This window comes from Pseudomonas fjordensis (assembly GCF_976987115.1).
In genome coordinates this window covers 6,359,145-6,469,378 of record NZ_OZ336860.1, presented here as the reverse complement: position 1 = coordinate 6,469,378, position 110,234 = coordinate 6,359,145, and the positions used below count along the sequence as shown (strand labels likewise).

Genomic DNA, 110,234 nt, shown 5'->3' with positions numbered 1-110,234 from the left:
GCGATGGCGCCAAGGGTCTGCCAGTCGCTGGCCGCCAGGTTGAGGGCGCCCTTGGGTTGCCAGTCCAGATCAAAGACCTTCAAGTAGTCGCTGCCCAGCCGGTCGCGCACATAGGTCAGCACCGGCTCGGTGCGAAAGGCCGCGGCAAAGCTGTAGGCCATGTACCCGGCGACGCTGATGCTGTCTTCGGCGGTAAACGGTCGCTTGGCGATGCCCAGCACATCGAACTCCATGGGGCTGGCGTGGCTGTCCTGATACTGGTTGATCCCGTCCAGGTAGGCTTGCAGGGCTTTGGACGAGGCTGAGTCAGGGTCCATGTGCTCCACGTAGCTCAAGGCACGCTCGCGAATGCGCAGGCTGCGAAACAGCTTATCGGTTTCCAGCAGCTTGGGCCCCAGCACCTCGGCCAGTTCACCACGGGCCAAGCGCCGCATGATCTCCATCTGGAACAGGCGGTCCTGGGCATGCACATAGCCCAAGGCGCGGTACAGGTCGGCTTCGTTTTCGGCACGGATATGCGGTACACCACGGTCGTCGTAGCGCACCGTGACCGAGCCTTGCAGGTGCGCCAGCGTCACCGTGCCCTGGCGCGTAGGTTGTTTGCTGTAGACGTACCAACCGGCGCCCAGGGCGACCAGCACAATCAGCACCGCAAAAACCTGCAAGACGCGCTTCATGAACATTCCTTACCAGAGTGGGCGGACTACAGATCCTTAGGCCACGAACAATAGCAGCCTACCGCGAGAGTGTGAGTGGCATTCACCTCGCGTCCGGCTCCAAGGGCCTTGAGGATCGGCTCGATAAAACTGTTGCTGGCGTTGCACGTGAGGCCTTCGCTGTAGGGGCCGAAATACGCCAGCTTGCCGGTGCGATCCCAAATGCCCACGGCCGGGCTGGCGGGGATCTGGTCCGCGCCGGGCAAGGCATCAAGGACTTTCAGATGGCGCAGGTTCTCGGGCAACTGGCCGTGGCTGCCGGGTTTTTGCAGGGCATAGAACTCCACCCCCTGGGGCGCGTACTGCTCGATCAACTCGCCCAGGTGTTGCTGGTTACCCACATTGCACGGGCAGGCCGGGTCCCAGAAGTGCACCAGACGAATCGGGCCAGGGCCGCTGAGCGCGGCGGGCAGTTGCAGCGCATCGCCGGAAAATACCGCCGTGTGTTCGCTGAAGGCGCGCAGGTAGCGGCCCTGGAACCAGTCATACGCAGCCCACAGCACCCCCGCGCAGATAACCAGGATCAGGCTGGCGAACAGGGCATTACGGTAGGGCGGTCGCATTGGATGTATCCTCGCAGGTCGCGTAGCTTGCCATGCTTGTCCTGACAGATGAATATCGCAGCTCGATATTCATCTTCACCGCAAGTCTGGAAGCCTTTATGCCCGTCACCTTTGACCCTGATCATCTGCGCGAAAGCTTGCGCCCCCTGGTGGATGCGCAGCCGCTGTCAGCCGAGGCGAGGGTTTACCAGCGTTTCTACGGGCTCGACCTGGCCGCACGCCAGGTGCCGGCAGTGAGCCGCCTGGGGCGTTTTGAGGTGGATGGGTTTGAGGTGGTGGCCCAGGTCTGGTGGCCGCCGGCGCCGGTGGCGACGATGTTCCTGTTCCACGGTTTCTACGATCACATGGGGCTGTATCGCCATGTGGTGGAGTGGGCGTTGGACCAGGGCTTCGTGGTGATCGCCTGCGACCTGCCGGGCCATGGCTTGTCCAGCGGCGCACGCGCCAGCATCGATGACTTTGCGGTGTACCAGAGCGTGGTGCAGGCGTTGTTCGTCGAGGCCAAGGCGCTGCAATTGCCGCAACCCTGGCACCTGTTCGGGCAAAGCACCGGCGGCGCCATTGTGGTAGACCACCTGCTCAACCACGGCGCCCAAAGCCCGGCCCAGGGCGAGACCTTCCTGCTGTCGCCGCTGGTGCGGCCGCGTGCCTGGGGTTGGTCGCAGGTCAGCTATTACCTGCTGCGCCCGTTCGTCAAAGGCATCGCCCGGCGTTTCAGCGATAACTCCAACGACCCGGCGTTCAAGCCGTTCCTGGAAGCCGACCCGCTACAGCCTCGCCAATTGCCTACCGCTTGGGTGGGGGCGCTGGCGCGCTGGATCAAACGCATCGAAGCCGCACCGCGCAGCCCCCGGCGCCCGGTGATTGTGCAGGGTGAGGAAGATATGACGGTGGACTGGCAGCACAATCTGCAGGTGTTGCGGGGTAAGTTCGACCAGCCTGAGGTGTTGATGCTCAAGCGGGGTCGGCATCACTTGGCCAATGAAATTGCGCAGATTCGCGATGAGTACTTCAGTTTTCTCACCCGCCACCTGAAATAACGCAATCCAAATGTGGGAGCTGGCTTGCCTGCGATAGCGGTGTCACTGACAGATCGCAATCGCAGGCAAGCCAGCTCCCACAGGGTTTACTGCGCGAGGCTTGAGGTGCTTTGGCCGACCGCAAGCCCTGCGCGAATGGCGGCAAGGGCGGCCTGGTAGTACGCCTTGCCCTCCGGCGACTCGGCAAAGGTGGCGAATTCTTCCAGCTCCGGGTCGGACAAATCCCGGTAGACATACAGCAAGGTGTTGTTCAAATCCTTGTCGATCTGCTGCATCAGCCGCTCGCGCTGGCCATTCAACATGCCTTGCGCCTGACCGCCGCCGAGCAGGCCGGGGATCATCTGGCTCAAGCTGTCGGCCGCTACGCCCGCAATCGCCAGGCTGACCTCGGCACCGGCCTCGCGGGCGGGCAGGGCCTGGGCCAGGTGGCCGATGATCAGGCTGCGGGTGGCATCGGCTTCGAGTTTGGGCAGGCCCTGAGCGTTTTTCGCCAGTTGGTCGCGGCGCGTGGCCAGCAACTCGGCGGCGACGATCTTGCGGCCCAGGGGCGATTGGAAAAACGCCAGGGCAGGTTTCGGGTCGGGCAAGTGCTTGCGCAGTTGCGCCTCGGCACGCTGGTCCATGGCCTGGGCGGCAAAGCGTTTATTGCTGTTGTCCACCAGCGCCTGGTACACCACTGGCGGCAGGCTATTGCGGTAGCGCTGCTGGGCGGCACTGAGGGCGTCATTGAAGTGCGCACGTTGTTCGGCCCAGCCGGCGACCTTGTACAACTGGTCATGGCCGTCTGCCCAGGCGGGCAAAACGCAGAACATCAACACAGAAAAAAACAAACGACGCATAAGGACTCCTGTCAGTCGGCCACTATTGTCCGTGTCGGGCGTAGGATTTGTCGAGAAGTCCTATCAGTCACCTGACTAAAGTGTATTCGGACGCTCAACGGCGCTGTCGGATTTTCAGGCGTATGGATACTATGCGCGCCATGCAAATACCCCTCGATCACCCGCTGCTGCAACGCATCGTCGACGACCTGGCCGAAAAAGGCTGGTCGCAGCAAAATGGCTTCCTGCCCCAGGCTCTGACCCTGGAGCTGGCGGCTGAGTGCCGTAAACGTGCGGCGCAGGGTGAACTGGCACCGGCGGCGGTAGGGCGTGGGCCGGCCCAGGAGATTCGCGAAGGCATTCGCGGTGACCATATCCAGTGGCTGGAGGAGGGTGACGCGCCTATCTGCGATACCTACATGGGCGTGATGGACGGCCTGCGCCTGGCGATGAATCGCAGCCTGTTCCTGGGCCTGGAAGATTTCGAAAGCCACTTTGCGATGTACCCGCCGGGGGCGTTTTACCTCAAGCATGTGGACCGTTTTCGCGACGACGACCGGCGCATGGTCTCGGCGGTGATCTACTTGAACGACGCCTGGCTGCCCGAGCATGGCGGTCAACTGCGCATGTACCTCAAGGGCGGCGTCGAATATGACGTGGTGCCCACCGGGGGTTGCCTGGTGGTATTCCTGTCGGGCGAGGTGCCCCACGAAGTCCTGCCCGCTACGCGCGAACGCCTGTCCCTGACGGGCTGGTTTCGCCGGCGGGGCAACGAGCCGTTTTAAGCATGGAAAAGATTCTGGTCAGTCGCTGCCTGCTCGGGCACAAGGTACGCTATGACGGCGGGGCCAGCGGCCCATTCGACCAACTGGCGGCGTGGCAAGCTGAAGGCCGCGTGGTTGCCATCTGCCCGGAAGTGGCGGGCGGCTTGCCCACACCGCGCCCGCCGGCCGAAATCCCAGGCGGGCAGGGCATCGACGTGTGGGAAGGCCGCGCCCAGGTGCTGACCGCCGAGGGCGAAGACTTCAGCAACGCCTTCCTCGACGGCGCCCGCCAAGCCTTGGCGCTGGTGCAACGCCATCACATCCGCATCGCCATTCTCAAGGCCAACAGCCCGTCTTGCGGCAACCTGTTGACCTATGACGGCACCTTCGGTGGGGTGAAGGTCAGTGGCGAAGGCGTCACGGCGGCGCTGCTCAAGCGCCATGGTGTGCAGGTGTTCAGTGAGCTGCAGTTGCCTGAGGCGGCGGTGGCTCTCACGCAGCTTTAGAAACTTGCATAGATCAAATGTGGGAGCTGGCTTGCCTGCGATGACGGCCTGCCAGCCGACGCCAATCCAGCTGACACCGCACGATCCAACTGTGGGAGCGGGCTTGCTCGCGAAGGCGGCCTGGCAGGCGACGCAGTTGGATTGGGTGTATATCCATTGCTGCGGTAACGGCCACTTAGGGTTCCGCCCTGACGGCGGCTCACTTTTGAAAAGAGCCCAAAAGTAAGCAAAAGGCTCTTGCCCCACCACTCGGCACCTCGCTTAGGCTCGGTGTGCCCGAACGCAGGCTTGAATCCGTGGGCCGCCGCCACGCGCCATCCATGGCGCGGGGCGGCTAACCCGGCGTCCTGCCGGGTTACCCACGAATTCAAGCCTGCGTTCGGCCAGCGTGGTTTAACGGGGCGCCTGAGATCAAGATCACAAGCAGATCAAGAGCAAGAGCGGCTCGCTTCGCATCGTGGTTACCGTCTGCTGCTATAGCCCAAAAGTTGTGTCGATACCTATGCTGCGATAGCGGCATATCAGTGAGACATCAGGTGCTGATACACCGCTATCGCAGGCAAGCCAGCTCACACATTTACTGCATCTCGAACCACTTCTTTGTCAGCGCCTTCAGCCGGCCATCGTCCTTCAGCCGCTTCAACGCCCCATTCAAACTGCTTTTGAACGCCGGGTTGCCCTTCTGAAACGGGATCGCCAATTGCGGCTTCTGGTGATAAGCCTCACTGAAATCGAAACGATCCTCAAGCTCGGCAGTCATAGCGATATGGTTAATGGCCACGTCGTACTTGCCGGTTTCCACGCCGGATAGCAGGTCGGCGTTATCGGTGGTGATAAACGAGGAGCGCACTTCCATTTCCTTGGCCAGCAGTTCACCCAGCTCCACTTCAAAGCCGGCGAGTTTGTCGCCCTCTTTGAAATTGTACGGCGGGGTGTTGGCTTCCAGGGCGATGCGCAGTTCACCGCGATCGTTGACGTCGTCAATCAGTTCGGCATGGGCCAAGGGGCTCAGAAGAGCAAGCAACAGCAATAGGCCAGGCGAAAAGCGCATGGTCACTCCTAAAGAATTCGTACAGGCGAGGCGCCGTTCAGCATCGTTTTGCTATGGTGTCGGGTGCCTTGGACCGCAATTTATCGCGAAGTTGTCATAACCCTACAGATTTCACCGAAAAACTGGAGAAGCGAATGAAAGCCCTATTGTCCCGTGCAACCCTGGCCAGCCTGTTGCTGGGTGCTTCGATGTTGGCCACGGCCGCCGACGGTATCCCGCGCAGCGCCCCACCTGAAGGTGCCAAGGTTTCTATCGTCTCGCCGAAAGACGGCGACACCGTTGATAAAACCTTCACCGTGAAATTCGACATGGAAGGCCTGAAACTGGCGCCGGCCACCGACCAGACGCCAGGTACCGGCCATCACCACCTTCTGATTGATCAGAAAGAATTGCCGGATGCGAAATTGCCGATTCCGGCCACCGACACTGTGATCCATTACGGCAAGGCTCAGACCGAGACTCAAGTGACCCTCACTCCAGGCAAGCACACCTTGCAACTGGTGGCCGGCGACAAACTGCACATGCAGTTCAACCCGACTGTAGCCTCGAAAGTCATCACGGTTAACCTGAAGTAAGATTTGTTCAGACGAAAAAGGGAGCCCCATGGGCTCCCTTTTTTGTGGTGCAAGGTTGAAGCCTTAGAACAGCACGCGGCTACGAATAGTGCCGTTGATGTGCTGCAGCTTTTCTTGCGCCAGGTCCGAGTACTCGGCGTCGACGTCGATTACCACGTAGCCGACCTTCTCGTTGGTCTGCAGGAACTGACCGGAGATGTTGATGCCGTTTTCCGCGAAGACCTTGTTGATCTCCATCATCACGCCAGGGATGTTCTGGTGGATGTGCAGCAGACGGTGCTTGCCCGGGTGAGCCGGCAGGGCTACTTCCGGGAAGTTGACCGACGATACCGAGGTACCGTTGTCGCTGTACTTGACCAGTTTTTCCGAGACTTCCAGGCCGATGTTGGCTTGGGCTTCAGCGGTGGAGCCGCCGATGTGCGGGGTCAGGATCACGTTGTCCAGGCCACGCAGCGGGCTTTCGAAGATGTCATCGTTGGAGCGTGGCTCCACCGGGAACACGTCGATGGCAGCGCCGATCAGGTGCTTGTCCTTGATCGCGTCGGCCAGGGCGTCCAGCTCGACCACGGTGCCGCGTGCGGCGTTGATCAGGATCCCGCCTTTCTTGATCGCGCGGATTTCCTTCTCGCCGATCATCCACTGGGTCTCGGCGGTTTCCGGAACGTGCAGGGTGACGATGTCGGACATGCCCAGCAGCTCAGTCAGGCTGGCCACTTGGGTGGCGTTGCCCAATGGCAGCTTGGTCAGGGTGTCGTAGAAGAACACCTGCATGCCCAGGCCTTCAGCCAATACCGACAATTGCGTGCCGATCGAACCGTAACCGACGATACCCAGCTTCTTGCCGCGGATTTCGAAGGAGTTGGCCGCGCTCTTGATCCAGCCGCCACGGTGGCAGGAAGCGTTCTTCTCAGGGATACCGCGCAGCAGCAGGATGGCCTCGGCCAGCACCAGCTCCGCAACGGAACGGGTGTTGGAGTACGGTGCGTTGAACACCGCGATGCCGCGCTCGCGCGCTGCATTGAGGTCGACCTGGTTGGTGCCGATGCAGAAACAGCCGACAGCCACGAGTTTCTTGGCGTGGTCGAAGATCTCTTCGGTCAGCTGAGTGCGGGAGCGAATGCCGATAAAGTGCGCGTCGGCGATCTTTTCCTTGAGCTGGGCTTCCGGCAGAGAACTGGTGATGTACTCAATGCTGGTGTACCCGGCGGCTTTCAGAACGTCGACAGCCGATGGGTGGACGCCTTCCAGAAGAAGGAACTTGATCTTGCTCTTATCGAGAGAAGTCTTGCTCATCTGCGTAAACCTGTATCCCGGAGAAAATTGGCAGGGAGTCGAGCAGCGCAAGCTGACCCGGACGGCAGGAAAGCCGTCACCGCAGAAACGCCCTTTGGGTCTGTCCTGCGGGGGCGGTATGCTAGCATACGCACCCCGCTAAACACCTATTCCTGCGACGTGAAGCGTTCTCAGGATGACCATGAATTGTTCGAGAGTTCTGTCGATGACCCATCCTGCCCTGATTGATGAGCTAAAGACCCTGGTTGAGCCCGGCAAAGTGCTGACCGACGCCGACTCCCTGGAGGCTTACGGCAAGGATTGGACCAAGCATTTCGCCCCCGCACCCACCGCCATCGTGTTCCCCAAGACCACCGAGCAGGTGCAGGCCATCGTACGCTGGGCCAATGAACACAAGGTGGCGCTGGTGCCATCGGGTGGGCGCACGGGCTTGTCGGCGGCTGCCGTTGCCGCCAATGGCGAAGTGGTGGTGTCGTTCGACTATATGAACCAGATCCTCGACGTGAACCTCACCGACCGCACCGCCGTGTGCCAGCCGGGTGTGGTCACCAAGCAACTGCAGAACGTCGCAGAAGAAAACGGCCTGTATTACCCGGTGGATTTCGCCTCATCCGGTTCCAGCCAGATTGGCGGCAATATCGGCACCAATGCCGGCGGGATCAAAGTAATTCGCTATGGTATGACCCGCAACTGGGTGGCCGGCATGAAGGTCGTCACTGGCAAAGGCGATGTGCTGGAGCTGAACCGCGACCTGATCAAGAACGCCACCGGCTACGACATGCGCCAGCTGTTTATCGGCGCCGAGGGCACCTTGGGCTTTGTGGTCGAGGCCACCATGCGCCTGGACCGTGCGCCGAAAAACCTCACGGCGATGGTACTCGGCACGACTGATTTCGACTCGATCATGCCGGTGCTGCATGCCTTCCAGAGCAAGCTGGACCTGACCGCCTTCGAGTTCTTCTCCGACAAGGCCCTGGCCAAAGTCCTCGGCCGTGGCGACGTGCCGGCACCGTTCGAAACCGAGTGCCCGTTCTACGCCCTGCTGGAATTCGAAGCCACCACCGAAGAAGTCGCCAACCACGCCCTGGAAACCTTCGAGCATTGCGTGGAACAGGGCTGGGTGCTGGATGGCGTGATGAGCCAGAGCGAAACCCAACTGCACAACCTGTGGAAGCTGCGCGAGTACATCTCCGAAACCATTTCCCACTGGACGCCGTACAAGAACGATATCTCGGTGACCGTTTCGAAAGTGCCGGCCTTCCTGAGCGAAATTGACGCGATCGTCGGCGAACACTACCCGGATTTCGAAATCGTCTGGTTCGGCCATATTGGCGACGGCAACCTGCACCTGAACATCCTCAAGCCGGAAAACCTGAGCAAAGACGAGTTCTTTGCCAAGTGCGCCACCGTGAACAAATGGGTGTTCGAGACCGTCGCCAAGTACAACGGCTCGATCTCCGCCGAGCATGGCGTGGGCATGACCAAGCGCGATTACCTGACCTACAGCCGTTCACCGGTTGAAATCGAATACATGAAAGCCGTCAAAGCCGTGTTCGACCCTAACGGGATCATGAACCCTGGCAAGATCTTCGCTGTTTAATCGCACCTGAAGGAGTCGTTCCATGAGCTACCAGCACAAGTATGTCGACGGCACCAACATCCACTTCCCGGTGGGCAAAGTGGTGTGCATCGGGCGCAACTACGCGGAACACGCCAAGGAACTGGACAACCCGGTGCCTACCGAGCCGCTGTTGTTCATCAAGCCGGGCAGCTGCGTGGTGCCGTTGGAAGGCGGCTTTGCCATACCGACCGAACGCGGTTCGGTGCACTACGAAGCGGAAATCGCCGTGTTGATCGGCAAGCCTTTGTCCGCCAAGCCGAGCCGGGAAGAAGTGCTGGACGCCATCTCCGGATTTGCCCCGGCCCTGGACCTGACCCTGCGCGACAAACAGGCCGAGCTCAAAGCCAAGGGCCTGCCGTGGGAAATCGCCAAGTCGTTCGATGGCGCGGCGGTGATTGCGCCCTTCGTGGTCAGCAGTACCTTTGCGGACGTGACCGATATCGGCATTCGCCTGAGCATCAACGGCCAAGTGCGCCAGGACGGCAACAGCGCGCAGATGCTCAACCCGATTGTGCCGATGATCCAGTACATGGCGGGTTGCTTCTCCCTGCAAGCGGGCGACGTGATCCTGACCGGCACCCCGGCGGGTGTAGGCCCGTTGAATGTGGGGGATGAAGTGGTGCTTGAGCTGGCGGGTGTGAACCGCTTCGAAAGTGTCGTGCGCTAAGTAGCAGACAAACTGCGATCAAACTGTGGGAGCGGGCTTGCTCGCGAATGCGCGGTGTCAGTCAATGCATCAACGACTGGACCACCGCATTCGCGAGCAAGCCCGCTCCCACATTGGCTCTTCATTACATCCTGAATCCTTGCTTTTGCATTTTTTTCACACGCTATCCGGATAATTCCCTGCTCTTGCGCGCGGATCCTTGAATCCTGTGCTATCCCCTACAGCTGACTTTCCGGAAAAGCGCTCAATGGTCGTGCCTCTGCCCACTTCGAAAACCTCGCTTCGCTCTCGCTTGTCCATGCGCTGGTATTCCTGGGTATTTTTGGCTGGTGCCATTTTGTATGGCATCGCCTGGGCCATGCACTGGGACGATCGCGGTGTGCTGTGGGTGCTGGAGCGTTTCGAGAGTTCGGCTGAGCGCCGCGAAAGTGTGTGGCTACCGGACTATCACGCGGTGATCGACGCCAAGTTGCTGCCCGGTATGGAGAAGGACGAGGCATCAGACCTGTCTTACAACCCCCAGACCAAAACCCTGTTTTCGGTGATGGGCAAGAACCCCTTCCTGGTCGAGCTGAGCCTGCAAGGCGATGTGCTGCGCAAGATGCCGCTCAACGGCTGGAACAACCCGGAAGGCGTGGCGGTGATGGAAAACGGCTTGATGGCCGTGGTCGATGAGCGCGATCACAGCCTGACCGTGGTCAAGGTGGACGCCAGCACCACCGCGCTGAACAAAGCCGATTTCCCCAGTCATGACCTGGGCCCGTCCAAAGACCAGAACAAAGCCTTTGAAGCCGTCACCTGGGACAAGCGCAACCAGCAACTGGTGCTGGGCGAAGAGCGCCCGCCGGCCTTGTTCACCTGGAAAAGCGATGGCAACACGCTGACTGGCGACAAGCAAAAACTGGCCAGCACCGAACTGGATGTGCGCAACCTCTCGGCTTTGTCCATCGACCCACGTACCGGGCATCTGCTGGTCATGTCGGCCGATTCCCACCTGCTGCTGGAGCTGGATGAAACCGGCGAACAGGTCAGCTTCATGACCTTGCTCGGCGGTTTCAACGGCCTCAAGGACACGATCCCGCGTGCCGAAGGCGTGACCATGGACGAGAGCGGCAATCTGTACATGGTCAGTGAGCCAAACCTGTTCTATCGTTTTGAAAAGCAGAAATAACTGACGAATTACGTCAGACTTTTCTTTATAAACGGCATTCGCCAGACAGTCCGGTGCGTTTAAGTTTAAATTCAGGTGACCTTGATATCTATTCGCCAGTTTTTTCTCTGAGCCCGCCCCGATGCGTCGACTTGCCCGCCCCAAACCTGCTGTTTTTATCCTGCTGTTGCTCGCCCTGGTCGCTGCCGGGCTGGTTGCACAGCAGTTCCGTCTGTTCGAACGCGCCTGGTTCAACTGGCGGGTGTGGTACCAGCCGGCTGATGAGCGTGCCATTGGCTTGGCGGATTACCGCGTCACCCTCGAAGGCCGGGTGATCGAAGGGCTCGACGATGATGTCTCGGCTCTGACCTACGACCCCGTGCGCAAAAGCCTGTTTACCGTCACCAATAAAAACGCCGAACTGGTCGAGCTGTCCCTGGAGGGCAAGATCCTGCGGCGCATTCCCTTGGTGGGCTTTGGCGATGCCGAGGCGGTGGAATTTATCAGCGACAACATCTACGTCATCAGCGATGAGCGCCAGCAGCGCTTGATCAAGGTGCATGTGGATGACGACACCACGTTCCTCGACGCCGCCGATGCGGAGCAAATGACCCTGGGCGTGCACGTCGGCGGCAACAAGGGCTTTGAAGGGTTGGCCTACGATTCGGTGGGCAAGCGCCTGTTCGTGGCCAAGGAGCGCGACCCCATGCTGATCTACGAGGTGCATGGGTTTCCCCATTTCAAGCCAGAAAAAACCTACTCGGTTCATGTAATCAACAACCCCAAGCGCGATGCCGGGCTGTTTGTGCGCGACCTGTCGAGCCTGCAATACGACGAGCGCAGCGGCCATTTGCTGGCGCTGTCGGATGAGTCGTTTCTGGTCTTGGAGCTGGATATCGATGGTCGACCTCTAAGCAGTCTGTCGTTGCTTAAAGGGCGCCATGGCCTGAGCAAGCGCGTGCCCCAGGCCGAAGGGATCGCCATGGATGACGACGGCACGCTGTACATGGTCAGCGAGCCCAACCTGTTTTACGTGTTCAAGAAGCCTTGATCAGAACATCCATTGCACACCCAGCGAATAACCGGTCTGGCTGCCTTCGGCATGCCCCAGGCGACCATTGACCTCGGCGAACACGCCCAACTGTGGGGTGATCGCCAGTTGGCTACCCAGTTGTGCACGAGCAAAGCTCTTGTCCACTGAGCCCAGCCTGGCGGTGCGGGCCTGGCCATCGGCGCGTGCAGTGAGTTGCAGGTCGTCCAGGCGGCCATCGGCCAATTCCTTGACCCAGGCGATGTCGCCGTAGGGCATCAGGTTCAGACCATAGGGCAGGGCAACCGCGCCGCGCACGCGCCAGCCGAGGCTGGCTTCCAGGGAGTCGAAAGACTGCTCTTCGTATTCCAGGGCTGTGCGCAGGTTCTGCTTTTCGTGGAACTTGTCGATGCGGTAATGGCTGTAGTCCAGGCCGGCGAACGGCCCGCTCTTGATCGCGCCAAAGTCAAAGTCATAGCCACCCAGCACCCGTGCGCCCAGCGCCAGAGCATCGGTGTCGCCCGTCAGTTGCTGGTTGAGCAGGATCGGCCCGCCATTGGCCTGGATGACCAGGTTGCGCTTGGAATCGAAGCGCGTGTGGCCCACGCTCAGGTCACCGGCCAGCCAGCTTGGCCCGCCATCGTTGAGCAGCGCATAGACGGCTGCCTGCCAGGTGTCGCTGTCGAGCTTGCCGCGATGCTCCAGTTTGTCGCGCCCATTGAGGTAGCTGAGGCTGGCGCCGATATTCAGGCTTGAAGTCAGTTGGTAGTCGCCGAGGGCATGCAGCCCCAGACGCCGGGCTTCGGGGTTGGGGGCGCTGTCAAAGCCGCTGTCCGGGTTGTATTCGCCATCCACGCCGATCTCGCCATCAAAGCTGCCGACGTCGCGGCTGGCCGCTTGCAGGGTCAGCCAGCGGCGATCATGCAGGCGCACCAGGGCCTGATGCTGGCGCTGCAGGTTGTCTTGCATATTGCGCGCAACGGCGCCGCCAGAGGCGGTCGAGGCCATCAGGTCGGCGTTGGTCAATTCCAGCACCAGGCGGCTGAGCAGGCGTGAATAGTCACGCAGGCGTTGGTCGATGCGTGCCTGGCCGAATGCATCGGTCAGCACGGCTTTGTTGTCTTCGGTGGGGTCGTGCCAGGTCGAGCCGCCGGGGATTTTCGGGTTGTCGGTCTGGGTGTAGCCATCCAGGTCGCCCAGTTCCCAGTTGGTAGCCTCTATATAAAGGATCGGGACATTCAGCGGTTCGAACGCCTCACCATCGCTGCAGCAGCCAGTGCCCTTCGGGTACTGCGGGTCGAGGCCGGGGTTGCTGAACAGCGGGATGTTCAACTCCTTGGCGATCTGGAAGGTGTGCTCGCGCAAGGAGGCCAAGGCCGGGTTGGCGGTGCTGTTCTGGCCGGCGTGGGCGTACATCATGTCGCCGGTGATCAGGCTGTCGAGGTTGATCATCGCGAGCATGTTGGCGCGCTGGCTGGCGCTGAGTGAGTCGACAAAGGCCCGCGAGCCGCGCAGGCCTTCTTCTTCGGCGCCGAAGCCGACGATTTGCAGGCCATTTTCCAGTGACAGGCCGCCGAGGTTCTTCGCCACCTCGGTCAACACGCTGGCGCCGGAGCCGTTGTCATCCAGGCCTTGCAGGGTCGGGCGGCCGAAGTACGTATCGAAATGCGCGCCAATCACCACGTACTGGGGCTTGGTGCCAGCGGCAGAGGCCACCACGTTTTGCGAAGCCCGGCTGCCGTTGTTCCAGGTGAAGTCCTGGCGGCTGAGGCTATAGGCCGTGCCCATCTGGCTCTGCATCCAGTCGGCGGCCCCGGCAAAGTTGGCCGTGCCGCGATAACGGCCAGGGTAGTCGTTGATCAGTTTTTCCAGGGTGGTGTTGGCGTGCTGGCCGTAATCGTAGGCCTGGCTATGGGTGGACAGCAGGGCGCCGGCAACGCTGATGGCGAGGGCTAGAGGCTTTATCACAAGGTCTTCCTTGAGGTGAGGGGGACGTTCAAGCCCAGACCCTTTGCACAATGCGCGCCTCATTCCGTGGGCGGCTGCGAATTGGCGCATTGTTAAACGCGTGGGTCGCATGGCTGTAATTTGGATCCGATTGGATAACAGGCGGGGCAGGGGATGCCGTGACAGAGCGCACGGTTTTGGCGAGGAGTGCTGCGAAAAGTAGCGTTTTTGTTACATCGCTCTAGCGCCGAGCGCCTAACAAATGTGGGAGCGGGCTTGCTCGCGAATGCGGTGTGTCAGTAACAAAAATAGTGACTGACACACCGCATTCGCGAGCAAGCCCGCTCCCACATTTAGCCCGGTTTGTTCTTAGGCCTTGAGGGTTTTCACGCCTTCCGGGGTACCCAGCAGCAATACATCCGCCGGGCGCGCCGCGAACAGGCCGTTGGTGACCACGCCCACAATGGCGTTGATCTGCGTCTCCAGCTCCACCGGGTTGGTGATCTGCATATTGAACACGTCGAGGATGATGTTGCCGTTGTCGGTCAACACGCCTTCGCGGTACACCGGGTCGCCGCCCAGCTTCACCAGCTCGCGGGCCACGTGGCTGCGGGCCATGGGGATGACTTCCACTGGCAGTGGGAACGTGCCCAGCACGGGGACCAGCTTGCTCGCGTCGGCGATGCAGATGAAGGTCTTGGCCACGGCCGCGACAATCTTCTCGCGAGTCAGGGCCGCGCCGCCGCCTTTGATCAGGTTCAGGTGCTCGTCGCTTTCATCGGCGCCGTCGACGTAGAACTCCAGGTCGCTCACGGTGTTGAGCTCGTACACCGGAATGCCATGGCCCTTGAGGCGGGCAGCGGTGGCTTCGGAACTGGCCACGGCGCCGTCGAACGCGCCCTTGTGCTGGGCCAGTGCGTCGATAAAGCAGTTGGCGGTGGAGCCGGTGCCGACACCGACGATGCTCTTGTCGTCGAGTTTAGGAAGGATTAAATCGACAGCGGCCTGGGCCACTGCCTGTTTGAGTTGATCCTGGGTCATGCGGGCTCCGGAACGGGCGGGGAATTAACGAGGGCGGCGAGTATAACCCAACAAAACCTCGGGATTCGTGTGGTCGCCCGGCCAAACGCTGGGTTAGACTCCTTGGCCCTGCCCAACCCGTGAAGTAGATGCCTGCCGATGCTTGAACACTACGTCAAAAAAATCCTCACCTCGCGCGTTTACGACATCGCCGTGGAAACCCCCTTGCAGACTGCCCGCCAGCTCTCCGAGCGGCTGGGTAACAAGATTTGGCTCAAGCGCGAAGACTTGCAGCCGGTGTTCTCGTTCAAGATTCGCGGCGCCTACAACAAGCTCACCCAGCTCAGCGCCGAAGAACGTGCGCGCGGCGTCGTCACCGCGTCGGCCGGCAACCATGCCCAGGGCCTGGCCCTGGCGGCCAAGGTGCTGGGGGTGAAAGCCACCATCGTGATGCCCAAGACCACCCCCGAGATCAAGGTCGAAGGCGTGCGCTCCCGTGGCGGCAAAGTGGTGCTGCACGGTGATTCCTTCCCGGAAGCCCTGGCCTACTCGCTCAAGCTGGTCGACGAAAAAGGCTACGTCTACATCCACCCCTACGATGATCCGCACACCATTGCCGGGCAGGGCACCGTGGCGATGGAAATCCTGCGCCAGCACCCAGGGCCGCTGGACGCGATTTTCGTACCGGTGGGCGGCGGCGGCCTGATCGCCGGGATTGCGGCGTATGTGAAATACCTGCGCCCGGAGATCAAGATCATCGGCGTGGAACCGGACGACTCCAACTGCCTGCAAGCTGCCATGGCGGCGGGCGAGCGCGTGGTATTGCCCACCGTTGGCATCTTTGCCGACGGCGTGGCGGTGGCGCAGATCGGCCAGCACACCTTCGACATTTGCAAAGACTACGTGGATGAAGTGATCACCGTCAGCACCGATGAAATCTGCGCGGCGATCAAGGACATCTACGACGATACCCGCTCCATCACCGAGCCGGCCGGCGCGCTGGGCGTGGCCGGGATCAAAAAGTACGTCGAGACCCGCGGCGTCAGCGGCCAGGCCTTTGTCGCCATCGACTCGGGCGCCAACGTCAACTTCGACCGTTTGCGCCACGTGGCCGAGCGCGCCGAACTGGGTGAAGGCCGTGAGGCCATCATCGCCGTGACCATCCCCGAGCGGCCGGGCAGCTTCAAGGCCTTCTGCGAAGCGGTGGGCAAGCGCCAGATCACCGAATTCAATTACCGCTACCACTCCGGCAGCGAAGCGCACATCTTCGTCGGCGTGCAGACCCACCCTGAGAACGACCCGCGCAGCGCGTTGGTGGCCAGCCTGACCAGCCAGGGTTTCCCGGTGCTGGACCTTACCGAGAACGAACTGGCCAAGTTGCACATCCGCCATATGGTTGGCGGGCATGCGGCCAAAGTCAGCGACGAGCTGGTGTTTCGCTTCGAATTCCCGGAGCGGCCGGGGGCGTTGTTCAACTTCCTCCACAAGCTCGGCGGGCGCTGGAACATCTCGATGTTCCACTACCGTAACCACGGCGCGGCAGACGGCCGAGTGGTGGCGGGCTTGCAAGTGCCGGCGGACGAGCGCCACCTGGTGCCTGCCGCATTGGCGCAAATCGGTTACCCGTACTGGGATGAAAGCGAAAACCCGGCTTACCAGCTGTTCCTCGGTTGAGCGACTACGCTGACTGAGCGGCCTATAAGGAATAGAGACCATGGAAACGCTGACCACCCTCAAGGTGATCCACATCACCGCCACCGTATTGCTGCTGCTCAGCGGCCTGGGCCTGGCGGTATTGGCCTGGCGTAAACGCAGCGCCGGCCCGGCTGCGACCGTGCAGCGCCCCTGGGCATTTGTATGGCTGCTGATGGGCATTTGCCTGGTGAGCATGCCGTTCACCGGCTGGTGGCTGGTGCACCTGCTCGGCTGGCCATTGGGGCAAACCTGGATCTTGGGCTCCAGCATCCTCTACACCGTGGCGGCGCTGGCCTGGTTCTGGCTGGTGGCGCGGCTCAATCGGCTGCGCAAGGGCGAGGGCGGGAGCCTGAATTTCACCTTGGTGCTGGCGGTGGTCAGCCTGGTGGGGTTTGTGGCGATTGCAGGGCTTATGGGTGCCAAGCCTGTTTGATTCCCTGTAGGAGCGAGCTTGCTCGCGAAAAACTCAAGGGCGCCGCGTTCATTCAGGATGCGCGCGTCATCGTTGACGATTTTCGCGAGCAAGCTCGCTCCTACAGGTGAAGCCGGTCAGCCGCGCAGTGTAATCACCGGCCAGCCACGCTTTTCAGCCTCAGCGCGCAAATTCGGATCCGGATCCACTGCCACCGGGTGCGTCACCTGCTCCAGCAACGGCAAATCATTCATCGAGTCGCTGTAGAAGTAGCTGTCTTGCAGGCTATGCCCGGTTTCTTCCAACCAACGGTTCAAACGTGTCACCTTGCCCTCGCGAAAGCACGGCACGTCGGTGCTGCGCCCGGTGTAGCGGCCGTCCACCATTTCGCACTCGGTGGCGATCAGGGTTTCGACGCCCAGGCGTTCGGCAATCGGCGCGGTGACGAAGCGGTTGGTGGCGGTGATGATCACCAGCTTGTCGCCGGCGGCGCGGTGCTTGGCCAGCAGCTCGACGGCCTTGGGGAGCAGGATGGGCTCGATGCAGTCGCGCATGTAGTCGTTGTGCCACTCGTCCAGCTGGGCCATCTCGGTGCGGCCGAGGATTTCCAGGCAGAAGTTCAAGTAGGCGGCGTTATCCAGCGTGCCGGCCAGGTAGTCCTGGTAGAACTCATCGTTGCGGGCCTTGTAGGCCACCGGGTCGAGAAAACCGCGTTCACACAGGTAATCGCCCCAGGCGTGATCGCTGTCACCGCCCAGAAGGGTATTGTCCAAGTCGAATAAAGCCAGGCGCATTGCAGTTACTCGCTGAAAAGTCTGTAAAAAGGCGTCCAGAATACGGTCTTTTCACAAGAGTGCACATAAGGTAAGAAGCCTCGTTGCCGCTGGAACAACCTTTGTGGAACAATGCGGCGACATGCGTTTGCGAGGTTGTTGCCGTGATCGACCCCGATGGTTTCCGTCCTAATGTCGGCATTATTCTGACGAATGATGCCGGACAGGTGCTATGGGCTCGCCGAATCAACCAAGATGCCTGGCAGTTTCCTCAAGGTGGAATCAACCCCGACGAAACCCCTGAAGACGCCTTGTACCGTGAGTTGAACGAAGAAGTCGGCCTTGAGCGCGAAGATGTACAAATTCTGGCCTGTACCCGTGGCTGGTTGCGCTATCGTTTGCCGCAACGCCTGGTGCGTACCCACAGCCAACCGCTGTGCATCGGCCAGAAGCAGAAATGGTTTCTTTTGCGCCTGATCTCCAACGAGCAGCGGGTGCGGATGGATTTGACCGGTAAACCGGAGTTCGATGGCTGGCGCTGGGTCAGCTATTGGTATCCGTTGGGCCAGGTGGTGACATTCAAGCGCGAGGTTTATCGTCGCGCTCTCAAAGAGCTTGCCCCGCGCCTTTTAGCGCGCGACTGACGACGGAGTTCGACCCCGAGCCATGCTCAATACGCTGCGCAAGATCGTCCAGGAAGTTAACTCCGCCAAGGATCTCAAGGCGGCGTTGGGGATTATTGTGTTGCGCGTCAAGGAAGCCATGGGCAGCCAAGTCTGCTCGGTTTACCTGCTGGACCCCGAGACCAACCGTTTTGTGCTGATGGCCACGGAGGGCTTGAACAAGCGCTCCATCGGCAAGGTCAGCATGGCGCCCAATGAAGGTCTGGTGGGCCTGGTGGGGACGCGTGAAGAACCCCTTAACCTCGAGAACGCGGCCGATCACCCGCGTTATCGCTACTTTGCCGAAACCGGTGAAGAGCGCTACGCCTCGTTCCTGGGCGCACCGATCATTCACCACCGCCGCGTTGTCGGCGTGTTGGTCATCCAGCAAAAAGAGCGTCGCCAGTTCGACGAAGGCGAAGAAGCCTTCCTGGTGACCATGAGCGCGCAACTGGCTGGGGTTATCGCCCACGCCGAAGCGACCGGCTCGATTCGCGGCCTGGGGCGCCAGGGCAAGGGTATCCAGGAAGCCAAGTTCGTCGGCGTACCGGGTTCGCCAGGCGCCGCGGTGGGTACCGCGGTGGTCATGCTGCCGCCCGCCGACCTCGATGTGGTGCCGGACAAGAGCGTCAGTGACATCGACGCCGAGATCAAACTGTTCAAGACCGCCCTCGAAGGCGTGCGCGCCGATATGCGCAACCTGTCGACCAAGCTGGCCACCCAACTGCGCCCCGAAGAGCGTGCGCTGTTCGACGTGTACCAGATGATGCTCGACGACGCGTCCCTGGGTAACGAAGTCAAGACCGTGATCAAGACCGGCCAGTGGGCCCAGGGCGCGTTGCGCCAGGTGGTCACCGATCACGTCAACCGTTTCGAAATGATGGACGACGCCTACCTGCGCGAGCGGGCATCGGATGTGCGCGACCTGGGTCGCCGCCTGTTGGCGTACCTGCAGGAAGACCGCAGCACCAACATGGTCTTCCCCGATAACACCATTTTGGTCAGTGAAGAATTGACCGCCACCCAGCTTGGCGAAGTGCCTGAAGGCAAGCTGGTGGGCCTGGTCTCGGTATTGGGTTCGGGTAACTCCCACGTGGCGATCCTGGCCCGGGCCATGGGTATCCCGACGGTGATGGGCCTGGTGGACCTGCCGTATTCCAAGGTCGATGGCATCGACATGATCGTCGACGGGCATCGCGGCGAAGTGTTCACCAACCCCAGCGACGTGCTGCGCAAGCAATACGCCGAGGTGGTGGAAGAAGAGAAGCAACTGGCCCAGGGCCTGGATTCGCTGCGTGAGCTGCCGTGTGTCACCCCCGATGGCCACCGGGTACCGCTGCTGGTCAACACCGGCCTGCTGGCGGATGTAGCCCGTGCGCAACAGCGCGGCGCCGAAGGGGTGGGGCTGTACCGCACCGAAGTGCCGTTCATGATCAACCAGCGTTTCCCGAGCGAGAAGGAGCAGCTGGCGATTTATCGCGAGCAACTGCAAGCCTTCCACCCGTTACCGGTGACGATGCGCAGCCTGGATATTGGCGGCGATAAGTCACTGTCCTATTTCCCTATCAAGGAAGACAACCCCTTCCTTGGCTGGCGCGGTATTCGCGTTACCCTCGACCATCCCGAAATCTTCCTCGTCCAGACCCGCGCCATGCTCAAGGCCAGCGAGGGTTTGAACAACCTGCGCATCCTGTTGCCGATGATCTCCGGCACCCATGAGCTGGAAGAAGCCCTGCACCTGATCCACCGTGCCTGGGGCGAAGTGCGCGACGAAGGCGCCGATGTGCCGATGCCGCCGATTGGCGTGATGATCGAAATCCCGGCGGCGGTGTACCAGGCCAAGGAACTGGCGCGGCAGGTGGACTTCCTGTCGGTAGGCTCCAACGACCTGACCCAGTACCTGCTGGCCGTGGACCGTAACAACCCACGGGTGGCCGACCTTTACGACTACCTGCACCCGGCGGTGCTGCAAGCGCTGCAACACGTGGTGCGCGACGCCCATGCCGAAGGCAAACCGGTGAGTATCTGCGGCGAAATGGCCGGCGACCCGGCGGCGGCGGTGCTGTTGATGGCGATGGGCTTTGACAGCCTGTCGATGAACGCCACCAACTTGCCGAAAGTGAAGTGGATGCTGCGCCAGGTGGAATTGAGCAGGGCCAAGGATTTGCTCGCCGAGTTGATGACCATCGACAACCCGCAAGTTATCCACAGCTCGCTGCAATTGGCGCTGAAAAACCTGGGGTTGACCCGGATGATCAACCCGGCCTCGGCCAAAACCCTCTAGACCGAGGCGCCTTCATCGCAGGCAAGCCAGCTCCCACAGGGAACCGCATTCCAAATGTGGGAGCTGGCTTGCCTGCGATGACGTCAGCCCAAGCGCCGTCAGATTTTCAGTTCGACCTCACCCAGCCGCCCACCGTGCGGGCCAAAGCTACGCTCCAGCATCCTTCGCGTCCCATCGGCATTCACAATCAACGCCGTGCTCGCCCGTGTCCCGTAACTGGGGCTGGCGATAAACACGCTCGACAGCAGGCTTTCTGTCGCCAGGCCTACGCCGGTGTCGGGCAGCTCAGCAAACGGCGCGATCTGCGGGTCGCTCAGAATCTCCAGCAGGGCCTTAGGCTCTGGGTTCTCCAGCACTGCGCGGAACGCCGCCTTGGCCTTTAGCAACTTCGGCCAGGGCGTATCCAGCCCGGCATTGGATAGCCCATACACCCCAGCCTTCAACCGCGTCGGTTCGGTGTCCTTGGCGTTGTAGTGCCACAGCTCATCCCGCGTGCCCACCAGCAGGTTGAACCCGGCGTATTCAATCGAGCGTCCATTCACATCGGCCAAATAATCGTCAATTGGCAGCGAACCACTTAGAAACCGCGCAACCAGTTCGCCGCGAGACTTGCGTGCCGGTGGCTGGTGCGGGTCGCGGATGTTGGTCAGGGCGGCAAAGCGCCCATCCGCGTTCACCCCCAGCCAGGTGCCCCCGGCCTCCTGATCGCGACCGGCGTAGATCCGGGGCGCATCCGCCCACTGGGCCAAGGGCAGGCTGGGGCGGGCGTAGAACTCATCGCGGTTGGCCGCGACGATCAGCGGTTGGGCATGGCCCGGTCGCCAGGCGAAAACAATCAGGCACATCGGGTGACCCCTTTTGTGTTTTTGCCACTCTACCCACAGACGCGCAGGTGTTCCATCGTCTCGAAGTTGGGCCGCGCACCTCTGATCCGTTAACATGCCGGGCTGTTTGGTGTGTATGTGAACTTCTTAATTTGATCTCGCAGCTGTAACGCAGGCTTAATCGCACATCGGCATGGTCCGGTGCGTCATGACTAAATGTTTTAACGAGGAGTCGCAATGCTGCCTTACCCGCAGATCGACCCGGTGGCCCTGGCCATCGGTCCGCTGAAAATCCATTGGTACGGGTTGATGTACCTGATCGGCATCGGCGGTGCCTGGCTGCTGGCTTCCCGGCGCCTGAACCGTTTCGACCCGACCTGGACCAAGGAGAAGCTCTCCGACATGGTGTTCTGGATGTCGATGGGCGTGATCGTCGGCGGGCGCCTGGGGTATGTGCTGTTCTACGACCTGTCTGCGTATCTCGCCAACCCGACCCTGATCTTCGAAGTGTGGAAGGGCGGCATGGCGTTCCACGGCGGGTTTATCGGCGTGATGATCGCCGCCTGGTGGTTTGGCCGGCGCAATGGCAAGTCGTTCTTCCAACTGATGGACTTCGTTGCCCCCTTCGTGCCGATTGGCCTGGGCGCCGGGCGCATTGGTAACTTTATCAACGCCGAGCTGTGGGGCAAGCCGACCGACGTGCCGTGGGCGATGGTGTTCCCGCCGTTCAGCGACCCGGCGCAACTGCCGCGCCACCCGTCGCAGCTGTACCAGTTCGCGTTGGAAGGTGTGGCACTGTTCCTTATTCTCTACATCTTCTCGCGCAAGCCACGCCCAACCATGGCCGTATCGGGCATGTTCGCGCTGTTCTACGGGATTTTCCGCTTTATCGTCGAATTCGTACGGGTACCGGACGCGCAGTTGGGCTACCTGGCATGGGGCTGGCTGACCATGGGCCAGGTGCTCAGCTTGCCTATGATCCTGGCGGGCCTGGGCATGCTGTGGTGGGCGTACAATCGCCCGCAGCCGCTGAAGAACGCCGCGCTTTAAATTCGAATGCCAAGACCAGGAGGTCTTGGCTTCAACGATACGGGTAAAAACATGAAGCAATATCTCGAACTGCTGCAGGACGTCGTGACCAACGGCCTGACCAAGGGCGACCGCACGGGCACCGGCACCAAGGCTGTGTTTGCGCGTCAGTATCGGCATAACCTGGCCGACGGCTTCCCGCTGCTGACCACCAAGAAGCTGCACTTCAAAAGCATCGCCAACGAACTGATCTGGATGTTGAGCGGCAACACCAACATCAAGTGGCTCAACGAAAATGGCGTGAAGATCTGGGACGAATGGGCCACCGAAGACGGCGACCTGGGCCCGGTGTACGGCGAGCAGTGGACCGCCTGGCCGACGAAGGACGGCGGCACGATCAACCAGATCGACTACATGGTGCACACGCTCAAGACCAACCCCAATAGCCGCCGCATCCTGTTCCACGGCTGGAACGTCGAATACCTGCCGGACGAAACCCAGAGCCCGCAGGAAAACGCGCGTAACGGCAAGCAAGCCCTGCCGCCGTGCCATTTGCTGTACCAGGCGTTCGTGCATGACGGCCATCTGTCGATGCAGTTGTATATCCGCAGCTCCGACGTGTTCCTGGGCCTGCCGTACAACACCGCCGCGCTGGCGTTGCTGACCCACATGCTGGCCCAGCAATGCGACCTGATCCCCCACGAGATCATCGTCACCACCGGCGACACCCACGCCTACAGCAACCACATGGAACAGATCCAGACCCAGTTGGCGCGTACGCCGAAAAAACTGCCGGAACTGGTGATCAAGCGTAAGCCTGCGTCGATCTACGACTACAAGTTCGAAGACTTTGAAATCGTGGGCTACGACGCCGACCCGAGCATCAAGGCCGACGTGGCTATCTAAAGCCTGTTGCGGTAAGAATTGTGGGAGCGGGCTTGCTCGCGAATGCGCAGTGTCAGTCGCCGGATCAGTTGGCTGATATACCGCATTCGCGAGCAAGCCCGCTCCCACATTGGGTCTGTATCCACTTGAATTTAATGGCCGTGGCTTCTGCCCACATGCGAAGGCTCGGCCTCGCTGGCCGCAATCCCGCCGCTGACTTCCAACTGCTGCAAGATCCCGCACTGGTTCCCACCGCCGCAACGTTGGCGCAGGTCCAGCAGTTGCTCCTGCAAGGCCAACAACCCGTCGATCCGCGCTTTCACATGGTGGATATGCTCGTCGATCAACGCATTCACGCTTTCGCATTGGTCCTGGGGGCTGTCGCGCAGCCCCAGCAGGCTGCGGATCTCTTCGAGGGTCATGTCCAGGCTGCGGCAGTTGCGGATAAAGGTCAGCCGCTCGGTGTGCGCCTGGGTGTACACGCGATAGTTGCCGTCGGTGCGGGCCGGGGGCGGCAGCAGGTTTTCCTTCTCGTAATAACGGATGGTTTCCACCGGGCAATCGGTGAGTTTGGCCAGTTCGCCGATCTTCATCGCAGCAATCTCCAAATGGGTGCTTGACCCTATAGTGGCTACAGGGTCTTTACTTGGCAACAGGCACCTTTACGGACGCGACCTGATGAGCCACTCCATTCATACCCCGCACAAGCACGACCACAAGCATGATCACGATCACGATCACGATCACGATCACGATCACGCTCATGACCACGGCCATGATCATAAACATGACCATGGGCCCGCCAAACTCACGCCTGTGGATAACCACGGCCATTCCGGCTCCTGCTGCTTTGGCGCTGCCGGGCCTGCCATAGTGACCCTGAGCGAGGCGCCCACCGCCGGCTCGCGCCTGAGCACCTTCCGCATCGAAGCCATGGACTGCCCCACCGAGCAGACGCTGATCCAGAACAAGCTGGGCAAGCTCGCTGGCGTGCAGCAACTGGAATTCAACCTGATCAACCGCATCCTCGGTGTCACCCATGACCTGCCGAACACCGCGCCGATCATCGAGGCAATCAAGTCCATCGGCATGCAGGCCGACCCTATCGAAGAAGGCAGCCCCGCCGCCGCGCCGCCTGCCAAGAAGCATTGGTGGCCGTTGGCGGTGTCGGGCGTGGGCGCCCTGGGGGCCGAAGTGCTGCACTTTACCGGCGTGGCACCCACCTGGGTGATTGCGCTGGTGGCATTGGTGTCGATCCTCAGCGGCGGCCTTACCACCTACAAGAAGGGCTGGATTGCCCTGAAGAACTTCAACCTCAATATCAACGCCTTGATGAGCATCGCGGTGACGGGCGCGATCCTGATTGGCCAGTGGCCGGAAGCGGCAATGGTGATGTTCCTGTTCACCGTGGCCGAGTTGATCGAGGCCAAATCTCTGGACCGGGCGCGCAACGCCATCAGCGGCCTGATGCAGATGACCCCCGAACAGGCCACGGTGCGCCAGGCCGACGGTTCCTGGCTGGAACAAGAGGTCAAAAGCATTGATCTTGGCGCGATTGTGCGGGTAAAGCCTGGCGAGCGCATCGGCCTTGACGGTGAGGTCACGGCCGGCCAGTCCACCATCGACCAGGCACCGATCACCGGGGAAAGCCTGCCGATTGAGAAAACCGTGGGCGATAAAGTCTTTGCCGGCACCATCAACCAGGCCGGTTCCCTGGAGTACAAGGTCACCGCAGCGGCGAACAATTCGACCCTGGCGCGAATCATCCACGCCGTGGAACAGGCCCAAGGCGCACGCGCACCGACCCAGCGGTTTGTCGACAGCTTCTCCAAGGTCTACACCCCGGCCGTCTTCCTGTTTGCCCTCGGTGTGGCGGTGATTCCGCCGCTGTTCATGGCGGGCGTGTGGTTTGACTGGATCTACCGCGCCCTCGTGTTGCTGGTGGTGGCCTGCCCTTGTGCCTTGGTGATCTCCACCCCGGTGACCATTGTCAGCGGCCTGGCAGCAGCGGCGCGCAAAGGCATCCTGATCAAGGGTGGCGTGTACCTGGAGGGTGGTTACAAGCTCGACTACCTGGCCCTCGACAAGACCGGCACCATCACCCACGGCAAACCGGTGCAAACCGACTACCTGCCGCTGTTCCCGAATATCGAAGACAGCGCGCCGGCCCTGGCCGCCAGCTTGGCATCGCGTTCCGATCACCCGGTGTCCCTGGCAATTGCCAACGCAGCTGTGGATAAAAACCTGTCGACTTACGCTGTGGATAACTTCGAGGCCCTGGCCGGGCGCGGTGTGCGGGGTGATATCAACGGCCAGACCTATCACCTGGGTAACCACCGCCTGGTGGAAGACCTCGGCCTGTGTTCCGAGGCTCTTGAAGAAAAACTCTTCGCCCTGGAAAAACAAGGCAAGTCCGTGGTGTTGCTGCTGGACAAGTCCGGCCCGCTGGCGCTGTTTGCCGTGGCCGACACGGTCAAGGAGAGCAGCCGCGAAGCCATCCAGCAATTGCACGATCTGGGCATCAAGACCCTGATGCTCACCGGCGACAACACCCACACTGCCCAGGCCATTGCGGCCCAGGTCGGTATCGACCAGGCTCAGGGCGACCTGTTGCCCACCGACAAACTGCAAGCCATCGAAACCCTCTACGGCCAGGGCCATCGGGTGGGTATGGTCGGTGACGGCATCAACGACGCCCCGGCCCTGGCCCGTGCCGAGATCGGCTTTGCCATGGCCGCAGCGGGCACCGACACCGCCATCGAGACCGCCGACGTGGCGCTGATGGACGATGATTTGCGCAAGATTCCGGCTTTCATTCGGTTGTCGCGGCAAACGTCGAGTATCCTCAAGCAGAACATCGCCCTGGCGCTGGTGATCAAGGCGATCTTCCTGGCCGTCACGTTCATGGGCGTGGCGACCATGTGGATGGCGGTCTTCGCCGACATGGGCGTGAGCCTGCTGGTGGTGTTCAATGGCCTGCGCCTGGTGCGCAAATAGCGGATGAGAGGGTGGTGTGCTGAGTGCTGAGTTAAAGGCGTTTTTCATGGTCGCCCGCCTGGGCAGCATTACCCACGCGGCGAAGAAACTCGGCCTGAGCCAGCCCACGGTGACCACCCAGATTCGCAACCTGGAAAGCCAATACGGCGTCGAATTGTTCTACCGTGGCGGCCGCCGTCTCACCGTCAGCGACGAAGGCGCGCGGCTATTGCCGATGGTCAAGGCGCTGTTGCAGCAGGAAGCGGATATCGAGTTTTTCCTGCGCAACAACGGCCAGGTCCAGGGCGCGCTGAGGATTGCCGCGACGGCGCCGTATTACATCCTCGATCTGGTCAAAGCTTTTCGCGAGCGCCTGCCCCAGGTGGACGTGTCGGTGGAAATCGGCAACTCCCAGCAGGTGCTTGAGGCGCTGGACGATTACCGCGTCGATGTCGCGGCCTCCTCGCAACTGCTCGAAGATGCCCGTCTGATCCGCCGCGTGCTGGGCACGGACCCGCTGGTGCTGGCGGTGCACCGCAACCACCCGTTGGCCAAGCTTGATCACGTACCGTTGAGCGCGCTAATCGGGCATACCTTGCTGATGCGTGAAGCGGGCTCCACCACCCGCCGGCTGACGGAAGAGATGTTGAAGAACGCCGGCGTGGGGTACGGGCCGTTGCTGGAGATTGGCAGCCGTGAGTCGATTCGCGAGGCGGTACTGCGCAATATCGGCATCAGCATCATCGCTCGCCAGGAAGTGCCCCATGACCCGCAATTGCGCGTGCTGACCATCGAGAATGCGCCGCAGATTCCGGAGTATCTGTATTGCCTCAAGGAAAGAAAAAACGCCCGGTTGCCGGCGGCGTTCCTTGGCTTGGCTCAGGAAATGTCACCCCTCTGAATTTTTCGCTGGCTTTGAGGGCCTCTTCGCGAGCAAGCCCGCTCCCACATTTGATCGCGTTCCCACATGAGAATGCGGTCAACCTGTGGGAGCGGGCTTGCTCGCGAAGGCGGTAGACCAGGCAACTCATTACCATGAGTCCTACACAAATCCACCAATACCACTATCACCTCCTTTTGCCTTTCTGCCACACCAGCTACGCATTCCCTCCCTAGCATGGCCTTCATCCGTTCGATGAGGTGCCACCATGCACACAGCCCTGACCCAACCCGGCGCACCGATGAAAGTGCGCGCAATCCAGAAACGCTTTGGCGCGTTCACCGCGCTGGACAACGTCTCCCTGGACGTCGCCGCCGGCGAGCTGGTGTGCCTGCTGGGCCCTTCCGGCTGTGGCAAGACCACACTGCTGCGCTGCATCGCCGGCCTGGAGCGCCAGGACAGCGGTGAGCTTTACCTGGGCGAGCGCGACGTGTCGCTGCTGCCACCCCAGGCGCGGGACTACGGCATCCTGTTCCAGTCCTACGCGTTGTTTCCCAACCTCAGCGTTGAAGCGAACATCGGCTACGGCCTCACCGGCAGCGGCCGCGATGAAGTGCGCAAGCGGGTCGCGCAGATGCTCGAACTGGTCGGCCTGGTGGGCAGCGAAAAGAAGTACCCCGGCCAACTCTCCGGCGGCCAGCAACAGCGCGTCGCCCTGGCCCGCGCACTGGCGCCGGCGCCGTCGTTATTGCTGTTGGATGAGCCGATGTCGGCCCTCGATGCCCGGGTGCGCGAGCACCTGTGCACTGAACTGCGCCAACTGCAGCGGCGCCTGGGCATCACCACCTTGATGGTGACCCACAACCAGGACGAAGCCATGTTGATGGCCGACCGCATTGCCGTGATGAACAACGGCAAGGTCGAGCAGTACGCCACGCCCCAGGAAATCTACGACCGCCCGGCCACGCCGTTCGTGGCGGAGTTTGTCGGCCAGGGCAACTGGTTGCCGTTCAGCCGTAACAGCGCCAGCCATGCCCAGGTGGGTGGGTTGAATATGCGTTTGGCTGAGGACGCGGGTGTCGCCCAGTCGGGCCGCTTGTTCTGCCGCCCGGAAGCGATCTGCGTCAACCCGCCGGTGCACGAAGAAAACCTGTTCCCGGCCAAGGTTCGCGAGATCACCTTCCTCGGCAACCGCTGTCGCATGAGCTTTGAGCTGGAGCAGTTGCCAGACCATCCGTTGCTGGCGGAACTGGCGCCGGAAGCCATGCCGCGCCTGGGCGCCCAGGACATCTGGGTGGCGTTGCCGCCGCGCAGCCTGCAGGTGTTTGCCTGAGATGGGGGCGGTGATGACATTGCCGGTACCGCGTCAGGTGTCCCGCGCCGAGTGGGGCGACCGCCTCTTTGTGGTCGGCGGCAAATGGCTCTGGCTGGGCCTGTTGGTGGTGGCGGTGCTGTTGCCGCTGTTGGCGATTTTCTGGCGCGGCTTCAGCAGCGAAGCCGGGCAGGGCGGTGGCCTGGTAGCCGCGCGCGAACTGTTGAGCAGCGTCAACTTCCACTGGTTGCTGGGCAATAGCCTGAAAGTTTCCCTCAGTGTGGCGGCCATCGTCGTGCCGCTGGCCTACTTGTTTGCCTATGCCCTGCAACGCACGCTGATCCCCGGCAAGTCCATCTGGCGTGGCCTGTCATTGCTGCCATTGATGGCGCCATCGATGCTGCCGGGCATTGCCCTGGTCTATCTGTTCGGCAACCAGGGCCTGCTGCGCGGCTTGTTCTCGGAGAATATCTACGGGTTCTGGGGCATTGTGCTCGGTGAGGTGATTTACACCTTTCCCCATGCCTTGATGATTTTGCTGTCGGCGTTGTCCCTGGCGGATGCGCGCTTGTTCGACGCCGCTTCGAGCATGGGCGCCAGCCCGGCCCGGGCGTTTCGCAGCATTACCTGGCCGGCCACGCGCCAGGCGGTGTTCGCTGCGTTTTGCCTGGTGTTCACCCTGACCATCACCGACTTTGGGGTGCCGGTGGTGGTGGGCGGCGATTATCAGGTGCTGGCGCTGGAGGCCTACAAGGCCGTGGTGGGCCAGCAACAGTTCGGTCGCGGCGCGTTGATCGGCATGGTGTTGCTGCTGCCGGCGCTGTTCAGCTTTGGCGTAGATGCCTGGTTGCGCCGTCGGCATGGCGACGCGATGAGCGGCCGCGCCCAGGTGTTCCAGCCGGCGCCATCGCGGCTGCGCGACGGGTGCTACCTGGCCATCGTGCTGCTGATCTGCGCGGCGTTGCTGCTGGTGTTCGGCATGGCGGTGTACTCCTCGCTGGTGAAATTCTGGCCGTACAACCTGTCGCTGTCGCTCAACCACTACCAGTTCGAAGACACCGCCGGCGGCGGCTGGCTGGCCTATCGCAACAGCCTCACCATGGCGTTGTGCACGGCGTTGATCGGCAGCGTGCTGATCTTCACTGGCGCTTACCTGATGGAAAAGACCAAGGGCCAGAAGAACCTCAACCTGGCACTGCGCATGCTCAGCTTCGTGCCGATGGCCGTGCCGGGCCTGGTCCTGGGGCTGGGCTACGTGTTCTTCTTCAACCTCAACGGCAACCCGCTGCATGTGTTGTACGGCAGCATGGCGTTGCTGGTGGTGTGCACCATTGCCCACTACCTGACCACCGCGCAGATGACCGCGACCACCGCGTTGCGCCAACTGGACGCCGAGTTCGAAGCCGCCGCGCTGTCCCTCAAGGCGCCGCTGTACCGCCACTATCTGCGCGTCACGGTGCCGATCTGCCTGCCGGCGCTGCTGGACATCCTGCGCTACCTGTTTGTGTCGGCGATGACCACCGTGTCCGCCGCGATCTTCCTCTACAGCCCCGACACCATCCTCGCCGCCGTCGCCGTGCTGAACATGGACGACGCCGGCAATGTGGGCGGCGCGGCGGCCATGTCGACCCTGATCCTGTTCACCTCGGCCAGCGTCTCGCTGCTGCTGGCGTGGGCCTCACGTGGCGCGCTGCGCCGCTCCCAAGCCTGGCGCCAGCGCGCACCCGGCCAATAAAACATCCCTGAAGGAGGTGCTCCATGTTCAAGCCCCTGGCGCTGGTCGCTGCAGTTCTCACGGCATTCAGCCTGAATGCTTTGGCCAAGACCGAGTTGACGGTGTACACGGCCCTTGAAGCCGAGCAATTGAAGACCTACAAAAAAGCCTTCGAACAGGCCAACCCCGACGTCGAGATCAAGTGGGTGCGCGACTCCACCGGCATCATCACCGCCAAACTGCTGGCCGAGAAAGATCGCCCCCAGGCTGACGTGGTATGGGGCCTGGCCGCCTCCAGCCTGGCGATCCTCGATCAGCAAGGCATGCTCGACAACTACGCGCCCAAGGACCTGGACAAGATCGGCAAAAACTACCGCGACGCCGCCAACCCTCCGGCCTGGGTCGGCATGGACGTGTGGGCCGCCACCATCTGCTTCAACACCGTCGAAGCCGAGAAGCAGGGCCTCACCAAACCGGTGAGCTGGCAGGACCTGACCAAGCCTGAGTACAAGGGCAAGATCGTGATGCCCAACCCGGCGTCGTCGGGCACTGGTTTCCTGGATGTCAGCGCCTGGCTCCAGACCTTCGGCGAGAAGCAGGGCTGGCAGTACATGGACGACTTGCACCAGAACATCGGCCAGTACGTTCACTCCGGCTCCAAGCCGTGCAAGTTGGCGGCGTCCGGTGAGTTTCCGATTGGTATTTCATTCGAATACCCGGCGGTTCAGCTCAAGCGCCAGGGCGCGCCGCTGGACATCATCCTGCCCAAGGAAGGCCTGGGCTGGGACATCGAAGCCACCGCCGTGATCAAAGGCACGGCCCATGCCGACGCGGCGAAAAAACTCGCTGACTTCTCCGCCAGCAGCGCGGCGATGGACCTGTACAAGGACAACTTCGCCGTGCTCGCCCAACCGGGAATCGCCAAGCCACAGACCGAATTGCCGGCGGACTATGAGCAGCGGTTGATCAAGAACGACTTTGTCTGGGCTTCCAAGAACCGTGACAGCATCCTGGCCGAATGGCGTAAGCGTTATGACGGCAAGTCGGAAAAACAGTAACCGATCGTTCCCACGCTCCGCGTGGTAACGCCGCTCTGGACGCTCCGCGTCCGCTTTTGAAGGTCGTGACGCGGAGCGTCACCGGATGAATTCCCACGCGGAGCGCGGGAACCAGAGGACAGTATGAGTAGTGATCTGTTAGTCGTCGGCGCCGGAATCCTCGGCCTCTCCCACGCCTATGCCGCCGCCAGGCGCGGCCTCAAGGTCAAGGTGTTCGAGCGCAGCGCCACGCCATTGGGCGCCTCGGTACGCAACTTCGGCCAGGCCTTGGTCACCGGCCAACCACCAGGGCCGATGCTGGACCTGGCGCGGGAAAGCCGCGAAATCTGGGGCCAATGGGCGCAAGCGGCAGGCCTGGCGCTCAAGCGCAATGGCTCTTACCTGTTCGCCCGCACCGAAGCCGAAGAACATCTACTCGAAGCCTTCTGCGCCGGGCGGGCGCGGGAGCACGGCTACAACGTCGAGCTGCTGCAAGGCGCTGCCATGAACGACCTGTACGCCGGCCAGTTCCGCCATCACCGCGCCGCGCTGCATGGCAAGGACGACCAGCAACTGTATTCCCGTGAGGCCATACCGGCGCTGATCCATTACCTGAGCCAGGCGCTGAACGTGGAGTTTCATTTCTCCACCCTGGTGCGCGAGGTGGAACCGGGCCAGTTGCACAGCACGGCGGGCAGCTTTCGCGGCGAGCAGATCATCGTCTGCTCCGGCCACGATTATCAGACCCTGCTGGCCGACGCCATCGCCGCGCTCAACCCGCAAACCTGTCGCCTGCAAATGCTGCGCGCCCGGCCGGTGCTCAATCTGAACCTGCAACATGCCTTGCTCACCGGCTTAAGCTGCGTGCACTACGGCGCCTTTGCCGACCTGCCGGAAGCAGCCGCGGTGCAGGCGCAGATCCTGCGTGAAACGCCGTACCTGCACGAGCACGGCATTCACCTGTTGATCAGCCCAACGCCCCATGGTGAGTTGATCATCGGTGACTCCCACCATTACGACAGCGATCCGTCGCCCTTCAACGCCGAGCAGGTGGATGACTGGCTGATCGAATTGGCGCAGCAGACCCTGGGTTGCAAGGTCCAGGTGGTGGAGCGTTGGCAGGGCGTCTACGGTTCGCGCGGGCCTGGGCCGTTTTCGTTTGTGCAGGCGGCACCCGGCGTCAGCGCTGCCTTGATGCACACCGGCGTAGGGATGAGCGTGGGGCCGGCGATGGCAGAGCGTAATATCAACACGTTGTGGGGCGAGACGCGATGAACCCGGAACAGGCGATTGCCCAGGTGTTTGGCTTGTACGAGCAGCATGGCACGGCTGACTACATCGGCGAGCCAGTGTCGCAGCTCGAGCACATGTCCCAGGCCGCGCAATTGGCCATGGCCGAAGGGTTTGACGACGAGGTGGTGCTGGCGGCGTTCTTCCACGACATCGGCCACCTTTGCGGCCAGGGCGGCGCGAACATGGGCGGTTATGGCGTGGTCAGCCACGAGCGACTGGGCGCCGATTACCTGCGCCGCGCAGGCTTCAGCGAACGCCTGGCCAAATTGGTGGAATACCACGTGCAGGCCAAGCGTTACCTGACCTTCAGCCAGCCGGACTATTTCGCCCGCTTGAGCCAAGCCAGCCGTCGCACCCTGGGTTACCAGGGCGGCGTGATGAGCGCCGAAGAGGCCAGGGCCTTTGAGCAAGACCCGTTGTACGCCGTGAGTTTGCGTATGCGCCACTGGGACGAGCAGGCCAAGCAAACGCAGGTGCCGGTGTTGGACCTTGAAGTGCTCAAGGCAAAAGCCCGGCAGGTGCTGGGGGCTTAAGTTTCGTCGAGCCGCTGGGCAAGGGCCTCGACCTGTTCCTGGCGCTCGGCCTGGCTCAGTTTGGCGTGGGGGTTGAGGGACGACCATTGCGGATAGGCGCGGGCCTTGTGCAAGGCGTCCGGCAGCTTGCCTTCGCGCCAGGTTTTGTCCTGGGGCGTATCGACCTTGATGCTGTGCATCGCCGCATGCCCGCGCAGGTTCAGGGCCTTGAGCAGTTGGCGTTGGCGCAGGGCGAGCAGGCGCAGCACGCTGTCATCGACGGTGAGTTCGCGTTGGCCCTTGATCTTGCCCATCAGGCGGCTGCCATAGCTGCGTGCAGTTTGCAGCGCACCGCCGGCAATCGCGCCTGCCAGGGCAGCAGCGCCCAGCGTCAGGCCGCCGACCAGGAGGTCCACGCCGGCACCGGCCGCCGCGCCGGCGGCGATCCCGCCACCCACGCGCACGCCCAGTTGCTTGAGGGTTTCGGGGTTGAACAGGTCGTCGCCCCAGCGCCCGTCCAGCAACGGTAAGTCGCTGGCGGCGGCGTCCTGTGGGCGGAAGCCGAACAGTTTGAGCAGGGCTTCGACGCACTTTTGTTCGCGCTGGCGCACGGCCTTGCGTAAATCGCTGACGGCTTGGGGCTCGTCCTCGGTCGTGACGCTGCGGCGGCACGCGGCGCAGTCGATCAGCAATTCGGCGATCAGCCGGGCGGCACTTTGCTGGCGAGCCTGGCGCTGGGCTTCTTGGTCGAGGATCAGGCGTTCCAGCTGGGGGCGGGCGTTTTCCAGCAGCAGGGCCAGGCTCTCATACAGGCGGCGTTCGCCGTCTTCGGGCGGTGCCACGCTGTCGAAACGCACCAGCGCATGCAGGCCGAGGCGGGCCAGGGCTTCGCGCCAGTCTGGTTCGCGGTGGTCGCTGCTGCTGACGAAGTTGAGCACCGGCAACAACGGCTTGCCACAACTGGCCAGCACTTGCAGCTCGTCGCGGTACTTGGCCAGCACCGGTTCCCGGGCGTCGATTACGTACAGGCCGGCATCCGAGGCCAGTAATTGGCGCAGCACCTTGGCTTCCTGTTCGAAACGCTGGCGCGCTTCGCTACCTTCCAGAAAACGCGCCAGCCGCGCCGGGCCATCCAGGCGTTCGCCGGGGCGGTCGAGGCGTTCCAGGTAATCGAGCAGGGCAATGGCGTCTTCCAGACCGGGGGTGTCGTACAGCTCCAGCAAGGCTTCGCCATCTACCGATAGGCGCGCACCTTCCACGTGCCGCGTGGTACTGGGGCGATGGGACACTTCGCCGAAGCCGACATCGCGGGTGAGGGTGCGCAGCAGTGAGGTTTTGCCCACGTTGGTGTGGCCGACCACGGCGAGTTTCAGCGGTTTAGTCATGACCGGTCTCCAGCCAGCTTAGCGGCGCGCAATCGGCAAACGACACCTCAAGTTGTTGCAGCGCGGCATGCCAGTCGCCCAGGCGCTCGGCGTCCAGCGCCTGGCCCGGTGGCGCCTGCAGCAGCCATACGCGGGTGTCGCTGGCGCTGCGTGCCAGCTCGGCGATCAGCGCCAGGCTGCCACGGTCGGGCGAGCGGCGCGGGTCACAGGCGATGGCCAGGCGCGCGGGTGGGAAACGGCTGAGTTGTTCCAGCAATTTGTTGCGTGATTCGCGGCTGTCGAGGATGCCGGCGTTCTTGACGTTGGCGGGCAGTTTGGGCGGCCAAGGGTGTTGGTCGTCGAGTTCGATGGCAACCAGCAACGCACCGTCGCTCTCCAGCTCGCTAACGCCGCCGCTGACCTGGTGCAGGTGCTCGGGCGCCACATCGTTGACCCCAAGGCGCTCGCTGCTGGGCATCAGGCGTTCGCGCAGTTGGGCGTAGCCGGGCAGGTTGAGGTCCAGGCGCAAGGCTGCGCGCCCGCGTTTCCAGCGCCACAGGCACAGCAGGGCGAGGATCAACCGCGGCAGCAGCCCGTAGACCAGCAACACGCCCACCAGCCAGGCCGCCCAGGCTTGGCGGGCGCTTTCGATATTCAGCGCGGAGTCGCCGCTGGCGCGGATCATCTCAACGGTGGGCACATTGAAACCGAGCAGCGCCGGGAGTGTGCCGAGGGCCTGGGTCACGGCGACAAAGGTATCGGCGCCGAGAATGGTGGTTTCCCACACAAACCCATAGCGGCGGGTGGCGAGCAGGGTCAGCAGGATCACCAGGGCGCTGAGCAAGGCCAGCAACCACAAGCTGTTGACCAGCACCCCCACCGCCCAGCGATTGAGTTTTTGCCGTTGCAGCAACAGCAACAACGCCGGCGCCAGTTGCGCGGCCTTGGCGTCACGCGCCAGTTTCTCGCTGAGCCACAACCACAGCCGGCCGAGGCTGGCGCTGTGTTCACCGGCAAACAGCAGGCCCAGGGCCCAACTTATCAGCAAGATCAGGTTCAGGCCGAGCAGGCTGCCCAAGGCCCAGAACACATTCACCGGGGCCAGGCCATTGCCCAGCGCGGCGAACGCCAAACCGGCGCCGCTGATGACGGCGACCACCGCCAGTAACACCAGCGCCAGGCGTGCGCCTTGCAGCCAGCGGCTGAGCGCGGCGGCCAAACCATCGCGTTCGGCCAGGTGCAGCGCACGCTGCTGGATGCGCGAGGGCAGGTCGCCCCCGGCGGTGCGGGCCAGGCGGTTGGCTTCCAGGTCTTCCAGGGGGCCGGCGTGTTCTTCGCGCAGGCGCACGGTTTCGGTCAGCCAAAGTCTGTGCAGCGGGTTCAATGCAGTCACGCGCCGTCCTGTCGTGTTGATGAGGTTGGAGCATAACCGCTGGCTCGCCGCTCTGGTATTCTCGTCGCCATGAAAAAAACTCTCCCTTTAAGCCTGATCGCAGCCCTCGGTGAAAACCGTGTGATCGGCGTCGACAACAGCATGCCCTGGCATTTGCCGGGGGATTTCAAATATTTCAAGGCCACCACGCTCGGCAAGCCGATCATCATGGGGCGCAAGACCTGGGACTCCCTGGGCCGACCGCTGCCGGGGCGCTTGAACCTGGTGGTCAGCCGTCAGACCGACCTGCGGCTTGAAGGTGCGCAAGTGTTTCCGTCACTTGAAGCGGCAGTCGAGCGCGCTGAGGAGTGGGCCAAGGCCCAAGGCGTGGACGAACTGATGCTGATCGGCGGCGCACAATTGTATGCGCAGGGGCTGGAACAGGCCGATCGCTTGTACCTGACTCGCGTGGCGCTGAGCCCGGAAGGGGATGCGTGGTTTCCAGAGTTTGACAGGAACCAGTGGGAGCTGGTGTCGAATGTAGAGAATCCAGCCGAAGGTGACAAGCCGGCCTACAACTTCGAAGTGTGGGAGCGTAACTAGTGTAGGAGCGAGCTTGCTCGCGAAGATCATCAACGATGACGCGGGCATTCTGAATGAACGCGGCGCCCTCTGGTTCTTCGCGAGCAAGCTCGCTCCTACAGGTTATAAGCCTTTAGGCCTGCGCTAACTCGGCATGCTCATCGGCATCCAGCAACGCTTTATCCGTCTGCCCCATAATCTGGCTGGTAATCGCCCCGGCCGTCATCGAACCATTCACGTTCAACGCCGTGCGGCCCATGTCGATCAGCGGCTCCACGGAGATCAACAGCGCCACCAGTGACACCGGCAAGCCCATGGCCGGCAGCACGATCAGCGCGGCAAAGGTCGCACCGCCGCCGACGCCGGCAACGCCCGCCGAACTCAAGGTTACAATCGCCACCAGGGTCGCGATCCACAGCGGGTCCAGCGGGTTGATGCCCACGGTCGGCGCGACCATCACCGCCAACATGGCTGGATAAAGACCGGCGCAACCGTTCTGGCCGATGGTCGCGCCAAACGAGGCAGCGAAACCAGCGATGGATTGCGGAATGCCCAGGCGACGGGTCTGCGCTTCAATGCTCAGCGGGATGCTCGCCGCGCTGGAGCGGCTGGTGAAGGCGAAGGTCAGCACCGGCCACACCTTGCGGAAGAAGCGCAGCGGGTTGATCCCGGCCAGGGACAGCAGCAGGCCGTGCACCACGAACATCAGGCCCAGGGCCAGGTACGACACCACGACGAAACTGCCGAGCTTGATGATGTCTTGCAGGTTGGAGCCGGCGACCACTTTGGTCATCAGCGCCAGCACACCATAAGGGGTCAGCTTCATTACCAGGCGCACCAGGCGCATCACCCAGGCTTGCAGGGTGTCGATGGCGTTAAGGACTTTCTGGCCTTTTTCCACGTCGTCCTTGAGCAGTTGCAGCGCGGCAACCCCAAGGAACGCGGCGAAAATCACCACGCTGATGATCGACGTCGGCTTGGCCCGGGCCAGGTCGGCGAACGGGTTGGCCGGTACGAACGACAGCAGCAACTGCGGGATATTCAGGTCGGCGACCTTGCCTGCGTAATCACTCTGGATCACTTGCAGGCGCGCCATTTCCTGGGTGCCGGCCACCAGGCCCTCGGCGGTGAGGCCGAACAGGTTGGTCAGGCCGATACCGATCAGCGCCGCGATGGCCGTGGTGAACAGCAGCGTGCCGATGGTCAGGAAGCTGATCTTGCCCAGGGAAGAGGCGTTATGCAGGCGCGCCACGGCACTGAGGATCGAGGCGAACACCAGCGGGATCACGATCATTTGCAGCAGTTGCACATAGCCGTTGCCGACCAGGTCAAACCAGCCGATGGAGGCTTTGAGCACCGGGTTGCCGTCGCCGTAGATCGTGTGCAACGCCGCGCCGAACAGCACGCCCAGCACCAGGGCAAACAGCACCTTCTTGGCCAGGCTCCAGTTAGTGCGGCGGGTTTGTGCCAGGCCCAGCAACAGGGCCATGAACACCAATAAATTGAGAATCAGGGGCAGATTCATTGAAGCTCCGTTGAGAAGGCAGCCAATCGCGTGAGCCTGCGATTGCGAACCGGGAAGCCTAACAGCTTGAAATATATTGATTTAATACCGATATGGAATGGCGACTGTCGTTTTTGGAATAAGCGTATGACGCTCAGGCGTATGCCCTTGGCGCGATCACGACGTCCCTGGTCGTGCTCGGGCGATAACTGTCATACGGATTTGTTAGCGTCGATGTCTTTCACTTGAGGGAGACAACGCCTATGAAGCTCGCGCCGAAACTATTGGTATCCGCCGCCTTTTGCCTCGGGCTTGCCAGCCAGGCGTTTGCCGCCACCGAGTTGAAACACTGGCCGGCACCTGCCGCCAAACAACTCAACGAAATGATCGCCGCCAACGCCAACAAGGGTAACTACGCGGTGTTCGACATGGACAACACCAGCTACCGCTACGACCTTGAAGAGTCCTTGCTGCCGTTTATGGAAAACAAGGGCCTGATCACCCGCGACAGCCTCGACCCGTCGCTCAAGCTGATGCCGTTCAAAGACACCGCCGAGCACAAAGAGAGCCTGTTCAGTTATTACTATCGCCTGTGCGAAGTCGACGACATGGTCTGCTACCCCTGGGTTGCGCAGATTTTCTCCGGCTTCACCCTCAAGGAACTCAAAGTGCAGGTCGACGAGCTGATGGCCTCCGGCAAGCCCGTGCCGGTCAGCTATTTCGAAGGCGACGTGGTGAAAAAATCCGAGGTACAGCCGCCAAAAGTCTTCACCGGCCAGGCCGAGCTGTACAACAAGTTGATGGAAAACGGCATCGAGGTCTATGTGATGACCGCCGCGTCCGAGGAGCTGGTGCGCATGGTCGCGGCTGATCCGAAGTACGGCTACAACGTCAAACCCGAGAACGTCATCGGCGTGACCACGATGCTCAAGGACCGCAAGACCGGCGAGCTGACCACCGCACGCAAACAGATCACTGCCGGCAAGTATGACGAGAATAGCAACCTCGGCCTGGAACTGACCCCCTACCTGTGGACCCCGGCGACCTGGATGGCCGGCAAGCACGCGGCGATCCTCACCTACATCGACGAATGGAAAAAGCCGGTGATCGTCGGCGGTGACACGCCCACCAGCGACGGCTACATGCTGTTCCACGATGTGGACGTGGCCAAGGGCGGCATCCACCTGTGGATCAACCGCAAAGACAAATACATGACCCAGCTCAACGGCATGATCGCCAAGCACGCGGCGGCGCAAGCCAAGGAAGGGTTGCCGGTGACGGCGGACAAGAACTGGGTGATCGTGAAACCGGAAGATATCCAATGACCATGGATGTAAGCCGGTAAATGTGGGAGCGGGCTTGCTCGCGAATGCGGCCTGTCAGTAACAGATGAGATGACTGACCCCACGCTTTCGCGAGCAAGCCCGCTCCCACATTTTGATCTTCAGCGTCCTGAGTTTTTCTCCAGGCAAAAAAAGCCCCGCACTTGGCGGGGCTTTTTTATGCGCGGGGCTTACAGGCCGTCGAGCATGGCTTTGTTGCGTACCGCACCTTTGTCGGCGCTGGTGGCCAACAATGCGTAGGCCTTCAACGCGGTAGTGACCTTACGCGGGCGTTTCTCCACCGGCTTCCAGCCCTTCTTGTCCTGCTCAACCCGGCGTGCCGCCAGTTCTTCATCGCTGATCAACAGGTTGATCGAGCGGTTCGGAATATCGATCAGCACCTTGTCGCCATCCTGCACCAGGCCAATCGCGCCACCGGCAGCGGCTTCCGGCGAAGCGTGGCCGATAGACAAGCCCGAGGTGCCGCCGGAGAAACGGCCGTCGGTCAGCAGGGCGCAGGCTTTGCCCAGGCCTTTGGATTTCAGGTAGGACGTGGGGTAGAGCATCTCCTGCATACCCGGGCCACCTTTGGGGCCTTCGTAGCGGATGATCACGATATCGCCTTCCTTGACTTCGTCCGCGAGGATGCCGCGTACCGAGCTGTCCTGGCTTTCGTAGATCTTGGCGCGGCCTTCGAAGACGTGGATGGACTCATCCACACCCGCCGTTTTGACCACACAGCCGTCGAGGGCGATGTTGCCGTACAGCACGGCCAGGCCGCCTTCTTGCGAGTAGGCGTGCTCGACACTGCGGATGCAGCCGTTTTCACGGTCGTCGTCCAGGGTGTCCCAACGGGTCGACTGGCTGAACGCGGTCTGGGTCGGAATGCCCGCAGGGCCGGCCTTGAAGAAGGTGTGCACGGCTTCGTCGTCAGTCTGGGTGATGTCCCACTTGGCGATGCCTTCGGCGATGGACTTGCTGTGCACGGTCGGCAGGTCGGTGTGCAGCAGGCCGCCACGGGCCAGGGAGCCGAGGATCGAGAAGATCCCGCCGGCGCGGTGCACGTCTTCCATGTGGTACTTCTGGATGTTCGGTGCGACCTTGCACAGTTGCGGCACGTGACGGGACAGGCGGTCGATGTCGCGCAGGTCGAAATCGATCTCGGCTTCCTGGGCGGCGGCCAGCAGGTGCAGGATGGTGTTGGTGGAACCGCCCATGGCGATGTCCAGGGTCATGGCGTTTTCGAACGCCTTGAAGTTGGCGATATTGCGCGGCAACACCGACTCATCGTTCTCGCCGTAGTAGCGCTTGCACAGCTCGACGATGGTGCGGCCGGCCTGCAGGAACAACTGCTCGCGATCGCTGTGAGTGGCCAATGTGGAACCGTTGCCCGGCAAGGCCAGGCCCAAGGCTTCCACCAGGCAGTTCATCGAGTTGGCGGTGAACATACCGGAGCACGAACCGCAGGTCGGGCAGGCGCTGCGCTCGTATTCCGCGACCTTCTCGTCAGAAGCGCTGGAATCGGCGGCGATCACCATGGCGTCAACCAGGTCGAGGCCGTGGGAGGCGAGTTTGGTCTTGCCGGCTTCCATCGGCCCGCCGGAAACGAAGATCACCGGGATGTTCAGGCGCAAGGCAGCCATCAACATGCCAGGGGTGATCTTGTCGCAGTTGGAGATGCACACGATGGCGTCGGCACAGTGGGCGTTGACCATGTACTCCACGGAGTCGGCGATGATCTCGCGGCTCGGCAGGGAATACAGCATGCCGTCATGGCCCATGGCGATACCGTCATCCACGGCGATGGTGTTGAATTCCTTGGCCACGCCACCGGCGCGTTCGATCTCGCGGGCGACCAGTTGGCCCAGGTCTTTGAGGTGGACATGGCCGGGCACGAACTGGGTGAACGAGTTGGCAATCGCGATGATCGGCTTTTTGAAGTCGTCATCTTTCATCCCCGTGGCACGCCACAGCGCGCGCGCGCCGGCCATGTTGCGGCCGTGGGTGGATGTTTTCGAGCGGTAATCAGGCATTGGAGCACTCCGGGCGGCTAATCAGGTACTAAAGGGGAGTGAGCTTCTATTGACGTCTGGAACACCCGAAAAATGGCCGTAGTGTCCGGAAGTTGCCACTCGCGTCGCGGGATCGCCGCTTGCTTGGGCCTCGAGCTCATAAACCCGCCGGGGGATGACTGGCGATGAATAGGGCCGATTCTACACCGACTTCTTGTAGGAGCGAGCTTGCTCGCGAAAATCGTCAATGATGACGATGTGCTATCAGGTAGCCCGTGTCGTCTGTGGGTTTTTCGCGAGCAAGCTCGCTCCTACAGGGGGACATATTCAGAACTATTGTTTAAAGGCTGGTTGGCGCGGCAGCTCCTACCGTTTCTCTTCCAATCACAGAAGAGGACGAAGGAATGTCCAACCAGCAAAATGCGCATCGGCTGCGTAAAGGGCGCTATTCAGAATCGGGCCGTATCTACTTGCTAACGGCTGTCACCCATCAACGGCAACACATTTTTCAAGACTGGCTTATCGGTCGCTTGCTGGTCCGCGAATTCAGAAAGGCTCAGGAAGACAAAGATGCAACGTCACTCGCCTGGGTGGTCATGCCCGATCATTTCCACTGGCTGGTGGAGTTGCACAGCGGCGATTTGCCCAGGCTCATGCAGCGAACCAAATCGCGAAGTGCCCGTGCAGTCAATAAGGCAAGACAGTCCTTCGGAGTGCTTTGGCAGAAAGGCTATTTCGACCGGGCGTTGCGCCGTGAAGAGGACTTGAAGGCAATGGCTCGCTACATCGTCGCAAACCCCTTGCGCGCAGGCTTGGTCGAGCACATTGGCCAATACCCCCTATGGGACGCCATCTGGCTATAAGACACTGTCCATTGTAGGAGCGAGCTTGCTCGCGAAGATCGTCAACGATAACGCAGCGCTATCAGGTAGCCCGTGGCGGCTATTCGTTTTTCGCGAGCAAGCTCGCTCCTACAGGGGTAGGCTTCAGCGATTGATCCTGGCATTCGTCAGCCAGCCCCACAGGCTGAAAACAATGAAACCGACAGCAATGGTCATCAGTAAATGGGGCCCGGTTTGCGCAAGCAGGGCGCTGCTGATGGCGGCGGTGAGGAACATGATGCTGTTACCCGCTGATGCCGCCGTCCCCGCGCTGCTTGAAAACAACAACATCGCCGCCGAAATCGCAGCCGGGCGCACCAGGGTGACGGCCAGGGCGCTGATCAGCATCGGTATTAGCAGGGTCACGCTGGTGATGGCTTGCAGGCTGACGATCAGCGTTAACAACACACCAGCGACGAGCAACAAGCCGAGCCCGATATTGATCTGCCGGGACAGCGTGATGCGCTTTTGCAGATAAGAGGCCACCACGCCACCGAGCAGATAGGCCACGCCGTACACCATCAACACGAGCGCGTACTCGTATTCAGAGAGCTTCAGCGCGTCCATGAAAATCAGCGGCGTCACACTGATCAAGGCGAAATAGCAGGCGAACACCAGGGCTGCGATCCACCAGTAGCGCAGGAAGTCGTGGTTGGCGGCGACGGCCTTGAGTGTGCCGATGATGGACACTGGTGCCCGATGCGCACTGGCGGATTTAGCCGGCAGGATGCACAGCGCATGGATCAACATGCCGGCTGCCATCAACGCAAAGCCGTAGAAGCTGCCTTGCCAGTCGAGCGTAGTTTGCAGCCAGGAGCCGATCAGCGGTGACAGCGCGACGAATGAGCCACTCAAGGTCATGTAATAGAGGCGCACGCGGGCGCGGTGTTGCTCTTCGAATAGGTCTTCCACCAGCGCGTGGCCCAACACGAAGAAACCACAGCCCATGGCCTGCACCGTGCGAAACAGTAGGAAAGTCAGGTAATCCGGGGCCCATGCACAGCCCAGCGCACCGAAGATGGAGAGCATGATGCAGCCCTGCAGCACTTCCTTGCGCCCCCATTTGTCCGAAAGCGGGCCGGCGACCAGCTGCGAGATAGAAAACACCAGAGTGAACAGGCTGATGGACAGCGTGATGTCTGCGCTGGGTGTGTCGAACTGTGCGGACAGGGCGGGAAACGAAGGGAGCAGGATATTGATCGGGAAGAAACTGATCAGGGAGATGCAGGTGATGAGGATGAAGCGGGAGAGAGTGGGCCCAGACATTGTTTTTGTTTTCCGGAGTAAAACCAGAAACCGATACTAGTCTGCGAAAAATGGAATTCAATCAATACCGCTGTAGGAGCCTTCCCGTATTGATGTGCGCCATCTTTGTAGGAGCGAGCTTGCTCGCGAAGATCGTCAACGATAACGCAGCGCTATCAGGTAGCCCGTGGCGTCTATTCGTTCTTCGCGAGCAAGCTCGCTCCTACAGAGGGTTTGGTTTTAATCAGCTATTGGGTAGCAACCGGCACGTAATGCTCTTGATGTAGCGCGTCTCGACAATCGCCGGGTGCACCGGGTGGTCCGGGCCTTGGCCGCCGCGTTCGAGCATCTGGATGTTGCGGTCCAGGTGGCGGGCGCTGGTCAGCAGGATGTTTTGCAGGTCGTCTTCCGGCAGGTGCATGGAACACGAGGCGCTGACGAGGATGCCGTCCTTGCTGAGCAGGCGCATGGCTTGCTCGTTGAGGCGGCGGTAGGCGCCTTCGCCGTTTTTCATGTCTTTCTTGCGTTTGATGAAGGCCGGTGGGTCGGCGACGATCACGTCGAAGCGTTCTTCGCTGGCTTTCAATTCTTTGAGCGCTTCGAACACGTCGCCTTCGATGCAGGTCATTTTCTCGGCAAAGCCGTTCAGCGCGGCGTTGCGTTCTACGCCGTCGAGGGCGAAGGCGGAGGCGTCGACGCAGAACACTTCACTGGCGCCAAAGGCCGCCGCTTGCACGCCCCAGCCGCCGATGTAGCTGTACAGGTCCAGTACGCGCTTGCCCTTGGCATACGGGGCCAGGCGGGCGCGGTTCATGCGGTGGTCGTAGAACCAGCCGGTTTTCTGGCCCTGGATCACCGGGGCTTCGAATTTCACGCCGTTTTCTTCCAGCGCCACCCACTCCGGCACCAGGCCGAATACGGTTTCGACGTAGCGGTTGAGGCCTTCGGCGTCACGCGCGGCGGAGTCGTTCTTGAACAGGATGCCGCTGGGCTTGAGCACTTGGGTCAGCGCGGCGATCACGTCTTCTTTATGGGCTTCCATGGTCGCCGAAGCGATCTGTACCACCAGAATGTCGCCGAAGCGGTCGACCACCAGGCCCGGCAACAGGTCGGAGTCACCGTAGACCAGGCGGTAGAACGGCTTGTCGAACAGGCGGTCACGCAGGGACAGGGCCACGTTGAGACGGTGTACCAGCAGCGACTTGTCCAGCGGCAACTTGATGTCGCGCGACAGCAGGCGGGCGCAGATCAGGTTGTTCGGGCTCATGGCCACGATGCCCAGGGTCTTGCCGCCGGCTGCTTCCAGGATAGCCTGGTCGCCTGCCTGGAAGCCGTGGAGTGGGGTGGCGGCCACGTCGATTTCGTTGCTGTAGACCCACAGGTGGCCGTTGCGCAAACGACGATCGGCGTTGGCTTTGAGACGCAGGCTTGGCAGGGACATGACGTCGCTCCGGAAAAAAGAGCGGGAGTATAGCGTGTTGTGTATTACTTGGCGGCACCGCCGGACATGTGGGAGCGGGCTTGCTCGCGAAAGCGGAGTGCCAGTCGCCACATTCATTGCCTGGTCCACCGTATTCGCGAGCAAGCCCGCTCCCACATTTGATCCGATTTCACAGTGAGGTTTTTGGGTGTCGGCCACGTCTGCATAAGGGGTAGAATTCGCGCCTAGCCCAGAGTGTGTACTTATGTCCCAAGAGCTTTCCCCCGAGCAGATCCAACAGGCCCTGCAAGGCATCAGCGTGCCGCCTCAACCGCAAATCATGGTGGATTTGCAGATGGAGCAGTACATGCCCGACCCGGACCTGGAAGTGATTGCGCGGCTGATCTCCCAGGACCCGGGCTTGTCCGGTGCGCTGCTCAAGATTGTCAATTCGCCGTATTACGGCCTGAGCAACAAGATCGCTTCGATCCAGCGTGCGGTGAACCTGCTGGGCAGCCGTTCGATCATTAATCTGATCAACGCGCAGTCGATCAAGGGCGAGATGTGCGACGACACCATCGTCACCCTCAACCGCTTCTGGGACACCGCCCAGGATGTGGCCATGACCTGCCTCACCCTGGCCAAGCGCACCGGTTCCCAGGCCGTGGACGAAGCCTATGCCTTGGGCCTGTTCCATGATTGTGGCGTGCCGCTGATGCTCAAGCGCTTCCCCAATTACATGGCGGTACTGGAAGAAGCCTACGCCAATGCCGGCCCGGATTGCCGCGTGGTCGACACTGAAAACAACGCGTTTCACACCAACCATGCGGTGGTCGGTTACTACACCGCCAAGTCCTGGCGCCTGCCGGAGCATGTGACTGACGCCATCGCCAATCACCACAACGCCCTGGCGATTTTCAGCGATGAGACGTCGCGCAACCCGCAGCTCAAGAACCTGCTGGCCATTTTGAAGATGGCCGAGCATATCTGTTCGTCCTATCGCGTACTGGGCAACCAGCCGGTGGATCATGAGTGGAATGCCATTGGCCACCTGGTGCTGGATTACGTGGGCCTGTCGGACTACGACTTCGAGAGCTTGAAGTTGTCGATCCGCGAACTGGGCGCGCACTGACCCGTTATTCAAGAGGTACACATGCCCGAGTTACCAGAAGTCGAAACCACCCGTCGCGGGATCGCCCCACACCTGGAAGGCCAGCGCGTCAGCCGCGTGGTGGTGCGTGAGCGGCGCCTGCGCTGGCCGATTCCGGAAGACCTGGATGTGCGCCTGTCGGGGCAGCGCATCGTGCTGGTGGAGCGCCGGGCCAAGTACCTGTTGATCAATGCCGAAGTGGGCACCTTGATCAGCCACCTGGGCATGTCGGGCAACTTGCGCCTGGTGGAAGTCGGCATGCCGGCGGCCAAGCATGAACATGTGGATATCGAGCTGGAATCGGGTATGGCACTGCGCTACACCGACCCGCGGCGTTTCGGCGCGATGCTCTGGAGCCTCGACCCGCACAACCATGAGTTGCTGATGCGGCTGGGGCCGGAGCCGTTGACCGACTTGTTTGATGGTGAGCGCTTGTTCCAGTTGTCTCGCGGCAAATCGATGGCGGTGAAGCCGTTCATCATGGACAACGCGGTGGTGGTGGGCGTGGGCAATATCTATGCGACAGAGGCGCTGTTTGCCGCGGGGATTGACCCGCGCCGCGCCGCTGGGGGGATTTCACGCGGGCGTTATTTGAAGCTGGCGATTGAGATCAAACGGGTACTGGCCGCTGCCATCGAGCGGGGCGGCACCACGTTGCGGGACTTTATCGGTGGCGACGGGCAGCCGGGGTATTTCCAGCAGGAACTGTTCGTGTATGGCCGGGGCGGCGAGGCGTGCAAGGTCTGCGGCACTGAGCTGCGCAATGTGGTGCTGGGGCAGCGGGCGAGTGTGTTTTGCCCCAAGTGTCAGAGCTGAATGGTGCGGATGGCTGATGCAGCCTTCGCGAGCAAGCCCGCTCCCACATTTGACTGCATTTAACCTGAAGAAACTCGGTCAATGTGGGAGCGGGCTTGCTCGCGAAGAGGTCCTGACAGGCGCTAAAGAGGCTTAAGCCTTACCGGTAATCTTGCGGTACTTCTCCATCAACTGCTCTTCAGTCTCAGGGTGCGCCTCATCCAGCGGAATGCAATCCACCGGGCATACCTGCTGGCACTGCGGTTCGTCGTAGTGACCGACGCACTGGGTGCACAGGTTAGGGTCGATCACATAGATCTCTTCGCCCTGGGAAATGGCGGCGTTCGGGCACTCGGGTTCGCAGACGTCGCAGTTGATGCAATCGTCGGTGATGATCAGGGACATGGAAACTCCTGCCAGGGCACTCTGCCAAGGCATCTGAAAACTAATGCGCGCAATTGTGCCGCATTGGCGCCCGCAGTGCGAGCAGGCACCGACCGGGCAACCTTACTTCTTGAAGCGTAGCGTCAGCGCATCGGCCACGGCTGGGTGCACGAACTTGGTGATATCTCCGCCCAAAGCGGCGATTTCACGAACCAACGTCGAGGAAATGAACGAATAACGCTCCGACGGCGTAAGGAACAAGCTTTCCACGTCCGGCGCCAATTGGCGGTTCATGTTGGCCAGCTGGAATTCGTATTCGAAGTCCGACACCGCGCGCAGGCCACGCAGGAACACATTGGCGTTCTGCTCCTTGGCGAAATGCGCCAGCAATGTCGAAAAGCCCACTACTTCCACATTCGGCAGGTGCTTGGTGACCTCTTGCGCCAGCTCCACACGTTGTTCCAGGGGAAACAGCGGGTTTTTCTTGGGGCTGGCCGCGACCGCGATGATCACATGGTCGAACAGGCGAGAGGCGCGTTCGACCAGATCGCCATGGCCTTTGGTAATCGGGTCGAAGGTACCTGGGTACAACACTCGGTTCATCGCGTCGTCCTGGCGGAGTCCGTTGGGGAACCGGATGGTATCGCAGCATTACCGGTGGGCCAAGTCGACTTATGTAGATAGATACCGTGAATACCCTGTCTTTTCATGCCGTTTTCAGACGTTCGGCCAATGCGCTCGCCAGTTGCGCGGTCAATCCGTACACCGACAATTGCGGGTTGGCGCCAATGCTGGTGGGGAACAGCGAGCCATCGTGGATCGACAGATTGCGCAACTGATGGTGGCGACCCAGGCTGTCGGCCACGGCATTTTTCGGGTCTTCTCCCATGGCACAACCGCCCATCACGTGGGCGCTGCCCAGGGTGGTGCGATGCAGTTCCAGGTTCAGACCGTCGATCACGCTGCGCGCTTCGGCCAGGTTGTTCACAAAGCGCGCGTCGTGATGCAAGGGCTTGACCGATTTGGCGCCCGCCGCGAACTGAATCTCGGCCATGCTGTGGAAGGCCCGGCGCAGGCCGTCCCAGGCGTAGGGCGAGACCTGATAGTCGAGCACGGGCGTGCCGTCACCGCGTAACTCCACGGTGCCGCCCGGGCTGTCGGGGTGAAAGCCGTCGCGTAGCAGAGCGAGCATGGCGTGGGTGTTGGGCAATTGGTTCATGTCCAAGGCGTTCTGCTTGCCGTAGCCACCGAACAGGGTGCTCGCCAGGCCTGGATGCAGGGGCGGTGCTTCCAGTTTGTAGGACATTTTGCCGGTGGTGCCGTCCTGCCACTGGAAATGGTCGGAGTAGATGGATTGCGGCGCACCGTAGAAGGGGTTGATCACCTCGTCGAACAGCCCGGCGGAGAAATTGACCAGGTGCAGGAAGGTGCGCTTGCCCAACCGCGAATGCGGGTCGGGGGCGTCCGAGCGCATCAGCAGGGCCGGGCTGTTGATGCCGCCGCCCGCCAGCACATAGTGCTTGGCTTTCACGCTGATCTTGCGCCCGGTGGGCGCTACGCAGCGCTCGTCCATGGCCACGCATTCAAGGCTGCTGATGGTGTCGCCGCTGTAGATGAGCCGCTCGGCGCGAGCCAGGTAAAGCAGTTCGCCGCCCTGTTCCAGGGTGGACGGGATGGTCGTCACCAGCATCGACTGCTTGGCGTTGACCGGGCAGCCCATGCCGCAATACCCCAGGTTGAAGCAGCCGCGCACATTGCGCGGGATCACATGCCAGCTGTAGCCGAGCTTTTCGCAGCCTTTGCGGATCACATCGTTATTGGCATTCGGCGGCAGCGCCCACGGCGCGATGCCCAGGCGCTGTTCCATTTTTTCGAACCAGGGCGCCATTTCGGCGCTGCTGTGGCCTTTGACCGCATATTCGCTGGCCCAATGCGAGAGGGTGGCATCGGGGGTGCGAAAGCTGGAGGTCCAGTTGATCAAGGTAGTACCGCCCACGGCCCGGCCTTGCAGGATGGTGATAGCGCCGTCCTTGCTCATCCGCCCGATGCCTTCCTGGTAAAGGCTGGCGTAGGCTTCGTCTTCCAGCAGCTTGAAGTCGCTGCTGGTCTTGAGCGGGCCTTCTTCGATCAGCAACACTTTGTAGCCGGCGGCGCTGAGGATTTCGGCGGTGGTACCGCCCCCGGCGCCGCTGCCGATGATGGCGACATCCGCTTCCAGGGTGAGGTCGTTATCCAGGGTGGCGCCATTGTGGGTTTTCCAGCCACGGGCCAGGCCGTCGCGGAACAGATCGGGTACGGGCATAGGTGTGCACTCTTATTCTTGTAGGAAGATGCAATCTTGGAAGATTGCCCAGGCTAGATCTTCGGCGGGCCGGGGTAGCCGCAATGGGCCCAGGACTCGGGCCGGAAGTACCAGGCCATGATCACCAGCTTGAGCAGCGAGCCCTGGCCCATGCGCAAAAGATTCAGGTAACTGTTTTCCCAGCGGTGCAGGAAATTGCGGATCTGCTCGCTGCTGGCGTTTTCCCAACTGCCCCAGATACCGGTCAGCGGGCCGCGAGTGATGCCCATGCCCAGCACGTCGAATAATTGCTGGGTGAGCTTGAACATCTCGGGCGACAAGTGCTGCAGGCTGTAGTCGAGCTTTTTCAGGGTGTCCTCAATGCCGGCAAACACTTGCTCGGTGCTGGCCGCGCCTTCCAGCAACACCGGGATCACAGCCCGCAAGAACGGCAAGTCGCTGGTGCGCAACATCGCAAAGCCGCTGGCCGGCGTACTGCTGGAGCAGCCGCTGAGGCTGGCGCCCAGCCCGGCGGTGGCGAGGAAGGCGCTGGCACACAGGCCGATTTTCAAGACGCCGCGCCGTGACAGCGCGGGTGAATCAGTCAGGCTGGGGTTCATTGTTTTTATTGTCCCGAAGGTGGCGATTATCAGCGGATAAACAGCTTCTGGATCAGCTTCTGGATCGACTTGCCATAGGGCGGGTAGATCAACTTCGCCGCGTTCAGGCGCTGTTTGACCAGCACACCCTTGGCCTTGCTGAACGTCAGGAAGCCTTCGTGACCGTGGTAATGGCCCATGCCCGACGGGCCGATGCCACCGAACGGCATATCGTCCTGGACGACGTGCAGCAAGGTGTCGTTCAGGCACACACCGCCGGAATGGGTTTCGTGGAGCACCCGCGCTTGTTCGCCTTTGTTGTAGCCGAAGTAATACAAGGCCAGTGGGCGTGGGCGCTGGTTGATGTAGGCAAAGGCTTGGTCAAGGCCGCGATACGGCACGATAGGCAGGAGCGGGCCGAAAATTTCGTCCTGCATCACGGTCATGTCGTCACTGACATTCAACAGCAGGCTGTGGGCCATTCGCCGCGCCTGGCCTTGCTCGTACAGCGGGATCAGGGTGGCACCTTTGTCGGTGGCGTCCTTGGCATAGGCATTGAGCCGAGCCAGTTGGCGTTCGTTGATGATGGCGGTGTAGTCGGGGTTGTCGGCCAGCGTCGGATAAAACCCACGCACGGCCTTGGAATACGCCTCGACAAAGCCCTCCACGCGATCTTCCGGTACCAGCACATAATCCGGTGCCACGCAGGTTTGCCCGGCGTTTAAGGCTTTGCCGAAGGCGATGCGTTCGGCGGCGTCCTTGAGCGGCACATCGGCCGAAACGATCGCCGGCGATTTGCCGCCCAACTCCAGGGTCACTGGCGTGAGGTTTTCGGCTGCCGCACGCATCACGTGCTTGCCTATGCTGGTAGCACCGGTGAACAGCAGGTGATCGAAGCGCAACTTGGAAAACGCCATGCCCACGTCAGCTTCGCCCAGCACCACGCACACCAGGTCCTCGGGGAAAATCTTGGCCAGCAACGCCTTGAGCAGTTCACCGGTGGCCGGTGTGGACTCGCTGAGTTTGAGCATCACCCGGTTACCGGCCGCCAACGCCCCCACTAACGGACCGATGGCCAGGTACAGCGGGTAGTTCCACGGCACGATGACCCCGACGACGCCCAGCGGCTGGTAAATGACTTTGGCTGACGCAGGCTGGAAGGCAATGCCTACAGCGCGGCGGGACGGTTTCATCCAGCCCTTGAGGTGTTTGCTGGCGTAGTGAATGCCATGCAGGCTGGGCATCAATTCGGCAAACAAGGTTTCGTCGGCGCTGCGATGGCTGAAGTCCTGGCTGATGGCATTGATCAGCGCCTGGCGTTCGTCGCTCAGCAGATCCCGCAGGGCCTTGAGCCATTGCTGGCGCTGCCCGGCCGGCGGCATCGGGTTGGCGGCATAGGCGCGGCGTTGGGCGTCGAACAGGTCCTGGAGTTGATCCAGCGCCTGGGAATCTTGCAGGTAGGCAACGTTGGCAGACATGGCGCGGCACCGATTGTTATTGGTCTGCCTGGATTTTTAGAGTCATTGCTCTAAATTGTCAAATAACATTGCAGTAACATCCAGATTTATCCTGGCCGGGTTAGGCCGTAAGATGCCCCATCCCGTGTATAGAAGCTGATCCCCTATGGCACCACGAGTAAAGACCAGCGAGCGCATTGTGCAAACCAGCCTGGAGCTTTTTAACCAGCAGGGCGAGCGCAGTGTCAGTACCAACCACATTGCCGCCCACATGGAAATTTCCCCGGGCAACCTGTACTACCACTTCCCTAACAAGCAGGCGATCATCGCCGTGCTGTTCCGCGAATATGAAGCCTTGGTAGACAGTTTCCTGCGCCCACCTCAAGGGCGGGGGATGCTGGTGGAAGACAAGCGTTTTTACCTGCAAGCCGTATTGGCCGGCATGTGGCGTTATCGCTTCCTGCACCGCGACCTCGAACACCTGCTGGAGAGCGACCCGGAACTGGCGACCGGCTACCGGCGTTTTTCCCAGCGTTGCCTGATCCAGGGCGGCGCCATCTACCAGGGCTTTGTCGATGCCGGCATTCTCAATATGGACCCGGTGCAAACCGAAGCCCTGACCCTCAATGCCTGGATTATCCTCACTTCGTGGGTGCGCTTTTTGTGCACCACCAATGAAAAATCCACCCACCTGAGCGCCGAGGCGATCAAGCGTGGGGTCTATCAGGTGCTGGTGCTGGAGGCGGGGTTTGTCACGCCGCAGGCCAAAGAGGCGGTGGACGCCTTGTTCAAAGAGTTTTACGTGCCTTTGAATCAGGCACTGGAAGAAGTGAAGTAAGACCTTTCCCCTTTGTATTCACAGGAGTCAGTCATGCCGCTTGCCCAACTGATCAGCCCCCAGCAATTGGCCGAGCGCCAGCAGTCGAGCGGGTGGGTGATCCTGGATTGCCGCTTTGCCCTGGAAGACCCGGACTACGGCTTGTGCAGTTACGCCGAAGGGCATATCGAGGGCGCGCAATACGCCGACTTGGAGCGCCACCTGAGCGGCCCGGTGACCAAGGGCGTGACCGGTCGTCATCCTTTGCCGGCAGCGGACACGTTCGCCAAGCAACTGCGGGCCTGGGGCATCAACGCCGATACCGATGTGGTGCTGTATGACGACGGCCCCGGTGCCTACGCCGCCCGTGCCTGGTGGTTGCTGGCCTGGTTGGGCAAGCGTGATGGCGTGTTTATTCTCGATGGTGGCCTCAAGGCCTGGCATGCCGCCGGTTTCCCCCTGAGCCTGGACGCGCCTGTGGTTGAGCCAGGTACCTTCGTCGGTACGCCGGATCATCGCCTGTTGCTGGATGCCGAACACCTGCAAAAACGCCTGGGCCAACCCGGCCTGACCTTGATCGACGCCCGCGCCCAGCCGCGCTTTCGTGGCGAAGTGGAGCCCATCGACCCGATTGCCGGGCATATCCCCGGCGCGCAGTGCGCGGCGTTCAGTGAAAACCTGGGCAGCGATGGTCGTTTCTTGCCGGCTGATCAGCTCAAGCAACGCTTTGCCGCGCAGTTGCAAGGGCGCGAGGCGCAGGAATTGGTGGCGTATTGCGGGTCTGGGGTGACGGCGTGCCATAACCTGTTTGCGTTGAGCCTGGCGGGGTACCCGTTGGGCAAGTTGTATGCGGGGTCGTGGAGTGAGTGGATTACTGATCCAGCCCGGGAAATTGCCACTGGCGACTAAGGCTAGCTCTGCAAACCCAATCAAAATGTGGGAGCGGGCTTGCTCGCGAATGCAGGGTGTCAGTCGATACAAGTGTGACTGATACACCGCATTCGCGAGCAAGCCCGCTCCCACAGTTTTAACCGCGTTGTGTCAGTAACCAGTCAGGGATCCGGCGTTCCAGGTAGTAACCAGGACGCTTCAACGAACCCTCCACAAACCCCACATGCCCGCCCTTGGCCAGCAACTCGAACTCGGTGCAGTCCGACAGCTCACTGGCGTCAGGCAAGCTGTGCGCAAACACAAACGGGTCATCGGCCGCCTGGATAATCAACGTGGGTGTGCGGATATCGCCCAGGTAATAACGGCTCGAGGCGCGGCGATAGTAGTCTTCGGCACTGATGAAACCGTGCAGCGGCGCGGTGACCCGCCCGTCGAAGTCCCAGAACGTGCGCATCTTTTCCAGGGAGCCAAGGGCCTCCAGGGTTTTGAGCCCATCCTCACGACCGTCCTGCAGGAATTGGCGCTGCTTGACGCGGATATACGCCAGCATCTCGCGCATGAAGTGCTTCTGATACACCCGCGAGAACCCCAGGCCGATGCGATCGGCGCATTGATCCAGGCGAAACGGCACCGACACCGCCGCGGCGCCCTGCAAGCCCGAGGCCTGGCCGGTTTCCCCTAAATGCTTGAGCAACACATTGCCACCCAGGGAATAACCCACCGCATACAAGGGCGCCAACGGCCGCTTGGCGCGCAGATGAGCAATCGCCGCCGCCAGGTCTTCGCTGGCGCCGGAGTGATAACTGCGAGCCAGCAGGTTGGGTTCGCCCGAGCAGCCACGCCAGTTCAGCGCAGCGCTGGCCCAGCCTTGGGCGGCCAGGACTTTTTGCAGGCCGGCCACATAGGGCGAATTGGACGAGCCGGTCAGCCCATGCAACACCAGCACCAAAGGCGCTTGCACGTCATGGGGCCCATGCCAGTCAAGATCTAGGAAGTCGCCATCCTCCAGCCACAGGCGCTCGCGTTGGCGTTCGATGTGGGTGGTCGGACGCCACAGCGGCCCCCACAGTGTCTGCAAGTGGGGGTTGCCGAGGCCGAAGGCGGGTTTGAAGCGCTCTGTCGATGGAATCATGAATTACCCGCTGCCGTGTAGGCGCGAGCTTGCTCGCGAAAAACGTTAACGATAACGCAGCGCTGTCAGACAGCCCGTGTCGCCTGTTCGATCTTCGCGAGCAAGCTCGCTCCTACAGGGCGCGATGCCACAACGCGTAATACACCCGCCCGGACTTCTGCTCCCGGTGCAGGCGCCAGCCACTGGGCAGGCCGAGCGTGGAGGGCGCGGTCTCGCTCTCAGTGTAGATCCAGGCATCCGGTGCCAGCCACTGGCGTTCTTCCAGCAGGGTGCAGACGGTCGGCAGCAGGTTCTGGTTGAACGGTGGGTCGAGGAACACTACGTCGTATTCAGTCGCCGCCTGGGTTTCCAGGTAGCGCAGCGCGTCGGCCGTCTGCACCTGGCCGGTGGTGCAACGTAGCGTGCCCAGGTGCTCCTTGAGGCTGGACACCGCCACGTTGCTGGCGTCCAGCGCCTGGCCCTGGGCCGCGCCACGGGACAGCGCCTCCAGGAACAACGCGCCGCTGCCAGCGAACGGGTCCAGCACCTTGGCCCCGCCGATGTGCGGTGCGAGCCAGTTGAACAGGGTTTCGCGCACGCGATCGGGCGTCGGGCGCAGGCCCACGACGTCGGGGAAGCTCAGCTTGCGGCTGCCCCATTCACCGCCAATGATGCGCAGTTGGCCCACACCGTTATGCACGTTATGGACAGGTTTTTTCGGGCGAGATGAACTGGCCATTAATGCTCCGGAACCCCGAGCGGCTGCTCGGCAGGTTTATCAGTGGGGGGCGGTAGTGGCTTTTGCGCAATCGTCGGGCCGGCGGTCACGATGACCATCTTGTCGGCGCTCAAGTGTTTGTTCATTGCAGCCTTGACCTGATCGACGGTCAGAGCCTGGGATTGTTTCATGAAATCTTCCAGATAGCTCAGCGGCAGGTTGTAGAAACCCATGGCGCCCAACTGCCCGACGATATCGGCATTGCTGGCGGTGGACAGCGGGAAGCTGCCGGCCAGCTCGCGCTTGGCGTCATCCAGTTCCTTTTGCGTCGGGCCGGTCTTAAGGTAGTCAGCCAGCACGTCCTCCACCAGGCGCAAGGTGCCACCGCTCATTTCGGCGCGGGTCTGCAGGTTGATCATGAACGGGCCGCGCACCTGCATCGGTGAGAAGCCGGAGTACACGCCGTAGGTCAGGCCGCGTTTCTCCCGCACTTCGCTCATCAAACGGGTGCCGAAGCCGCCGCCGCCAAGGATCTGGTTACCCAGGGACAAGGCTGCATAGTCCGGGTCGGCACGGTCAATGCCCAACTGCGCAAACAGCAGGTGGGTTTGCTTGGACGGGAACTCGATCCGGCTCAGGCCGGCTTTTGGTTCGGTCGGCTGGGCAATCTTGGCCATGGCCGGGCCCTTGGGCAGCGAGGCGGACACCTTGGCCGTCATGGCTTCAGCTTCGGCGCGGGTCAGGTCGCCCACTACTGCAATTACCGCGTTACCCGCCGCATAGGCCTTGGCGTGGAACGCCTGCAACTGCGCCAGGGTAATCTTCGGCACGCTCTCGGGGGTGCCTTCGCTCGGGTGCGCGTAAGGGTGGTCGCCGTACAGACGCTTGAACAGCTCGATGCTCGCCAGTTTGCCGGGGTTCTGCTTCTGGTACTCGAAACCGGCCAGGATCTGGTTCTTGATGCGTGCCAGGGAGTCTGCCGGGAACGTCGGCTGGCCGATCACCTGGTTGAACAGTGACAGGGCTGCGTCGCGCTTGGCGCTGTCGCTCAGGCTGCGCAGGGTCACCAGCGCCATGTCGCGGTAGGCGCCGTTGCCAAAGTCGGCCCCCAGGCCTTCGAACCCGCTGGCGATCTGGCTGACATCCTTGCCCGGTACGCCTTCGTTGAGCATGGCGTTGGTCATCAGCGCCAGGCCTGGCACGTCGCCATCCTGGCTGCTGCCGGCGGCGAACAGCAGGCGTATGTCGAACATCGGCAATTCATGGGCTTCGACGAACAGTACCTTGGCGCCTTCGGCGGTGGTCCAGGTTTGTACATCGAGCTTGCGGTTGGTTGGGGCCTTGCCATCCAGTTCCGCCAGGGATTGCAGGGTGCTGGCCGTTTGAGCCTTGTCCAGGGCCTGGCTGGCGACCGACTCGCTGGGGCGCAAGAAGTAAACGGCGCTGGCCGCCATCAGGGTGACGGCGATCAGGCCGGGCAGGATCAGGCGGCTGTTTTTGCGATCACTCATGAGCGGTCTCCTCAGGCAAAACATGGGCGACGCTCAGACGTTCGCGGGTGAAATAGGTGCGTGCGGCCTTCTGGATGTCTTCCGGGGTCACGCTTTGCAGGTCGGCGAGCTCGGTGTCCATGAGTTTCCAGGACAGGCCGACCGTTTCCAGGGAGCCAATGGCCGTGGCCTGGCTGGTGATGGAATCACGCTGGTACACCAGGCCGGCAATCACTTGGGCGCGGATGCGCTCCAGTTCTTCGGCGGTCGGTGGCTTGGCCTTCAACTCATCGAGCAGGCGCCACAGGCCGGCTTCGGCCTGGGCGACGGTTTTCTTCTTCTGCTGGTTCGGCGTGGCCGAGAGGGTGAACAGGCTGTCGCCACGGGTATAGGCGTCGTAGTTGGTGGAAGCGGCGGACACCAGCTCCTCACCGCGTTCCAGCTGCTCGGAGATCCGTGCACTGTAGCCGCCGTCCAGCAGGGCCGAGATCAGGCGCAGGGCCTGTACCGAGCGTTTGTCTTCGGCGGTGGCCAGGCCGGGCACGTTGAAGCCCAGGAACACGCTTGGCAGTTGGGTCTGCACGTGCAAGGTCAGCAGGCGCTCGCCGGGCTCGGCCAGTTCCATCGGGATTTTTGCCGGTGGCACGTCACGCTTGGGGATCGGGCCGAAGTAACGTTGGGCGAGGTTTTTCACCTCGTCAGGGGTCACGTCGCCAACCACCACCAGGGTGGCGTTGTTCGGCACGTACCAGGATTGGTACCAGTGGCGCAGTTCCTCGACCTTCATGCGGTCCAGGTCGGCCATCCAGCCGATGGTCGGCGTGTGGTAGCCACTGGCCGGGAACGCCATGGCCTTGAAGCGCTCGAACGCCTTGGACATGGGGTTATCGTCGGTACGCAGGCGGCGTTCTTCCTTGATGACCTCGATTTCACGGCTGAACTCGTCGGCCGGCAGGCGCAGGCTCGCCATGCGGTCGGCTTCCAGCTCAAAGGCCACACCCAGGCGGTCACGGGCCAATACCTGGTAGTACGCGGTGTAGTCGTCGCTGGTGAAGGCGTTTTCTTCGGCGCCCAGGTCGCGCAGGATCAGCGAGGCTTCGCCGGGGCCAACCTTGGCGCTGCCCTTGAACATCATGTGTTCCAGGGCGTGGGACAAACCGGTCTGGCCCGGGGTTTCGTAGCTTGAGCCAACCTTGTACCAGACCTGGGAAACCACCACTGGCGCGCGATGATCTTCGCGCACGACCACTTTAAGGCCGTTATCGAGGGTGAATTCATGGGTGGGTTGTGGATCGGCAGCCAAAGCTGAGAGAGGCAGACAAACTGTGCTGAACAGCAGGCCTGCGGCGCGGCGGGCTAGAGCATTCATTCGTTTTTAAACCTGTTGGGCTGCCCGCTTGGTCTTAGCGTCGGCGGGCGAGGAGGTGCTAGGATACTGATCCGACCTAGGGACGGCCACTGTGGCTGTCTTGTTAAGGCCCGATTTAGGCCTTACAAAATGTTGCGCATGAACGAGCTGGCTAAAAAACAGTCTGTTACGCATCGAATTTTATTTACCGACGCGCCCTGTGGCGCGTCGCTACCTTGAGATAGCCGTCTCCATGTTTGGTTCCAACGACGACAAGAAGACCCCAGCTGCGGCTGGCGAGAAGAAAGGCCTGTTCGGATGGCTGCGCAAAAAGCCGCAGGAAACCGTCGTCGAACAGCCACAGGTTCACGCCGAACCGACCCCTGAACCCGTAATAGAAGCCGAACCGGTTGCCGAGACGCCAGTTCCGGTGGTGTTGCCGATGGCTGAGCCGGTGTTGCAGCCGGTCGTCGAGGCCGAGCCGGAACCTGCGCCTGAGCCTGAGCACAAGCCCTGGCTGGAGCTGCCCGTGGCCGAAGAGCCCGTGGCATTGGTGGAGGATGTTCAGGCCGAGCACGTCGTGCCGCCGATTCCTGCAGTGGTCGAGCCGGTGCCGGTAGAGGTTGTGGCTGAAGTACCGCCCGTCGTTGAAGTGCCTGCACCGGTTGTCGCTGCACCTGCCGTTATCGAGCCAGAACCCGCCGTTGCCGCAACCGAAACCAGCAAAACCGGATTCTTTGCCCGCCTCAAGCAGGGCCTGAGCAAGACCAGCGCCAGTATTGGCGAAGGCATGGCCAGCCTGTTCCTGGGCAAGAAAGTCATTGATGACGAACTGCTGGAAGACATCGAGACCCGCCTGCTCACCGCCGACGTGGGCGTCGAAGCCACTGCCGTGATTATCCAGAGCCTGACGCAGAAGGTCGCGCGCAAGCAGTTGACCGACGCCGATGCGCTGTACAAATCCCTGCAGGCCGAGCTGGCCGCCATGCTCAAACCGGTTGAAGCGCCGCTGGTGATCACGCCGAAAAAGCCGTTCGTCATCCTCGTGGTAGGCGTAAACGGCGCTGGCAAGACCACCACCATCGGCAAACTGGCCAAGAAGCTGCAGGGTGAGGGCAAGAAAGTCATGCTCGCCGCCGGTGACACCTTCCGTGCCGCGGCCGTCGAGCAGTTGCAGGTGTGGGGCGAGCGCAACAAGATTCCGGTGATCGCCCAGCACACCGGTGCCGACTCTGCGTCGGTGATCTTCGATGCCGTGCAAGCCGCCAAGGCGCGCAACATCGATGTGCTGATCGCCGATACAGCCGGCCGCCTGCATACCAAAGACAACTTGATGGAAGAGCTGAAGAAAGTGCGCCGCGTGATCGGCAAGCTCGACGCCGATGCGCCCCATGAAGTCTTGCTGGTGCTCGACGCCGGTACCGGCCAGAACGCCATCAGCCAGGCCAAGCAATTCAACCAGACGGTGCAGCTGACCGGCCTGGCATTGACTAAGCTCGACGGCACGGCCAAGGGCGGTGTGATTTTCGCCCTGGCCAAACAGTTCGGGTTGCCGATTCGTTATATCGGCGTCGGTGAAGGCATCGACGACCTGCGCACCTTTGAAGCCGAACCCTTTGTACAGGCACTGTTTGCCGAGCGGGAGCGTTCATGATTCGATTCGAACAGGTCGGTAAACGCTATGCCAACGGGCATGTGGGCTTGCATGAGCTGAGCTTTCGAGTGCGTCGCGGCGAATTCTTGTTTGTCACCGGCCATTCGGGCGCGGGCAAAAGTACGCTGTTGCGCCTGCTGCTGGCCATGGAGCGCCCGACCACCGGCAAGTTGCTGCTGGCGGGCCAGGACCTGGCCACTATCAGCAATGCGCAAATTCCATTCCTGCGCCGCCAGATCGGCGTGGTGTTCCAGAACCACCAATTGCTGTTCGACCGCACGGTGTTCAACAACGTGGCCCTGCCGTTGCAGATCCTCGGGCTGTCCAAGGCCGAGATCGTCAAACGCGTGGATTCGGCACTGGAACGCGTGGCCTTGTCGGACAAGACCGACCTCTTCCCCGGCGACCTGTCCACCGGCCAGCAACAGCGTGTCGGTATCGCCCGCGCCATCGTCCATCGCCCGGCTTTGCTGCTGGCCGACGAACCCACCGGTAACCTCGACCCGCGCCTGGCGGCCGAGATCATGGGGGTATTCGAAGACATCAACCGCCTGGGCACCAGCGTATTGATCGCCAGCCACGACCTGGCCCTGATTGCCCGTATGCGCCATCGCATGCTGACCCTGCAACGCGGCCGCCTGATCGGCGATGGGGAGGCTGGCGTATGAGTGCTACACGCAGCCCTAAAGTATCCGAACGCGTGGCGCCGAAACCGGCCGACCCGCAACCGAAAAAGAAAAAACACGACGAAGACGACGGCCCGGACTTCGGCACCCTGGTGCACGCCTGGATCGAAAGCCACCGCGCCAGCCTTCTGGACAGCCTGCGTCGCCTGGGCAAGCAACCGATCGGCAGCTTTTTCACCTGCCTGGTCATGGCGGTGGCCTTGAGCCTGCCGATGGGCTTGTCGCTGTTGCTTAACAATGTGGAGCGCCTGGGCGGTTCCTGGCAGCGGGCGGCGCAGATTTCGCTGTACCTGAACCTGGACACCAGCAGCAAGGAAGGCGAAGCGCTGCGCGATGACATCAAGAACATCCCGGGGGTGGCCGAGGCCGAGTACATCAGCCGCGACCAGGCCCTTGAAGAGTTCCAGCAGCAATCGGGCCTGGGCGAGGCGCTCAAGGAGCTGCCGCAGAACCCGCTGCCGGGCGTGGTGCTGGTAACGCCGAACGAGGTCGACAAGCCGGCGCTGGAAGCCCTGCGACAAAAACTCGCAGAGATGCCGAAGGTGCAACAGGCGCAACTTGATCTAGTCTGGGTGGAGCGCCTGGCCGCAATCCTCAAGCTGGGTGACCGCTTTGTGTTCGGCCTGACGGTGTTATTAGTGTCTGCATTACTTTTGGTGATAGGTAATACCATTCGTCTTCATATTGAAAACCGTCGCACCGAGATAGAAGTGATTAAACTGGTGGGCGGCACAGACAGCTATGTGCGTCGGCCTTTCCTGTACATGGGCGCGCTGTATGGCCTGGGTGCGGGGATCTTGTCCTGGGGCGTACTGGCGTTTGGCCTGGATTGGTTGAACGACGCGGTGGTCGGCTTGGCCGGGCTTTACGGCAGTGATTTCGCCTTGGCCGGTGTGCCGGTAGCCGATGGTCTGAGTCTCTTGCTTGGCGCGGTGTTGTTGGGGTATATCGGTGCGTGGATTGCGGTGGCACGGCATTTACGTGAGCTGGCGCCGAAGTAGTTAATGTCAGATTAATCTGGTTTCGTTTGTATTGACCGTATCAGCGGTTTAGGGAACTTGTCCTACGGTTCCCAGGTCAATTTTCGCAGTGCTGAACTGCACGAGTTATGTGAGTCGGAGGTTTTTTCGTATGACCACTTCTTTGCAACCTGCTTATGCCTTGGTCCCGGGTGCGAACCTGGAAGCCTATGTGCACACGGTCAACAGCATTCCATTGCTGACGCCCGAGCAGGAGCGTGAACTGGCCGAGAGTCTCTACTATGAGCAGGATTTGGGGGCGGCTCGGCAGATGGTGCTCGCCCACCTGCGTTTTGTCGTACATATCGCCCGTAGCTATAGCGGCTACGGTTTGGCCCAGGCCGACCTGATTCAGGAAGGCAACGTAGGCCTGATGAAGGCTGTGAAGCGTTTCAACCCTGAAATGGGCGTGCGCCTGGTGTCGTTTGCCGTGCACTGGATCAAGGCGGAAATCCACGAGTTCATCCTGCGCAACTGGCGCATCGTGAAAGTGGCCACCACCAAGGCCCAGCGCAAGCTGTTCTTCAACCTGCGCAGCCAGAAAAAACGCCTGGCGTGGCTGAACAACGAAGAAGTCCACCGCGTGGCCGAAAGCCTCGGCGTGGAGCCGCGTGAAGTGCGCGAGATGGAAAGCCGCCTGACCGGCCATGACATGGCCTTCGACCCAGCCGCCGAAGCGGATGACGACAGCGCCTTCCAATCGCCTGCCAACTACCTGGAAGACCACCGGTACGACCCGGCGCGTCAACTGGAAGACGCCGACTGGAGCGACAACTCCAACCACAACCTGCACGAAGCGCTGGAAGTGCTGGACGACCGCAGCCGTGACATCCTCTACCAGCGCTGGCTGGCAGAAGAAAAAGCCACGCTGCACGACCTGGCGCAGAAGTACAACGTGTCGGCCGAGCGGATTCGTCAGCTTGAGAAAAGCGCGATGAACAAGCTGAAGTTGTCGATCGCTGCGTAAAGCGCTGTGAACAAAAAATGCCCCGGTCGAAAGATCGGGGCATTTTTGTATGTGCTCGTAAATTTCAAATCCACCACAGTCCACTGTGGGAGCTGGCTTGCCTGCGATAGCGGTGTGTCAGTTTGCAGATAAGTTGGCTGACCTGCCCTCATCGCAGCATAGGTACCTACACAACTCTGTAGCGCTCAACGCTAACCACGATGCGAAGCGAGCCGCTCTTGATCTTGATCTGCTTTTGATCTTAGGCGCCCCGTTAAACCACGCTGGCCGGAATTCGACAGGGATTTGGGGGGTAAACCGGCAGGGATGCCGGTTTAGCCGCCCCGCGCCATGGATGGCGCGTGGCGGCGGCCCCCAAAATCACTGGCGGATTACGGGCACACCGAGCCTAGGCGAGGTGCCGAGTGGTGGGGCAAGAGCGCTTTGGTTACTTTCGCGCTTTTCGAAAGTGACCCGCCGTCAGGCGAACCCTAAGTAGCCGTTACCGCAGCAATGGATATGTACACAATCCAGCTGTGTTGACTGTCAGGCCGTCTTCGCAGGCAAGCCAGCTCCCACATTTGGACTGTGGCGCGTCAGGTAGATATGCGCTGGCCGCCGGGGCCGTCACGGGAGCAAGCTCCCTCGCCACAGGTCCCGTATTGTGTCAGTCGGACCAGGGGGCCTTTCGAGAGTTGTTCAGCTCAACCAGATAACCATCCCCACCCAACTGGCTCATCTGCTGACGAATCCATGCCGCTCTACGTGCCACATAGGCCGTCGGATGGCTGGCACTCCACACCCGTGGATTGGGCAACACCGCCGCCAGGTAACTGGCCTGCTGCCGCGAAAGCCCTTTGGCACTCACGCCAAAATGGTGCCGCGCCGCCGCCTCTGCACCAAACACACCTTCATCCCATTCCACGCTGTTGAGGTACACCTCAAGAATCCGCTGCTTGGGCCACAACACCTCGATCAAGCCGGTAAACCAAGCCTCCAGGCCTTTACGCAAATAGCTGCGGCCGGCCCACAGAAACAGGTTTTTCGACACCTGCTGGCTCAAGGTGCTGGCACCGCGAATCGAACCGCCGCGTTCGTTGTGCAGAATCGCCGCCTGGATCGCGCCGAAATCAAAACCCCAATGTTGCGGGAAGCGCTGATCTTCACCGGCCATCACCGCGACTTTGAGATCATCGGAGATTTCGTCCCACGGTACCCAGCTGCGTTGCAGGTCAATGGGTTCGCCATCTATCCAGGACTCAACCTTGCGCTCCACCATCAGCGCAGTGAACGGCGGCGGCACCACACGAAACAGCAGCACCAGCAACACACTGCCGATGGCAAACCATTTCACGACGTTGAGAAAGCGTTTGAAGAGGACACGCAGCATAGAGATGGCTTGGCCGAACCCGTTGAGCGGGCCATTATACAGACCCTGCCCGATGAGTCTGACTGGAGTTCCCCATGCTGCGTAGCTTTCTGATGCTGGCTGCCTTTTTCGGCTTTACCGGCGTTGCGCTGGGCGCGTTCGCCGCCCACGGCCTGAAAAACCGCCTGAGCGCCGACTACCTGGCGATCTTCCATACCGGCGTGACCTACCAGTTGGTGCATGCCCTGGCACTGTTCGGCGTGGCCTTGCTGGCGGCGCATATTCCGGGCCGGCTGGTGACCTGGGCGGGTGTTTCGTTCACCGTCGGCATCCTGCTGTTCTCGGGCAGCCTGTATGTGCTGACGATGACCGGCATCAGTAAACTGGGGATCATCACGCCGTTTGGCGGGCTGGCGTTCCTGCTCGGCTGGTTCTTTCTGGGCCTGGCGGCGTGGCGCTTGCAGCTTTGACCGCTTGACGCTTGGAGCTGACCTTCAGGTTCCAATCGCGCTAGAATGCGGGCCCCTAAAAACGATGGCGGCCCGTGGCATGCGCATTCAGTTGAACGGCGAACCCTATGAACTGCCCGACGGTGAAACCGTTGCGGCCCTGCTGACCCGTCTGGACCTGACCGGGCGTCGCGTCGCAGTGGAGCTCAACCTGGATATCGTCCCGCGTAGCCAGCACGCCGAGACCTCGCTGAAAGAAAACGACCAGGTCGAAGTGGTCCACGCCATCGGCGGCGGCTAGCCCGCCACGGCCGCAACGCATTCTGCAGAACCTCATCCAACCAGAGGATTTCCCATGAGCATCGTTCGTAGCGACAAGCCTTTCGTCCTGGCCGGTCGTACCTACCAGTCCCGTCTGCTGGTCGGCACCGGCAAGTACCGCGACATGGAAGAAACCCGCCTGGCCATCGAAGCCTCGGGTGCCGAGATCGTCACCTTCGCCGTGCGCCGCACCAACCTCGGCCAGATCGAGGGCGAGCCGAACCTGCTCGAAGTGCTGTCGCCGCAGCGCTACACCTTCCTGCCCAACACCGCTGGCTGCTACGACGCCATCGAAGCCGTGCGCACCTGCCGCCTGGCCCGTGAGCTGCTCGACGGCCACAACCTGGTGAAGCTGGAAGTGCTGGCCGACCAGAAAACCCTGTTCCCCAACGTGATCGAAACCCTCAAGGCCGCCGAGACCCTGGTCAAGGAAGGCTTCGATGTGATGGTCTACACCAGTGATGACCCGATCATCGCGCGCCAACTGGCAGAAATCGGCTGCATTGCGGTGATGCCGTTGGCCGGTCTGATCGGTTCCGGCCTGGGGATCTGCAATCCGTACAACCTGCAGATCATCCTCGAAGAAGCCAAGATTCCGGTACTGGTGGATGCGGGCGTGGGCACAGCCTCCGACGCGACCATCGCCATGGAACTGGGCTGCGACGCCGTACTGATGAACTCGGCCATTGCCCATGCCCAGCAACCAATCATGATGGCCCAAGCCATGAACCACGCCATCGTCGCGGGCCGCCTGGCCTACCTCGCCGGGCGCATGCCGAAAAAACTCTATGCCAGCGCCTCTTCGCCGCTGGATGGTCTGATCAAGTAAGAGCTATTGATGACTGAATCAAACGAAACGCCGAACACCGTGGAAGAGGGCGACGAGTCCAAGCACCGCCGCATCAAGAGTTTTGTGATGCGCGCCGGTCGCATGACCGAAGGCCAGCAAAAGGGCCTGGAGCAGGGCACGCCGCTGTTCGTGTTGCCCCTGGCCGATGCGCCGGTGGATTACGACCAAGTGTTTGGCCGTTCGGCCCCGCGCTCCCTGGAAATCGGTTTCGGCATGGGCCATTCCCTGCTGGAAATGGCTGCGGCCGCCCCGGAGCAGGATTTCATCGGTGTGGAAGTCCACCGCCCAGGCGTCGGCGCACTGCTCAACGGCGTACTGACCCAGGGCCTGAAAAACCTGCGGGTCTACGACTGCGACGCGATTGAAGTGCTCAACCGCTGCATCGCTGACAACAGCCTCGACCGCCTGATGCTGTTCTTCCCCGACCCATGGCACAAGGCCCGTCACCACAAGCGCCGCATCGTCCAGGCCTCCTTCGCGGAGCTGGTGCGCAGCAAGCTGAAAGTGGGCGGCATCCTGCACATGGCCACCGACTGGGAACCGTATGCGGAATACATGCTGGAAGTGATGAACGTTGCCCCTGGCTACCGCAACCTGGCCGAAGACGGCAAATGCGTGCCACGCCCGGCCGAGCGGCCGATCACCAAGTTCGAACGCCGTGGCGAGCGATTGGGGCATGGGGTGTGGGATTTGAAGTTTGAGAAGCAATAAACTGTAGGAGCGAGCTTGCTCGCGAAAAACGTCAACGATAACGCAGCGCTATCAGATAGCCTGCGTCGCCTATGGGTTCTTCGCGAGCAAGCTCGCTCCTACAGGGGATGGGGTTGGGGTCAGCGGCGGTCTGCCACTACCCCAATCAACACCAGCACCACGATCAACACCGGTGCAAGGCTGTAGTTATTGAACTGGCTCAACCCCCGCACAATCCACGGCGTGGCGTAGATCAACGCCGCGCCGCTGCCGATCAGGCACAGCAGGGCCATCAAGGGTACGCGCAAGGCGCCGGCGATGCTGCCCAGGCGCGCTTCGACCCAGCCCTTGATGTCGGCGCCGAACAGCACCAGCAAACAGCCCACAAGGGCCAACGAGATTTCCGACAGGTTGCTACGGCTCCAGCGGGATACGGTGGCGAGCAGGTCGAGTACCAGATCCATTCGATTTCCTTAAGAGCTATCAGCTCAAAAACTTCTGCAACAGGTCATTGAGAAAGAGTTGCCCACGGTCGGTGGCCGCCAGGCGTGACGGTTCGACCTGCATTAATCCACTTTGTTCTGCCTCGCGGCGGCCTTCGTCGAGGCTGGCCAGATCAAGGCCGGTGCGCTCGGCGTAGAGCTTGGCATCAACCCCTTCGGTGAGGCGCAGCGCGTTCATCAGGAACTCGAACGGCAGTTCATCGTTGGTCAGTTCTTTCGCGCCGGCCTGGAAGCTTTTGGCCGGGTTGAGGTAGTCCTTCGGTGCACGGGTTTTCCAGGTGCGCACGATGCGCCCGTCCGGGTGGCTGAGCTTGCCGTGGGCGCCGGCGCCGATGCCGATAAAGTCGCCAAAGCTCCAGTAATTGAGGTTATGCCGCGCCGGCCGCCCCGGTTGGGCGTAGGCCGAGACTTCATATTGTGCGTAACCGTGTTCGGCGAGCAGTGCCTGGCCGGCTTCCTGGATATCCCACAGCGTGTCGTCTTCCGGCAGCGCGGGTGGCTGGTTCCAGAACACGGTGTTGGGTTCCAGGGTCAGTTGGTACCAGGACAGGTGCGTGGGCTTGAGTGCAATGGCCTGGCGCAGGTCACCTAGGGCGTCGTCCAGGGACTGGTTGGGCAAGCCGTGCATCAAGTCCAGGTTGAAGTTGTCGAACCCGGCCTGGCGCGCCATGCCGGCGGCGCGCACGGCTTCATCGCCATTGTGGATGCGGCCCAGGGCTTCAAGCTTCTCTTGCTGGAAGCTCTGGATGCCGATGGACAGGCGATTGATCCCCAGCTTGCGGTACGCCACGAACTTTTCTTGTTCGAACGTCCCTGGGTTGGCTTCCAGGGTGATCTCGATATCGTCGGCAAACGGGATACGCGCTTCAACGCCCTTGAGCAGGCGGCCCAGTGCAGCAGCGCTGAACAGGCTGGGCGTGCCGCCGCCAAAGAAGATCGAGCTCAGCTCCCTGCCATACACGGCGTGCAGGTCTTGGTCGAGGTCGGCCAGCAAGGCGTCCACATACTCTTGTTCCGGCAGCACTTTACTGGCGGTGTGGGAGTTGAAGTCGCAATACGGGCATTTGCGCACGCACCACGGAATGTGGATGTACAGCGCCAGGGGCGGCAGATGGGGCAGGGCCGCCCGGGGTGTTTGCGCGCCACCGTGGATCAGCGGCTGCGCAGAGGTGTTCTGGGTCATTTCAAACCCAGGCGCTGGCGCAGTAATGCCATGGCGCGGGCGCGGTGGCTGATCTGGTTCTTGTCGGCCGGGCTCAGTTCGGCGCTGGAGACATTGCGCTCCGGCACCCAGAACAGCGGGTCATAGCCAAACCCATGCTCACCGCTGGCGGCTTGCAGAATGCGCCCGTGCCACAAGCCTTCGCACAGGATCGGCAACGGGTCATCGGCATGTCGCACCAGGGCCAGCACGCAGACGAACTGCGCACCACGCTCAGCCTGCGGCACGTCCTTGAGGGCGTCGAGCAGCTTGGCGTTGTTGGCTGCGTCGCCCTTGCCGTCGGCGTAACGGGCGGAGTAGATGCCAGGGGCGCCGCCGAGAAAGTCCACGGCCAGGCCCGAATCATCCGCCAGGGCTGGCAGGCCAGAGATACGTGCGGCATTGCGGGCCTTGAGGATGGCATTCTCGACGAACGACAGGCCGGTCTCTTCCGGTTCGACCTGGCTGAACTCACCGATCGAACGCAGGTGCACTGACTCACCGAGCATGGCCTGCAGTTCTTTGAGTTTGCCGGCGTTGTGGCTGGCGAGTACGAGTTGGGTAAGGTTCATCATTGGGCCGGGAACAGTTCTTGGTTGAATTGGAAGCCGTGGGCCTTGCCGCCGGTTTCAACATTGATGGTGAAGGTCTTGTATTCCCGTTGCGTCACGGTGTAAGGCGCGAGGTAGCTGATGCCGCCTTTCTCTTCGATCTGCTTGAACGTCAGGATCTCGCTCTTGCCACCCAGGTCCTTGATGGTACCGGTGACTTGCGCGGCCACTGGGCTTACGCCCTTGATCACGGTCACGTTGATCAACCCCTTCTCCTTGCTGCGCACCACGCCGACTTTCTGGGCGGTCTCGGGTGGCAGGAAGCTTGAGGTGAAGGTGTTGTAATGAACGGTGATATCGCCAAAGTCTTTTTTGCGATTAGCGTCGATAGTGTCGGCGGCCATGGCGCTGGCGCCCAGGCATGCGGTCAATAGAAAAATAGCCAAACGACTCATGAACGTCCCTCTTGAAGATGATTAGACGGCAACTTTGTGGTCGGTCAGGCCAGGACTGCTGACCCGGTAGATACCAATTTCGCCCAACAGGTTGGGCCATAGCTTACTCGCCCAGCCGTGGCGGTGCTGTTGATCGACGGCAAGGCGGTTGATCACCTTGGCTTCACGCTCGCCACACAGGGCTTCGAAGTCTTCGAAGGTGCAAAAGTGGATGTTCGGCGTGTTGTACCAGGTGTACGGCAGGAAGTCGGAGACCGGCATGCGCCCCTTGGTGGCCAGGTACCAGCGGCAGCGCCAGTGGCCAAAGTTGGGGAAAGTGATGATGCACTGGCGGCCCACGCGCAGCATTTCGTCGAGGATGCGGTCCGGGTAGTGCACCGCTTGCAGGGCCTGGGTCATCACCACGATATCGAAGCTGTTGCTGGCAAAGTTGCCCAGGCCCTTGTCCAGGTCCTGCTCGATCACGTTGATGCCCTTGGCCACGCACTGGGCGATGTTGTCCGGGTCGTTTTCCAGGCCGTAGCCGGTGACTTGCTTGTGATCGCGCAGCCAGCTCAGCAGTTCGCCGTCGCCGCAGCCCAGGTCGAGCACGCGGCTGCCGGCGGGGATCCAGTCTTGGATGATTTCCAGGTCGGCTCTCATGGCGTTCTCACAAAGTAATGCGGTTCATGTAGTTACTGAACGCCTGCAGGTAGCGTGGGATCGGAATCAGGAAGGCGTCGTGGCCTTGCGGTGCATCGATCTCCAAGTAGCAGACGTCTTTCTTGGCGGCCATCAGGGCATCCACCAGCTCACGGGAGCGTGCCGGCGAAAAGCGCCAGTCGGTGGTGAACGACATCACGCAGAACTTGGCCGTGGCGTGCTCGAAGGTTTTTGCCAGGTCGTCATCGTGGTTGGCGGCCGGATCGAAGTAGTCCAGGGCCTTGGTCATCAGCAGGTAGGTGTTGGCGTCAAAGCGCCCCGAGAATTCCTCGCCCTGATAACGCAGGTAGCTTTCCACCTGGAACTCGACGCTGTGGAAGTCGTAGTTGAGCTTCTCGCTCTTGAGGCCACGGCCGAATTTCTCACCCATGGAATCGTCGGACAGGTAGGTAATGTGGCCGACCATCCGCGCCAGCATCAAGCCACGCTTGGGGATCACGCCCGCTTCCTGGAACGAACCGCCGTGGAACTCGGGGTCGGTGAGGATTGCCTGGCGCGCCACTTCGTTGAAGGCGATGTTCTGCGCCGACAACTTGGGCGCCGAGGCGATAGCCAGGCAATGACGCACGCGGTCCGGGTAAGTGATGGTCCATTGCAGGGCCTGCATGCCGCCCAGGCTGCCGCCAATCACGGCGGCCCACTGGCTGATGCCCAGCAGGTCGGCCAGGCGTGCCTGGCTGTGCACCCAGTCCTCTACCGTCAGCACCGGGAAGTCGGCGCCGAATGGTTTGCCGGTTTCCGGGTTGAGGCTGCTGGGGCCGGTGGAGCCGTTGCAGCCGCCGAGGTTGTTCAGGCTGACCACAAAGAACTTGTTGGTGTCGATGGGCTTGCCGGGGCCGATGCAACTGTCCCACCAGCCGGGCTTGCGGTCGTCAACGCTATGGAAACCGGCGGCGTGATGATGGCCGGACAAGGCATGGCAGATCAGCACGGCGTTGCTCGCCGTGGCGTTCAGTTGGCCATAGGTTTCGTAGATCAGGTCGTAGGCTGGCAACGAACGGCCGCAGGCCAGGGCCAGGGGTTCGCTGAAATGCGCCACTTGTGGCACGACCAGTCCAACAGAATCGGGGGGGAAGGCAGCTGGCATCGACCCTGCTCTCGTTTAAATGAGGCGTAAGTCTAAAGAGCGGGGACCCTAGCGGCAAGCAAAGGTCGGGGGTAAGCGTGATCGTTCCCACGCTCCGCGTGGGAATGCCTCTTGGGACGCTCTGCGTCCTGCCCTGGTGACGCGGAGCGTCACGGGCTGCATTCCCACGCAGAGCGTGGGAACGATCAGCACAAGCCAGCCCGCCATAAGGGTATGGCGGTCAGATCAGGCCAAACAACTCTTTTGGCATGTAGGCAAAGTAGGCCAGGCGTGGAATCACCCAGCTTTGCAGCAGCTGAATCACGATAAACGCGAAGATCGGCGAGATATCCAGGCCACCCAGGTTCGGGATCAGGCGACGGAAGGGTGCCAGCACGGGTTCGGTGATTTGAGCCACCAACTCGGCACCCGGGCTACGGCTGCCGGGTGCGACCCAGGAGAGAATCACGCTGATGATCATCGACCAGAAAATGATCTTCAGGAACAGCGAGAAAATCCCGATCAGGCCCCATGGCAACAGCAGCACGGTGAAGGCCTGGTAGCCATTGAGCATCAGGATCACCACGAACAGCAAAATCTGCAGCAACAGCGCCAGCACCAGCGACGACATGTCCAGGCCGAACAGGCTCGGGATCACCCGGCGCAGCGGCTTGAGCAGCGGTTGGGTGGCCTTCACCACGAACTGGCACAGCGGGTTGTAGAAGTTTGCACGCACCAGTTGCAGGATAAAGCGCATCAGCACGATCAGCAGGTACAGGCTGCCCAGGGTCTGGATGATGAAAATGGCAGCGTCATTGATTCCGAGCATGTTTGATTACCTTGGTAAGGGACGACTATTTGCCCAGTTGCTCAGCAATCTCGGCTGAACGATGTGCGGCGGCACCCAGTGCTGTTTCCACCAGGGCTTCAAAGCCCCCGGCCTGGAACGACTCGATAGCCGCTTGTGTGGTACCGCCCGGCGAGGTGACGCGACGGCGCAGTTCGGCGGCATCCACCTCGCTGCCGACCGCCATTTTCGCGGCGCCCAGGGCGGTTTGTTCGGCCAGTTGCTCGGCCACGTCGTGGGGCAGGCCCAGCTTGACGCCGGCGGCCGTCATGGCCTCGATCAACAGGAAGAAGTAGGCCGGGCCGCTGCCGGAGACGGCGGTGACCGCATCCAGTTGCTGTTCCTGCTCCAGCCACACGGCGATGCCCACCGCAGACAGCAGTTCCTGGGCCTGGTCACGTTGCTGTGCGGTCACTTCGCCAGTGGCATACAAACCGCTGACGCCCTGGCGCAGCAGCGCCGGGGTGTTGGGCATGCAGCGCACAATGGGCTGGGCGCCGAGCCAGTTGGTCATGCTGGCGCAGGTGATGCCAGCGGCAATCGACACCACCAGTTGATGGGGTTGCAGGCTCGGGCGCAGGCTCTCGCACACGGCCTTCATGGCCTGGGGCTTGACCGCCAGCACGATTACATCGACGCCGTGGATGGCCTCGGCGTTATCGGCGAAGGTTTTTATGCCGTGTTCGGCGCTGACGCGCTCGCGGGTCTCGGCGCCCGGGTCGCTGGCGCGGATCTGCTCGGCGTCCAGGCCCTTGGCCCGCAGGCCACCGATCAGGCTGGCCGCCATGTTACCGGCGCCGATAAAGGCAATACGCGTGTTGCTCATGACAGGTCCTTATTTCGAGGGATGTCAGCCATTTCACGGCTGGCCGTAGTCGCGGGCGCCAAACAGGGCGGTACCGATCCGCACCCAGGTGGCGCCTTGGGCAATGGCCGACTCAAGGTCGTGGCTCATGCCCATGGAAAGTGTGTCCAGCGCCAGGTTCAAGCTGGCTTGCAAGTCGCGCACCGTGGCGAACGCCGCATCCTGTTCGGCCCGATCTTCAGTCGGCTCGGGAATCGCCATCAAGCCCCGCAGCTTCAAGCGCGGCAGGGCGCTGATCGCAGTGGCCAGGGCCGGCAGGTCGGCGGGTGTGCAGCCGGACTTGCTGGCTTCGCCACTGACATTGACCTGGATGCAGATATTAAGCGGCGGCAGGTCGGCCGGGCGTTGTTCGGACAGGCGTTGTGCGATTTTCAGGCGGTCCACGGAATGCACCCAAGCGAAGTGCTCGGCGATGGCGCGAGTCTTGTTCGATTGAATGGGGCCGATGAAGTGCCAACTCAAGGGCAGGTCGGTTAATTCCGCCTGTTTGCCCAGGGCTTCCTGCAGGTAGTTTTCACCAAAGTCGCGCAGCCCGGCGGCGTAGGCTTCACGCACTGCCTGCGCGGGTTTGGTCTTGCTCACGGCCAGCAGGTGGATGCTGCTTGCGTCACGTTGCACGGCGTCGGCTGCGGCGCGGATGCGCTGGCTAACCAGGCCGATGTTGTCTGCTATCGTCGACATTCAAGATGCGCCCGTGGATATGGAGTCCGCGGCATTCTACTGGAAATGGAAAGCCCTATGGATATCACGCAATTGCTGGCGGCCAGCGTAAGCCGAGGCGCCTCAGACCTGCATCTGTCAGCCGGCCTGGCACCGATGCTGCGCATTGATGGCGAGGTTTGGCCCCTGGATGGGCCGGCGCTGAACGCTACCCAGGTGGTCGACTTATTGAGCCCTTTGCTGAATAAACATCAACAAAAGGATTTCGAAACATCTCTTGAAACGGATTTTTCCTTCGAATTGCCAGGCGTCGCCCGGTTCCGGGCGAACGTGTTCCGCCAGGATCGCGGCGTGGGTGCGGTGTTTCGGGCTATCCCGGCTGAGGTACAGAGCCTGGAGGACCTGGGATTGAGCGAGGTGTTCCAGCGAATCGCCCGACTCCCGCGCGGCCTAGTGCTGGTGACCGGGCCTACCGGCTCCGGCAAATCCACGACCCTGGCGGCGATGATCGACGACCTCAACCGGCATCGACGCCAGCATATCCTCACGCTGGAAGACCCCATCGAGTTTATCCACAGGCCGAAAATGGCCTTGGTCAACCAGCGCCAGGTGCATCGCGACACCCACAGTTTCTCGGTGGCCCTGCGTTCAGCCCTGCGCGAAGACCCGGATGTGATCCTGGTGGGTGAACTGCGCGACCTGGAAACCATCCGCCTGGCGCTGACGGCGGCAGAGACCGGGCACCTGGTGTTTGGCACCTTGCACACCTCGTCGGCGGTAAAGACAGTAGACAGGCTGGTGGACGTCTTCCCGGCCGGGGAGAAGGCGATGGTCCGCTCGATGCTGTCGGAGTCGCTGCAGGCGGTGGTGTCTCAGGTGCTGGTGAAGAAGGTGGGCGGCGGGCGCGTGGCCGCCCATGAAATCATGCTGGGCACCCCGGCGATTCGTAACTTGATTCGCGAAGACAAGGTGGCGCAGATGGTTTCGGCTATTCAGACGGGTGGGGCGTTGGGGATGAAGACCCTGGATATGAGTTTGAAGGCGTTGGTCGGCGCGGGAGTGATTAGCCGGGAAGAGGCGCGGGAGAAGGCGAGGGTGCCTGGGGACATCTAGATCGGCAGGCAGGCCCGGAAACAAATGTGGGAGCGGGCTTGCTCGCGAATACGGTGTGTCAGGCAACGAATAGGCTGACTGATCTACCGCATTCGCGAGCAAGCCCGCTCCCACATTTTCTACTGCATTGCAGTGTTAACTCAGCGCTGCACGATCCGCAGGTTGCTGTTCTGCTCTTTAGGCAGTACCCGCTTGGCAATTACGTAGTTCTTGTTCCAGAACGGCTTTTTCAGCGTGTCGATGCTCACCGACTTGCCACGGCGCGGTGCGTGGATAAAGCGGTCGTTGCCCAGGTAGATGGCAACGTGGTTGACCTGGCGGCTCTTGAGCTTGAAGAACAACAGGTCGCCAGGTTTCAGGTCCTTGCGGTCGACCTTCAACCCATGGCCGGCCGCCATGGCGTTGGAGGTGCGGGGCAGGTCCACTGCTTTTACATCGTTAAATGCGTATTTCACCAGGCCGCTGCAGTCGAACCCTTTACTTGGGCTGCTGCCGCCCCAACGATAAGGTGTACCGAGCACGTTGACGGCACGGCTCAAGACGTTGCTGCTTTGCTTGGTGTTCACGGCCAGTTGGGTGGAAAGCGCTTTGCCGTTGGCCTTGCTCAGTTGAGTCGGGTGGCTGACGGTTGGCTTTGCCGATTTGGCAGTGCTGGGCGTGCTATGGACTTTAGGGGTGAAACCGTTAACGTTCGGAAGTCGTTGCTCACGATTGGTGGCGTGGGCGGCCAGTGGCATTAATAGGCAAATGGTTAGCCATGTCTTGAAAAATGGTCGCATTAGGCGTGGCTCTTATGGGTTTGCGCGCAACTTTATAACAGCTTTTTGTGCTGTTCTCAGGCCGTTTGTCGACTGAACCTTGGGGTCAAACTCAGGAAAAACGCGACGATTCGCCGCAATTGTCCTACACAAGGCAGGTGGCACAAGGCTTTGAGGGCAGGAAGATACCATTTGCCGTACGTCGGGCGCCCGTAAAAAAGTCACAAAGAAAATGAAAAAATTTATCTATCGACGCAAAAGAGGTCCTTCATGAACACCTATCAACAGGTTGGTCAGCAGCACGATACCCACAGTAAGGCGATTGGTTACCTGCTGTGGATTTTCGGTTTTACCGGGGCTCATCGCTTTTATTACGGCAAGCCCGTGACCGGTACGATCTGGTTTTTCACTTTCGGCTTGTTCGGCATTGGCTGGCTGATCGACTTGTTCCTGATCCCGGCCATGGACCGTGAAGCCGACCTGCGGTTTACCGCTGGGCCGATTGAATACAACGTGGCCTGGATTCTGTTGGCGTTCCTGGGGGTGTTTGGTGTGCACCGCATGTATCAGGGCAAATGGATCACCGGCCTGATCTACCTGCTGACCGGCGGTTTGTTCCTGGTCGGGGTGCTGTATGACTTCTGGACGTTGAACACGCAGATCTCGATCCGCAATGCCGAGCGCAACAGCGGCCGCTGAGCACTGATCGTTCCCACGCTCCGCGTGGGAATGCAGCCCAGGATGCTCCGCGTCCACCTTTGGAGTGCTGACGCAGAGCGTCACAGGATGCGTTCCCACGCAGAGCGTGGGAACGAGCTTGCGCGTCAAGCCTGGTAGCTGATCCGCCCATCCATCAAGGTATACCGCACCGTCGCCGGCAGGCTGTGGCCGATGAACGGGCAGTTTTCGCCCTTGGACAACCAGCGCTCACCAGCCACCGTCGAGCTTGCCAGGTCGAACAGCACCAGGTCCGCCGGTGAGCCCACCGCCAACTGACCCGCCGGCAAGCGCAGGGCCTCTGCCGGGCCAGCGCTCAGGCGTGCCAGCAGTGTCGGCAGGTCCAGCAAGCCGTCTTCCACCAGCGTCATCGCCAACGGCAGCAACAGCTCCACACTGCTGATGCCCGGCTCGGTCGCGCCAAACGGTGCCAGCTTGGCGTCTCGCTCGTGAGGTTGGTGATGGCTGGAAATCGCCGACACCACACCCGACTTCACCGCCGCACGCAAACCGTCACGGTCTGCCTTGGTGCGCAGCGGGGGCTGTACGTGGTACAGGCTAGAGAAGTCGATCAGCGCCTCATCCGTCAGGATCAGTTGGTACAGGGCGACATCGGCCGTTACCCGCAAGCCACGGGCCTGGGCCTGGGCGATCAGGGCCACGCCCCGGGCGCTGGTCAACTGGCTGAAATGCGCACGCACGCCGCTTTGTTCCACCAGCAACAGGTCGCGGGCGAGAGCCACGGTTTCTGCGGTTTCCGGAATGCCCGGCAGGCCGAGGAAGCTGGCCACTGCGCCTTCATGGGCCAGGCCACCTTCGGCCAGGTCGCGGTCCTGGGAATGGAAGATCACCGTCAAGTCGAAGGTGGCCGCGTATTCCAGGGCGCGGCACAAGGTGCGCGTGCTGCGAAAGCTTTCCAGGCCATTGCCGAAGGCCACGCAACCGGCGTCACGCAGGGCGATCAGTTCGGCAAGTTGTTCGCCGTCCAGGCCCTTGCTCAAGGCGCCAATGGGAAACACTTTGCAATTGCCGGCTTCGCGGGCGCGGTCGAGGATCAGCTCGGTCACAGCGGAAGTGTCCAGCACCGGCTTGGTGTTGGGCGGGCAACACAGGCTGGTCACGCCACCGGCGGCGGCGGCTTGGGTTTCGCTGGCGATGCTGCCTTTGCGGCTGTAGCCCGGCTCGCGCAGGGCGACGTTCAGGTCCACCAGCCCAGGCGCGGCCACCAGGCCCTTGGCATCGATGCTTTGGCCGGCGTTGAAGCCTGCGGGGGCGGCGCCGATGGCGACGATCTTGCCGGCGTCCAGGTGAAGATCGGTAACTTGGTCCAGGCCACTGGCCGGGTCGATGACTCGGGCGCCGAGAATGCTGAGCTTCACTGGGCCTGCTCCTGCTCGAATTGACGTTGCGCGGTTTGCCCGCTCATGGCCATGGACAGCACAGCCATGCGCACCGCGATGCCGTAGGTCACTTGGTTGAGAATCACCGATTGCGGGCCGTCGGCCACCGCCGACTCGATTTCCACGCCACGGTTGATCGGCCCCGGGTGCATCACGATGGCATCCGGCTTGGCCTTGGCCAGGCGTGCGGTGGTCAGGCCGAACAGTCGGTAGAACTCACCTTCGCTGGGCAACAAGCCCCCGGCCATACGCTCGCGTTGCAGGCGCAGCATGATCACCACGTCCACATCCTTGAGGCCCTCGGCCATGTCGGTGTAGACCTTCACGCCATACTGTTCGATACCGATGGGCAGCAAGGTTTTGGGCGCGATCACGCGAATATCCGGGCAACCCAGGGCCTTGAGGGCCAGCATGTTCGAACGTGCTACCCGCGAATGCAGGATGTCGCCGACGATGGCCACCGAGAGGTTTTCAAAGCTGCCTTTGTGCCGACGAATGGTGAGCATGTCGAGCATGCCCTGGGTCGGGTGCGCGTGACGGCCGTCGCCGCCATTGATGATCGCCACGTTCGGGCACACATGCTCAGCAATGAAGTGCGCAGCGCCGGAGTCGCCGTGGCGTACCACGAACATGTCGGCCGCCATGGCTTCCAAGTTGCGCAGGGTGTCGAGCAGGGTTTCGCCTTTGCTCGCCGACGAGGTGGACACGTTCAGCGTGATCACATCGGCCGACAGCCGCTGGGCCGCCAGTTCAAAGGTGGTGCGGGTGCGGGTGGAGTTCTCGAAGAACACGTTGCAGATGGTTTTACCGCGCAACAGCGGGACTTTCTTCACCGCCCGGCCACCGACTTCCAGGAACGAGTCGGCGGTGTCGAGGATTTCGGTGAGCAGTTCGCGGGGCAAACCGTCGAGGGACAAGAAGTGTTGCAACTGGCCCTGAGCATTGAGCTGCAGCGGGCGCTTGGCATCTAGAGGCGTCATCGCGGGGACTCTGTACAAGGCGGTTTAAAGGGCAAGGTCTTGCAGTTCGAGTTCGAGCGGCGTGGGACCGGACAATTTTACCCGCTGCTGGGGGGCAAGCGACAGGGTTGCGCCTACGACGTCCGGGCTGATCGGCAGCTCGCCGGCATCCAGGTCCAGCAGGCACACCAGGGTCACGCTGGCCGGGCGGCCATAGTCGAACAGCTCGTTCAGGGCGGCGCGGATGGTGCGGCCGCTCATCAGCACGTCGTCGATCAATACCAGGTGCTGGCCTTCGATCTCGAAGGGCAGGGCCGAAGGGCGCACCTGCGGATGCAGGCCGTTCTGGCTGAAGTCGTCGCGGTAGAAGGACACGTCCAGGGTGCCCAGGGGCGAATCACTGCCCAGTTCTTTGAGTAGCGCCTGGGCCACCCACACGCCACCGGTGCGTATGCCGATAAAACGCGGTTCGCTGATGGCACGGTGTTCCAGGTGCGCCTTGAGGCGTATCGCCATCTGGCTGATCAGTTCGGCAGGGTTCGGCAAGCTCATGGTGGCTCCTTGTTAAGTGTGTAGGAGCGAGCTTGCTCGCGAAAAACGTCAACGATAACGCGTGAAAACCTGGAAGTGCGCGGTGCCTGTGAGTTCTTCGCGAGCAAGCTCGCTCCTACAAAAACGGCATAGCAGCAAGCCGCGTCAGTCAGGATTCAAATAAAGCGGTGTTTTCATCCAGCCAGCCCTGCAACAGCAAGGCGGCGGCGATGGCGTCCACCGGGTTGTCGCGATAACTGCCCTTTTGCCCGCCACGGTCACGGCGCTCACCCTTGGCTTCAAAGGTGGTGAGGCGTTCGTCGTGGGTATAGAAGGGCAGGTTGTAGCGGCCATTGAGGCGGCGTGCGAACTTCTCGGCGCGCAGGCACATGTCACTGGGGGTGCCATCCATGTTCAGGGGCAGGCCGACCACCACCGCGTCAGGCTTCCACTCTTTGATGAGGGCTTCGACCTGGTTCCAGTCCGGCACGCCGTTCTGGGCCTTGAGGGTGCACAGCTCGCGGGCCTGGCCGGTGATGACCTGGCCAACCGCTACGCCGATCTGTTTGGTGCCGTAGTCAAAACCGAGGATCAGACGCAAAGCCATCAGGCGTGCCCCGCCTGGCTGGTCAACAGGCTGAGGTTGACCCGCAGCTTGGCCGCGGCCGCTTCCAGGCGCAGTTCGCTGGCGGTGTTGAACAGGATGTCAGCGTCGAACGGGCAGGTCAGCCAGGCATTGCTGGCCAGTTCGGCCTCCAATTGCCCGGCTTCCCAACCGGCGTAGCCCAGGGTGATCACACTTTGCTCGGGGCCCACGCCGTCGGCGATGGCGAACAGCACGTCCTGGGACGTGGACAGTGACACGCCTTCAAGGTCTACCGTGGCCTGATACTTCGGCCCGGTGGGGTGCAAGACAAAACCGCGATCGGTCTGCACCGGCCCGCCGATGTAGATCGGCACATGCTGGCAGCTTGCCGGCGGGTCGATTTCCGGGCGCAGTTGCTCAAGGATATCGGCCAGGTTCAGCTCCTGCGGGCGGTTGACCACCAACCCCATGGCACCATTGGCCGTGTGCTCGACGATGTAGGTCAAGGTCTGCGCAAAGTTCGGGTCGGCCATATGGGGCATGGCGATCAGGAATTGGTGCTTGAGGTAAGTCGGGCTGACGTTTTTCATGTCCGCTAGTGTGGCGTTGGAGGGGCGAACTGACAAGTGCGGGCGCGACCTGTGCGATCAGTTACTGGACAACCGATCGCCCTTGGCGAACCGCCAGGTGCGGATGATTTCCAGGCGGTCCACGTCGTTCAAGTCGCCGCTGAACGGCGCAAAGGGCGCGGCCAGCCGTACGATGCGTTGCGCGGCCTGGTCCAGCAGCGGTTGGCCGGAGGACTCCAGCACCTGCACTTCATATAGCGAGCCGTCACGGTTGATCGACACCAGTAAGCGCAAATTGCCATAAATCTGCTGGCGCCGCGCCTCGTCCGGGTAGTTGAGGTTGCCAATGCGTTCGACCTTCTTGCGCCACTCGTCTTTATACCAGGCGCCTTTGTCGCGCATGGTTGAGGCGGCGTTCAGGCGGTAGATGCGCGGGCGCTTGGCATACAGCTGTTGCTCGTGGGCCAGTTCGGCTTCCAGGCTGGAAATTTCGTCGGACAACGTCGAGCTGTCGAACGTCGGCGCAGGTTTCACCGGTTCGGGCTTGGGCTCGGTCTTGGCCTTTTCGCGCTGGGTCGGGGCTTTTTGCGGCTTGGGCGCGACGGTGGTTACCGCAGCCTTGGGCGCGGCCTGCCTGACCTCGGGCTTGGGCGCCGGCGGCGGGGTGACCTTCTTGACCTGGTTGTCGTGAAAGGGCGCCACTTCGGTGGTCTTGGGCACGGCTTTCTTGTCGAGGGTGCCGCTGCCCTGCTGGTTGTCCTGGGCGAGAAAATCAGCCTTTTCGGGCTTCTTTTCGCTCTTGAACGTGGCGAGGGTGATTTCCAGGGTCTTGGTAATCTGCTTGGGTTCGACCAGGGTGAACCCCACCCCCAGGAGCAGGGCGAGGTGAATCAGCGCAGCGAGAAACAGGGTAAATCCGAGACGATCAGCCGGGCGCACGCCGCTATGGGTGAATTCGGGGGGCAGATCGGACGGGAGTGTCATGACAAGAAAACCAACATCGCGCGTTTCACAGGTGGCGCATGATAACGCAATGTTGGTGTGTGTCCGGCTGTTCTATGTCACTTGGCTTTTAGCTTGCGCTCAATGGCGGCCATCAGCATTTCGCCGATGTTCGTGCCAAATGCATTGTCGATCTCGCGAATACAGGTCGGGCTGGTGACGTTGATTTCAGTGAGGTTCTCACCAATTACGTCGAGTCCGACAAACAGCAGGCCTTTTTCCCGCAGCGTCGGGCCGACTTGAGCGGCGATCCAGCGGTCCTTGTCCGACAACGGCCGCGCTTCACCGCGACCACCGGCCGCCAGGTTGCCACGGGTCTCGCCGGCTGCCGGGATACGCGCCAGGCAATAGTCCACCGGCTCGCCGTCGATCATCAGGATGCGCTTGTCACCGTCCTTGATCGCCGGCAGGTAGGCCTGCCCCATGATCTGCTGGGTGCCCAGGGCGGTCAGGGTTTCGAGGATCACCGACAGGTTCGGGTCGCCTGCGCGGTGACGGAAGATCGAGGTGCCGCCCATGCCGTCCAGCGGCTTGAGGATCACATCGCCATGCTTGGCGGCGAATTCACGCAGTACATCGGCGCGGCGGCTGACCACGGTCGGTGGCGTGCACTGCGGGAACAGGGTGGCGAACAGCTTTTCATTGCAGTCGCGCAGGCTTTGCGGCTTGTTGACGATCAACACGCCAGCCCGTTCGGCCTGCTCCAGCAGGTAGGTGGAGTACACAAACTCCATGTCGAACGGCGGGTCCTTGCGCATCAGGATCACGTCGAGGTCGCTCAGGGGGCTGTCGATTTCGTCCGAAAGCTCGAACCACTTCTCAGGGTTGGCGAACACCTGCAGCGGGCGCATGCGTGCGCGGGCCTCGCCGTCACCCTGGTAAAGGTCGCGCTGCTCCATATAGAACAAGGTCCAGCCGCGGGCCTGGGCGGCCAGGAGCATGGCCAGCGAACTGTCCTTTTTATAGGAAATGCTGGCGATAGGGTCCATGACAATGCCGACGCGAACGCTCATGGGGATTTCCTCTAGCAAATTGGGGCGCATAAAAGTGGCGTCAGAGTGGCGCTGCGGCTGTTGTGGGTCAAGGAAAAACCACTGGGCGGGTGCCTCGATAGATTGCGCCAGGAGACTGTGCTAAAAAGGCTGGCACGGCGCACCAGCCCTTGTATTCCAAGGCTTGCGGCGTTCATCCTGTGCAACATCAGGCAGTACACACCGAAAACCGATTCGCTGTGGCGATGGTAGAGCAGATATGGAACAGCATTCCAACGCCTTGAAGGTGATGGTGATCGACGATTCGAAAACGATCCGCCGCACCGCCGAGACGCTGTTGAAGAACATGGGGTGCGAGGTCATCACGGCGATCGACGGTTTCGACGCCCTGGCCCGTATTGTCGATCATCACCCGCACATTATCTTTGTCGACATCATGATGCCGCGCCTGGATGGCTACCAGACCTGCGCCCTGGTGAAGAACAACCCGGCGTTCAAATCGATCCCGGTGATCATGCTGTCCTCCAAGGACGGCCTGTTCGACAAGGCCAAGGGGCGCATCGTGGGTGTCGATCAGTTTTTGACCAAGCCTTTCAGCAAGGAAGAACTGCTGGGGGCGATCAAGGCCTATGTGCCTGGGTTCGCCGCAGTAGAACAAGCACACTGACGCCGCCTCACGAGGGCCGGCGCCGACCAATGTAGCGGGGAAAACCATGGCACGTGTTCTGATCGTCGACGATTCGCCGACCGAAATGTACAAACTCACCGGCATGCTGGAAAAGCATGGCCACCAGGTGCTCAAAGCCGAAAACGGCGCGGACGGCGTGGCCCTGGCCCGCCAGGAAAAACCCGACGCCGTGCTGATGGATATCGTGATGCCAGGCCTCAATGGCTTCCAGGCCACGCGCCAGTTGTCCAAGGAGCCGGAAACCAACGGTATCCCGATCATCATCATCACCACCAAAGACCAGGAAACCGACAAGATCTGGGGCGCACGCCAGGGCGCCAAAGACTACCTGACCAAGCCGGTGGATGAAGAAACCCTGATTGCCACCCTGAACAAGGTGCTGGCCGGCTAAGGCTTGCGATCATGACCGAGTCGCAAACCGCCTTCGAGCTGCTGCTGGACATCGACCGCCGCTGCCGCTTGCTGGCCGCGGACCTGCCGTCCCAGGAAACGCGCCTGCAACGCTGGAGCGGCATCGCTTTTCGCGTAGGGCCAAACGCCTACGTGGCGCCCATGGGCGAAGTCGCCGAGGTATTGCATGAGCCACGTTGCACCTTGATGCCGGGGGTCAAGCCCTGGGTCAAAGGCGTGGCCAACCTGCGCGGGCGCTTGCTGCCGGTGATGGACCTGGGTGGTTTCCTGGGCCTTGAGTTGTCCAAGGCGCGCAAGCAACGGCGGGTGCTGGTGGTGGAGTTCAACGACCTGTTTGTCGGGCTGCTGGTAGACGAGGTGGTAGGCATGCAGCATTTCCCATTGGACGCCTGGGTGGCCAGCACCGCCTCGGGCGCGCCGTTTATTCAGGGCCAGTTCGACGGCGACCCGCAATGGCAGGTCTTCAGCCCCTTCGCCCTGGCCCAGGCCCCTGGCTTCATGGATGTTGCCGCATGAGCACCGCTACCACGCCCAAACCCCAGGCCGCTTCGCGCAGCCGTTCGCAGATCATCGTGCTGTTTATCGCCTTGATCGTGTTCATCATGTTGCTGTTCGCCAACTTCGCGTACCTCAACACCCAGTCCACCTACGACAAACAGTACATCGGCCACTCCGGTGAGCTGCGCGTGCTGTCCCAGCGCATTGCCAAGAACGCCACCGAAGCTGCCGCCGGGAAAGCGGCGGCGTTCAAGCTGCTGGGCGATGCGCGCAACGATTTTGCCCAGCGCTGGGGCTACCTGAAAAAAGGTGACCCGCAAACCGGCTTGCCGGCGGCGCCAAGTGCGGTGCGCGCTGAAATGCGGGCGGTACAGACCGACTGGGAGGCGCTGCTGAAAAACACCGACGCCATCCTGGCCAGCGAGCAGACCGTGTTGTCGTTGCACCAAGTGGCGGCGACCCTGGCCGAAACCGTGCCGCAACTGCAGATCGAGTCGGAAAAGGTCGTGGATAGCCTGCTGCAACGCGGCGCCCCGGCCAGCCAGGTGGCCTTGGCCCAACGCCAATCGCTGCTCGCCGAACGTATCCTGGGGGCGGTCAACACGGTGCTGGCGGGGGATGAAACCGCCGTGCAGGCTGCCGATGCCTTCGGTCGCGATGCCAACCGTTTTGGCGTGGTGCTCAATGGCATGCTCAACGGCAACCCGGGGCTGCGTATCACCCAGGTCGAAGACCCGGACGCCCGGGCGCGGCTGGCGGACATTGCCGAGCTGTTCGAATTTGTCTCCGGCTCCGTGGATGAAATTCTCGAGACCTCGCCGCAGTTGTTCCAGGTGCGCGCTTCGGCGAGCAATATTTTCAACCTGTCGCAAACCCTGCTCGATGAAGCCTCGCACCTGGCCACCGGTTTTGAAAACCTCGCCAGCGGGCGCAGTTTAGACACCATCGGCGGTTACGTGCTGGGCTTGCTGGCGCTGGCCTCGATCATCCTGATCGGCCTGGTCATGGTGCGCGAGACCAACCGCCAACTGCATGAAACCGCGCAGAAGAACGAGCGCAACCAGAACGCGATCATGCGCCTGCTGGATGAAATCGAAGACCTGGCCGACGGCGACCTTACCGTCACAGCCTCAGTCACCGAAGACTTTACCGGCACCATCGCAGACTCCATCAACTATTCGGTGGACCAACTGCGTGACCTGGTCGCCACCATCAACCTCACCGCCGGGCAGGTCGCGGGCGCGGTGCAGGACACCCAGGCTACCGCGATGCACCTGGCCCAGGCGTCGGAGCATCAGGCCCAGCAGATTGCCGAAGCGTCTACCGCCATCAACCAGATGGCGCAGTCCATCGACCAGGTATCGGCCAACGCGGCCGAATCCTCGGCGGTGGCTGAGCGTTCGGTGGAGATCGCCAACAAAGGCAACGAAGTGGTGCACAACACCATCCACGGCATGGACAACATTCGCGAACAGATCCAGGACACCGCCAAGCGCATCAAGCGCCTGGGCGAGTCGTCCCAGGAAATTGGCGACATCATCAGCCTGATCGACGACATCGCCGACCAGACCAACATCCTCGCCCTCAACGCCGCGATCCAGGCCAGCATGGCCGGTGACGCCGGGCGCGGCTTTGCGGTGGTGGCCGATGAAGTGCAACGGCTGGCCGAACGCTCCTCGGCGGCCACCCGGCAGATCGAAACCCTGGTACGCACCATCCAGGCCGACACCAACGAAGCGGTGATCTCCATGGAGCAGACCACCACCGAAGTGGTGCGCGGCGCGCGCCTAGCCCAGGACGCCGGGGTGGCACTGGAAGAGATCGAAGGTGTGTCCAAAACCCTGGCGGCGCTGATCCAGAGTATTTACAACGCGGCGCAGCAACAGACCTCATCGGCGGGGCAGATTTCCCTGACCATGAACGTGATCCAGCAGATCACCACGCAGACTTCGTCGGGTTCCACCGCCACCGCCGAAAGCATTGGTAACCTGGCGAAGATGGCCAGCCAGTTGCGCAGGTCGGTGTCGGGTTTCACCTTGCCGCCGCCCAAGCAGGTGGACGATTGAAATGCAATCAAAATGTGGGAGCGGGCTTGCTCGCGAATGCGGTATATCAGTCACCTGATCTATAAACTGACCCACCGCTTTCGCGAGCAAGCCCGCTCCCACATTGGATCTCCTCTTGATTTGAGATCTGAGTAACACACGCAACTCATGAATTCTAAGCGGAGCAGTTATGGTTGATCGGCACGACTACGTGGCCCTCGAATGGGTCAAGGGCGATATTGCCGAAACCCTGAAGCAGGCCCGGTCGGCCCTGGACGCGTACGTTGAAACCCATGACGACGACGCCCTCAACGAATGCCTGGCCGGTATCCACCAGGTGCATGGCGCGCTGCAAATGGTCGAGTTCTACGGCGCGGCGCTGCTGGCCGAAGAGATCGAAGAACTGGCCCTTGCGCTCCAGGCCGGGCACGTCGGCCAGCGCGATGAAAGTATCCGCCTGCTGCAACAAGCCCTCGGCCAACTGCCGCTGTACCTCGACCGCGTGCACAGTGCCCGCCGCGACTTGCCGCTGGTGGTGCTGCCGCTGCTCAACGACCTGCGCAGCGCCCGTGGTGAAAGCCTGCTATCGGAAACCAGCCTGTTCAGCCCGCAACTGCTATCGATCGAGCCGTTGCCAGAGCAAGCCCTGGCCCAACGGGCAACGCCGGATCTGCATGAACAGTTGCGCCAATGGCGCCACCTGCTGCAACAAGCCCTTGCCGGGTTGCTGCGTGAAGACCACGGCCCCAGCAACCTGGAAGACATGGCGCGGGTGTTCGCACGCCTTGAAGCGCTGTGCCAGGGCGCGCCGCTATTGCCGTTGTGGCAGGTCACCTCGGCGCTGGTCGAAGGCATGCTCACCGGCGTGGTCGCCAACAGCCCAGCGCTGCGCAGCCTGCTCAAGGCCAGCGATAAACAACTCAAGCGCTTGCTGGTTCAAGGCATCAACGGCATCAACCAGCCGGCGCCGGATGAGTTGCTCAAGAGCCTGTTGTTCTACGTCGCCAAAGTGACCCGGCCGACGCCGCGCATGCAAAGCCTGAAGGAACGCTACGGCTTGGACGAAGCCTTGCCCGACAGCGCCGTGGTCGATGCTGAACGTGCGCGGCTGGCTGGGCCGGATCGCAATGCCATGGGCTCGGTGCTCGGGGCGTTGTGTGAGGAACTGGTGCGGGTCAAGGAACGCCTGGATCTGTTCGTGCGCAGTGATCGCCAGCACACCCAGGACCTCGACCCGTTGCTGGCGCCATTGCGCCAGATCGCCGATACCCTCGCGGTGCTGGGTTTCGGCCAGCCGCGCAAAGTGATCATCGACCAACTCGCGGTGGTGTTGAGCCTGGTCCAGGGGCAGCGTGAACCCAATGACGCGGTGTTGATGGATGTGGCCGGCGCGTTGCTGTATGTCGAAGCGACGCTGGCCGGGATGATCGGCACCGTCGAACCGCAAAGCCGTGAAGACAGCCGCTTGCCCACCACCGACCTGACCCAGATTCACCAGCTAGTGATTCGTGAGTCGTGCCAGTGCCTGCGCCAAGCCAAGGAGCTGGTGATCGACTGCATCGAGGCCGACTGGGACCGTCAGCGCCTGGAATCCTTGCCCGAGCTGTTGAGCCAGGTACGCGGTGCCCTGGCGATGATTCCTTTGCCACGCGCCGCAAGTTTGATGCGCGGTTGCACCGACTACGTCGATGAGCAGTTGATGGTCAATGACGCCGCGCCTTCGGCGACGCAACTGGGGCATTTCGCCGAGGTGGTCAGCAGCCTGGAGTACTACCTCGAACGCATGCTTCAAGACCCCGACGCGGCGGGCGAAAAAGTGCTGGAACTGGCCACCCAGGGCTTGAATGCACTGGGCTACCTGCCGGCGGAAAAACCCTGGCGCCAGGCCCTGGCCGCGCCCGAGGGGGCACTGTCCGAGGCCGTACCCAGCCAGTCCCAATTCGATGCGCTGGCGAGCCCAACCTCACGTCTCAACCCTCCGGCCTTGCAGCGTCCCGGCAGCCTGTTGCCGCCGCCGGCCGATGAAGAACCGATTGACGATGAGCTGCGCGAAGTCTTCCTTGAAGAAACCGATGAAGTCCTCGACGTGCTGCATCGCTACCTGCCCGACAGCGCGGACAAAACCGCCCAGGGCGAAATGCGCCGCGCCTTCCATACGCTCAAGGGCAGCGGCCGCATGGTGCGCGCCCTGGTGCTGGCCGAGCTGGCCTGGGCCGTGGAGAACCTGCTTAATCGCGTGCTGGAACGCAGCGTAGTCCTCGGCCCTGAGGTGCAGCAGGTATTGGATGAGGCCGTGGCCCTGCTGCCGGAGCTGATCGCCGATTTTGCCAGCGACGATCAACGCCAGCGCGATGAGGTCGATGCCTTGGCCGCCCGAGCCCATGCCCTGGCCAGTGGCGCCGTCACGTCCGCCACCGAGCCTCATGACCCGATGCTGCTGGAGATCTTCCGCAACGAAGCCCAAGGCCATCTGGACAGCCTCGAGCACTTCCTGCAACAGGCCGCCGAGCAGGTGCCGCTGCAGGTCAGCGATGAACTGCAACGCGCCTTGCACACCCTCAAGGGCAGCGCCTACATGGCCGGCGTATTGCCCATCGCCGAACTGGCGCGCCCGCTGGATCACCTCACCCGTGAATACAAGGCCCACCGCTTGCCACTGGACACGGACGAAGTGGCGTTGCTGCTTGAAGCACAACAGCTGTTCCAGCGCGGGCTGGGTGGCCTGGACCACAATCCCCTGGCGCCGATCAACGGCGCGGCTGACCTGATCAGCCGCACCCAGCGCCTGCTGGAGCATCAACTCGCCGCCTTGCTCGACGCGCCCACGGCCGGCCTGCGCGTCAAGCGTGACCCGCATTTGATCACCAACTTCCTGGCCCAGGGCATGGACATCCTGCTCGACGCCGAAAGCCTGCTGCGTCGCTGGCAGCAACACCCCGGCGACCGTCAGGAACTCACGGCGTTGCTGGACGAGCTGACCACCCTGGGCGAGGGCGCGCACCTTGCCGACCTGCATCCTATCGACGCGTTGTGCGAAGCCTTGCTCGACCTGTATGGCGCGGTAGAGGAAAGCAGCCTGGCGGTCAGCGCCCGCTTTTTCCAGGAGGCCGAACAGGCCCACGACGCGCTGATCAACATGCTCGACCAGTTGGCCGCCGGCCAGGAAATCAGCCCCGCGCCCGCACGGCTGCAGGCGTTGCGCGAGTTGCTTGACGAAGCCCTGGACCCGTCCGCTACAGGCCTGATCAAAAGCGACGGCAGCCGCACCCTGAGTATCTCCGAATTGGGCGCGGCCACTGCGCAGCTGGATCACGCAACGGCGATGGACGACGAAATTGTCGAGATCTTCCTTGAAGAGGCCGTAGACATCCTCGACAGCGCCGGCCAGTCGCTCAAGCGCTGGCTGCTGGAACCCGAAAACGCCGCGCCCTTGTCCTCGTTGCAGCGGGACCTGCACACCCTCAAGGGCGGTGCGCGCATGGCCGAAATCGACCCGGTGGGCGACTTGGCCCATGAGCTCGAATGCGTTTATGAGGGGCTGGTGGACCGCCGCTACAGCTATTCGGTCGAGCTGTCCCAGGCACTGATGGCCAGTCACGAACGCCTGGCCCAACAGTTGGACGAACTGCAACGGCAGCAACCCTTGAGTGACGGCGCCGAACTGGTCCAGCGGCTGCGGCAATTGCGCCAGGCCAGCAGCCCGGCAGCGCCGGCTGCGGTGGCGCCCGCCTCAGGTGCCGACCCGGAATTGCTGGATATCTTCCTCGAAGAAGCTGCCGATATCCTCGACAGCTCAGGCAGCGCGTTAGTGCGCTGGCAGGCCGAACCGGGCAATCGCCAGGAAGTGGAAACCCTGCTGCGGGACCTGCACACCCTCAAGGGTGGCGCACGTATGGTCGAGATCGGGCCCATTGGCGATCTGGCCCATGAGCTGGAATTTCTTTACGAAGGGCTGTCCGCCGGTTTGCTCGCGCCGAACCCTGAATTGTTCGCTCTGCTGCAAGGCTGCCATGACCGCCTCGCGCAGATGATCGACGCCGTGGCCGAGGGCTTGCCGGTGGGCTCGGTGGATAAACTCATCGAGCGCATCAAGAGCCTGGTGCACCCCAGTGATGAGCCGGTGACACCCGTGGCGCTGCCGGCTGGCAAGGCCGAAGCGGTCGCCGATCCGGCTGCCGACATGGTGAAAATCTCTGCTGACTTGCTCGATGACCTGGTCAACCTGGCCGGCGAAACCTCGATCTTCCGTGGCCGTATCGAGCAGCAAGTCAAGGATGCGCGCATTGCCTTGAGTGAGATGGAAACCACCATCGAGCGCATGCGCGACCAACTGCGCCGGCTCGACAGCGAAACCCAGGGCCGCCTCTTGAGCCGCCAGCAGGCCGAGGCCGAACGCCTGGGCTACGAAGAGTTCGACCCGCTGGAAATGGACCGCCATTCGCAGCTGCAACAGCTGGCCCGTGCGCTGTCCGAATCTGCCTCCGACCTGCTCGACCTCAAGGACACCCTGGAGCGCCGCAACCAAGATGCCCACAACCTGCTGCAGCAACAGGCACGCATCAACACCGAATTGCAGGAAGGCCTGATGCGCACGCGCATGGTGCCTTTCGAGCGCATGTTGCCACGCCTCAAGCGCATCGTGCGGCAAGTGGCGGGCGAATTAGGCAAAGACGTGGAGTTCATCGTCGGCAATGCCGAAGGCGAGATGGACCGCAATGTGCTGGAGCGCATGGCGGCACCCTTGGAGCATATGCTGCGCAACGCCGTCGACCACGGCCTGGAGTCCCGCGAAGTGCGGCTGGCGGCGGGTAAGCCGGAGAAGGGCCGCATCACCCTGGACCTGACCCACGAGGGCGGCGACATCGTCTTCGACATGCGCGACGACGGCGCGGGTGTGCCCCTCGAAGCGGTGCGGCGCAAGGCGATCAAGCGCGGCTTGCTCGCGCCCCATCAAGAGATGAGCGACCGTGACGTGTTGCAGTTCATCCTGCAGCCGGGCTTTTCCACCGCCGAAAAAATCACCCAGATTTCCGGACGCGGCGTGGGCATGGACGTGGTGCATGAAGAAGTGCGCCAGCTCGGCGGCTCCATGGTGATCGACTCGACGCCGGGCATGGGCGTGCATTTTCGCATTCGCCTGCCGTTTACCGTGTCGGTCAATCGTGCGCTGATGGTGCACTGCGCGGACGACCAATACGCGATCCCCCTCAACACCATCGAAGGCCTGGTGCGCGTGCTGCCCCACGAATTGGCGGGGCATTACCAGCAAGACCCGCCGCACTATGAGTACGCCGGCCAGCGCTACGAGTTGTTCTACTTGGGCGACCTGCTGCACACCGCCAGCCGCCCGAAACTGCTGGGCCAGTACCAGCCGCTGCCGGTGCTGCTGGTGCACTGCAATGAACGCCGCGTGGCGGTGCATGTGGATGCCATGGCCGGTACCCGCGAGATTGTGGTCAAAGGCTTGGGGCCGCAGTTCTCCGGGGTGCAGGGCGTGACCGGCGCGACCATCCTGGGCGACGGCCATGTGGTGCTGATCATCGACCTGCTGGCGCACATCCGCGCCCGGCAACCGGCCTTGCCGGCCCAGGCGGTGGATGCGCCGCTGATCCTCAACGACCCGCTGAAAAAACGCCCGCTGCTGGTACTGGTGGTGGACGACTCGGTCACCGTACGCAAAGTCACCAGCCGCCTGCTGGAGCGCAACGGCATGAACGTGCTCACCGCCAAGGACGGTATCGACGCCCTCGCCATCCTGGAAGAACACACCCCGGACCTGATGCTGCTCGACATCGAAATGCCGCGTATGGACGGCTTCGAAGTAGCCATTCAGATACGCAACGACCCACGCCTGATGCGCTTGCCGATCATCATGATCACCTCACGCACCGGCCAGAAACACCGCGACCGCGCCATGGCCATTGGCGTCAACGACTACCTCGGCAAGCCATACCAAGAGTCGGTACTGCTGGAAAGCATCGCCTACTGGAGCAAGTCCCATGCTTGAGCACCGCACCAGCCAACTCACCGGACTGCTGCTGCCCCTGGCCGACCGCCACCTGGTGCTGCCCAACGTTGCCGTGGCCGAGCTGATCGACTTCCAGCGCGGCGAACCGGCCAGCGATGCACCGCCGTGGTACCTGCGGCAGGTTACGTGGCGCGATCGGCAGATTCCACTGATCAGCTTTGAAGCGGCCTGCGGCGAAGCCAGCATGACGGGCGAACGCTCACGCATCGTGGTGTTGAATGCACTGGGCGGGCGACCGACATTGAAGTTCATTGCGCTGGTGATCCAGGGCATTCCGCGCTCGTACAAGCTCGATAGCGAATTGAGCTACGTGGACGTGCCCCTGTGCCCGCTGGAACTGGCGGCGGTGCAAGTGGGCGAGCAGGTGGCGAAGGTGCCGGATTTGATGGGGCTTGAAGCGCTGCTGGTAGAGTCCGGCCTGGCCTGATCCTGAGCCCTATGAAGATCTACTGTGGGAGCTGGCTTGCCTGCGATGGCGGCCTGTCAGTCAACATCTCAGTAGCTGACCTACCGCTATCGCAGGCAAGCCAGCTCCCACGCTGAGCTGCGCTCATCTTCATGTCTCAATCCATCCACGCAGAGCTTGCAAATAATCGGTGATATGTCGGAATAGGATGGAGTTGCTGTAGGCGAGTTCTGAATTTGGAATAGGTGGGTTTTCAGGCCGAAGTGGAGTGGCTAGTTTCTGCACTCCTCACTGCCAGCAAGGACTCGCAAATGGCCGTACCGTTAATGCCGCCCGGTGTTTCAATTCTTGAAAACATGGCGATATCCCAATCCAAACGCATTCATCTCAAGCCCGGCTCGGCATTTGCCTATTCCTGGTTTTACTCCCAAGTACGTGCGGCCGGCCCTTGGAATTACAAGAAGCAGGGGCGTCAGTACGAAGCTTTTGGTAACTTCAATTACGGTGCCACAGGCACGGTGCTGGGCATTCCCGAAAATGTGTTGCTGCGAGCCGCCGGTGTGGCTCAAACCGTCGCCAGAACGACTCGTCCGGATTTTGGATCATGGTGGGGCGTTGAGCCTTTTGGTGACGACCCACGGGACCAATATTGGATAAGACGAGGTATCGAATATGCCATTTCGCAAGGCCAGTAAGCGCCTCATACCTGTTCTGCGTAATTGCCTGCTTGTGATCTGCCTACTCTATATCGGCGGCAGTTGGGTCCTGTCGCCCGGCACACCGGAACTGGATGAAGTGGTGTTGAAGCACTCCCTGGGCAACGGTATGTCGATCTATGGTGCGCGAGATGGCCAAGGTGGCGCGACGGTGGGGTTTTCCTACAGGTACTACGTGCATAAGGATTTGGGAAGTGATCAGGAAATACTCAGCGTATTAGCGTCTGCACCTCCTTTTCTCAAAACAAAAGAGCCCGATGTTCAAGTCAATAATGAGGGGGGTGCCCTGCAGCTGGTTATTCAGGGAGAAGTGTATGAGTACCACAGTTATGCGCTGGAGGGCCTGGGGAAGGTCAGGGTGATGATGGTGTTGTGATGGGCTAGCGCTCGATTTTTCCTGCAAACGGGCGCTTTTTATGCCTGCTGTACTCGTTATGGCGGCTGTGCGTGGGAGATTTTTCGGAGTCTGCCGGGGTCCGATATGCCCGGTCTTGCACGCCTGCGTACAGCTGCCACCTTCATTCGCGTGCAAGCGGAGAGAGGGCAGCCTCCATCACATATCGGAGCTGTAAATCATGGTCAAACCTACGCCCAATCCACCCCTCTTCACCGTAAAAGTCCACCAACACACCGAAACCTTACTGGTCAATGCCAGCGAAACCCTGTCCTCGCTCAATGCGCTCACCTGCAACCTGGCCTTCGACCTGAACACTTCCCAGCGCGCCTTCATGCTGGGGATCCAGCAAATGGCAGAGTTGGGGCAGTTGTTGGTCGATAGAGCGCTGGAGCAAGTCAGCCGGTCGCCAGCAACTTGAAACGGTCCCAAAAAGGGGCTGATCGTTCCCTCTTTGGGACCGCCACCTAACCAACACCACCGACCAATGTGGGAGCAGGCAAGCTCCCACAACGAGCTGCGCTCATCTCTAGGTCTCAATCAATCCGCGCAAACCGTTCAATCACTGGCTGCTCCCGGTGCTCCGCCTGCCATAAGTCATAAGCACTTTGCATCGACAACCATAACTGGGCAGTACTCACGCCGGCCCGTTCCAACCGAACGGCAAGGTCCGGGCTGACCGGGGCGTGGCCATGCAAGATCCTTGAAAAAGTCTCACGGGCGAAACCCAGGCGTCTCGCCATCTCGGTGATGGTGATGCCCAAGGCAGGGATCACATCTTCAAGCAGGATCTCACCTGGGTGAGGTGGATTGTGCATACCCATATCAATGCCTCTACTCAGTGGTAGTCAAGATAGTCGACCAGTTCGACCTGATCGTCGAACATCCGAAAAATAATGCGCCAGTTACCACTTATGCTGACGGACCAGTAATCAAGCAGGTCGCCCTTCAAGCGATGGAAGCGCCAGCCGGGAAGGTCCAGTGCATCTGGGTGCTCGGCTTTGTCCAGAATGAGCAGAACGCGGCGCAAGCGCTTTGCATGGTTTGCGTTGATGCCTCTGGTTGAACCGGTCTCATAGAAGGCCCTGAGTCCCTTATGTTTCCAGCTAACGATCATGGCATGATTGTGATGTGATGCATCACACTCTGCAATGGCCTTGCATCGGGTTTAACGGTCGGATTCATGATGTCTGCCCGTGGCACGATTCGGATGGAAAAGGTTAGGGAGGCGAGTTCCGAGCAACAACCTGAAAAGCCTGTCGGAGCATTCTTTGCTGCCTATCGGAAGGATGATGGTGGAGGTGGTCTTAGGATTTTTCCCGCAAGATTTTGGGCTATGCATGAACTTGTGGTGAGAGGTCCGCACGCCTAGTCTTCGCTCCGTCATCGCAAAAAACGGTGACACGGACGTGCAAGTCCGACGAAACTGTTTAGGCGTACAAACGCCCAGCCAAACAACGGGCGTTTTTTGTGCTCGCTGCTTTATGGCGGCTGCGCGCAGGAGGTCTTCGGACCTGCTGGGTGTCCTAAACAGGCCCGGTCTTGCACACCTGCGCACGGTCGCCACCCTCATTCGCGTGCAAGCGAACGGTGGCGCTCCTTACTAACTGTTTAGGAGTTTCATCATGATCAAACCTACGCCCAATCCACCCCTCTTCACCGTAAACCCCCACCAAGACACCGAAACCCTGCTGGTTAACGCCAGCGAAACCCTGTCCTCGCTCAATGCGCTCACCTGCAACCTGGCCTTCGACTTGGACACTTCCCAGCGCGCCATCATGCTGGGAATTTAGCAAATGGCAGAGTTGGGGCAGTTACTGGTTGATAGAGCGCTGGAGCAAGTCAGCCCGTCGCCAGCAACTTGAAACGGTCCCAAAAAGGGACTGATCATTCCCTCTTTGGGACCGCTATCTAACCAACACCACCGACCCATGTGGGAGCTGGTTTGCCTGCGATGGCCAAGGTATCTACACAACTTTTTAGCGCTCAACGCTAACCACGATGCGAAGCGAGCCGCTCTTGATCTTGCTCTTGATCTGCTTGTGATCTTGATCTTAAGCGCCCCGTTAAACCACGCTGGCCGGAATTCGACAGGGATTTGGGGGGTAAACCGGCAGGGATGCCGGTTTAGCCGCCCCGCGCCATGGATGGCGCGTGGCGGCGGCCCCCCAAATCACTGACGGATTACGGGCACACCGAGCCCAAGCGAGGTGCCGAGTGGTGGGGCAAGAGCCCTTTTGGTTACTTTTGGGGCTCTTTTCCAAAAGTGACCCGCTGTCAGAGCGGAACCCTAAGTCGCCGTTACCGCAGGAATGGATATGTACACGGTCCAACTGTGTCGCCTGTCAGGCCGCCTTCGCGAGCAAGCCCGCTCCCACAGTTGGATTGCGGTGCGTCAGATAGATCAGCGCCGGCTGTCAGGCCGTCACGGGAGCAAGCTCCCTCGCCACAGGTTCAGCGTCGCACCAAAATTGTGTAGATACCTATGCTGCGATGGCGGTAGGTCAGCTACTGAGATGTTGACTGACAGTCCGCCATCGCAGGCAAGCCAGCCCCACATCAAGCTTTATGTGCTACGGCCGATAAGGAGGATTCAGTTTTAGGGATGGAGTGATGTGGGCGTGATGGAATTTCTTGGCGCAGTAGGCAACAGTTTTTCATTTCTCTACAACATGGTTACCGGCGCTTTGATCTTATGGGTCCTGACAGTGACCGCAACAGCGTCCGCAGTCAGGTCATTGGCTGAGGGGCGTGGTGCGCTATGGGGGGCCATGATTTCCACTGTAGGTGCAGTGATTATCCTACTGCTTATCCAGTTGATTGGTGTTCCTGAAGACACAACTAACGTTTTAAACAACTTCATCATCATGACCCTTGGAGGGCTGGGGTCCGGTCTGCTGGCTGTTGCACTCGTGGCGGAGCCGAATGCGGTCGAGGCGTTGAAGTTCAAACGGGCGTTGTTCAACATTCTTGATTACGCCTTTGTTTGGTTATGGCTGTCCTCTCTGTCCATGATTTTTCTTTTCCTTATTTCGAAGCTCTCTGGCCGCATAGTGGCAACTGATCATGCGCTCGGAATCATGCTTATCACCTTCTTGTTCACCTTTTTGAGCATTGTGCTGCTTGAGTGCCGTAACAAATTCGCTAAATGGGGAGAGTCGGTCGGACTGGGTCTATTTCTCATACTTGTTGTGCTCTTGGTGCTTTATGTAGGGACGCTTGCCTCGGTATGGTCCAAGGCACCGGGTTGGATACTGACGTTAAATAGTCTGGTGGCTTGCTCGATAGTGAGCACATCGCTGTATTACCGCAGGCGTGGCGCTGTACCGTTACTCCAGCCGTAACGATCCAGCACCCAGCTTGATTGATGCCTCTCCACATTCGCTCCTAAGGTACAGCCCACGACAGCAAACCCCGTGGAGCGACCATGACAACAACCATCACCCCCGACTCGCGCTGGACGCGGCGGCGCGACGAGAAGCAGCGGCGGCTCGGGCTGGTCAAGAAATACGCAGACGGGGCGGTGTTGCCCAGCGACAAGATCGTCGAGGCGCTTGAAGCCTTGATCCTCCCCGGCGACCGCGTGGTGCTGGAGGGCAACAACCAGAAACAGGCCGATTTCCTCTCGCGTTCCCTGGCCAAGGCCGACCCGGCCAAGCTTCACGATTTGCACATGATCATGCCCAGCGTGGGCCGAGCCGAGCACCTGGACCTGTTTGAAAAGGGCATCGCCCGCAAGCTGGATTTCTCTTTCGCCGGCACCCAGTCCCTGCGCATCAGCCAGTTGCTGGAAGACGGCCTGCTGGAAATCGGCGCGATCCACACCTACATCGAACTCTACGCACGGCTGGTGGTGGACCTGATCCCCAACGTGGTGCTCTCCGCCGGTTTCATGGCCGACCGCGCCGGCAACATCTACACCGGCGCCAGCACCGAAGACAGCCCGGCGTTGATCGAGCCCGCCGCCTTCAGCGATGGCATCGTCATCGTGCAGGTCAACCAGTTGGTGGATGACGTCACCGATTTGCCCCGTGTCGACATCCCCGCAAGCTGGGTGGATTTCGTGGTGGTGGCCGACAAGCCGTTCTACATCGAACCGCTGTTCACCCGCGACCCACGCCATATCAAGCCGGTGCATGTGCTGATGGCGATGATGGCGATCCGAGGCATCTACGAAAAACACAATGTGCAGTCGCTCAACCATGGCATCGGCTTCAACACCGCTGCCATCGAATTGATCCTGCCCACCTACGGCGAATCCCTGGGTCTGAAAGGCAAGATCTGCCGCAACTGGACCCTCAACCCGCACCCCACATTGATCCCGGCGATTGAAAGCGGTTGGGTGCAAAGTGTGCATTGCTTCGGCACCGAACTGGGCATGGAAAACTACATCGCCGCACGCCCGGATGTGTTCTTCACTGGCAGCGATGGTTCGATGCGCTCCAACCGCATGTTCTGCCAACTCGCCGGCCAATACGCCGTGGACCTGTTTATCGGCGCCACCCTGCAAGTGGATGGCGACGGGCATTCCAGCACCGTGACCCGTGGCCGCCTCGCCGGTTTTGGTGGTGCGCCGAACATGGGCCACGACCCACGCGGCCGCCGCCATGGCACCCCAGCCTGGTTGGATATGCGCCACGACGATGCGCCAGAAGCCCTGCTTGAACGCGGCAAAAAACTGGTGGTGCAGATGGTCGAAACCTTCCAGGAAGGCGGCAAACCCACCTTCGTCGACACCCTGGACGCGGTGGAAGTGGCGCGCAAAAGCGGCATGCCCCTGGCGCCGATCATGATCTACGGCGACGACGTCACCCACTTGCTCACCGAAGAAGGCATCGCCTACCTGTACAAGGCGCGCTCCCTGGAAGAACGCCAGGCGATGATCGCCGCCGTCGCCGGGGTGACCGCCATCGGCATGCGCCACAACCCCAAGGACACCGCGCGCATGCGTCGCGAAGGCTTGATTGCCTTGCCCGAAGATTTGGGTATTCGCCGCACCGACGCCACCCGCGAGTTGTTGGCCGCCAAGAGCGTAGCCGACCTGGTGGACTGGTCCGGTGGCCTGTACAACCCGCCCGCCAAATTCAGGAGCTGGTAAATGCGCGCGCTCAAACTGCATGAACTCAGCCTCGCCGATCGCCTCGCGGATATGGCCGTTGATGCGCTGATCGATGAAGCCGACCTGTCGCCCAAGCCTGCGCTGGTGGACCGGCGTGGCAATGGTGCCCACAGCGATTTGCACCTGGGGCTGATGCACGCTTCGGCGCTGTCACTGTGGCCGATGTTCAAGGAAATGGCCGAGGCTGCGCTCGACATCGGCGAAGTCGGCCTGCCGTTGCGCGAAGCGCTCGGGCGTATTGGCCGTGAAGGCGAGCAAGCCATGCTTGCTACCACCCAGGGCGTGAACACCCATCGCGGTGCGATCTGGGCGCTGGGTTTGCTCACCGCTGCGGCGGCCTTGGAACCCCGTGCCATAACCCTGACCGCCGCCAAGCTGGCGCTGCTCAACGACCGCTACGCACCGCAACCCATGAGCCATGGCGCCCAGGTTGCCCAGCGCTACGGCGCACGCGGTGCCCGTGAAGAAGCCCAGCTTGGCTTCCCCTCGGTGACCCAACGCGGCCTGCCGCAGCTGCACAAAAGCCGCCGCGAAAATGCCGGTGAACAGAACGCCCGCCTGGATGCCTTGCTGGCGATCATGACGGACCTGGCAGACACCTGCGTGCTCTACCGCGCCGGTACCCAAGGCTTAGCCGCCATGCAACAGGGCGCCCAGGCCGTGCTCGACGCCGGTGGCAGCGCAACCCTCGCGGGGCGCCGCCAATTGCATGAGCTGGACCTGCAACTGCTGGCCTTGAATGCCTCCCCCGGTGGCGCCGCCGACCTGCTGGCCGCCTGCCTGTTTATCGACCGCCTCGACGGAGCGTTGTGATGGAAACCTTGTCCTTTGAATTCCCCGCCGGGCAGCCCCCCAAAGGCCGTGCGCTGGTGGGTTGCGTCGGCTCGGGCGACCTGGAAGTGCTGCTGGAGCCGGGCACGCCCGGCACCCTGACCATCCAGGTGAAAACCTCGGTCAATGGCGCGCAGCAACGCTGGCAGCACCTGTTCGAACGCATCTTCCAGGAGCAGACGCCGCCGGCCCTGAACATTGATATCCACGACTTCGGTGCCACGCCCGGCGTAGTGCGCTTGCGCCTGGAGCAAGGTTTCGAGGAGATCGGCCATGACTGACTTACTTGCCAAACACAGCTTTGTGGAGCTCGGTGCCCGGCAGCGCGCCAAGGCGTTGTTGGATGCGGGTACCTTCCGCGAGTTGATTGACCCGTTCCAGCGGGTCATGTCGCCGTGGCTCAGCCGCCAAGGCGTGGTGCCCCAGGCCGACGACGGTGTGGTGATCGCCAAGGGCAGCCTCGGCGCCAAGCCTGTGGTGATTGCCGCGATTGAAGGCAATTTCCAGGGCGGCAGCCTGGGTGAAGTCGGCGGCGCAAAAATCGCGGGCGCCTTGGAACTGGCCGCCGAAGACAACCGCAACGGCATCCCCACCTGCGCCGTGCTGCTGCTGGAAACGGGCGGCGTACGTTTGCAGGAAGCCAACCTCGGCTTGGCCGCGATTGCCGATATCCACGCGGCGATTGTTGACCTGCGCCAGTACCAGCCGGTGATCGGCGTGGTGGCCGGCAGTGTCGGTTGCTTTGGGGGCATGTCCATCGCGGCCGGGTTGTGCAGTTACCTTGTGGTCACTCGCGAAGCACGCCTGGGCTTGAATGGCCCGCAAGTGATCGAACAGGAGGCGGGCCTGGAGGAATACGACTCCCGCGACCGGCCTTTTATCTGGAGCCTTACCGGTGGCGAGCAGCGCTTCAACAGCGGCTTGGCCGACCGTTATGTGGCGGACGATGTGGCGCAGATCCAGCAGACCGTCAGCGCACTGTTGCAGCAAGGTGTGCCCGCACAACCTCGCAGCCGGCGCGCTGATTTCTACCTGGCGCGCCTGGCCGAACTGGACGCCACGGCGCAGATCGAGCCCGGCGCGGTTCGCGCGCTGTATCAGGGAGAACGCTCATGAGAGGCTTGCAGTGGTTCAACGCATTGAGCACCAACGCTACGCCCGTTGAGGGTTTGCCGGGCTCATTGAAAGTGGCGGACGGAGTATTGGGTGAACAGGCGGTGCGCTATATCGCCGTGGTTCCCGACCCGCACAACCGCTTCCCCCGTGCCCGTAATGGTGAAGTCGGCCTGCTGGAAGGCTGGGGCTTGGCCAAGGCGGTGGACGAAGCCATCGCCCGGGGTGACAAGCGGCCCATCATCGCTATCGTCGACGTACCCAGCCAAGCCTATGGCCGCCGCGAAGAAGCCCTGGGCATTCATCAGGCCCTGGCCGCCGCTGCTGACAGCTACGCTCGCGCCCGGCTTGCCGGTCACCCGGTGATCGCCCTGCTGGTGGGCAAGGCCATGTCCGGCGCGTTCCTGGCCCACGGCTACCAGGCCAATCGCCTGATCGCCCTGCGCGATCCTGGCGTGATGGTGCATGCCATGGGCAAAGCCTCGGCGGCACGGGTGACCTTGCGCAGCGTCGAAGAATTGGAAGCACTGGCCGCCAGCGTGCCGCCGATGGCCTATGACATCGACAGCTATGCCAGCCTGGGTTTGCTGTGGGAGACGCTGACAGTCACCCAGATTGAACAGCCCACGGCGGATGACGTGGCACGGGTTCGCGATTGCCTGGTGCAGGCGGTCAAGGATATCGGCAGTACCGACTTGAGCTCACGCCTCGGCGCGACCAACCGGGCTGCCTCCAGCCACGTGCGCCAGCTGTTGCGGGAGCAATGGTGAACGCCCACGACTTGCTCTGGGGCATGACCCTGGCGCATCTGCCTGCCGATGCGCCGGCCTGGGCGCGGGAGGCGATCCGTGCCGGGCAGCCGGTGGTGGTGCGGCGCGCCATCGTCGAGCCGGGCCATGTGGCGGTCGGGGTGCGTGGGCGTTTGCGTGAGCAGCGTTTTGCCGCCCAGATGCCTGTAGCGGCGGTGCAACGGCGGGTGGCGCCGCAAGCCTTGCGAGAGGTGCTCTCAGCACGGGATTTACCGGCACTGCGGGCCCTCGATCAACTGCGGCCGGTGCTGGCGCAGCAAGACTGGGGCGTCAGCGGCAGTGCCGGGTTTGAATTGGCCAGTGGCATTGAAGCGCTGCATGCCAACAGTGACCTGGATTTGATTCTGTGCACGCCCAATCCTTTGGCTCGTAGCGAGGCGCAAGCGTTGTTGGCGATCCTGGACACCGCGCCCTGCGCCGTCGACCTGCAACTGCAAACCCCTTTCGGCGCCGTCGCCTTGCGCGAATGGGCCGGCCCCTCACGCCGTGTACTGCTCAAGACCGTCAGCGGTGCGCACCTTGTACTCGACCCTTGGCAGGCCGTGGCATGAGCAGCCTTCTGGTGTTTCCGGGGCAGGGCGCCCAACGCAGCGGAATGCTCCAAGCGTTGCCCGCCGACATTGTGCAAGAGGCCAGTGATGCCCTGGGTGAAGACGTTCGTCAGCTCGACTCGGCGCAGGCGCTTGAATCGACGAGGGCTGTGCAACTGTGCCTGTTGATCGCCGGCGTGGCCCATGCGCGGCAATTGGCGTGCACGCCGGATTACGTGGCGGGCCTGTCCATCGGCGCCTACCCAGCCGCGGTGATCGCCGGCTCCCTGGGTTTTGCTGATGCGATAAAACTGGTCAGCTTGCGTGGCGAATTGATGCAGCAGGCTTATCCACAGGGCTATGGCATGACCGCGCTGATCGGTCCTGATCTGTCCAGCGTCGAGGCCTTGCTGGCGGATATCCACAGCCCACAAATGCCGGTGTACCTGGCCAATATCAATGCCGACAACCAGACCGTCATCGCCGGCAGCAACGAGGCGATGAAGCGGGTTGCCGAGCGCATCAAAGGCAGCGGCGTCGCCAAGCGCCTGGCCGTCAGCGTGCCGTCTCACTGCCCGTTGCTGGAGCAACCCGCCCAGGCTCTGTTCCAAGCCTTCGTCCCACTCAAGGCGCCGCGCATCACCTACCTGAGCAGCACCCGCGCGCGACCTATCCACAACCCCGAACACCTGCGTGACGACCTGGCCTTCAATATGTGCCGCGTTGTCGATTGGCGCGGCACGGTGCAAAGCGCCTACGAGCGCGGTGTGCGCCTGCAAATCGAACTGCCTCCGGGCGCGGTGCTCACTGGTCTGTCACGCCGTGTTTTTGAACAAGGCACGGTGATCGCCTGCGAAGGCGCCCGCCTGGACACCTTGCAGGCCTTGCTGCAAGAGGAGGAGCGCCGCCACCGATAACGCAGTACCCAAGGCTTTCGAAGCACAAAAACAACAATTTCGAACGAGCACTTTGAGGACAACAACCATGATTATCTACGGTGTGGCTTTTTTGGCGTTCTGCACGTTGGCAGGGCTGTTTGTAGGTGAACTGCTGGGCAAGCTGCTGGGTATCCCGGCCAACGTCGGCGGGGTGGGTATTGCCATGCTGCTGTTGATCGGCCTGGGCAGCTACCTGAGCAAACGCGGCCTGTTTACCGGCAAGTCAGAGCAAGGCGTGAGTTTCTGGGCGGCGGTATATATCCCGATTGTGGTGGCGATGGCTGCCCAGCAAAACGTGTATGGCGCCATCAGCGGTGGGCCGATGGCGATTCTGGCCGGAACCCTCGCCGTGGTGCTCGGCTTTGCCCTGGTGCCCGTGCTGGTGCGTATCGGTAACCGCGAGCCGGTTGCTCCTGTTCCCACCAAAGAAGCCGGGTGATCGCCATGTACGAATCGATGATGAAAGTGATCACCGGCTACGGCTTGATCAGTGGTTTCGCCGTGATCGGCCTGACCATGTGGGTGTCTTATTGGATCTCCGATACCTTCACCAAGGGCCGCCTGCATGGTTCGGCCATTGCCATTCTGCTGGGGTTGGCGCTGTCGTATGTGGGCGGTGCGTTTACCGGTGGTTCCAAGGGCGTGGTGGATATTCCGCTGTTGTCGGGCATCGGCCTGCTCGGTGGTGCGATGCTGCGGGACTTTGCCATTGTCGCCACGGCGTTTGGCGTGAGTGTCGATGAGCTCAAACGTGCGGGCTTCGTGGGTGTGCTGGCGCTGTTTGTCGGCGTGGGCTCGTCGTTCGTTGCCGGGGTAGGGGTGGCGATGGCGTTCGGGTACACCGATGCGGTGAGCCTCACCACCATCGGCGCCGGGGCCGTGACCTATATCGTCGGCCCGGTGACTGGCGCGGCGATTGGGGCCAGCTCCGAGGTGATGGCGCTGTCCATTGCCGCAGGGTTGATCAAGGCCATTCTGGTGATGGTGATGACGCCGTTCGTGGCGCCGCTGATCGGGCTGAACAACCCACGCAGCGCGGTGATCTTCGGTGGCTTGATGGGCACCTCCAGCGGCGTGGCCGGCGGCCTGGCGGCGACAGATCCGAAGCTGGTGCCTTATGGGTGTTTGACCGCGGCGTTCTATACGGCGCTGGGGTGTTTGTTAGGGCCGTCGTTGCTGTTTTTGCTGATGCGTGGATTAGTGGGCTGACGGGGGGATGATCGTTCCCACGCTCCGCGTGGGAACGCCTCTTGTGACGCTCTGCGTCACGGTCAAAACAAAGCGGACGCGGAGCGTCCTAAGCTGCGCTCCCACGCAGAGCGTGGGAGCGATCGTCCTCAGCTTTGGCGATTGGCATACATCCGACACTCCGCCAACAACGCCAGCAAGTTCGGATCGCGCTCTTTGGCTTTCAAAAACACCACACCGATCTGCTGCTGCAACCGATACCTGGGCTGTAGCGGTATCAGCTTCACGCGGTTCTCATACACCGCCGCGATCCGCCCGGGCAGCAGGGCATAACCCACCCCTGAACTGACCATGCTCAGCAAGGTGAAGATATCGTTCACCTGCATCGCCACCTTCGGTTCGAACCCTGCCTGATGGAACACCCGGTTGCCGTCCTGGTGCGTGGCGAAGCCCTGGGTGAGGGTGATGAAGGTGGCATCGCGCACGTCGGCCAGGTCGATTTCCTGATTGCGGTCCAGGGGCGAGTCGGCCGGGGTGGCGAGGAAGATGTCATCGCTGAACAGCGCGATCTGCTCACAGTCGGGGTCGTGGGCGTGTTCGTCGAGGGAGATGAGGATCGCGTCCACTTCCATGTTCTTGAGCTTGTAGAGCAGGTCGAAGTTGGAGCCCAGGATCAGGTCGATATTGAGTTCGCTGCGACGGATTTTCAGGCCCATGATCAATTGCGGCACGGTCTTGACCGTGAGCGAATACAGCGAGCCGAGCTTGAAACGTTCGGCCGAGAACCCGGCGGCTTCGCGAGTCAGGCGCACGCTGTCGACCACATCCGCCACCAGTTTCTGCGCACGCTCTTCGAGCACGTAGGCGCTTTCCAGCGGGGTAAGGTTGCGCCCCTCGTGTTTGAACAGCGGGCAGCGCAGGGCATTTTCCAGGGAGTGAATGGCGCGGTGCACGCTGACATTGCTGGTTTGCAGCTCGGCGGCGGCGCGGGCCAGGTTGCCGGTGCGCATGAACGCCAGGAAGATCTCCAGTTTCTTGAGGGTGAATTCTTCGTCGATCAGCATGGCCGTGGGCTCTTGTTCGATTGCGCTCGATTGTGCCCGTAAACGCCGCCGCCGTCGCCGGAACGTCACGCGCCGCTTGCACTCTGATGCGCAAGGCTGGACGCTTGTCCGCCTGTTCTTAAGGGTGACGGGAGGTCAGTGACAGATGTACCACGGGGAACGATTCAACGCCTGGAGCCATTTGCTCGGTGCAGTTGCGGCCTGTATTGGCGCCGTGTGGATGTTGGTGGTGGCGAGCCTGGACGGCAGCCCCTGGAAGATCGTCAGCGTGGCGATTTATGGCTTTACCCTGATGGTGCTGTACAGCGCGTCAACGGTGTACCACAGCGTACGGGGCCGGCGAAAAGCGATCATGCAGAAGGTCGATCACTTTTCCATTTACCTGTTGATCGCCGGCAGCTACACACCATTCTGCCTGGTGACCCTGCGCGGGCCGTGGGGCTGGACGCTGTTCGGGATTGTGTGGGGGCTGGCGGTGATCGGCATCCTGCAGGAGATCAAGCCGCGCTCGGAGGCGCGGATTCTGTCCATCGTGATCTACGCCGTAATGGGCTGGATCGTCCTGGTGGCGGTCAAGCCGTTGATGGCGGCGCTGGGCACGGCCGGTTTTATCTGGTTGGCGTCCGGTGGGGTGCTGTACACCGTAGGCATTATCTTTTTTGCCTTGGAGGATCGCTTGCGCCATTCCCATGGCATCTGGCATCTGTTTGTAATCGGCGGCAGCCTGCTGCATTTCGTGGCGATCATGCATTACGTGCTTTGAGCGCTGGCAGCTCCAGCAACTCGCGGGCCCGGCTGCCAAATATTTGCAGCAAGTGAGTGAACATATGCGGGGGTGGCGCACCGGCGCGGGTCAGGGCGTAGAGGGTGATGGGCAGCGGCGGGGTGAACGGGCGGATACAGGTGGTGGCCGTTGAGGCGCCGAGGGCCGTAAAAGGGTCGATCACGGCAAGGCCGGCACCGGATTCCACCATGGCGCGGGCCAAGGAGTAGGTCTGTACCGAGATCGTTACCCGAGGCGCGGGCTCGACATTCTCCAGGTAACCGGCGAGCTTTGCCGCCAACGGATCGGCGCTGGACAGGCCAATCAACGGCGCACCGGCCAGGTCCGCTAAGGGCAACGGCCGGTTCAACTCGGTTTCGGGCCAGAACCCCTTGGAAGCCAGCGCGACCAACGCGCCGTTCGCCAGCACTTGGGAGGTCAACCCTGGATGGCCGGAGAAATTGAGGGTCAGTGCCAGGTCGATTTCGCGTACCAATAGCTTTTGCACCAGTTCACTGCTGTGGTCGCTGGACAGCTCGCAGGCCATGTTCGGATAATCGCGTGTCCATTCCAGAATCGCCGGTGGCAGCAGTGAAAGTGCCAGTGCCGGGATCGCGCCAATGCGTATGCTTTGCCCAGGTTCGCGGCGCAAGCTTCTGGCCAGGCGCCTTACGCCTTGCAAGCTTTCGGTGACTTTCTCGACCTCGCCCTCCAGCGCCAGGGCTTCAGGCGTGGGTTGTAATTTGCCGCGCACGCGCAAAAACAACGGAAAACCCAGCTGCAATTCGGCGTGCTGCAGCACTTTGGTCACTGCTGGTTGCGACACGTGCAGCAACTGCGCGGCGCCGCTGACGGAGCCGGTCTGTCGAATCGCCTGGAAGATTTCGATATGACGTAGACGCATAAAGCCATAACCTTGGTTTATAAACGTCCTACTTTTATTCATTGTGCAAGCGTTGTCACTCACCCTTAGTCTCGATTTAGTTTCGTGACGTGTGAGGTGACACTTTGGCAAAGCAGGTTTGTATCATCGGTGGGGGCGTCATTGGCCTGACGAGTGCGTACGCGCTGGTGCGTGCGGGCATGGACGTCACGCTGATCGAGGGGCAGAAAACCCTGGGGAGCGCCACCAGCTTCGCCAACGGGGGCCAACTTTCCTATCGGTATGTCACGCCACTGGCGGATGCTGGCATCCCACTTAAGGCGCTCGGCTGGCTACTGCGGGGCGAGTCGCCGGTTAAACTCAGGCCGCGCATGGACCCGCTGCAGTGGCGCTGGCTGACGTCTTTCCTGGGCGCCTGCCGCTCCTCGGTCAACCACACCAACTCTGAACACCTCCTGCGCTTGGCGGCCCTGAGTCAGCAGACGCTGGAAAGCTGGCGTCATGAGGATAAGCTCGAAGGGTTCAATTGGCAGCGTAACGGCAAGCTGCTGACCTTTCGCTCCTCCGAGAGTTTTGCCCAGGCCCGCCGTAAATTGAGCGACCCTTTACAGCAGCAAGTATTGTCGGCTGAGGACTGTCGACGGTTGGAGCCCTCATTGAGCCCAGGCACGTTCATCGGTGGCATTTACAACCCTACCGAAGAAGCGGCTGATTGCCACGGGTTTTGCCAGCGCCTGACCGATCATCTCCAAGCCTCCGGACGATGCCGATTCATGCTCGGGTGCAAGGTATTGAAGATCCACGAGGCCTTTGGTTCGGTGGTGGCCCTTGAGTTGCAGGATGAGGTGTTGCCGGTGGATAACCTGGTACTGGCCGCCGGACATAACAGCCAAAGCCTGTGCTTGCCGGCCCTGCATTTGCCGTTGTATCCGCTCAAAGGCTATAGCCTTACCGTGCCGATCGAAGACCAGCATACGGCGTTGAACATCAATGTTACCGACTATGACCGCCGTACCGTCTATGCCCGTATCGGTGAGCAATTGCGCATCGCGGCAATGGTCGACATCGTCGGGTTCAACAGTGCTCCGGCGCCCAAGCGGCTGGCGGTCATAAAGCGCCTGGCCCGCCAGACTTTTCCTATGGCTGGGAACTATGACGCCGCTGTTGAATGGGCGGGTATGCGCCCGGCTACGCCCACGGGCCTACCGCTGATTGGCGCCACGGCGTATCGCAATCTTTGGCTCAACCTTGGCCATGGTGCCCTGGGGTTCACCCTCGCGTGTGGCAGTGGGCAAGTATTGGCCGAAATGATTGACGCACAGTCAACGTCTATCGATACGCGGGCGTTTCTTCCCAAAGTGGCATGATCTATATGCAAACCTAAGCCTATAACCTTCGGTTATGGGCTGCCTTTCTTTATTCATTTCCGGCTGTATGCCTGATGCCCCTACGCTGAGCCCTCTTAATCAACAGCTGGGGGCTGGGATGGCCAGGCAGGTTTGCATCATTGGCGGCGGTGTCATCGGCTTGGCGAGTGCTTATGCGCTGGTACGAGCCGGCCATGAAGTGACGGTAATCGATGCGCGCGACAGTCTGGGCAGCGAGACCAGCTTCGCCAATGGCGGGCAGTTGTCCTATCGGTATGTCGCACCGCTGGCTGATTCCGGCGTGCCGCTGCAGGCGATAGGCTGGCTGTTGCGCGGTGACTCGCCCTTGAAGCTTCGCCCCCGCCTCGACCCCCAGCAGTGGCGCTGGATGGCGGCCTTTATCGGCGCGTGCCGGGGTTCGGTCAACCGGCGTAACGGTGCCCATCTTCTGCGCCTGGCTACCCTGAGCCAGAGCACGTTACAGCAGTGGCGCGAGGATGATCGCCTGGGCGGCTTCGACTGGCGGCGCAATGGCAAGCTGGTGATGTTTCGCAGCGCCAGCACCTTTGAACATGCGCGCGCAAAGGTCACAAATTTCCTGCAGCAACAGGTGTTGTCGTCTGTTGAGTGCGCTCGCCTGGAGCCCGCATTGGCGGACGGTGGCTTTGTCGGTGGCATCTATACGCCGAATGAGGAGGTGGGGGATTGCCACGCTTTTTGCCGGCAGTTGGCGGCCCGTCTTGACGCGTCGGGGCGTTGCCGGTTTTTGCTCGGGCGCAAGGTCACCGGGTTGCGCCATGCTGGCGGTGCGGTACAGGCCATCGAACTGGATGACGAGGTAATGCCGGTCGAGCAGTTGGTGCTCGCGGCCGGTTATCGCAGCGCTGAGTTGGCACTGCCGGGGCTGTCACTGCCCGTATATCCGCTCAAGGGCTACAGCCTGAGCGTGCCGATTGGCCCGCAACACCAGGCGCCGAACGTGAGCATCACCGACTACGACCGCAAGATCGTCTACGCGCGCTTAGGTGAGCAACTGCGGGTCGCGGCCATGGTGGATATTGTGGGATTCGATGCCGGCCTTGAGCCTTCGCGTCTGGCGTTGATGAAGCGCCAGGCAGTAGAGACATTTCCTCTGGCAGGCGACTACCGGCACGCGGTCGAATGGGCGGGCATGCGCCCAGCCACGCCAACGGGCGTGCCGCTGATTGGTGCCAGCCGCTATCGCAACCTGTGGCTGAACCTGGGGCACGGTGCCCTTGGCTTTACCTTGGCCTGTGGTAGCGGCCAACTGCTGGCCGAGTTGATCGACCAGCGCACCCCTTCCATTGATATGCAGGGCCTGACGCCCCGCGCCGCTTGAGGATGCAGCCATGACCATTACCCGAATTAATAGCAACGAACGACTCAGCGGTGCCGTGACGTTCAAGGATCTGGTGTTCCTTTCAGGCCAGGTCCCCAGCGACGGCCTGGATGTGGCCACCCAGACCCGCGAAGTGCTGGCCAGGATCGACACGCTGCTGGCCGAGGCGGGCAGCGATAAGGACCATTTACTCAACGCGACGATTTACCTCAAGGACATCGGTACCGGTTTTGCACCGATGAATGAAGTCTGGTCCGCATGGCTCTCGCCAGGCATGGCGCCCACGCGCACCACCCTGCAGGCAGAGCTGGCACGGCCGAATGTGCTGGTGGAAATCAGCGTGATTGCAGTACGTAAATAACCTCAAAGACCAACGGAGAATAACAATGAAAAAAATCCTGTTGACCGGCTGCGCGCTGGGGCTTTTGTTGAGCGCACAGGCGCATGCAACCGAAGCGCCGCTGGAGGGCACCTTGAGCAAGATTGCCAGCGCCAAGTCCATCACCCTGGGCTATCGCGATGCGTCGGTGCCGTTTTCCTACGTGGGGGATAGCAGTGGCAAACCGATGGGGTACTCGGTGGATCTGGCAAACATGATCGTCGAACGCATCCAGCAAAAAACCGCAGTGGGCGACCTCAAGGTGAAGTACAACCTGGTGACGTCCCAAACCCGCATCCCACTGGTGCAGAACGGCACTGTGGATTTGGAGTGCGGCTCCACCGGCGTGACGGCTGAACGGCAGAAGCAGGTGGCGTTCTCCTACGGGTTTATCTACGTAAAGGGCCAGTTGCTGACGGCCAAGGACAGCGGGATCAAAGGCTTCGCCGACCTTGCGGGCAAGAATGTGGTGACCACCGCCGGCACCACCAATGAGCGCTTCCTCAAAAGTTATAACGCTGAACACAAAGCCAATATGTTCGTGATCAGTGCCAAGGACCATGGCGAAGCGTTCAAGATGCTCGAGACTGGCCGGGCCGTAGCGTTCTATATGGACGACGCGTTGCTCTACGGCGAGCGCGCCAAGGCCAGGGACCCGCATCATTGGGTTGTGGTGGGCGAGGAGCAATCACGGGAAATCTACAGCTGCATGGTGCGCAAGGATGACCCGCAGTTTCTGGCGGTGGTCAACGAAACCCTGGGCGATCTGTACCGCTCGGGAGAGATCAACGGGATTTACCAACGCTGGTTCGAGCAGCCGATTCCGCCCAAGGGCTTGAACCTGGAGTTCCCGATGACCAGCGAGTTGAAGGCGATCATCGCCAAGCCGGTGAGTGACCCGGTGGAGTGAAACGTTGATAACCCGATCACACTGTGGGAGCTGGCTTGCCTGCGATAGCGGTGGTTCAGGCAGTTAATCTGTAACTGACAGACCGCTATCGCAGGCAAGCCAGCTCCCACATTTGATTGGGTTTGCAGGGTGAGGTTAGAAGTCGCCCCACAGTTGCTGGGCGACTGCCAGCGCGACTACAGGCGCTGTCTCGGTACGCAACACCCGCGGGCCGAGGCGGGCGGCGTGGTAGCCGGCGCCCTGGGCGGTCTCGACTTCATTGTCGGTCAGCCCACCTTCGGGGCCAATCAAGAATGCCAGGCTGGAAGGCTTGGCGTGGCTGATCATCGGTTCTGCCACCGGGTGCAGCACCAGCTTCAAGTCCGCCTCGGTTTGCTTGAGCCAGTCTGCCAGCAAGAGCGGTGGGTGAATCACCGGCACCGTTGAGCGCCCACATTGCTCGCACGCGCTGATTGCTACCTGGCGCCAGTGCAGCAAACGCTTGTCGGCGCGTTCATCCTTGAGGCGCACTTCGCAGCGGTCGCTGAAGATCGGTGTGATC

Annotated in this window: 111 protein-coding genes and 1 pseudogene (2 of these 112 cut by a window edge); 63 read left to right on the top strand and 49 right to left on the bottom strand. The window is 61.5% G+C overall.

Features of this window, described 5'->3' with window-relative positions; all coding sequences use genetic code 11:
* Together ACWHXD_RS29735 and ACWHXD_RS29730 are read right to left on the bottom strand one after the other, a co-directional pair.
* Positions 1-677: the start of a penicillin acylase family protein gene (locus tag ACWHXD_RS29735; protein WP_138762039.1), read on the bottom strand. 1,678 nt of this gene lie to the left of the window's left edge; the window shows 677 of its 2,355 coding nt (coding positions 1-677); its start codon is at positions 675-677; its stop codon lies beyond the left edge, outside the window.
* Between the two features lie 26 nt (positions 678-703).
* Positions 704-1,279, bottom strand: a complete 576-nt coding sequence (locus ACWHXD_RS29730; protein ID WP_032894642.1) for a DUF6436 domain-containing protein — start codon at positions 1,277-1,279, stop codon at positions 704-706.
* 98 nt (positions 1,280-1,377) lie between these two features.
* Here ACWHXD_RS29730 and bipL point away from each other — a divergent pair, with 98 nt between their 5' ends.
* Complete coding sequence (gene bipL, locus ACWHXD_RS29725; protein WP_138762092.1) at positions 1,378-2,319, top strand: phospholipase BipL; 942 nt, start codon at positions 1,378-1,380, stop codon at positions 2,317-2,319.
* 86 nt (positions 2,320-2,405) lie between these two features.
* Here the strand turns inward: bipL and ACWHXD_RS29720 are convergent, their stop codons facing one another.
* Positions 2,406-3,158, bottom strand: a complete 753-nt coding sequence (locus ACWHXD_RS29720; protein ID WP_032894643.1) for a DUF2059 domain-containing protein — start codon at positions 3,156-3,158, stop codon at positions 2,406-2,408.
* Positions 3,159-3,289: 131 nt separating this feature from the next.
* Here ACWHXD_RS29720 and ACWHXD_RS29715 point away from each other — a divergent pair, with 131 nt between their 5' ends.
* On the top strand, positions 3,290-3,922 hold the full coding sequence (locus ACWHXD_RS29715; protein WP_003195222.1) for a 2OG-Fe(II) oxygenase: 633 nt from the start codon (positions 3,290-3,292) through the stop codon (positions 3,920-3,922).
* Positions 3,923-3,924: 2 nt separating this feature from the next.
* Positions 3,925-4,407, top strand: coding sequence for a 2-thiouracil desulfurase family protein (locus ACWHXD_RS29710; RefSeq protein ID WP_098950097.1), 483 nt, complete (start codon positions 3,925-3,927; stop codon positions 4,405-4,407).
* Between the two features lie 577 nt (positions 4,408-4,984).
* On the opposite strand, the gene ACWHXD_RS29705 is transcribed toward ACWHXD_RS29710, so the two are convergent.
* Positions 4,985-5,458 carry a transporter substrate-binding domain-containing protein gene (locus ACWHXD_RS29705; protein ID WP_098950098.1) on the bottom strand — a complete coding sequence of 158 codons (474 nt, stop codon included), beginning with the start codon at positions 5,456-5,458 and terminating at the stop codon, positions 4,985-4,987.
* 134 nt (positions 5,459-5,592) lie between these two features.
* Between ACWHXD_RS29705 and ACWHXD_RS29700 the strand changes: the two genes are divergently transcribed.
* Positions 5,593-6,033, top strand: a complete 441-nt coding sequence (locus tag ACWHXD_RS29700) for a DUF4399 domain-containing protein (protein ID WP_138762041.1) — start codon at positions 5,593-5,595, stop codon at positions 6,031-6,033.
* Positions 6,034-6,096: 63 nt separating this feature from the next.
* Here the strand turns inward: ACWHXD_RS29700 and serA are convergent, their stop codons facing one another.
* Positions 6,097-7,326 carry a phosphoglycerate dehydrogenase gene (gene serA, locus ACWHXD_RS29695; RefSeq protein WP_003195214.1) on the bottom strand — a complete coding sequence of 410 codons (1,230 nt, stop codon included), beginning with the start codon at positions 7,324-7,326 and terminating at the stop codon, positions 6,097-6,099.
* 205 nt (positions 7,327-7,531) lie between these two features.
* On the opposite strand from serA, the gene ACWHXD_RS29690 reads away from it, so the two are divergent.
* The 4 genes from ACWHXD_RS29690 to ACWHXD_RS29675 all read left to right on the top strand — a co-directional run bounded on the left by ACWHXD_RS29690 (position 7,532) and on the right by ACWHXD_RS29675 (position 11,815).
* A complete protein-coding gene (locus ACWHXD_RS29690) occupies positions 7,532-8,926 on the top strand; it encodes a D-2-hydroxyglutarate dehydrogenase (RefSeq protein WP_003195210.1) in 1,395 nt (464 codons plus the stop codon).
* A 22-nt stretch (positions 8,927-8,948) separates the two neighbouring features.
* Positions 8,949-9,614, top strand: coding sequence for a fumarylacetoacetate hydrolase family protein (locus ACWHXD_RS29685; protein ID WP_032894647.1), 666 nt, complete (start codon positions 8,949-8,951; stop codon positions 9,612-9,614).
* Between the two features lie 247 nt (positions 9,615-9,861).
* On the top strand, positions 9,862-10,785 hold the full coding sequence (locus ACWHXD_RS29680; RefSeq protein WP_032894651.1) for an SdiA-regulated domain-containing protein: 924 nt from the start codon (positions 9,862-9,864) through the stop codon (positions 10,783-10,785).
* Positions 10,786-10,906: 121 nt separating this feature from the next.
* A complete protein-coding gene (locus ACWHXD_RS29675; protein WP_032894653.1) occupies positions 10,907-11,815 on the top strand; it encodes an SdiA-regulated domain-containing protein in 909 nt (302 codons plus the stop codon).
* On the opposite strand, the gene ACWHXD_RS29670 is transcribed toward ACWHXD_RS29675, so the two are convergent.
* Entirely contained in the window at positions 11,816-13,762 is a 1,947-nt protein-coding gene (locus ACWHXD_RS29670) for an autotransporter domain-containing protein (protein ID WP_138762042.1), read from the bottom strand.
* Positions 13,763-14,110: 348 nt separating this feature from the next.
* Positions 14,111-14,782, bottom strand: coding sequence for a ribose-5-phosphate isomerase RpiA (gene rpiA / locus ACWHXD_RS29665; RefSeq protein WP_003195201.1), 672 nt, complete (start codon positions 14,780-14,782; stop codon positions 14,111-14,113).
* A gap of 138 nt (positions 14,783-14,920) precedes the next feature.
* On the opposite strand from rpiA, the gene ilvA reads away from it, so the two are divergent.
* A complete protein-coding gene (ilvA, locus tag ACWHXD_RS29660) occupies positions 14,921-16,435 on the top strand; it encodes a threonine ammonia-lyase, biosynthetic (protein WP_032894657.1) in 1,515 nt (504 codons plus the stop codon).
* Positions 16,436-16,475: 40 nt separating this feature from the next.
* Positions 16,476-16,889, top strand: a complete 414-nt coding sequence (locus ACWHXD_RS29655; protein ID WP_014720366.1) for a DUF2269 family protein — start codon at positions 16,476-16,478, stop codon at positions 16,887-16,889.
* 116 nt (positions 16,890-17,005) lie between these two features.
* Here ACWHXD_RS29655 and ACWHXD_RS29650 read toward each other — a convergent pair whose 3' ends face one another.
* Positions 17,006-17,662, bottom strand: coding sequence for a histidinol-phosphatase (locus ACWHXD_RS29650; RefSeq protein ID WP_138762043.1), 657 nt, complete (start codon positions 17,660-17,662; stop codon positions 17,006-17,008).
* Positions 17,663-17,805: 143 nt separating this feature from the next.
* Here ACWHXD_RS29650 and ACWHXD_RS29645 point away from each other — a divergent pair, with 143 nt between their 5' ends.
* Positions 17,806-18,285 (top strand): RNA pyrophosphohydrolase, encoded by a 480-nt coding sequence (locus tag ACWHXD_RS29645; RefSeq protein ID WP_003176750.1) that lies wholly within the window; start codon positions 17,806-17,808, stop codon positions 18,283-18,285.
* Positions 18,286-18,307: 22 nt separating this feature from the next.
* Positions 18,308-20,587 (top strand): phosphoenolpyruvate--protein phosphotransferase, encoded by a 2,280-nt coding sequence (ptsP, locus tag ACWHXD_RS29640; RefSeq protein ID WP_003195193.1) that lies wholly within the window; start codon positions 18,308-18,310, stop codon positions 20,585-20,587.
* A 98-nt stretch (positions 20,588-20,685) separates the two neighbouring features.
* Here ptsP and ACWHXD_RS29635 read toward each other — a convergent pair whose 3' ends face one another.
* The gene (locus ACWHXD_RS29635) at positions 20,686-21,432 is read right to left on the bottom strand and encodes an NRDE family protein (protein WP_138762044.1); all 747 of its coding nucleotides are present in this window, start codon (positions 21,430-21,432) and stop codon (positions 20,686-20,688) included.
* 216 nt (positions 21,433-21,648) lie between these two features.
* Here ACWHXD_RS29635 and lgt point away from each other — a divergent pair, with 216 nt between their 5' ends.
* Both lgt and ACWHXD_RS29625 read left to right on the top strand, forming a co-directional pair.
* Positions 21,649-22,461 carry a prolipoprotein diacylglyceryl transferase gene (gene lgt, locus ACWHXD_RS29630; RefSeq protein ID WP_003195189.1) on the top strand — a complete coding sequence of 271 codons (813 nt, stop codon included), beginning with the start codon at positions 21,649-21,651 and terminating at the stop codon, positions 22,459-22,461.
* 51 nt (positions 22,462-22,512) lie between these two features.
* The gene (locus ACWHXD_RS29625; protein ID WP_014720362.1) at positions 22,513-23,346 is read left to right on the top strand and encodes a thymidylate synthase; all 834 of its coding nucleotides are present in this window, start codon (positions 22,513-22,515) and stop codon (positions 23,344-23,346) included.
* A gap of 131 nt (positions 23,347-23,477) precedes the next feature.
* On the opposite strand, the gene cadR is transcribed toward ACWHXD_RS29625, so the two are convergent.
* Both cadR and ACWHXD_RS29615 read right to left on the bottom strand, forming a co-directional pair.
* Positions 23,478-23,918 (bottom strand): Cd(II)/Pb(II)-responsive transcriptional regulator, encoded by a 441-nt coding sequence (gene cadR / locus ACWHXD_RS29620; RefSeq protein WP_003195185.1) that lies wholly within the window; start codon positions 23,916-23,918, stop codon positions 23,478-23,480.
* A 49-nt stretch (positions 23,919-23,967) separates the two neighbouring features.
* The gene (locus tag ACWHXD_RS29615; RefSeq protein ID WP_238344550.1) at positions 23,968-24,159 is read right to left on the bottom strand and encodes a hypothetical protein; all 192 of its coding nucleotides are present in this window, start codon (positions 24,157-24,159) and stop codon (positions 23,968-23,970) included.
* Between ACWHXD_RS29615 and ACWHXD_RS29610 the strand changes: the two genes are divergently transcribed.
* From ACWHXD_RS29610 to ACWHXD_RS29580, 7 genes are all read left to right on the top strand, one after another.
* Positions 24,142-26,322, top strand: a complete 2,181-nt coding sequence (locus ACWHXD_RS29610) for a heavy metal translocating P-type ATPase (protein ID WP_462362603.1) — start codon at positions 24,142-24,144, stop codon at positions 26,320-26,322. The genes ACWHXD_RS29615 and ACWHXD_RS29610 overlap by 18 nt on opposite strands.
* Positions 26,323-26,338: 16 nt before the next feature.
* Positions 26,339-27,202 carry a LysR family transcriptional regulator gene (locus ACWHXD_RS29605; protein ID WP_138762046.1) on the top strand — a complete coding sequence of 288 codons (864 nt, stop codon included), beginning with the start codon at positions 26,339-26,341 and terminating at the stop codon, positions 27,200-27,202.
* A 247-nt stretch (positions 27,203-27,449) separates the two neighbouring features.
* Complete coding sequence (locus ACWHXD_RS29600; RefSeq protein WP_138762047.1) at positions 27,450-28,514, top strand: putative 2-aminoethylphosphonate ABC transporter ATP-binding protein; 1,065 nt, start codon at positions 27,450-27,452, stop codon at positions 28,512-28,514.
* A gap of 1 nt (position 28,515) precedes the next feature.
* Entirely contained in the window at positions 28,516-30,228 is a 1,713-nt protein-coding gene (locus ACWHXD_RS29595) for a putative 2-aminoethylphosphonate ABC transporter permease subunit (RefSeq protein ID WP_138762048.1), read from the top strand.
* A gap of 23 nt (positions 30,229-30,251) precedes the next feature.
* A complete protein-coding gene (locus ACWHXD_RS29590) occupies positions 30,252-31,265 on the top strand; it encodes a putative 2-aminoethylphosphonate ABC transporter substrate-binding protein (protein ID WP_138762049.1) in 1,014 nt (337 codons plus the stop codon).
* Positions 31,266-31,388: 123 nt separating this feature from the next.
* Entirely contained in the window at positions 31,389-32,519 is a 1,131-nt protein-coding gene (locus ACWHXD_RS29585; protein ID WP_138762050.1) for a TIGR03364 family FAD-dependent oxidoreductase, read from the top strand.
* Entirely contained in the window at positions 32,516-33,070 is a 555-nt protein-coding gene (locus ACWHXD_RS29580) for a phosphonate degradation HD-domain oxygenase (RefSeq protein ID WP_138762051.1), read from the top strand. Before ACWHXD_RS29585 ends, ACWHXD_RS29580 begins: the two co-directional genes overlap by 4 nt.
* On the opposite strand, the gene ACWHXD_RS29575 is transcribed toward ACWHXD_RS29580, so the two are convergent.
* Positions 33,067-34,434, bottom strand: coding sequence for a DUF3482 domain-containing protein (locus ACWHXD_RS29575; RefSeq protein WP_138762052.1), 1,368 nt, complete (start codon positions 34,432-34,434; stop codon positions 33,067-33,069). The two genes, ACWHXD_RS29580 and ACWHXD_RS29575, sit on opposite strands and share 4 nt — an antisense overlap.
* Positions 34,427-35,806: a DUF2868 domain-containing protein gene (locus tag ACWHXD_RS29570; protein ID WP_098950112.1), complete on the bottom strand. Its 1,380-nt coding sequence runs from the start codon at positions 35,804-35,806 to the stop codon at positions 34,427-34,429. The genes ACWHXD_RS29575 and ACWHXD_RS29570 overlap by 8 nt, the downstream gene beginning before the upstream one ends.
* Positions 35,807-35,875: 69 nt before the next feature.
* Here ACWHXD_RS29570 and ACWHXD_RS29565 point away from each other — a divergent pair, with 69 nt between their 5' ends.
* Positions 35,876-36,388 (top strand): dihydrofolate reductase, encoded by a 513-nt coding sequence (locus tag ACWHXD_RS29565; RefSeq protein ID WP_138762053.1) that lies wholly within the window; start codon positions 35,876-35,878, stop codon positions 36,386-36,388.
* 112 nt (positions 36,389-36,500) lie between these two features.
* Here ACWHXD_RS29565 and ACWHXD_RS29560 read toward each other — a convergent pair whose 3' ends face one another.
* Positions 36,501-37,892, bottom strand: a complete 1,392-nt coding sequence (locus ACWHXD_RS29560) for an L-cystine transporter (RefSeq protein ID WP_032894672.1) — start codon at positions 37,890-37,892, stop codon at positions 36,501-36,503.
* Positions 37,893-38,134: 242 nt separating this feature from the next.
* On the opposite strand from ACWHXD_RS29560, the gene ACWHXD_RS29555 reads away from it, so the two are divergent.
* Complete coding sequence (locus tag ACWHXD_RS29555) at positions 38,135-39,196, top strand: HAD family hydrolase (RefSeq protein ID WP_138762054.1); 1,062 nt, start codon at positions 38,135-38,137, stop codon at positions 39,194-39,196.
* A gap of 188 nt (positions 39,197-39,384) precedes the next feature.
* Here ACWHXD_RS29555 and ilvD read toward each other — a convergent pair whose 3' ends face one another.
* Complete coding sequence (gene ilvD / locus ACWHXD_RS29550; RefSeq protein ID WP_003195159.1) at positions 39,385-41,226, bottom strand: dihydroxy-acid dehydratase; 1,842 nt, start codon at positions 41,224-41,226, stop codon at positions 39,385-39,387.
* Positions 41,227-41,609: 383 nt separating this feature from the next.
* On the opposite strand from ilvD, the gene ACWHXD_RS29545 reads away from it, so the two are divergent.
* Complete coding sequence (locus ACWHXD_RS29545; protein WP_032894676.1) at positions 41,610-42,068, top strand: REP-associated tyrosine transposase; 459 nt, start codon at positions 41,610-41,612, stop codon at positions 42,066-42,068.
* Between the two features lie 123 nt (positions 42,069-42,191).
* Here the strand turns inward: ACWHXD_RS29545 and ACWHXD_RS29540 are convergent, their stop codons facing one another.
* Positions 42,192-43,352 carry an MFS transporter gene (locus ACWHXD_RS29540; RefSeq protein ID WP_138762055.1) on the bottom strand — a complete coding sequence of 387 codons (1,161 nt, stop codon included), beginning with the start codon at positions 43,350-43,352 and terminating at the stop codon, positions 42,192-42,194.
* A gap of 223 nt (positions 43,353-43,575) precedes the next feature.
* Positions 43,576-44,772 (bottom strand): class I SAM-dependent rRNA methyltransferase, encoded by a 1,197-nt coding sequence (locus ACWHXD_RS29535; RefSeq protein ID WP_005792302.1) that lies wholly within the window; start codon positions 44,770-44,772, stop codon positions 43,576-43,578.
* Between the two features lie 298 nt (positions 44,773-45,070).
* On the opposite strand from ACWHXD_RS29535, the gene ACWHXD_RS29530 reads away from it, so the two are divergent.
* Together ACWHXD_RS29530 and mutM are read left to right on the top strand one after the other, a co-directional pair.
* A complete protein-coding gene (locus tag ACWHXD_RS29530) occupies positions 45,071-45,883 on the top strand; it encodes an HDOD domain-containing protein (RefSeq protein ID WP_192901638.1) in 813 nt (270 codons plus the stop codon).
* A gap of 21 nt (positions 45,884-45,904) precedes the next feature.
* Entirely contained in the window at positions 45,905-46,717 is an 813-nt protein-coding gene (gene mutM, locus ACWHXD_RS29525) for a bifunctional DNA-formamidopyrimidine glycosylase/DNA-(apurinic or apyrimidinic site) lyase (protein ID WP_044269621.1), read from the top strand.
* A 132-nt stretch (positions 46,718-46,849) separates the two neighbouring features.
* Here mutM and ACWHXD_RS29520 read toward each other — a convergent pair whose 3' ends face one another.
* The 5 genes from ACWHXD_RS29520 to ACWHXD_RS29500 form a co-directional block, all read right to left on the bottom strand.
* Positions 46,850-47,101: a YfhL family 4Fe-4S dicluster ferredoxin gene (locus ACWHXD_RS29520; protein ID WP_003195146.1), complete on the bottom strand. Its 252-nt coding sequence runs from the start codon at positions 47,099-47,101 to the stop codon at positions 46,850-46,852.
* 102 nt (positions 47,102-47,203) lie between these two features.
* Positions 47,204-47,683 carry a pantetheine-phosphate adenylyltransferase gene (gene coaD, locus ACWHXD_RS29515; RefSeq protein WP_003195136.1) on the bottom strand — a complete coding sequence of 160 codons (480 nt, stop codon included), beginning with the start codon at positions 47,681-47,683 and terminating at the stop codon, positions 47,204-47,206.
* 103 nt (positions 47,684-47,786) lie between these two features.
* Positions 47,787-49,382 (bottom strand): GMC family oxidoreductase, encoded by a 1,596-nt coding sequence (locus tag ACWHXD_RS29510; protein WP_138762057.1) that lies wholly within the window; start codon positions 49,380-49,382, stop codon positions 47,787-47,789.
* A 53-nt stretch (positions 49,383-49,435) separates the two neighbouring features.
* The gene (locus tag ACWHXD_RS29505; RefSeq protein WP_032894686.1) at positions 49,436-49,981 is read right to left on the bottom strand and encodes a hypothetical protein; all 546 of its coding nucleotides are present in this window, start codon (positions 49,979-49,981) and stop codon (positions 49,436-49,438) included.
* A 29-nt stretch (positions 49,982-50,010) separates the two neighbouring features.
* On the bottom strand, positions 50,011-51,438 hold the full coding sequence (locus tag ACWHXD_RS29500; RefSeq protein WP_138762058.1) for a coniferyl aldehyde dehydrogenase: 1,428 nt from the start codon (positions 51,436-51,438) through the stop codon (positions 50,011-50,013).
* Positions 51,439-51,583: 145 nt separating this feature from the next.
* On the opposite strand from ACWHXD_RS29500, the gene ACWHXD_RS29495 reads away from it, so the two are divergent.
* The gene (locus ACWHXD_RS29495) at positions 51,584-52,255 is read left to right on the top strand and encodes a TetR/AcrR family transcriptional regulator (protein WP_032894689.1); all 672 of its coding nucleotides are present in this window, start codon (positions 51,584-51,586) and stop codon (positions 52,253-52,255) included.
* A 33-nt stretch (positions 52,256-52,288) separates the two neighbouring features.
* Positions 52,289-53,143 (top strand): sulfurtransferase, encoded by an 855-nt coding sequence (locus ACWHXD_RS29490; protein ID WP_138762059.1) that lies wholly within the window; start codon positions 52,289-52,291, stop codon positions 53,141-53,143.
* Positions 53,144-53,261: 118 nt separating this feature from the next.
* On the opposite strand, the gene ACWHXD_RS29485 is transcribed toward ACWHXD_RS29490, so the two are convergent.
* The 4 genes from ACWHXD_RS29485 to ACWHXD_RS29470 form a co-directional block, all read right to left on the bottom strand.
* Positions 53,262-54,257, bottom strand: a complete 996-nt coding sequence (locus ACWHXD_RS29485) for a hydrolase (protein ID WP_138762060.1) — start codon at positions 54,255-54,257, stop codon at positions 53,262-53,264.
* A gap of 112 nt (positions 54,258-54,369) precedes the next feature.
* Positions 54,370-54,975: a 16S rRNA (guanine(966)-N(2))-methyltransferase RsmD gene (rsmD, locus tag ACWHXD_RS29480; RefSeq protein ID WP_138762061.1), complete on the bottom strand. Its 606-nt coding sequence runs from the start codon at positions 54,973-54,975 to the stop codon at positions 54,370-54,372.
* Positions 54,975-56,465 (bottom strand): M16 family metallopeptidase, encoded by a 1,491-nt coding sequence (locus ACWHXD_RS29475; RefSeq protein WP_138762062.1) that lies wholly within the window; start codon positions 56,463-56,465, stop codon positions 54,975-54,977. The genes rsmD and ACWHXD_RS29475 overlap by 1 nt, the downstream gene beginning before the upstream one ends.
* Positions 56,458-57,813, bottom strand: a complete 1,356-nt coding sequence (locus ACWHXD_RS29470; protein ID WP_003195117.1) for a M16 family metallopeptidase — start codon at positions 57,811-57,813, stop codon at positions 56,458-56,460. Before ACWHXD_RS29470 ends, ACWHXD_RS29475 begins: the two co-directional genes overlap by 8 nt.
* A 232-nt stretch (positions 57,814-58,045) precedes the next feature.
* Between ACWHXD_RS29470 and ftsY the strand changes: the two genes are divergently transcribed.
* The 4 genes from ftsY to rpoH all read left to right on the top strand — a co-directional run bounded on the left by ftsY (position 58,046) and on the right by rpoH (position 62,118).
* Positions 58,046-59,446, top strand: coding sequence for a signal recognition particle-docking protein FtsY (gene ftsY, locus ACWHXD_RS29465; protein ID WP_138762063.1), 1,401 nt, complete (start codon positions 58,046-58,048; stop codon positions 59,444-59,446).
* On the top strand, positions 59,443-60,114 hold the full coding sequence (gene ftsE / locus ACWHXD_RS29460) for a cell division ATP-binding protein FtsE (RefSeq protein ID WP_003195112.1): 672 nt from the start codon (positions 59,443-59,445) through the stop codon (positions 60,112-60,114). The genes ftsY and ftsE overlap by 4 nt, the downstream gene beginning before the upstream one ends.
* Entirely contained in the window at positions 60,111-61,133 is a 1,023-nt protein-coding gene (gene ftsX, locus ACWHXD_RS29455; protein WP_003195111.1) for a permease-like cell division protein FtsX, read from the top strand. The genes ftsE and ftsX overlap by 4 nt, the downstream gene beginning before the upstream one ends.
* A 130-nt stretch (positions 61,134-61,263) precedes the next feature.
* Positions 61,264-62,118 (top strand): RNA polymerase sigma factor RpoH, encoded by an 855-nt coding sequence (gene rpoH / locus ACWHXD_RS29450; RefSeq protein WP_003176698.1) that lies wholly within the window; start codon positions 61,264-61,266, stop codon positions 62,116-62,118.
* Positions 62,119-62,764: 646 nt separating this feature from the next.
* Here rpoH and mtgA read toward each other — a convergent pair.
* Positions 62,765-63,487, bottom strand: a complete 723-nt coding sequence (mtgA, locus tag ACWHXD_RS29445) for a monofunctional biosynthetic peptidoglycan transglycosylase (RefSeq protein WP_138762064.1) — start codon at positions 63,485-63,487, stop codon at positions 62,765-62,767.
* A 74-nt stretch (positions 63,488-63,561) separates the two neighbouring features.
* Here mtgA and ACWHXD_RS29440 point away from each other — a divergent pair, with 74 nt between their 5' ends.
* The 4 genes from ACWHXD_RS29440 to trmB all read left to right on the top strand — a co-directional run bounded on the left by ACWHXD_RS29440 (position 63,562) and on the right by trmB (position 65,797).
* Positions 63,562-63,936, top strand: a complete 375-nt coding sequence (locus tag ACWHXD_RS29440) for a DUF423 domain-containing protein (protein WP_032894704.1) — start codon at positions 63,562-63,564, stop codon at positions 63,934-63,936.
* A 79-nt stretch (positions 63,937-64,015) separates the two neighbouring features.
* Positions 64,016-64,216, top strand: coding sequence for a sulfur carrier protein ThiS (thiS, locus tag ACWHXD_RS29435; protein WP_032894705.1), 201 nt, complete (start codon positions 64,016-64,018; stop codon positions 64,214-64,216).
* 54 nt (positions 64,217-64,270) lie between these two features.
* Positions 64,271-65,065 (top strand): thiazole synthase, encoded by a 795-nt coding sequence (locus ACWHXD_RS29430; protein ID WP_003195103.1) that lies wholly within the window; start codon positions 64,271-64,273, stop codon positions 65,063-65,065.
* Between the two features lie 9 nt (positions 65,066-65,074).
* Complete coding sequence (gene trmB, locus ACWHXD_RS29425; protein ID WP_032894706.1) at positions 65,075-65,797, top strand: tRNA (guanosine(46)-N7)-methyltransferase TrmB; 723 nt, start codon at positions 65,075-65,077, stop codon at positions 65,795-65,797.
* A gap of 119 nt (positions 65,798-65,916) precedes the next feature.
* Here the strand turns inward: trmB and ACWHXD_RS29420 are convergent, their stop codons facing one another.
* The 9 genes from ACWHXD_RS29420 to ACWHXD_RS29380 all read right to left on the bottom strand — a co-directional run bounded on the left by ACWHXD_RS29420 (position 65,917) and on the right by ACWHXD_RS29380 (position 72,647).
* Positions 65,917-66,240, bottom strand: coding sequence for a DUF3392 domain-containing protein (locus tag ACWHXD_RS29420; protein WP_003195099.1), 324 nt, complete (start codon positions 66,238-66,240; stop codon positions 65,917-65,919).
* A gap of 19 nt (positions 66,241-66,259) precedes the next feature.
* Complete coding sequence (gene hemW / locus ACWHXD_RS29415; RefSeq protein ID WP_138762065.1) at positions 66,260-67,462, bottom strand: radical SAM family heme chaperone HemW; 1,203 nt, start codon at positions 67,460-67,462, stop codon at positions 66,260-66,262.
* Entirely contained in the window at positions 67,459-68,055 is a 597-nt protein-coding gene (gene rdgB / locus ACWHXD_RS29410) for an RdgB/HAM1 family non-canonical purine NTP pyrophosphatase (protein ID WP_138762066.1), read from the bottom strand. Before rdgB ends, hemW begins: the two co-directional genes overlap by 4 nt.
* Positions 68,052-68,486, bottom strand: a complete 435-nt coding sequence (locus ACWHXD_RS29405; RefSeq protein WP_032894709.1) for a DUF4426 domain-containing protein — start codon at positions 68,484-68,486, stop codon at positions 68,052-68,054. The genes rdgB and ACWHXD_RS29405 overlap by 4 nt, the downstream gene beginning before the upstream one ends.
* Positions 68,487-68,507: 21 nt before the next feature.
* A complete protein-coding gene (metW, locus tag ACWHXD_RS29400; RefSeq protein WP_003195091.1) occupies positions 68,508-69,128 on the bottom strand; it encodes a methionine biosynthesis protein MetW in 621 nt (206 codons plus the stop codon).
* A 7-nt stretch (positions 69,129-69,135) separates the two neighbouring features.
* Positions 69,136-70,275, bottom strand: coding sequence for a homoserine O-succinyltransferase MetX (gene metX / locus ACWHXD_RS29395; protein WP_032894712.1), 1,140 nt, complete (start codon positions 70,273-70,275; stop codon positions 69,136-69,138).
* Between the two features lie 220 nt (positions 70,276-70,495).
* Positions 70,496-71,083: a YggT family protein gene (locus ACWHXD_RS29390; protein ID WP_003195087.1), complete on the bottom strand. Its 588-nt coding sequence runs from the start codon at positions 71,081-71,083 to the stop codon at positions 70,496-70,498.
* Between the two features lie 25 nt (positions 71,084-71,108).
* On the bottom strand, positions 71,109-71,927 hold the full coding sequence (gene proC / locus ACWHXD_RS29385) for a pyrroline-5-carboxylate reductase (protein WP_138762067.1): 819 nt from the start codon (positions 71,925-71,927) through the stop codon (positions 71,109-71,111).
* Between the two features lie 33 nt (positions 71,928-71,960).
* Entirely contained in the window at positions 71,961-72,647 is a 687-nt protein-coding gene (locus ACWHXD_RS29380) for a YggS family pyridoxal phosphate-dependent enzyme (RefSeq protein WP_032894716.1), read from the bottom strand.
* Between the two features lie 57 nt (positions 72,648-72,704).
* Here ACWHXD_RS29380 and ACWHXD_RS29375 point away from each other — a divergent pair, with 57 nt between their 5' ends.
* The gene (locus tag ACWHXD_RS29375; protein WP_138762068.1) at positions 72,705-73,739 is read left to right on the top strand and encodes a type IV pilus twitching motility protein PilT; all 1,035 of its coding nucleotides are present in this window, start codon (positions 72,705-72,707) and stop codon (positions 73,737-73,739) included.
* Between the two features lie 140 nt (positions 73,740-73,879).
* On the opposite strand, the gene ACWHXD_RS29370 is transcribed toward ACWHXD_RS29375, so the two are convergent.
* Positions 73,880-74,518, bottom strand: a complete 639-nt coding sequence (locus ACWHXD_RS29370) for a C40 family peptidase (RefSeq protein WP_138762069.1) — start codon at positions 74,516-74,518, stop codon at positions 73,880-73,882.
* A 249-nt stretch (positions 74,519-74,767) separates the two neighbouring features.
* Here ACWHXD_RS29370 and ACWHXD_RS29365 point away from each other — a divergent pair, with 249 nt between their 5' ends.
* The gene (locus ACWHXD_RS29365) at positions 74,768-75,196 is read left to right on the top strand and encodes an NINE protein (protein ID WP_032894720.1); all 429 of its coding nucleotides are present in this window, start codon (positions 74,768-74,770) and stop codon (positions 75,194-75,196) included.
* A 125-nt stretch (positions 75,197-75,321) separates the two neighbouring features.
* Here ACWHXD_RS29365 and ACWHXD_RS29360 read toward each other — a convergent pair whose 3' ends face one another.
* The 7 genes from ACWHXD_RS29360 to gshB form a co-directional block, all read right to left on the bottom strand.
* Positions 75,322-76,593, bottom strand: coding sequence for a dihydroorotase (locus ACWHXD_RS29360; RefSeq protein WP_078467479.1), 1,272 nt, complete (start codon positions 76,591-76,593; stop codon positions 75,322-75,324).
* The gene (locus ACWHXD_RS29355; protein WP_014720325.1) at positions 76,590-77,594 is read right to left on the bottom strand and encodes an aspartate carbamoyltransferase catalytic subunit; all 1,005 of its coding nucleotides are present in this window, start codon (positions 77,592-77,594) and stop codon (positions 76,590-76,592) included. The genes ACWHXD_RS29360 and ACWHXD_RS29355 overlap by 4 nt, the downstream gene beginning before the upstream one ends.
* A gap of 24 nt (positions 77,595-77,618) precedes the next feature.
* Positions 77,619-78,125 (bottom strand): bifunctional pyr operon transcriptional regulator/uracil phosphoribosyltransferase PyrR, encoded by a 507-nt coding sequence (gene pyrR / locus ACWHXD_RS29350; RefSeq protein WP_032894723.1) that lies wholly within the window; start codon positions 78,123-78,125, stop codon positions 77,619-77,621.
* A gap of 148 nt (positions 78,126-78,273) precedes the next feature.
* Positions 78,274-78,711 (bottom strand): Holliday junction resolvase RuvX, encoded by a 438-nt coding sequence (ruvX, locus tag ACWHXD_RS29345; protein ID WP_003195067.1) that lies wholly within the window; start codon positions 78,709-78,711, stop codon positions 78,274-78,276.
* Entirely contained in the window at positions 78,711-79,280 is a 570-nt protein-coding gene (locus ACWHXD_RS29340; protein ID WP_032894725.1) for a YqgE/AlgH family protein, read from the bottom strand. The genes ruvX and ACWHXD_RS29340 overlap by 1 nt, the downstream gene beginning before the upstream one ends.
* Positions 79,281-79,337: 57 nt before the next feature.
* Positions 79,338-80,243: an energy transducer TonB gene (locus ACWHXD_RS29335; RefSeq protein ID WP_032894731.1), complete on the bottom strand. Its 906-nt coding sequence runs from the start codon at positions 80,241-80,243 to the stop codon at positions 79,338-79,340.
* A gap of 77 nt (positions 80,244-80,320) precedes the next feature.
* Positions 80,321-81,274 (bottom strand): glutathione synthase, encoded by a 954-nt coding sequence (gene gshB / locus ACWHXD_RS29330; RefSeq protein ID WP_003195061.1) that lies wholly within the window; start codon positions 81,272-81,274, stop codon positions 80,321-80,323.
* A gap of 238 nt (positions 81,275-81,512) precedes the next feature.
* Between gshB and pilG the strand changes: the two genes are divergently transcribed.
* From pilG to ACWHXD_RS29285, 9 genes are all read left to right on the top strand, one after another.
* Complete coding sequence (gene pilG / locus ACWHXD_RS29325) at positions 81,513-81,920, top strand: twitching motility response regulator PilG (RefSeq protein WP_014720321.1); 408 nt, start codon at positions 81,513-81,515, stop codon at positions 81,918-81,920.
* Positions 81,921-81,966: 46 nt separating this feature from the next.
* Entirely contained in the window at positions 81,967-82,332 is a 366-nt protein-coding gene (gene pilH, locus ACWHXD_RS29320; protein ID WP_014720320.1) for a twitching motility response regulator PilH, read from the top strand.
* A gap of 11 nt (positions 82,333-82,343) precedes the next feature.
* Positions 82,344-82,868, top strand: coding sequence for a chemotaxis protein CheW (locus tag ACWHXD_RS29315; protein ID WP_138762070.1), 525 nt, complete (start codon positions 82,344-82,346; stop codon positions 82,866-82,868).
* Positions 82,865-84,916 (top strand): methyl-accepting chemotaxis protein, encoded by a 2,052-nt coding sequence (locus ACWHXD_RS29310; RefSeq protein WP_499084943.1) that lies wholly within the window; start codon positions 82,865-82,867, stop codon positions 84,914-84,916. Before ACWHXD_RS29315 ends, ACWHXD_RS29310 begins: the two co-directional genes overlap by 4 nt.
* 169 nt (positions 84,917-85,085) lie before the next feature.
* Complete coding sequence (locus tag ACWHXD_RS29305; protein WP_138762071.1) at positions 85,086-90,902, top strand: Hpt domain-containing protein; 5,817 nt, start codon at positions 85,086-85,088, stop codon at positions 90,900-90,902.
* Positions 90,895-91,350 (top strand): chemotaxis protein CheW, encoded by a 456-nt coding sequence (locus ACWHXD_RS29300; RefSeq protein ID WP_003195048.1) that lies wholly within the window; start codon positions 90,895-90,897, stop codon positions 91,348-91,350. Before ACWHXD_RS29305 ends, ACWHXD_RS29300 begins: the two co-directional genes overlap by 8 nt.
* A 290-nt stretch (positions 91,351-91,640) precedes the next feature.
* On the top strand, positions 91,641-92,024 hold the full coding sequence (locus ACWHXD_RS29295; RefSeq protein WP_138762072.1) for a polymorphic toxin type 44 domain-containing protein: 384 nt from the start codon (positions 91,641-91,643) through the stop codon (positions 92,022-92,024).
* The gene (locus ACWHXD_RS29290; RefSeq protein WP_138762073.1) at positions 92,002-92,421 is read left to right on the top strand and encodes a hypothetical protein; all 420 of its coding nucleotides are present in this window, start codon (positions 92,002-92,004) and stop codon (positions 92,419-92,421) included. Before ACWHXD_RS29295 ends, ACWHXD_RS29290 begins: the two co-directional genes overlap by 23 nt.
* Before the next feature lie 199 nt (positions 92,422-92,620).
* Positions 92,621-92,860, top strand: coding sequence for a DUF6124 family protein (locus ACWHXD_RS29285; protein ID WP_138762074.1), 240 nt, complete (start codon positions 92,621-92,623; stop codon positions 92,858-92,860).
* 115 nt (positions 92,861-92,975) lie between these two features.
* Here ACWHXD_RS29285 and ACWHXD_RS29280 read toward each other — a convergent pair whose 3' ends face one another.
* Entirely contained in the window at positions 92,976-93,263 is a 288-nt protein-coding gene (locus ACWHXD_RS29280) for a HigA family addiction module antitoxin (RefSeq protein WP_020301914.1), read from the bottom strand.
* 14 nt (positions 93,264-93,277) lie between these two features.
* On the bottom strand, positions 93,278-93,556 hold the full coding sequence (locus ACWHXD_RS29275; protein ID WP_056783018.1) for a type II toxin-antitoxin system RelE/ParE family toxin: 279 nt from the start codon (positions 93,554-93,556) through the stop codon (positions 93,278-93,280).
* Between the two features lie 508 nt (positions 93,557-94,064).
* Between ACWHXD_RS29275 and ACWHXD_RS29270 the strand changes: the two are divergent.
* The 11 genes and pseudogenes from ACWHXD_RS29270 (at position 94,065) to madM (ending at position 102,988) form a co-directional block, all read left to right on the top strand.
* Positions 94,065-94,304: pseudogene (locus tag ACWHXD_RS29270) on the top strand (DUF6124 family protein).
* 750 nt (positions 94,305-95,054) lie between these two features.
* Positions 95,055-95,783: a hypothetical protein gene (locus ACWHXD_RS29265; protein ID WP_138762076.1), complete on the top strand. Its 729-nt coding sequence runs from the start codon at positions 95,055-95,057 to the stop codon at positions 95,781-95,783.
* 83 nt (positions 95,784-95,866) lie between these two features.
* Positions 95,867-97,537, top strand: coding sequence for a malonate decarboxylase subunit alpha (gene mdcA, locus ACWHXD_RS29260; protein WP_138762077.1), 1,671 nt, complete (start codon positions 95,867-95,869; stop codon positions 97,535-97,537).
* Positions 97,538-98,371 (top strand): triphosphoribosyl-dephospho-CoA synthase, encoded by an 834-nt coding sequence (locus ACWHXD_RS29255; RefSeq protein WP_120247513.1) that lies wholly within the window; start codon positions 97,538-97,540, stop codon positions 98,369-98,371.
* Positions 98,371-98,670: a malonate decarboxylase subunit delta gene (locus tag ACWHXD_RS29250; protein WP_032894758.1), complete on the top strand. Its 300-nt coding sequence runs from the start codon at positions 98,371-98,373 to the stop codon at positions 98,668-98,670. The genes ACWHXD_RS29255 and ACWHXD_RS29250 overlap by 1 nt, the downstream gene beginning before the upstream one ends.
* Entirely contained in the window at positions 98,663-99,505 is an 843-nt protein-coding gene (locus tag ACWHXD_RS29245; protein ID WP_138762078.1) for a biotin-independent malonate decarboxylase subunit beta, read from the top strand. The genes ACWHXD_RS29250 and ACWHXD_RS29245 overlap by 8 nt, the downstream gene beginning before the upstream one ends.
* Positions 99,502-100,272 (top strand): biotin-independent malonate decarboxylase subunit gamma, encoded by a 771-nt coding sequence (mdcE, locus tag ACWHXD_RS29240; protein ID WP_138762079.1) that lies wholly within the window; start codon positions 99,502-99,504, stop codon positions 100,270-100,272. The genes ACWHXD_RS29245 and mdcE overlap by 4 nt, the downstream gene beginning before the upstream one ends.
* Positions 100,266-100,862: a malonate decarboxylase holo-ACP synthase gene (locus ACWHXD_RS29235; protein WP_138762080.1), complete on the top strand. Its 597-nt coding sequence runs from the start codon at positions 100,266-100,268 to the stop codon at positions 100,860-100,862. Before mdcE ends, ACWHXD_RS29235 begins: the two co-directional genes overlap by 7 nt.
* Positions 100,859-101,758, top strand: a complete 900-nt coding sequence (gene mdcH, locus ACWHXD_RS29230; RefSeq protein WP_138762081.1) for a malonate decarboxylase subunit epsilon — start codon at positions 100,859-100,861, stop codon at positions 101,756-101,758. Before ACWHXD_RS29235 ends, mdcH begins: the two co-directional genes overlap by 4 nt.
* Before the next feature lie 67 nt (positions 101,759-101,825).
* Positions 101,826-102,218 carry a malonate transporter subunit MadL gene (gene madL / locus ACWHXD_RS29225; RefSeq protein ID WP_032894763.1) on the top strand — a complete coding sequence of 131 codons (393 nt, stop codon included), beginning with the start codon at positions 101,826-101,828 and terminating at the stop codon, positions 102,216-102,218.
* 5 nt (positions 102,219-102,223) lie between these two features.
* Positions 102,224-102,988, top strand: coding sequence for a malonate transporter subunit MadM (gene madM, locus ACWHXD_RS29220; protein WP_032897715.1), 765 nt, complete (start codon positions 102,224-102,226; stop codon positions 102,986-102,988).
* 128 nt (positions 102,989-103,116) lie between these two features.
* Here the strand turns inward: madM and ACWHXD_RS29215 are convergent, their stop codons facing one another.
* Positions 103,117-104,031 carry a LysR family transcriptional regulator gene (locus tag ACWHXD_RS29215; RefSeq protein WP_098950137.1) on the bottom strand — a complete coding sequence of 305 codons (915 nt, stop codon included), beginning with the start codon at positions 104,029-104,031 and terminating at the stop codon, positions 103,117-103,119.
* A 145-nt stretch (positions 104,032-104,176) separates the two neighbouring features.
* On the opposite strand from ACWHXD_RS29215, the gene trhA reads away from it, so the two are divergent.
* The gene (gene trhA / locus ACWHXD_RS29210) at positions 104,177-104,794 is read left to right on the top strand and encodes a PAQR family membrane homeostasis protein TrhA (protein WP_003195019.1); all 618 of its coding nucleotides are present in this window, start codon (positions 104,177-104,179) and stop codon (positions 104,792-104,794) included.
* Here trhA and ACWHXD_RS29205 read toward each other — a convergent pair.
* Positions 104,775-105,698 carry a LysR family transcriptional regulator gene (locus ACWHXD_RS29205; RefSeq protein ID WP_138762082.1) on the bottom strand — a complete coding sequence of 308 codons (924 nt, stop codon included), beginning with the start codon at positions 105,696-105,698 and terminating at the stop codon, positions 104,775-104,777. The two genes, trhA and ACWHXD_RS29205, sit on opposite strands and share 20 nt — an antisense overlap.
* A 104-nt stretch (positions 105,699-105,802) precedes the next feature.
* On the opposite strand from ACWHXD_RS29205, the gene ACWHXD_RS29200 reads away from it, so the two are divergent.
* The 4 genes from ACWHXD_RS29200 (at position 105,803) to ACWHXD_RS29185 (ending at position 109,693) form a co-directional block, all read left to right on the top strand.
* A complete protein-coding gene (locus ACWHXD_RS29200; protein WP_138762083.1) occupies positions 105,803-107,044 on the top strand; it encodes a D-amino acid dehydrogenase in 1,242 nt (413 codons plus the stop codon).
* Positions 107,045-107,162: 118 nt separating this feature from the next.
* The gene (locus ACWHXD_RS29195; RefSeq protein ID WP_138762084.1) at positions 107,163-108,404 is read left to right on the top strand and encodes a D-amino acid dehydrogenase; all 1,242 of its coding nucleotides are present in this window, start codon (positions 107,163-107,165) and stop codon (positions 108,402-108,404) included.
* A 10-nt stretch (positions 108,405-108,414) separates the two neighbouring features.
* A complete protein-coding gene (locus ACWHXD_RS29190) occupies positions 108,415-108,765 on the top strand; it encodes a RidA family protein (RefSeq protein WP_138762085.1) in 351 nt (116 codons plus the stop codon).
* Between the two features lie 25 nt (positions 108,766-108,790).
* Positions 108,791-109,693 carry a transporter substrate-binding domain-containing protein gene (locus ACWHXD_RS29185; RefSeq protein WP_138762086.1) on the top strand — a complete coding sequence of 301 codons (903 nt, stop codon included), beginning with the start codon at positions 108,791-108,793 and terminating at the stop codon, positions 109,691-109,693.
* Between the two features lie 135 nt (positions 109,694-109,828).
* Here the strand turns inward: ACWHXD_RS29185 and ACWHXD_RS29180 are convergent, their stop codons facing one another.
* Positions 109,829-110,234, bottom strand: the 3' portion of a protein-coding gene (locus ACWHXD_RS29180; RefSeq protein ID WP_032894775.1) for a 16S rRNA (uracil(1498)-N(3))-methyltransferase. 314 nt of this gene lie beyond the right edge of the window; only the last 406 of its 720 coding nucleotides appear in the window; its start codon lies off the right edge, out of view — the gene reads right to left on this strand; the stop codon is at positions 109,829-109,831.

Excerpts from the sequence above, each read along its gene's own strand:
- ACWHXD_RS29730 (WP_032894642.1), bottom strand. The coding sequence starts at position 1,279 with ATGCGACCGCCCTACCGTAATGCCCTGTTCGCCAGCCTGATCCTGGTT.
- bipL (WP_138762092.1), top strand. The coding sequence starts at position 1,378 with ATGCCCGTCACCTTTGACCCTGATCATCTGCGCGAAAGCTTGCGCCCC.
- ACWHXD_RS29720 (WP_032894643.1), bottom strand. The coding sequence starts at position 3,158 with ATGCGTCGTTTGTTTTTTTCTGTGTTGATGTTCTGCGTTTTGCCCGCC.
- ACWHXD_RS29715 (WP_003195222.1), top strand. The coding sequence starts at position 3,290 with ATGCGCGCCATGCAAATACCCCTCGATCACCCGCTGCTGCAACGCATC.
- ACWHXD_RS29710 (WP_098950097.1), top strand. The coding sequence starts at position 3,925 with ATGGAAAAGATTCTGGTCAGTCGCTGCCTGCTCGGGCACAAGGTACGC.
- ACWHXD_RS29705 (WP_098950098.1), bottom strand. The coding sequence starts at position 5,458 with ATGCGCTTTTCGCCTGGCCTATTGCTGTTGCTTGCTCTTCTGAGCCCC.
- ACWHXD_RS29700 (WP_138762041.1), top strand. The coding sequence starts at position 5,593 with ATGAAAGCCCTATTGTCCCGTGCAACCCTGGCCAGCCTGTTGCTGGGT.
- serA (WP_003195214.1), bottom strand. The coding sequence starts at position 7,326 with ATGAGCAAGACTTCTCTCGATAAGAGCAAGATCAAGTTCCTTCTTCTG.
- ACWHXD_RS29690 (WP_003195210.1), top strand. The coding sequence starts at position 7,532 with ATGACCCATCCTGCCCTGATTGATGAGCTAAAGACCCTGGTTGAGCCC.
- ACWHXD_RS29685 (WP_032894647.1), top strand. The coding sequence starts at position 8,949 with ATGAGCTACCAGCACAAGTATGTCGACGGCACCAACATCCACTTCCCG.
- ACWHXD_RS29680 (WP_032894651.1), top strand. The coding sequence starts at position 9,862 with ATGGTCGTGCCTCTGCCCACTTCGAAAACCTCGCTTCGCTCTCGCTTG.
- ACWHXD_RS29675 (WP_032894653.1), top strand. The coding sequence starts at position 10,907 with ATGCGTCGACTTGCCCGCCCCAAACCTGCTGTTTTTATCCTGCTGTTG.
- rpiA (WP_003195201.1), bottom strand. The coding sequence starts at position 14,782 with ATGACCCAGGATCAACTCAAACAGGCAGTGGCCCAGGCCGCTGTCGAT.
- ilvA (WP_032894657.1), top strand. The coding sequence starts at position 14,921 with ATGCTTGAACACTACGTCAAAAAAATCCTCACCTCGCGCGTTTACGAC.
- ACWHXD_RS29655 (WP_014720366.1), top strand. The coding sequence starts at position 16,476 with ATGGAAACGCTGACCACCCTCAAGGTGATCCACATCACCGCCACCGTA.
- ACWHXD_RS29650 (WP_138762043.1), bottom strand. The coding sequence starts at position 17,662 with ATGCGCCTGGCTTTATTCGACTTGGACAATACCCTTCTGGGCGGTGAC.
- ptsP (WP_003195193.1), top strand. The coding sequence starts at position 18,308 with ATGCTCAATACGCTGCGCAAGATCGTCCAGGAAGTTAACTCCGCCAAG.
- ACWHXD_RS29635 (WP_138762044.1), bottom strand. The coding sequence starts at position 21,432 with ATGTGCCTGATTGTTTTCGCCTGGCGACCGGGCCATGCCCAACCGCTG.
- lgt (WP_003195189.1), top strand. The coding sequence starts at position 21,649 with ATGCTGCCTTACCCGCAGATCGACCCGGTGGCCCTGGCCATCGGTCCG.
- ACWHXD_RS29625 (WP_014720362.1), top strand. The coding sequence starts at position 22,513 with ATGAAGCAATATCTCGAACTGCTGCAGGACGTCGTGACCAACGGCCTG.
- cadR (WP_003195185.1), bottom strand. The coding sequence starts at position 23,918 with ATGAAGATCGGCGAACTGGCCAAACTCACCGATTGCCCGGTGGAAACC.
- ACWHXD_RS29615 (WP_238344550.1), bottom strand. The coding sequence starts at position 24,159 with ATGGCCGTGGTTATCCACAGGCGTGAGTTTGGCGGGCCCATGGTCATG.
- ACWHXD_RS29600 (WP_138762047.1), top strand. The coding sequence starts at position 27,450 with ATGCACACAGCCCTGACCCAACCCGGCGCACCGATGAAAGTGCGCGCA.
- ACWHXD_RS29595 (WP_138762048.1), top strand. The coding sequence starts at position 28,516 with ATGGGGGCGGTGATGACATTGCCGGTACCGCGTCAGGTGTCCCGCGCC.
- ACWHXD_RS29590 (WP_138762049.1), top strand. The coding sequence starts at position 30,252 with ATGTTCAAGCCCCTGGCGCTGGTCGCTGCAGTTCTCACGGCATTCAGC.
- ACWHXD_RS29585 (WP_138762050.1), top strand. The coding sequence starts at position 31,389 with ATGAGTAGTGATCTGTTAGTCGTCGGCGCCGGAATCCTCGGCCTCTCC.
- ACWHXD_RS29580 (WP_138762051.1), top strand. The coding sequence starts at position 32,516 with ATGAACCCGGAACAGGCGATTGCCCAGGTGTTTGGCTTGTACGAGCAG.
- ACWHXD_RS29575 (WP_138762052.1), bottom strand. The coding sequence starts at position 34,434 with ATGACTAAACCGCTGAAACTCGCCGTGGTCGGCCACACCAACGTGGGC.
- ACWHXD_RS29565 (WP_138762053.1), top strand. The coding sequence starts at position 35,876 with ATGAAAAAAACTCTCCCTTTAAGCCTGATCGCAGCCCTCGGTGAAAAC.
- ACWHXD_RS29560 (WP_032894672.1), bottom strand. The coding sequence starts at position 37,892 with ATGAATCTGCCCCTGATTCTCAATTTATTGGTGTTCATGGCCCTGTTG.
- ACWHXD_RS29555 (WP_138762054.1), top strand. The coding sequence starts at position 38,135 with ATGAAGCTCGCGCCGAAACTATTGGTATCCGCCGCCTTTTGCCTCGGG.
- ilvD (WP_003195159.1), bottom strand. The coding sequence starts at position 41,226 with ATGCCTGATTACCGCTCGAAAACATCCACCCACGGCCGCAACATGGCC.
- ACWHXD_RS29545 (WP_032894676.1), top strand. The coding sequence starts at position 41,610 with ATGTCCAACCAGCAAAATGCGCATCGGCTGCGTAAAGGGCGCTATTCA.
- ACWHXD_RS29540 (WP_138762055.1), bottom strand. The coding sequence starts at position 43,352 with ATGTCTGGGCCCACTCTCTCCCGCTTCATCCTCATCACCTGCATCTCC.
- ACWHXD_RS29535 (WP_005792302.1), bottom strand. The coding sequence starts at position 44,772 with ATGTCCCTGCCAAGCCTGCGTCTCAAAGCCAACGCCGATCGTCGTTTG.
- mutM (WP_044269621.1), top strand. The coding sequence starts at position 45,905 with ATGCCCGAGTTACCAGAAGTCGAAACCACCCGTCGCGGGATCGCCCCA.
- ACWHXD_RS29520 (WP_003195146.1), bottom strand. The coding sequence starts at position 47,101 with ATGTCCCTGATCATCACCGACGATTGCATCAACTGCGACGTCTGCGAA.
- coaD (WP_003195136.1), bottom strand. The coding sequence starts at position 47,683 with ATGAACCGAGTGTTGTACCCAGGTACCTTCGACCCGATTACCAAAGGC.
- ACWHXD_RS29510 (WP_138762057.1), bottom strand. The coding sequence starts at position 49,382 with ATGCCCGTACCCGATCTGTTCCGCGACGGCCTGGCCCGTGGCTGGAAA.
- ACWHXD_RS29505 (WP_032894686.1), bottom strand. The coding sequence starts at position 49,981 with ATGAACCCCAGCCTGACTGATTCACCCGCGCTGTCACGGCGCGGCGTC.
- ACWHXD_RS29500 (WP_138762058.1), bottom strand. The coding sequence starts at position 51,438 with ATGTCTGCCAACGTTGCCTACCTGCAAGATTCCCAGGCGCTGGATCAA.
- ACWHXD_RS29495 (WP_032894689.1), top strand. The coding sequence starts at position 51,584 with ATGGCACCACGAGTAAAGACCAGCGAGCGCATTGTGCAAACCAGCCTG.
- ACWHXD_RS29490 (WP_138762059.1), top strand. The coding sequence starts at position 52,289 with ATGCCGCTTGCCCAACTGATCAGCCCCCAGCAATTGGCCGAGCGCCAG.
- ACWHXD_RS29485 (WP_138762060.1), bottom strand. The coding sequence starts at position 54,257 with ATGATTCCATCGACAGAGCGCTTCAAACCCGCCTTCGGCCTCGGCAAC.
- rsmD (WP_138762061.1), bottom strand. The coding sequence starts at position 54,975 with ATGGCCAGTTCATCTCGCCCGAAAAAACCTGTCCATAACGTGCATAAC.
- ACWHXD_RS29475 (WP_138762062.1), bottom strand. The coding sequence starts at position 56,465 with ATGAGTGATCGCAAAAACAGCCGCCTGATCCTGCCCGGCCTGATCGCC.
- ACWHXD_RS29470 (WP_003195117.1), bottom strand. The coding sequence starts at position 57,813 with ATGAATGCTCTAGCCCGCCGCGCCGCAGGCCTGCTGTTCAGCACAGTT.
- ftsY (WP_138762063.1), top strand. The coding sequence starts at position 58,046 with ATGTTTGGTTCCAACGACGACAAGAAGACCCCAGCTGCGGCTGGCGAG.
- ftsE (WP_003195112.1), top strand. The coding sequence starts at position 59,443 with ATGATTCGATTCGAACAGGTCGGTAAACGCTATGCCAACGGGCATGTG.
- ftsX (WP_003195111.1), top strand. The coding sequence starts at position 60,111 with ATGAGTGCTACACGCAGCCCTAAAGTATCCGAACGCGTGGCGCCGAAA.
- rpoH (WP_003176698.1), top strand. The coding sequence starts at position 61,264 with ATGACCACTTCTTTGCAACCTGCTTATGCCTTGGTCCCGGGTGCGAAC.
- mtgA (WP_138762064.1), bottom strand. The coding sequence starts at position 63,487 with ATGCTGCGTGTCCTCTTCAAACGCTTTCTCAACGTCGTGAAATGGTTT.
- ACWHXD_RS29440 (WP_032894704.1), top strand. The coding sequence starts at position 63,562 with ATGCTGCGTAGCTTTCTGATGCTGGCTGCCTTTTTCGGCTTTACCGGC.
- thiS (WP_032894705.1), top strand. The coding sequence starts at position 64,016 with ATGCGCATTCAGTTGAACGGCGAACCCTATGAACTGCCCGACGGTGAA.
- ACWHXD_RS29430 (WP_003195103.1), top strand. The coding sequence starts at position 64,271 with ATGAGCATCGTTCGTAGCGACAAGCCTTTCGTCCTGGCCGGTCGTACC.
- trmB (WP_032894706.1), top strand. The coding sequence starts at position 65,075 with ATGACTGAATCAAACGAAACGCCGAACACCGTGGAAGAGGGCGACGAG.
- ACWHXD_RS29420 (WP_003195099.1), bottom strand. The coding sequence starts at position 66,240 with ATGGATCTGGTACTCGACCTGCTCGCCACCGTATCCCGCTGGAGCCGT.
- hemW (WP_138762065.1), bottom strand. The coding sequence starts at position 67,462 with ATGACCCAGAACACCTCTGCGCAGCCGCTGATCCACGGTGGCGCGCAA.
- rdgB (WP_138762066.1), bottom strand. The coding sequence starts at position 68,055 with ATGATGAACCTTACCCAACTCGTACTCGCCAGCCACAACGCCGGCAAA.
- ACWHXD_RS29405 (WP_032894709.1), bottom strand. The coding sequence starts at position 68,486 with ATGAGTCGTTTGGCTATTTTTCTATTGACCGCATGCCTGGGCGCCAGC.
- metW (WP_003195091.1), bottom strand. The coding sequence starts at position 69,128 with ATGAGAGCCGACCTGGAAATCATCCAAGACTGGATCCCCGCCGGCAGC.
- metX (WP_032894712.1), bottom strand. The coding sequence starts at position 70,275 with ATGCCAGCTGCCTTCCCCCCCGATTCTGTTGGACTGGTCGTGCCACAA.
- ACWHXD_RS29390 (WP_003195087.1), bottom strand. The coding sequence starts at position 71,083 with ATGCTCGGAATCAATGACGCTGCCATTTTCATCATCCAGACCCTGGGC.
- proC (WP_138762067.1), bottom strand. The coding sequence starts at position 71,927 with ATGAGCAACACGCGTATTGCCTTTATCGGCGCCGGTAACATGGCGGCC.
- ACWHXD_RS29380 (WP_032894716.1), bottom strand. The coding sequence starts at position 72,647 with ATGTCGACGATAGCAGACAACATCGGCCTGGTTAGCCAGCGCATCCGC.
- ACWHXD_RS29375 (WP_138762068.1), top strand. The coding sequence starts at position 72,705 with ATGGATATCACGCAATTGCTGGCGGCCAGCGTAAGCCGAGGCGCCTCA.
- ACWHXD_RS29370 (WP_138762069.1), bottom strand. The coding sequence starts at position 74,518 with ATGCGACCATTTTTCAAGACATGGCTAACCATTTGCCTATTAATGCCA.
- ACWHXD_RS29365 (WP_032894720.1), top strand. The coding sequence starts at position 74,768 with ATGAACACCTATCAACAGGTTGGTCAGCAGCACGATACCCACAGTAAG.
- ACWHXD_RS29355 (WP_014720325.1), bottom strand. The coding sequence starts at position 77,594 with ATGACGCCTCTAGATGCCAAGCGCCCGCTGCAGCTCAATGCTCAGGGC.
- pyrR (WP_032894723.1), bottom strand. The coding sequence starts at position 78,125 with ATGAGCTTGCCGAACCCTGCCGAACTGATCAGCCAGATGGCGATACGC.
- ruvX (WP_003195067.1), bottom strand. The coding sequence starts at position 78,711 with ATGGCTTTGCGTCTGATCCTCGGTTTTGACTACGGCACCAAACAGATC.
- ACWHXD_RS29340 (WP_032894725.1), bottom strand. The coding sequence starts at position 79,280 with ATGAAAAACGTCAGCCCGACTTACCTCAAGCACCAATTCCTGATCGCC.
- ACWHXD_RS29335 (WP_032894731.1), bottom strand. The coding sequence starts at position 80,243 with ATGACACTCCCGTCCGATCTGCCCCCCGAATTCACCCATAGCGGCGTG.
- gshB (WP_003195061.1), bottom strand. The coding sequence starts at position 81,274 with ATGAGCGTTCGCGTCGGCATTGTCATGGACCCTATCGCCAGCATTTCC.
- pilG (WP_014720321.1), top strand. The coding sequence starts at position 81,513 with ATGGAACAGCATTCCAACGCCTTGAAGGTGATGGTGATCGACGATTCG.
- pilH (WP_014720320.1), top strand. The coding sequence starts at position 81,967 with ATGGCACGTGTTCTGATCGTCGACGATTCGCCGACCGAAATGTACAAA.
- ACWHXD_RS29315 (WP_138762070.1), top strand. The coding sequence starts at position 82,344 with ATGACCGAGTCGCAAACCGCCTTCGAGCTGCTGCTGGACATCGACCGC.
- ACWHXD_RS29310 (WP_499084943.1), top strand. The coding sequence starts at position 82,865 with ATGAGCACCGCTACCACGCCCAAACCCCAGGCCGCTTCGCGCAGCCGT.
- ACWHXD_RS29305 (WP_138762071.1), top strand. The coding sequence starts at position 85,086 with ATGGTTGATCGGCACGACTACGTGGCCCTCGAATGGGTCAAGGGCGAT.
- ACWHXD_RS29300 (WP_003195048.1), top strand. The coding sequence starts at position 90,895 with ATGCTTGAGCACCGCACCAGCCAACTCACCGGACTGCTGCTGCCCCTG.
- ACWHXD_RS29295 (WP_138762072.1), top strand. The coding sequence starts at position 91,641 with ATGGCCGTACCGTTAATGCCGCCCGGTGTTTCAATTCTTGAAAACATG.
- ACWHXD_RS29290 (WP_138762073.1), top strand. The coding sequence starts at position 92,002 with ATGCCATTTCGCAAGGCCAGTAAGCGCCTCATACCTGTTCTGCGTAAT.
- ACWHXD_RS29285 (WP_138762074.1), top strand. The coding sequence starts at position 92,621 with ATGGTCAAACCTACGCCCAATCCACCCCTCTTCACCGTAAAAGTCCAC.
- ACWHXD_RS29280 (WP_020301914.1), bottom strand. The coding sequence starts at position 93,263 with ATGGGTATGCACAATCCACCTCACCCAGGTGAGATCCTGCTTGAAGAT.
- ACWHXD_RS29275 (WP_056783018.1), bottom strand. The coding sequence starts at position 93,556 with ATGATCGTTAGCTGGAAACATAAGGGACTCAGGGCCTTCTATGAGACC.
- mdcA (WP_138762077.1), top strand. The coding sequence starts at position 95,867 with ATGACAACAACCATCACCCCCGACTCGCGCTGGACGCGGCGGCGCGAC.
- ACWHXD_RS29255 (WP_120247513.1), top strand. The coding sequence starts at position 97,538 with ATGCGCGCGCTCAAACTGCATGAACTCAGCCTCGCCGATCGCCTCGCG.
- ACWHXD_RS29250 (WP_032894758.1), top strand. The coding sequence starts at position 98,371 with ATGGAAACCTTGTCCTTTGAATTCCCCGCCGGGCAGCCCCCCAAAGGC.
- ACWHXD_RS29245 (WP_138762078.1), top strand. The coding sequence starts at position 98,663 with ATGACTGACTTACTTGCCAAACACAGCTTTGTGGAGCTCGGTGCCCGG.
- mdcE (WP_138762079.1), top strand. The coding sequence starts at position 99,502 with ATGAGAGGCTTGCAGTGGTTCAACGCATTGAGCACCAACGCTACGCCC.
- ACWHXD_RS29235 (WP_138762080.1), top strand. The coding sequence starts at position 100,266 with ATGGTGAACGCCCACGACTTGCTCTGGGGCATGACCCTGGCGCATCTG.
- mdcH (WP_138762081.1), top strand. The coding sequence starts at position 100,859 with ATGAGCAGCCTTCTGGTGTTTCCGGGGCAGGGCGCCCAACGCAGCGGA.
- madL (WP_032894763.1), top strand. The coding sequence starts at position 101,826 with ATGATTATCTACGGTGTGGCTTTTTTGGCGTTCTGCACGTTGGCAGGG.
- madM (WP_032897715.1), top strand. The coding sequence starts at position 102,224 with ATGTACGAATCGATGATGAAAGTGATCACCGGCTACGGCTTGATCAGT.
- ACWHXD_RS29215 (WP_098950137.1), bottom strand. The coding sequence starts at position 104,031 with ATGCTGATCGACGAAGAATTCACCCTCAAGAAACTGGAGATCTTCCTG.
- trhA (WP_003195019.1), top strand. The coding sequence starts at position 104,177 with ATGTACCACGGGGAACGATTCAACGCCTGGAGCCATTTGCTCGGTGCA.
- ACWHXD_RS29205 (WP_138762082.1), bottom strand. The coding sequence starts at position 105,698 with ATGCGTCTACGTCATATCGAAATCTTCCAGGCGATTCGACAGACCGGC.
- ACWHXD_RS29195 (WP_138762084.1), top strand. The coding sequence starts at position 107,163 with ATGGCCAGGCAGGTTTGCATCATTGGCGGCGGTGTCATCGGCTTGGCG.
- ACWHXD_RS29190 (WP_138762085.1), top strand. The coding sequence starts at position 108,415 with ATGACCATTACCCGAATTAATAGCAACGAACGACTCAGCGGTGCCGTG.
- ACWHXD_RS29185 (WP_138762086.1), top strand. The coding sequence starts at position 108,791 with ATGAAAAAAATCCTGTTGACCGGCTGCGCGCTGGGGCTTTTGTTGAGC.